The sequence below is a fragment of the Epibacterium sp. MM17-32 genome (genome assembly GCF_022348205.1).
Classification (GTDB): domain Bacteria; phylum Pseudomonadota; class Alphaproteobacteria; order Rhodobacterales; family Rhodobacteraceae; genus Epibacterium.
Window position 1 is genome coordinate 219065 of sequence record NZ_JAKRFC010000008.1, and the last position, 107340, is coordinate 326404.

Below are 107340 nucleotides of genomic sequence, written 5' to 3' on the forward strand. Positions count from 1 at the left end.
GAACAGGACATGGCCATCATCGAAGAAAGCGGCACTGTCTGGTATTTCGACGTCTTCGAGGAGTTCATGGAGGCTTGGGCCGGCGCACCAACCACCGCGCGCTGGGAGCGCGGCACCCCGGAGCTGCTCGAGAAGAGCGAGGGTGCCAACGATGCTTGGGAGTTTTTGACCCGCGAGGAGCGTCGCAATGGGAATGTTTGACGAGGTCCACACCCACTGCCCGAACTGCGGCGAGGTGGTCGAGTTCCAGACCAAGGCGGGCAGCTGCACCCTGTCCGTCTACAATGCGGAGCGCGGGGTGCCCCCAGAGATCGCCGTCGACCTGGACGGCTACCCCCAGCGGTGCCTCAACTGTGACACGACCGTGACCTTGAGACCCCTGGTCCCGATCCGGGAAATCCCGATGGAGGCCGTCGTCTACGACCCCGACGACGATTGATTTCGCGAAGTCGAAGTTGTCTGCAAGTAACCACTGTGGTTTTACTTCAGCATGACTTGCGACAACATCACCCAACTTGAAGAAACGATTGAAGCCTTCCGCGATGTGGCCCCTGAGGCCACGGAGGGCTTCCTTCTGGCAATCCTGCTCCGTCTGCCAAACCGCGAGGACTGGCGACAAGACCTGAGGGAGGAGCTGGAAGCCGTGCCACGGCACTAACCCTCATCACCACTCATCCGCGAGGATCTTATGGACATCTATGAAAACGCTCGGCGCGAAGCCGAGGCACGCTTCGCTGCGGGCTGGCGCCCCCGGTCTCTTCTGGGTAAAGACAACGTCAAGCTGATGAAGGCCAGCAAGAAGAAGTGGCAGGGCTTGGGCCTTTCGCTAGCCCCCGCCAACATCTCCGGATGGGAAACCTGTGCCTCGCGTTCGCCGGAATGCACCAAGCACTGCATCTTTTCCTCTGGCCGTGGGGCGCCCAATTTTCAGCGTAAGGATGGATCCCACCCTGTGTGGATGGGCCGCATCTTCCGCACCATCTGGTATTTCCGCGCGCGGGACGAGTTCATCGCCCAGCTGCGCCACGAAATTTCTCGCAACCAGGACGCTGCTATCCGCCTGAATGTCTTCTCGGACATCCAGTGGGAACGTCAATTTCGCGAAATCATCACTGACTTTCCGGACACTCAGTTCTACGACTACACGAAACACTTCAAACGCATGTTTCGTGACCGTCCGGACAATTATCACCTGACATTCTCCCTCCACGAAAACAATCACGAGCAGGCAAGGGAAGTGCTTCGAGCAGGGATGAACGTAGCCGCTATCACCGACAAAATCGGCGGCACCCTGTTCGGTTACCCTGTGATCGACGGTGACGATCACGACCTTCGGTTCTTGGACCCGACCCCCTGTGTGGTCGGTCTGCGGCCGAAGGGCTCACTGAAAACGGACCCGGAAAAGGAGATGGTCTATGTCACAGAGAATTTGGAAGTGGAGCCCGTCGCAGCATGAGGTTGCTGTGATTTTCGGCAGCGATGCTGTCGACGCCTACGAGGAGGGAGAAACATCGGTCGAGGCGCTTAAACGCCTCGGCCTCGTGAAGTTCTACGAGTTCGACAGTATCCCGGAGCTCAATGCCTTCATCATGGGGATCGAAGAAGCGCAAACCGGGATGGAAGGTCTCCCCGTGGATGATCTCACTCAATGAGGAAGTAATGGAAACCAAGCAGGAGAAATTTAAGCGTCTTTCTTCCCAGAGACTTGAGAAGGCTCTCTTCGGTATGAAGCAGCTGACCCATCTCACGTCGCATCATTATGAATTTTCCGATGACCAAGTCCGCGAGCTCATTTCTCAGCTCCGCGCCGGGGTGGTTGAAGTCGCAAAAGCGTTCGGCCTCAGCGAAGACGAAGAACGAAAACCCGAGCCGGCTCCCATTCCCGAGCCGGCCAATGTTCCCGACGCGCCGCGCTCCATGGCCGAGGGCGAGCTGGAACTGAACCAGGCGGAGACACTGCATCTGATCCGTGTAGGCCCCCAGATAGGCGCTGCGCTCGATGCGATTGACGACAAGAAACCAGAGGTGGCGAAAGACCTCCTCCTGAACCTGATGAGAAGCTGAATGAGTTGGAAGTCTGAGACCCGTCGCGCCGTAGAACGCGTCTTGCTGAGGCACGGTGCGATGGACATCCCCACGGCATTGAACCAGATCGAGCAGGCGACGAGCCAGCCAGTGGTGGTTGATGTGTCCAAGGGGATCGAGATGATGCAGAACGAAACCCTGGTCACGAAGCTGAACAAGCTCCTGGCCCCGGCGATTGTGGAGAGCAACCCCATCTCCGCGCTGCACAGTATCATCGACGCAACGGTGCTCGATGAGCACAAGAAGAGGGTACTCACCCACAACCTGGATGTTTTCCACACCAAGTTGAAGGAGGCACAACATGCTCACTGAGCAGGACATGATGCGGGTTCAAACCCACACCTTGACCCTGGTCTGCGTGGCGGACACCGAGAGTTACCCGACCCCCCTGGTTTACACCATGGAGGTACCGGTAAATGCCTCCCCTGAAGAACTCACCGAAATGGCCATCCAAGAGCGTTTGGAGGAGACTGGTGGGGTGGGGGAGCAAGAAATCCGGGAGAGCCTCCAGGTCTGCCTTGCGTGGGAAGGCGACCCAGGCAGCCCGGTTTTCGACCACCGGATCTAGCTCTTTCCGAGCTTGTTCTCCTTCGCGATCTTACTCCGTTGCTCGGAGTATGCTTTGGTGACAAAGGGGTAGTCCTCCGGCAGGCCCCACCTCTCGCGATACTCCTCCGGCGTCATATCGAAGTGTGTCTTCAGATGCCGGGCCAGGAGCGTCACCCGCTTTCCGTCCTCCAAACAGATGATGAAATCATCACCGTAGCTCTCCTCGACCGGAACCGCAGGGGTCGGCCCCGGCGCCGGAGCCTGTCCGCTGTCCAGCTTGAGCAGCCGGGCGGCAACCTGTTCGACGAGCTCTGGAAGTTTGTCTGCAGGGAGGTCATTTCGACTCACGTAAGCTGCGACAATGTCGCCGGCTTTGAGCAGCAGATCGGTGTTCATGTTTGTCAATCCTCTAGTTGGCTGAAGCTGAACCTAAAGTTTAGATTTCGCGAAATCAAGTCAAAAGTGATCGACGACTTGATCGTTAGAAGTTATGTTTCGCGAAATGATGACACAACGATCTGTATCCACTGACGAAATTCTTGTCGAGTTCACCGGAGATTTACCGGAGGCCGTTCGCCAATTGGGCGAGTTGGTGCGCGGGTTTTCGCGTAGTTATCCTCCTGACGACGACCTCTGGTGGTGCTCCGTTGAAGCGTTTGAGGAGTACCAGACGCTCGTTGAGCGCCTGAACCAACAAGCCCCCGATGGTTACTATTTCGGGGGACATCATCTCCAACCCCAGTGTTTGGGGTTCTGGCCAACCTACTGAGAGAAGGGAAAGATTGTGCAGTATCAAAAAGTTGACAGCTCCAACATCGCCGCCTTGGCACATGAAGGCGACGTCTTGGGGGTGAAATTCAACAACGGGACTGAATACCACTATCAGGGCGTGTCAAGCTCTACTTTTGAGAAAGTGATGGGGGCTGCGTCAGTTGGTCGCACATTCAACGAGTTGATCAAGTCGAAGCCGAACGATTATCCATTCGACCGGGTCGCCTGATATGGCGTCCCGACATTTATCCGATGGAGGATATGAGGGATGATGACATCAAAAGAGGTGGGAGCACGTCTGCGCGTGTCGCCACGTACCGTCCACCGGTGGGCGCTTCAGGGGGTCTTCCCCTATCACCGATTTGGCCGCAGTTTGCGGTTCGACCCCCAAGACATCGAAGAATACATTGTCCGACAGAAGAGGACCGTATGCCAACCGTCAGAACTACGTCCAATGGGCGCATCTACACCCGTCCAGAAAGTTCAATCTTATGGGTCCAATACAAGGGCGCCGACGGACGTAAGGTACGAAAGTCTGCTGGGACTGACGACGTAGACCAGGCGGAGGCGTTCCTGAACCAGGAGGTGGGTCGGCTTACTGAGCTCACCTTTCGCCAGGTTGTGGTGGACTTCTTCGCTGTGAAGGAGCGGACGCTTAAGCCAGCAACCATTCTCGGTTATAAGCAGAACCTCCGTATGGTCGACAAGTTCTTCGGCAGGAAGTACCTGTCTGAGATCAATCGCGAGGCGCTGAAGAGCTACGTCGCGGTCCGCCGCCAAGAGGTGAGCGACACGACCATACGGCGGGAGCTCGCGTTCCTATCGACCGTAATGTCTCACGCGGTCGATAATCTGCCCAATGGGCCCGAGCACAATCCAGTCCTGCTGTTCTCAAAGAAGTCCATGAAGGAGAAAGTCCGCACCCGCTGGCTGACCCCAGACGAGTATCGGCGGCTGCTGAGTGCCTGCTGGGATCCGATACATCGCGATGTCATCACTGTGGCCTGTCACACCGGCATGCGTCATGGGGAGCTGCTTGCGTTGCGCAAGCACATGATCGATCTGGACAACCGCAGGGTGAATTTGCGGGACACTCAGACGAAGAATAGCAAGCCACGGGTTGTGCCCCTGACGGGGCCGGCCCTAGACACAGTGTCCCGGCTGTGTCTGGAGAGCCCAGACGACCTTGTTTTCTGGCACAGGAACACCCGGAAGGCGGATTTGGGACAACCCGTTCCTTTCACATCCTTCCGGGGTTTCTTCGACAAGGCTCGGGTGCGCGCGAACCTGAATGATGTGCGTTTCCATGACCTTCGCCACACCTTCGCCTCCTGGTGGGTGCAACGGGGTGGAGGGCTGTATGAGCTCAAGGAAGTCCTTGGACACAGCACCTTGGATATGGTTCAGCGCTACGCCCACTTGGACACAGCATCAGCGCAGCGTGTTGCACAGAGCGTTTTCGGTGGACACAGTTTGGACACAAAGGAGGATTTGCCTGGACACAGTGAGGATTAAGGCACTGGAAATAAAGGCGGAAAAGTGAAAGCAACTGGGTGGTGCAAGAAATTACAAATAGAAGGGCCTCTGCCGCGCGGGGCGCGCCGAACCCTCGATTGAATCCTCAACTCCATCCGGTGCGGTCATTTACTCAGAAGCGCTCGCGCCTGCAAGTGCTTATTTCGCCGACTTCGGATGCAGGGGCGGATACGCGACAGTTGTTGCGGAGGCAAGACCTTTTTGCGCATTTGCAGCCTCGGAGACCGGATATGAGCCTTGCGTTCGACAGCTGTGCCAAACGGGCGTGATGTGGGCAGGGCGCGTAAATCGGATTTGGTCAGCCGTTGTCCGGCGGCACTGGTTTGACTCGCCTGACCCACCAAGCAACTCCGCGTGGGTCAGGCATCTTCGGGGCGTGGTGCCTATCGTGCGCCGTCTGTCAGGGCTTTCCGAAGCGCATGGTACGACGCCTTGGGGGTGCGTTTCAGGGTGTCGAAATCCACATGCACCATGCCAAATCGTTTTTCATACCCGAGCGCCCATTCGTAGTTGTCGAGCAGGGACCACAGGAAATACCCCTGCACCGGAACGCCGGCGGCGATGGCGCGCTGGACGCGCTCCAGGTGGGCGTCGACATAGGCGATGCGCTCCGGGTCCGAGACCGTTCCGTCGGACACCAAATCCGCGTTGGCCATGCCGTTCTCCGTCACGATCAGGGGCAGGTCGCCGGTATATTCTGCGGCTGTGCGGGTCAGGAACTGATAGAGGCCGTCGGGGTAGATTTCCCAACCCATCTGGGTCTTGGGCAAGGGGCCGTCCAGCTCCGCGTAATGGGGCCAGGCGCCGGCCTCGGGACCGATGACCTTGCGGGTGTAGTAATTGAGGCCACACCAGTCCACCGGCTGCGAGATGGTCGCGAAATCATCCTGCCAGCCTGCGGGCAGATGTGGTTCCAGCCCTTTCAGCGCCGCCTCGGGGTAGGCCCCCTTGAAGACGCCGCCGAGGAAGAAGCGGTTGTAGATCGCGTCATAGGTCTCCGCCGCCGCCAGTGCCGCGGGGCTCTGGTCGACTGGCTCGGCCCATTCGAAGTTGAACACCGCGCCGAGATTGCCCATGCCGAGCCCGCGCATCAGCTCGATGGCGCGGCCATGCGCCAGCAGGACGTGATGCATGGCGCGGGCGGTGGCGCGAATGTCGCGCAGGCCCGGCGCATGGTGGCCAAGGAAATGCGACAGCCAGCCGACGCACCAGGGTTCGTTGATCGGGGCCACCGAGTACATCCGGTCGCCGATGCGGGACATGATGACCTCGGTGAAGTCTGCAAACCAGTTTCCGATGTCGCGATTGCGCCAGCCGCCCCGGTCGGCCAGCGGTTGCGGCAGTTCCCAGTGGTAGAGCGTCGCGCAGGGCTTGAGGCCCCGCTCCAGCATCGCGTCGGTCAGCCGGTCATAGAAATCAAGGCCTTCGGGGTTGGGGGTGCCGGTGCCCTCGGGCAGGACCCGTGCCCAGCTGGTGGAAAAGCGATAGCAGTCCAGCCCGGCCGCGGCGGCAAGGTCCAGATCCTCGGCATAGCGGTGATAGTGATCGCAGGCGGTATCGCCGTTTTCATTGCGGACCACATTGCCGGGGGTGGCAGCGAAGCTGTCCCAATGGGTGGGGCCGGCGCCGCCGAAGCCGTGCCCTTCGATCTGGTAAGAGGAGGTCGCGCTGCCAAACAGGAACCCGGCGGGGAAATCCTGACGTGTGAAACTGAAGTCTGTCATATGTCTACATCCTGTTGGGCGCCGGTCCGGTGGAGCGACCGACGGTCAGCTCTGCTTCGAGCAATTCGGTGAGGGGCGGGGCCCCGGGGGTCTCGATCTGGGTGATGAGGAGGGTGGCCAGGCGTCGCCCGGCATCCCGCACCGAGGAGCGGGTGGCGGTAAAGACCGGCACATCGGCGCCATTGCGCAAATAGGACAGATCATCGTCATGGGTGATGACGGAGATATCGCGGCCCATCACCATGCCCGCCTCCTCGATGGCGCGGCGCACGCCAAAGGCGGCAATGATTGAGGACACCAGATAGGCGGTGGGCGGCTGGTCGAGCTGCTGCGTCCGCCGCACGGTGTCATAGCCATAAACCTCGGTCATTTCACCGGCAAACAGCAGGTCGGGGTCGATCCCGATGTCCCGCGCCCGCAACGCGGCTTCGTAGCCCCGGCGCCGGCGAAAGGCGAAATCCATGCTTTCCTGGCCGTTGACCAGGCAGATGCGGCGGTGGCCGAGGTCGAGCAGGAAATCGGTGGCGCGGCGGAACGCGCTGGTGTTGTTCACATCGAGCCAGCTGTAGGGGGCGGTGATGTCGGTGGCGCGCCCATGCACGGCAAAGGGCAGGCCGATGTCCTGCAACATGGTGATCCGCGCGTCCCGCATTTTCGGGGCGTGCAGCACGATGCCGTCGACATTCCGCTTGGCCACCATCTCGTGATAGGCGCGCGACTGATCCTCATCCGCCACCAGCGACAGCACCATGTCATAGCCGGCCTTGCTGTAGCGCTCTCCGGCGCCGGCGATGAAGTCGCCAAAGATCGGGTTCATCATCTCGTGCTGGGTCGACATCGGGATCACATGACCGATCGCCATGGCGCGTCCGGTCGCCAGCGCCTTGGCGCGGGTGTTGGGGCGATAATTGTGCTGTTGTGCGGCGGCCATGACCCGTTTGCGGGTGGCTTCGCTGACCTCGGGATAGCCGTTCAGCGCGCGGCTCACGGTTGTCTGGGACAGGCCCAGATGCGCTGACAGCTGTTTGAGGTTCATGCTCACGGTTCTCCAAAGCGCTTTAAAGTTGGGCTGCAATCGGTTTCAGGCACCCCTGTCTGCCTGTGATTATGACAAAGGGGAAGAGCTGATTTCAAGCATATATGTTTGGACGCTAACATCGAGTCATTGACAGGCGTCTCCGAATCTAGAAGTTTAATGGCAGTCAAAGCGCTTTGGTTGTTTGGTTCGGGTGCTCAAAATACTAGCCTCATAAAAACAACCAACACGGGATGATGGCGCAAGAAAACATCGGGAGGAGATACGATGAAACGGAGTTTGATGACGGCCGCGGGCGTGATGGCACTGGTGGCCGGTACCGCTGGCGCGCAGGAGCTGATTTTTCCGGTCGGAGAAGGCGACTTCAACTGGGACAGCTACGCCGAACTGGAAAAGATCGACCTCGGCGGCGAGCAGGTGACGGTTTTTGGTCCCTGGCTTGGTCCGGACCAGGAACTGGTCGAAAACGTGCTGGCCTATTTCGCAGCGGCAACGGGAGCCGACGTCCGCTATGCAGGCTCCGACAGCTTTGAACAGCAGATCGTCGTCGATGCCGAAGCCGGATCCGCGCCCAATGTGGCGGTCTTCCCGCAGCCTGGCCTTGTGTCCGACATGGCCGCGCGCGGGTTCATCGCACCGCTGGGCGACGATACCGCAAACTGGGTCAAGGACAATTACGCCGCGGGTCAGTCCTGGGTGGATCTGGGAACATTCTCGGGGCCGCAGGGCGATGACGGCCTGTTTGGCCTGTTCTACAAGGTCGATGTGAAATCCCTTGTCTGGTTCAACCCGGAAAACTTCGAGGATTTCGGCTATGAGATCCCGACCTCGATGGAAGAGCTGAAGACCCTCACCGATCAGATGGTCGAGGATGGCAACACCCCGTGGTGCATCGGGCTGGGCTCCGGCGGTGCAACTGGCTGGCCGGCCACCGACTGGGTCGAGGATATGATGCTGCGGACGCAGGACCCGGCGGTCTATGACCAGTGGGTCAGCAACGAGATCCCATTCGACGATCCGCGCGTCGTCGAGGCGATCGAGGAGTTCGGCTATTTCGCCCGCAATGACGACTATGTCTCCGGCGGGGCAGGGGCGGTGGCCTCCACCGACTTCCGCGACAGCCCCAAGGGCCTGTTCGCCAGCCCGCCGCAGTGCATGATGCACCGTCAGGCATCCTTCATTCCGGCCTTCTTCCCCGAAGGCACCGAAATGGGTCTGGATGCGGACTTTTTCTACTTCCCCGCCTATGAGGGCAAGGAGCTGGGCAACCCGGTTCTGGGGGCCGGCACCATCTGGTCGATCACCAATGACAGCGATGGCGCACGGGCGCTGGTGGAATTCCTGAAATCCCCGATCGCGCATGAGGTCTGGATGGCACAGCAGGGCTTCCTGACACCGCACAAGGGCGTCAATACCGAGCTTTACGCCACCGACACGTTGAAGAAGATGGGCGAGATCCTTCTGTCCGCCGACACCTTCCGCTTTGATGCGTCGGATCTGATGCCGGGCGGCGTCGGTGCCGGCAGCTTCTGGACCGGTATGGTGGACTATGCGGGTGGCAAGCCTGCGGCGGAAGTGGCCACCGACATCCAATCCTCCTGGGACGCGCTGAAGTAACCGCACGTCCTGTCGCGGGGTCGCTCTGGGGCGGCCCCGCTTCCCTTGCCGGTGAGGCCGCGCCAACACGCGATCTGCCTTGTCGGCCCCAATTCTTCTTCAGGAGCCAGTCATGCATCCAGCCATTCAAGGGCTGCTGACCATCGCCTTTGGCGTCGGGGGCTGTGTCGGCTATTTCTACCTCTCGAACCTTATCCTCGACACGCTGATCTTTCCGGCGCGGGGCAAGGAGATTGCCCGCAATATCCGACGCGCCAATATGGTGCGACCGTGGCTGTTCCTGTTTCCGGCCCTGCTGGCGCTGGGGCTGTATCTCGCCTACCCGGTGGTGGAGACCCTGCGTCTGTCGCTGACCGAACGCCAACCCGGCGGCGGGTCGGAGTTTGTCGGCCTTGCCAACTACAGCCAGATGCTGGGCGAGGACAAATTCTGGGAGGCGCTGCGCAACAATTTCCTCTGGCTTCTGGTGGTGCCTGCGGCCTCGACCGCGTTTGGCCTGCTGGCCGCGCAGCTCACCGACCGGCTGGCCTGGGGCAATATCGCAAAATCGCTGATCTTCATGCCCATGGCGATCTCCTTTGTCGGCGCGGCGGTGATCTGGAAACTGGTCTATGACGCCCGCCCGCCGGGCACCGAACAGATCGGCATCCTGAATGCGATCTACATCTGGCTTGGCGGTGTCGAGCCGCAGCAGTGGCTGACCATCCCGTTCTGGAACAACTTTTTCCTGATGATGGTGCTGGTGTGGATTCAGACCGGCTTTGCCATGGTGATCCTGTCGGCCGCCCTGCGCGGCATCCCCGAGGAAACCATCGAGGCGGCCATCGTCGATGGCGCCGGTCCGTTCCAGATCTTTTTCAAGATCAAGGTGCCGCAGATCATGGGCACGATCGTGGTGGTCTGGACCACCATTACCATCGTGGTGCTGAAGATCTTCGACATCGTGTTTGCCCTGACCAACGGCCAGTGGGAAACGCAGGTTCTGGCCAATTACATGTACGACAAGCTGTTCCGCGCCAATGACTGGGGCGTCGGCTCGGCCTCGGCGATGATCATCATGCTGCTGGTGACGCCGATCCTGGTCTGGAACGTCTACAACGCACGCCGCGAAATGCGCTGAGGGAGGGCTTTGCCATGAATGCCATTGCAGGACAGAAGCCCGGGCTGATCTGGGCGCTTCGTATCTCGGTCATCGTGCTGGTGGGGCTGTGGCTGTTCCCGACCGTGGGGCTTTTGGTGTCGTCCTTCCGGACCGGCGACCAGATTGCCACCTCGGGCTGGTGGAAGGCGCTGTTCCCGACCGAGCAGAACCTCACCCTGCGCACCGCCGCACCCGATACCCAGGTGCAGGACGGTGATGTCTGGGTGATCGAGGGCAACCTGTTCGCAGATGACAGCGAGGCGGAAATCTCCGCCTGGGGCACCAACGCCCGCGACATCTCTGCCTATGGGCCGGGTGACACCGCCGAGCTGCGCCGCGGCGGTCAACTGACGGTGCAGGCCGACGGCAGCTATCGCCTTCAGGCCGAAGAGGAAATGGGCGGACGCCGGGGGCCGCGGGTCTTTGTCACCGCTGTGGTGCCGCCGGAATTCACGCTGCAGAACTATGAGACCATTCTGATCTCGGGTGGGTCGACCGACAATATGGCGCGGGCGTTTTTCAACACGCTGACGGTGACCATCCCCGCGACGATCATTCCGATCCTGGTGGCCGCCTTTGCCGCTTATGCGCTGGCGTGGATGGAGTTCCCGGGCCGTGCCCTGCTGATCGCCGCCATCGTTGGCCTGCTGGTGGTGCCGTTGCAGCTGGCGCTGATCCCGCTGCTGAAGTTCCACAACGAGATCGGCATCGGCAAGGGCTACCTTGGCGTCTGGATGGCGCATACCGGGTTTGGCCTGCCGCTGGCGATCTACCTTCTCCGGAACTACATGGTGGGCATTCCGCGCGACATCATCGAGAACGCCCGCGTCGATGGCGCCACCGATTTCCAGATCTTCACCCGCATCATTCTGCCGCTGTCGTTCCCGGCGTTGGCCTCCTTTGCGATTTTCCAGTTCCTGTGGACCTGGAACGATCTTCTGGTGGCCATGGTGTTCCTGATCGACGCCACCGGCGAGACCACGGTGATGACCAAGCAGATCGTCGAGCTTTTGGGCACCCGCGGCGGCAATTGGGAGATCCTCGCGACCTCCGCCTTTGTCTCGATCGCGGTGCCGCTGGCGGTGTTCTTTGCCATGCAGAAATACCTGGTGCGTGGGCTTCTGGCCGGTTCGGTCAAGTGACCGACCCATGCACCGTGTTCAACTTTCAACCTCCGATGACGGACTTCACGACATGAACGCTCAGACCTCCATCAACCCCGCCTCCGTTCTGGCCAATGATCCTGACTGGTGGCGCGGGGCGGTTATCTACCAGATCTATCCGCGCAGCTATCAGGACAGCAACGGCGACGGCATCGGCGATCTGCCGGGCATCACCTCGCGGCTGGAGCACATTGCCTCGCTCGGGGTGGATGCGATCTGGATTTCGCCCTTCTTCACCTCGCCGATGAAGGACTATGGCTATGACGTCAGCGATTATTGCGATGTCGATCCGATGTTCGGCACATTGGCCGATTTTGACGCGCTGGTGGCCAAGGCGCATGACCTTGGCCTGCGGGTGATGATCGATCTGGTGCTGTCGCATACCTCCGACCAGCATCCCTGGTTCGCCGAGAGCCGCCAGAGCCGCGACAACCCCAAGGCCGACTGGTACGTCTGGGCCGACCCGCAGCCCGATGGCACGCCGCCGAACAACTGGCTGTCGATCTTTGGTGGCCCCGCCTGGCACTGGGATGCGCGGCGCGAACAATACTACCTGCACAACTTCCTCGTCTCGCAGCCGGACCTGAACTTCCACTGCGACGCGGTGCAGGATGCCTTGCTGGACGCCACCCGGTTCTGGCTCGACCGCGGCGTCGATGGCTTCCGTCTGGACACCATCAACTTCTATATCCACGACAAGGAGCTGCGCTCCAATCCGGCCCTGCCCAAGGACCAGCGCAATGCCAATATCGCGCCGTCGGTGAACCCCTATAACCATCAGGAGCACCTCTATTCCAAGAACCAGCCGGAGAACCTCGAATTCCTGGCGCGGTTCCGCGCGCTGCTGGATGAATACCCGGCAAAGACCGCCGTGGGCGAGGTGGGCGATGCGCAGCGCGGGCTGGAGATCCTTGGTCAATACACCGCCGGCGATACCGGCGTGCACATGTGCTACGCGTTTGAATTCCTTGCCAAGGACCCGCTGAACGCAGCGCGGGTGGCAGAGGTGTTCGACACCGTCGACGACGTGGCCGCCGATGGCTGGGCTTGCTGGGCGTTTTCCAACCACGACGTTGTCCGCCATGTCAGCCGCTGGAACCTGTCGGATGCGGCGCTGCGGCTTTATACCACCATGATGATGTGTCTGCGCGGGTCGGTCTGCATCTATCAGGGCGAGGAATTGGGCCTGCCCGAGGCCGACATCGCCTTTGAGGATCTGCAAGACCCCTATGGCATCGAGTTCTGGCCCGAGTTCAAGGGCCGCGACGGCTGCCGCACGCCGATGGTCTGGGATCAGGGCAACACCTATGGCGGTTTCTCCGAGGCACGCCCTTGGTTGCCCGTCAGTCTGGAGCATGCAAACCGCGCAGTAAGCATGCAGGAAGCGGACCCGGACGCGCTGTTGCACCACTATCGCCGCGCCATCGCCCTGCGCCGCGCCCATGCCGCCCTGTCGCGGGGCAGCCATGACCGGGTGCAGGCCACGGGCAATGTGGTGCAGTTCACCCGCACTGCCGAAGGCGAAGAGATCTTCTGCGCCTTCAACCTCGGTGACACACCGGCGGAAATCACCCTGCCCGCGGGCGCGTGGGAGCAGCTAGGTGCGGATCTGGGCGCTGCGGATGTGGCGGCGACGGTGGGCACACTGACACTGGCTCCGTGGCAACCTTGCCTCGCACGGCGCGTATAAAACACTCTGGGAGGAGGACACCATGGCGAACCTGAAACTGACCGGAGTGGAAAAGACCTATGCCGGCGCGGTCAATGTCCTGAACGACATCAACCTCGATATCCAGCAGGGCGAGTTGATCGTCTTTGTGGGGCCATCGGGCTGCGGCAAGTCCACGCTGTTGCGGATGATCGCGGGGCTGGAGCGGATCACCGGCGGCACGCTGGAGATCGACGGCGCGGTGATGAACGACATCCCGCCGGCGCAGCGCGGCATCGCCATGGTGTTCCAGTCCTACGCGCTCTACCCGCATATGACGGTGCGCGACAACATGGCCTTTGCGCTCAAGATTGCCGGCAAAAGCAAAGAGGAGATCGACGCCGCCATCGAGCGCGCGGCCAAGATCCTGCAGCTGGAGGATTACCTCGACCGCTTGCCCAAGGCGCTATCGGGCGGGCAGCGGCAGCGGGTGGCGATCGGCCGTTCCATCGTGCGCGACCCGAAGGTCTATCTCTTTGACGAGCCGCTCTCGAACCTCGATGCGGCCTTGCGGGTGGCGACGCGGATCGAGATCGCGCAGCTGAAGGAGTCGATGCCCGACAGCACCATGATCTACGTGACCCACGATCAGGTGGAAGCAATGACCCTGGCCAGCCGCATCGTGGTGCTGGCCAACAAGGGCATCGCCCAGGTGGGCACGCCGCTGGAGCTCTATGAGCGCCCCGAAAACGAGTTTGTGGCGCAGTTCATCGGCTCTCCGGCGATGAACCTGATCCCGGGCGAGGTGATCGCGACGGGCGAACAGACGCGGCTGCGGCTGGAACACGGCGAGGAGATCACCTCCACCGTGCCGACACGCGACAGCGATATGGGGTTGCAAGTGAATGTGGGCGTGCGCCCCGAGGACCTGTTCGAAGAGGGCGAGGGCGGTGCGGTGATCGACACCACCGTCAATATCGTCGAAGCGCTGGGAGAGGTCACGGTGCTGTATTTCACCGCAGCCCCGGGCCGGGAGCCGCTGATTGCCAAGCTTCCGGGCATCCACGGCGGGCTGCGAGGGCAGCGCGTGCGTCTCTTTGCCAGACCGGACAAGGTACATCTGTTCCACAACGGGCGGTCGCTTCTGTATCGCTGATCCTGCAAGCCGCCATTCTGTGTCCACAGCTGCGCGCGTCCCGTTCGGGGCGCGCGTTTTTGCACCGACTCCTAAAACTTTAACGATTGCTGCCTCAGTTAAGGGATCTGAAACCTGTTCGAATGTGGCAATTGTGACAGATTTGGTGCCCCACATCGCTGATTTTGCGGTGGTATTATCCACCGAAACGGGAACAATCCGGGGATATTGGCCCTGTATTCGCTACAATTTGTTTTAAATTCCATGACTTTAGGGTCAATTTGTCTTTATTGTTAACTTTTGTGCCCATAGTGCATGGGTTTTCTGCGATCCTGACCCTGATCTGACCTGGGGGGGTTAAGGTTTGTTAACACTGTCACAATCAATCCATGAATTGGTCCAAGGCCAACAGGGGCCAGCCATATTCCAGCCGCACGCCTGAACGAGGGTGTGAACGTGGGAAAATGGAGTGGAACCATGAGACTGATGCTAGCGATCATCGCGGCATGCCTGTCTTTCGGCATGTCCGAGTCTGCCATGGCCAAGGATCGCAGGGCCAGCAGCTTGCCGGGGTGGGAAGCTGTCGGGCGGCTCAATATAGCCGGAAAATACATGTGCACGGGAACGCTGATTGCGTCCAACCTCGTTCTGACCGCGGCGCATTGCGTCTATGATGCGCAGACCGGGCGGCGGGTGAACCCGCGCGGGATCCGCTTTGAGGCGGGGCTCGACGGGCGCCGGTTCAAAGCGGCGCGTATGGTCAGCAAGGCCGTGATACACCCGTCCTATCAATTCCGTGCAGGCGGCGACGCGCAATTGGGACATGACATCGCGGTGCTGCGCCTGTCGACGCCGATCAGCCGGACCGAGATCCGCCCGTTTACGATGTCCGCCCGCGCCGACCGGGGGGCGAGTGTGGATGTGCTGTCCTACAGCTATCACAATGCAACGCGGGCCAGCCGTCAGCAGGGGTGCCATGTGCTGTCCCGCCGTACCCGGACGCTGGTGATGTCTTGCCGTGTCGATTTCGGAGCCTCCGGCGCCCCAGTGCTGGACGTCACCCCGGGCCAGACGCCCAAGATCGTCTCGGTGATTTCGTCAAAGGCCGCGATGGGCCATCGCCGGGTGTCGATCGGAACCGCTCTCGACAGCACGCTGCGGATGATGATGCAAAACGCGATCTGACGGTGCTGCCAGGCTGGCGGTGGGGCCAGCTTTAGACAACGATGCCAGGTGTGACAGGCCAGAACGGCTGTCTCTCCTCGCAACATGAGAATGACGGCCCGCTGAATGTGTCAGCGGTGATCCGGACCCTCGCTGGCAGGGCCGGTTTTTTGCTGTTCCGCACCCGTGTCGCGCGCTCGGTCGGAGCCGGTCCTAGGGTTCGCGGAAGGCTTCGCGGGATTTGTAGAGCGGTTTCAGAAGGTAGCTCAGAATGGTCTTGGAGCCGGTCTGAAGCTCTGCGGTGGCGCGCATGCCGGGGCGGATCTCGATCTGCTGCTGGCGCGCGGTGAGGCTGGAGCGATCCACCCGCACCGTTACCCGGTAGTAGGGCGGCGCGTCTGGATCGCGCTCATCCTCGAAGGTATCGGCGGAGACGATGTCGACTTTGCCCCGGAGCGAACCGTAGATGGTGTAATCATAGGCGGTGAGCTTGATGGTCACATCCTGACCGCGCTGCACGTTTGCGATATCCTCGGGCTTCACCCGCGCCTCGACAAACAGCTCTTCGCCCAATGGGATTATTTCGAGGATCTCGTCCCCGGGGCGGATCACGCCACCGATCGTGGTGACGGCAAGGCTGTTGACGATGCCGGCCATCGGCGAGGTAATCACGGTGCGCTCCAACTGATCGCGGGCGAGCCGCTGTTCCTGCCGCAGCGAGGTCAGTTCGCGCAGGGTGTCGGAGTATTCCTCGGCCAGTTCCAGTTCCGACTGGGTGCCGATCTCGTCGAACTTTGCCTGTGCGTCGCTGACCTTCTTCTTGGCTTCGTTCACCTCCAGCAGCGCCACGATCTTCTGCTCGTGCAGGGAGCGCAGGTTCGACAACTCGTTCTTCAACTGGCGCAGAATGTCCTCGGCGCTGTTGCGGCGGCTGTCGAAATCGCTCTGACGGGCCTTGAGCAGCGCGCGCTCCGAAGCGAGGATGGAAGGCGAGCGGCTTGCCAGCGCCCCGGGCACCGTGAATTCATAGGCGCCCTCGATCTCGGCCTCCAGTCGGTATTGCTTGATCTCAAGCGCGTCGATCTGGTCTTGCAGGTCGTCGGACGCGGCGCGGAACTTGGTGTCCTGGAGCTTGGCCAGGACCTGTCCGGCCTGCACCGTATCGCCCTGGCGCACGTGCAGCTCGGCCAGGATGCCGCCTTCGAGGTTCTGCACGATCTGCGAGCGGGACGAGGACACCACCTGCCCATCGGCGCGCACGATTTCATCGACCGAGGCAAAGCCGGCCCAGGTCAGGAACAGCACCAGCACCAGCGCCACCAGCTTGATCATGCGGCTGGCGCCGTGGGTGCCTTCGAGAATGTCCATATCGGCTGCAATGCTCATGAGGCTTTGCCCCCTCCGTTCAGATGCGCCAGAACCTCGTCGCGGGGGCCGTCGACGACCATGCGCCCGGCTTGCAGGATCAGGGTGCGATTGGTCAGAGACAGGATCGGCATGCGGTGGGTCGCAATGATGGCCGTGCGCTCGCCGAGCCAGTCATCCAACCGGCTGACGAGGGTGCGCTCCAGGGTCTGGTCCAGGGCCGCAGTGGGTTCGTCCAGCAAAACGACTGAGGGGTTCTGCAGGTGCAGCCGGGCCCAGCCCACGGCCTGACGCTGGCCGATCGACAGGCCCGCGCCGCCGTCGCCGATCTGCAGGTCCAGGCCACGCGGGTGGCTGCGCACAAACGGGGCGAGGCCGGCAAATTCCAGCGCCGTCATCAGCTGTTCGTCGTCATGGGTCAGATAGGAGAGGTTCAGGTTGTCGCGCAGCGTGCCGGCAAAGAGCTTCACTTCCTGGCCGAGATAGCCGATGTGACGGCGCAGGTCGCGCGGCTCGATCTGGCTCATATCGGTGCCGTCGATCATGACGCGACCACGTTCGGGGGCGTAGAGGCCCGAGAGCAGCTTCAGCAGGGTTGATTTGCCCGAGCCGTTCACGCCAAGGACCGCAACCCGCTGGCCGGGGGTGATGGCCACGGCGGGCACATCCACGGTTGGTGCGCCTTCGGGGTCGTAGCGGAACACCACCTCGCGCAGCTCAAAGCGGCCTTCGATGGTCTCGCGGCGCAGATAGGCGCGACCTTTCTCGCGCTCCTGCGGGGCGGTGGCGATGACGTCCAGCGCATCCAGCGCCGCGCGCACATTGCTCCAGCGCGCCAGCGTGCCGGCGAATTGCGTCAGCGGCGCCAGCGTGCGGCTGGTCAGGATGCCGGTGGCGATGATGGTGCCGACGGTGAATTCGCCTGCAAACACCATGTAGGTGCCCAGAATCACGGCGCAGATATAGGTGGCCTGCTGCACGCCCTGGCTCCAGTAGGTCAGGGCGCTTGCCATTTTGCGCTGCCCGTTGGAGGCCTGCGAGGACAACAGGTTCAGCTCGTCCCAGAGCCGCAGGATGCGTTCCTCGCCGCGCTGGGTCTTGATGGTCTCCATCTCGCTGACAACCTCTTGCAGCAGCCGGCCGCTCTTGGCCGAGGCGCCCTGCGCCTGGCGGGTCATCGCCAGCATTTTCTTCTGGATGAAGTAGCCGGGCAGCAGCATCAGCACGCCGCCAATCATGATCACGTAGACCACCGGGCCGCCGATCGAGGCCACCAGCAGCAGGAAGACGGCGATAAAGGGCACATCCGCCAGCGTCGACAGGGTGGAGGAGGTGAAGAACTCCCGCACCGAGGAAAAGTCGCGCATCGCGGCAAACAGGCCGGAGGGGGGCAGCGGGCTCTGATCCATGCGCAGGCCGATGACCCGGCGCATCAGCTTGTGCTGCACGGCCATGTCGATCTGGCGTCCGGCGGCGTCGGTGATGCGGGCCCGGGCGAGCTTCAGCAGCCCTTCCATCCCGATCGCCATCAGCGCCCCGATCGCCAGCACCCAGAGCGTGGCCTGCGACTGATGCGGCACCACCCGGTCATAGACCTGCAGTGAGAACAGCGCCACCGCGACGGCCAGCACATTGGCCACCAGCGAGCCGAGCATGATCTCACTCATCTGGCGGCGGTACTTGGGAAATTCCCCCCAGAACCAATGCGATGTGTCAAGCTGGGGCGTATGGCGCTGGGTCAGCTGTGCAAGCGTCGCGCGCGCGGTCAGAACCTGCCCGGTAAAGAAGGGCATGAAGTCCTGCATCGGCACTTCGGCCCGATTGTCAGGACAGGACGTATCGTAGATGGTCACACCGGCCTTGCCCTGGCTCAGCACCAGCACCGGCTGGCCGCCCTGCATGATCGCGATCGCGGGCCAGGTGCGCGCGGTGGGGCGTTTGACCTGCTGCACGCGGGCCTTCAGGCCGGAGGAGATCAATGCGCTCATCATCGCTTCGGGGCGCAGGGAGGCTGCGCCGCTGGCCTGGAGCTGTTCGACCAGATCCTGCGGTGCCAGCGTCACCCCGCGCAGCGAGGCGAGGCGGCACATGAGCTGTGCCCGTGCCTTGATCCGGTCGTGATAAGGGACAGCGTCCTCCGGGGCGGGGTCCGTGTCCTGCGCGGATGGAGCAGTGATCGCCGTGGGGGAGATCGTCGCGATGGTCTCGTCTTCGCGGCCCGGTTCCGGGGGCGCGGCGGCATCGCTTTCGCGCGCTGCACTGTCGTCCGTGGGGGCCGGGGGAAGGCTAGGTGTCATCGAGGCCTGCGGGGCGCTTTCGCGCATCTCTGCCTCGGGGCGCGGGCCGACCTGGGCTGAGGTTTCGGCAGGCGAGGGGGCCACCATGGAAATCTTGACCGGAGCCTTGCCTCCTTTGCCAGCGGGACCGGAAGCGCGCCCCTTGAGAGCACGCCCGCCGGTCACGGAGGAGAGCTTCAAGCCGCGCTTGGCTGGTTTGGGCGCCGTTGCGGGCGGAGTCTGATTGTCGTGATCCGTCAAATCTTGTCCCCATCCGCCAACAGACCCAGCGAGGCCGCAAGCGCCAGCTGGATCAGCACAACTTCATATTTTGCGTCGATATAGGCCTGTTCCCGCTTCACCAGTTCCTCATAGATCGGGATCACGTCCATGACCGGGCGCTGACCGGCCTCGAACTGGGCCTTGAACAGGTTGTAGGTTTCGCGGCTGGCGCGTGACAGCGACAGGGCCTCGCGTTCCTGGCGGCGATAGGAGGCCAGGCGCTGGATCTCGCGGCTGTACTCGCGCCGTGCCTCTTCCTCCACCTCGCCGATGCGACGGCGGGCGGCTTCTTTGGAGGCTTCGACGGCCTGCAAGGCGGCGGGCGTGCCAAGGCCAAGCGGCTCGGCCAGGTTCAACAGCACGCCGGCGCCCTCACCCTCGCTGCCGACCTGCCCGGTCGCCGAGACCTGCGGCAACAGGCCGGCGCGCTCCATCTTGGCCTGTTCGATGGTGCGGGTGGCTTCGGATTGGGCCTTCAGGACGCTCAGGTAGGCGCTGCCGTCCGGCGGCAGGCTGAGATCCAGCCGCCGCGGCGAGGCCGGGAACTGCTGGCCTGTCATCGCTTCCAGCTCGGCGCGGGCGGTGCGGGCGGCATCATTGGCCGTGGCCATGCTGGATTGCACGCCGCTGATCTTGGACTGCACCACATTGAGGTCGGAGCGGTCCGACACGCCCCCATTGACACGGCCCACCACCACGCGCTCGAAATCGCGCATGGTGCGGATGGCGCGATGGGCATAGGCGGCTTTCTCGTCCCCGCGCAGCCCTGCCACATAAAGCGAGAGCGCGGTTTCGACCCGGTCGTTCATGTCTTCGGACAGGGTGACGGCGGCCACTTCCACGTCGGCGGCGGCAAAGGCGCGCTCGGCCTTGCGGCGGCCATTGTCGAACAGCACCTGCTCCAGCAGCAGGCTTGCAACCATTTCACCGAGATCGTTGAGGCTCACGCTCGGGCGCAGAGAGGGCAGCCAGTTCTTTGACTTTGCCTCGGCGCGCAGCTTGGCGCTGATGAGGTCGGATTCGGAGGCACGGGCAGAGGCCGACAGCGCCGCATCCGCGACGGTATCGTAAATACTGCCCGGTTCCAGCAGCGAGCGGCGCTGCATCAGCGCCGAGATGACTTCGGATTGCGGGGCATCTTCCGCCTGGGCGAAATTGCTGCGTGCAGCGCCGGTTGCCGGATCTCCCGCCGCGGTTCCGGGGGCGGGCAGATCACAGGCCGTCAGGCTGCACATCAGTGCAACGGCAGAAATGCGTCGTGCCAGAGCCATAGCTGTCCCTCGTGCCTCAGATCCCATGGTTGATCCACGGGTTATCGCCTCGGCGCGCCCCGACCGCCCCCGCGAGGAGGGCAGGCGGCGCGCGCGCCGGGCGTTTTTAGATGATGACATTCACGTCGTCTTCGACCAGGAGCGTGGTGTCACCGTCGCCGATGGTATAGACATTGAAGGTCTCGCCATCCACGTCGCGGGTTCCGTCGGCGGTTCCTCCGGTGAGGGTGATGGTATGAGAGGTTCCACCCTCACTAGGGCCTACGTTGTCATCCCCGCGGACCACCAGGGTATCCGAGTTTGAGGACAAGTTGTTGATCATCTCTTCGGTCAGCGTGACGTTGGCGCCGTTGCCGCTGTCTTCGAACACAAGGTCGAGCGTATCGATATTGTGCTCGCCAACCGAATTCAACAGGTCGGAACTGACGGATTGCTGGTCGATCACCAGTACTGAAGAACGGTTGCCTGCGTCATCGGTGCCCTGAATGACCAGATTGGTGCCATCAGCGAGAGGTTGGTCTAGATCCAGCTGAACCTCGGCGGCGGAGTTGAACTCGGTAAAGCCAGCCTCTGTCGCGTTGCCGCTGCCATCGAGTGAGAACAGCGAAAGATCATCATCTGTAGGATTCAGATAAATGTCGGATATTTCGCCGCTACGGATCGTGACGCCGTCGAAATCAGGGGTGTCGACATCGGTATCAATGCTGAAGTCCTGGGTGATGGTCTCCACATTCCCGGCCGGGTCGGTGGCGGAAATGGTGGCGGTCACATCACGGGAGTCCGTGCCCAGATCATCACCGTCGAGCGTCAGGCTCCAGTTGCCGTCGTCGTCGACGCTGGCCGGGTAAGTGGTGCCATCGATTTCCACAGAAACGGTGGAGCCTTCCTCGACTGTGCCTGCCAGTGTAAAGCCAGTGGCGAGTTCGTCGATGTTCACCACATCGTCCGAGGTCTGAAGCGTCTCTGACCCATAGTTCACCACCTCGGTGTCGAGCGCCACCGTGTCGCTGTCGGTCTCGGTGTTGCCGAGGTCATCGCTGATCGAGGCGGTGACATCGAGCGTGTCTGTGCCTTCGTCGATCTCGCTGGCGTCGAAATCATAGGACCAGTTGCCGTCGGCGTCGGCGACGGTGGTGCCACTGGCATCGCCGAGCGTCACGGTGACGGTCTCGCCCGCGGTTGCAGTGCCGGTGATGGTCACACCGTCCGCGCGCTCCGCGGCATTAATAATATCGTCGGTTTCGATCGGGTCATCGTCAAGCTGGACAAAACCGGCATCGGTATCGACCGCGATGGTCGATGTCGCCGTCGCGGTATTGCCCGCCGTATCGGTCGATGTGACCGTGATCTCGCGATCATATTCGCCCTCGGTGTCGAAGACGGTGCCCGAGGGGTAAGTGACGGTCCAGGTGCCATCGCTGGCCGCGGTGGTTGTACGGGTGACCCCTTCGATGGTGACTTCGACGGTGGCCCCGGCCTCGGCCGTGCCGGTAATCGCCACACCTGCCGCCGCTTCTGCCGCGGTGACGATGTCATCCCCGCCCGACAGGCCGCTGTCGATGGTGACGGCGGTTTCGGTATCCACCTCCAGCACATCCGTCGTGGTGGTGCTGTTGCCATGCGGGTCGGTGGTGGTGATGGTGATCCCGGTTTCGTATTCGCCGGTTTCGATTTCATCAGAGGTAAAGGTCACCGACCAGGTGCCATCTTCGGCGACCGTGGTGGTTTGAGTGGCGCCGTTGATTTCCAGGGAAACCGTCGCGCCCGCCTCGCCGGTGCCGGTGATGATGGTGCCACTGGCCTGCTCGTCGCCGTCGACGATATCGCCGACCGACTGTGTGCCTTCGGTGATGATGACGGTGGGCGGCTCGGAGTCGATGTCGATGGTGGGGCCGTCCAGGTCCTCGTAGGTGGTGCCATCGGGGGCAACCACGTCAACCACGGTTTCATAGACTCCGTCATCGGGCAGATCGTCGGTGGGAACGTTCACCGACCAGGTGCCGTCATCCTCGACAGTGGTGGTGACCACCACATCGCCGATGGTGACCTCCACATCGGAGCCCGCCTCGCCGGTACCGGAAATGGTCACGCCGTCAGGGTCGCCCTCGGGGACATCATAGGTGCCGTCGGCATCATTGACGGTCGGCACGATGGTGTCGGTGCCGCCGTCACCTCCGTCGCCATCGCCGCCGCCTCCACCGCCGCCGCCACCGACGCCGGCAATGACCGCTGCGCCGGCAGCCGCTGCTCCCACGCCGCCAAGCCCGCCGAGAAGGGGCGCGGCCAGGGGTGCGACCACCGGTTCGATGCGGTCCACATCGAGGAAGACCATATCGTCATAGGCGCTCCACTTGCCCGACAGGTCCAGCGGCTCGTAGCTGGCAAAGAGCATGCCTTCGGATTTGTCCTCCAGGACAACCTCGATGAAATCGCCCTCGTCGCTGAGGAACAGGTTTTTCGGACCGGTGCTGGCGGTGTCGTAGAACCCGTCCAGCTCCACCACAGTGCCATCGGCCAGCGTGACGTGAAGGTCACGCCCCCGGCGGGCGTAGCTTTCGACATCGGTCGGGTCGAGGTTGAGGGAAATATCCTTGGCCCCGGTTGTCGGGATGATGGAAGGGGATCCTTCTGCCGAGGTGCCATGCTGGTTGGTGCCCAACGCATCGCGGGCAATAAATGCAACGGTGCTCATGCTAAACTGCTCACTTTATACAGGACACGCCCTCATGCGAGGCACGCGCCGCTGGTTTCATTCGCCTATATGTGTCTGCCGTGTGCCGTCTCTGCGGCTTTATTGAGGTTAATATGCATTCATCTCTAATTATGTGTCCAGTCCAAGATTGACGTGGGGGACCATGAATGGGGCCGGGGCGTGCCTCAAACTCCTCACTTTTCTGACTTCTCCGGCGCGGAGTGACCAATTTGCCTCAGTTCTTAAGGAAGTGTTGCCGGCGCCAAAAAGGCGGACGCGGCCCGTCGTGTGGCATCGTTCAGCATCGCAAATCAGCTGTGAACCGGTGTTGCGCAGGCCATCCAAAGCGTCGCGGCTGCGGGTCAAGAACGAGGCATTCACACTTTCTGACGCTCTGATCGCTCACATTTGAAGCAGAGGAACATAAAAGTTTACTGGTATTAATAGAAAATATACCAAAGTTCGTTATGCTGAGTGGCACATGTAGTGTATGCTATCAGTAAAAGATATCCGACGCCGAGGCCCTTGGCGCCAGTCAAAATCCCTCTACCGTTAAGGGAGAGAGGGATGCTGGGTCGGGAGACGGCCACGAGCGCCGAGCAGAACCCAAAGACCACACTTAACGCGGACACCTCAACGGCCCTCGTCAGGCTACCCTGTTCGCGTGGAATCCCAGAACCCAGGAGGACGGGTAACGACGTTAACCAGGAGGCGAGACCCCGATGAATAAAGTTGCAGAGCTTTTTGCAGAGGCCTATGGCCAGACGCGCGAGCAGGAAATGTCTTTGCAGGACTATCTCACGGCCTGTCGCGATGATCCCAGCATGTACGCCAATGTCGCGGAACGCATGCTGAAGGCGATCGGCGACGAGGAACTGGTTGACACATCAAAGGACGCCCGGCTGGGGCCGATCTTCCAGAACCGGACGATCAAACGCTATTCCGCTTTCAAGGATTTCTACGGCATGGAGGACACGGTCGAGCGGATCGTGGGATACTTCCGCCATGCGGCGCAGGGGTTGGAGGAGCGCAAGCAGATCCTCTACCTGCTGGGGCCGGTCGGGGGCGGTAAGTCCTCTTTGGCGGAACGGCTGAAGCGGATCGTCGAGGATCAGCCGATCTACGTGCTGAAAGCCGGCAACGACCTGTCACCAATCTTTGAAAGCCCGCTGGGCCTGTTTGATCCGGTACGGATGGGGCCGATCCTGGAAGAAGAATACGGGATCGCGACCCATCGCCTGCCGGGGCTGATGTCGCCTTGGGCGGTGCAGCGGCTGGACGAGTTCGAGGGCGACATCAACAAGTTTACCGTCGTGCGCCTGCATCCTTCGCGCCTGCGTCGCATCTGTGTCGCCAAAGTGGAGCCGGGGGACGAGAACAATCAGGACATCTCCACCCTGGTCGGCAAGGTCGATATTCGCCAGCTGGAACACTACAGTCAGGACAATCCGGATGCCTACAGCTTTTCCGGCGGTCTGAACCGGGCCACGCAGGGTGTGCTTGAGTTCGTCGAGATGTTCAAAGCGCCGATCAAGATGCTGCACCCGCTGCTGACCGCCACGCAGGAAGGCAACTACATGGGGACCGAGAGTTTCGGCGCGATCCCCTTCAACGGCCTGATCCTGGCGCATTCCAACGAGAGCGAATGGCAGCAGTTCAAGAACAACAAGAACAACGAGGCCTTTATCGACCGGGTGTCGATCGTGAAGGTGCCGTATTGTCTGCGGGTTTCGGACGAGGCGAAGATCTACGAAAAGCTGATCCAGAACTCCGAGCTGCGCGAAGCGCCCTGTGCGCCGGAAACCCTCAAGATCCTCAGCCGGTTCTCGGTGCTGACACGACTGAAGCCGCATGAGAACTCAAATCTCTACTCCAAGATGCGGGTCTATGACGGCGAGAGCCTGAAAGACACCGACCCCAAGGCCAAGACCGTACAGGAATATCAGGACCGCGCCGGCGTCGACGAAGGCATGAACGGGGTTTCCACCCGCTTTGCCTTCAAGGTGCTGTCGTCGGTGTTCAACCATGACACCAAAGAGGTCGCAGCCGATCCGGTGCATCTGATGTATGTGCTGGAAGGGATGATCAAGCGCGAACAATTCCCGCAGGAGACGGAACAGAAATACCTGGAGTTCATCAAGACCGAGCTTGCGCCGCGCTACGAGGAGTTCATCGGCAACGAGATCCAGAAGGCCTATCTGGAGAGTTATACCGAATACGGTCAGAACGTCTTTGACCGCTATATCTCTTATGCGGACGCCTGGATCGAAGAGCAGGACTATAAAGACCCCGATACCGGGCAGCTCTACGATCGCGAGGTGCTGGACGCGGAACTGTCGAAGATCGAAAAGCCGGTCGGCATCGCCAATCCCAAGGATTTCCGCAACGAGGTTGTGAAATTTGCCCTGCGGCACCGCGCCAACACCGGCTCGAACCCGGCGTGGAACTCCTATGAGAAACTGCGCGATGTGATCGAAAAGCATATGTTCAGCCAGGTCGAGGAACTGCTGCCGGTGATCTCCTTCGGGTCCAAGAAGGACAGCCAGACCGAGAGCAAGCACCAGGAATTCGTCGAACGCATGCGCGAGCATGGCTACACCGATAGGCAGGTCCGACGCCTCGTCGAATGGTACATGCGAGTGAACAAGGCGGGCTAACAGGCGGGAGGTGTCTATATGCACCACTTCATCGACAGGCGCGCAAATCCAAAGGGCAAAAGCTTGGGGAACCGGCAACGGTTCCTCAGACGCGCGCGCGAGAACATCAAGGAACGCGTTGACCGTTCAGTCCGGGAGAAATCCATCGGCAAGGGCGAGAGCGTTCCGGAAAATGGCGAGAAAATCACCATTCCCGCCAAGGGGCTGAAGGAACCGCGCCTGTATCACGGCCCCGGCGGCAATCGCCGCCACGTATTGCCCGGCAACAAGGAGTTTGTTGTGGGCGACACCATCGACCGGCCGCAGGGCGGTGCTGGCGAAGGCGGGCGCAAGGCCTCCGAAGACGGGGAGGGGGATGACGAGTTTTCCTTCACCCTGACGCGGGATGAATACCTTGAAATCCTGTTCGACGGGCTGGAGCTGCCGGATCTGGTGGAAAAGGCCACGGTGGAGACCGAGACCATCGGCACCCGCCGCGCGGGCCTCACCACGGCCGGCACCCCTAACAACCTGAACCTCGTGCGCACCATGCGCAATTCTCTTGGCCGCCGCATCGCCCTGCAGCGCCCCACCACCAAGAGCCAGCGCGACCTGGAAGCGCAGATTGCCGATCTGGAAGCGGTCGAGGCGCGTTCGCCCAGCCAGGAGTCACTGCTGGAGGAGTTGAAGGTCAAACTCGACGGCATCAAGCGCAAGCGCCGCGTGGTCGGTTATATCGACCCGCTGGATCTGCGGTTTGATACCTTTGTCCCGGAAAAGATCCGCAACTCCCGTGCCGTGGTCTTCTGCCTGATGGATGTCTCCGGCTCCATGCAGGAGCGCGAAAAGGATCTGGCCAAACGGTTCTTCCTGTTGCTGCATCTGTTCCTGACGCGCGGCTATGAGCACACCGAAATCGTCTTTGTGCGCCATACCCATTACGCGCAGGAGGTTGATGAGGAGACGTTTTTCTACGCCCGCGAAACCGGCGGGACGATCGTCTCCACCGCGCTGGAAAAGATGAAGGAAATCATCGACGAACGCTACCCGCCGGACGAGTGGAACATCTACGGCGCACAGGCCTCGGACGGGGAGAATTTCGGCAATGACTCGGTGCGTTGCCGCAAGATCCTGACCGAGCAGTTGCTGCCGGTCTGCCAGTTCTACGCCTATGTGGAGATCGTCGAGGAGAGCGCCCAGATGCTGCTCGACAACACCGAGGCGGGCGAGGATCTCTGGCAGAACTACCGGCAGGTCAAGGACAAGGTCGCGCATTTCGAAATGCAGCGCGTGTCCGAACCCGGGCACATCTATCCGATCTTCCGGGAGTTCTTCCTGCCCAAGGTGAAAGGCTAAGCCTCATGCAGACTGCAAAATCCACCGCCACACCGCTGTTTACCGGGCCGGAGTGGACATTCGAGCTGTTGGAAAAGGCCCGCGACGCCATTGAAAAGATCGCGCTTGAGGATCTGGGGTTGGATGTTTACCCGAACCAGATCGAGATCATTTCGGCTGAGCAGATGCTGGATGCCTATTCCTGCGTCGGCCTGCCGCTGATGTATCACCACTGGTCCTTTGGCAAGCATTTCGCCCGTGACGAGGCGCTCTATCGCACCGGGCGGCAGGGGCTGGCCTATGAGATCGTCATCAACTCCAATCCCTGCATCAGCTACAACATGGAAGAAAACACCATGGCGATGCAGACGCTGGTGATGGCGCATGCGGCCTTTGGGCATAACCACTTCTTCAAGAACAACTATCTGTTCCAGCAATGGACCGATGCCGATGGCATCCACGACTATCTGGCCTTCGCCAAGAACTACATCGCCGCCTGCGAGGAACGCTACGGCTATGATGCGGTGGAGGAGGTGCTGGACGCTGCCCATGCGCTGCAATCGCAGGGCGTGTTCCGCTATGGTCGCCCGCCCAAGCCCACCGCCGAAGAGCGCAAGGCCATGCAGCAGATGCGGGAGGCTTATGAAAAAGGCCAAAGCGCGCTTGATATCTGGACCGACGCGACGCTTGGCCTGAAGCGCGACCCCGAGGTGGACGGTGAAGACAGCGGCCATGCCGACCGGCGCAAGCAGATGAACATGCCGCAGGAGAACATTCTCTATTTCCTGGAGAAGCACAGCCCCGTGCTGGCTCCCTGGCAATGCGAAATCCTGCGCATCGTGCGGATGCTGGCGCAGTATTTCTACCCGCAGAAACAGACCAAGGTGATGAACGAGGGCTGCGCCACCTTTGTGCATTACTACATCGTCAACAAGCTCTACGATCAGGGGCTGATCACCCAAGGGGCGTTGATGGAGATCATGCACAGCCACACCAATGTGGTGATGCAGCCCGAGTATGATGATCCCCGCTATTCCGGTATCAACCCCTATGCGCTGGGCTTTGCGATGATGCAGGACATCCGGCGGATCTGCGAGGCGCCCACCGACGAGGATCGCGAGTGGTTCCCGGATATCGCGGGCGATCCGGACTGGCGCGGCGTGTTGCGCAACGCCTGGGCCAACTACCGGGACGAGAGCTTTATCCAGCAATTCCTGTCGCCGCATCTGATCCGCAAGTTCAAGCTGTTCACGCTGACCGACGATGAGACGCATCCGCAGCTGGTGATCAGCCAGATCCACAACCGCGCTGGCTACAGGGCGATCCGGCGTGACCTCGCCAGGCAATACGACCTGGCCTATATCGAGCCGGACATTCAGGTGACGGACGCGGATCTGAAGGGAGATCGGACCCTGAAACTCACCCATCGGGTGCGGGACAATGTGCATCTGGCCGAAGAGGATCGCGACGAAGTTCTCAGGCATCTGCGCCGCTTGTGGGGCTATGATGTCAAGCTCGCCGCCGTCGAGGCAACTGGCCAGACCTGATCCCGCTGCGGCATTGCGCTCTTGTTGCTGCGGTCGTACCCGGGAACGCTTCGGTCAGGGCACGAGGGGCGGATAATGCGGGTGGAGGTCGTCGATCACGACCGGATGGGTGTGCGGCCGCGACGGATGCGCCAACAGATGCGGGTGGTCGTCGGGGAGATCCGGATGCGCGTGGGGCAGGGGGGCGGCGGAGCCGAGCGGCCAGGCCCGGCTCCCTGCGAGAAGGCCGCAACAGCCGATCAGGGCGAGGACCACCAGGATTATCTCCTGCCCGAAATAGGTCATGCCCAGCCCGGCCAGCGGATAGCACAACAGCCAGCACGCGTGAGAGAGCGTGAATTGAGCCGCAAAGACGGCCGCCCGGTCCTCCGGGTGGGCAGAGCGGCGCAACAGGCGCCCCGCCGGCGTCAATGTCCCGGAATAGCCAACGCCCGCGAGAAACCAGCAGAGCAACAGGCCGCTCAGCGTCAGGCCGGCGACAGACCAGACGGCTGTTGCACAGAGGGATGCGCAGCCGAGGGCCGCAAAGCTCTGCATCACCTTGCGATCCTGCAGTTGACCGAGGAGGCCCGGCAGGAACAATGCGGTCAGCATCGAACCGGCGCCGAAGGCGCCAAGCACCAGCGCGACCTCCCCTTCGCCAAGGCCGAGTGACCCGCGCACCATTACCACCGTGTTCACGAACACCATCGAGGAGACCGCCGCAGCCGCCAGCGACAATCCCAGCAAACCACGCAGACGCGGGGTGCGCAGATAGATCCGCAGGCCCCGCGTGGTACGGTCATAAAACCCGCGCGGCGGTTGTGGTCTTGCTGCGGGCAGGCGGACCGAGATCACCAGCAATGCGGAAAGGGCAAAGCCCAATGCGGTGCCGAAGAACAGGGACGGGGCGCTGACAACCGTCAGCAGCAGCGCCGCAAGGGCGGGCGAGGCCAGGGACTCCAGGTCGTAAGCGAGGCGGGACAGGGACAGGGCACGGGTATAGTCCTCTTCATCCGGCAGGATGTCCGGGATTGTGGCCTGAAAGGCCGGCGTGAACCCTGCAGAGGCGGCCTGCAACAGAAAGACCAGCCCATAGATCTGCCAGACCGAACTGACAAAAGGCAGCCCGAGCACCACGGCGGCCCGGATCAGGTCGAGCATGACCAACCACATCCGCCGCGGAACCCGGTCGGCCAGCGCTGCGGCGATCGGGGCAAGGGTCACATAGCTGATCATCTTAATGGCAAGCGCCGTCCCCAGAACGCTGCCGGCGCGGTCACCGGCAATGTCATAGGCGGCCAGGCCAAGTGCCACCGTGGCCAGCCCAGTCCCCAAAAGCGCAATCACTTGCGCTGCAAAGAGGTGCCGATAGGTCCGGTTGTGGAACAGGTGCAACATGTGAAATCCTGGTGCCCCCTCGGGCGGGGCAGATGCAGCCTGCATCACGGGGAAGAGCGCCGCAAGAGAGCCGGAAGATCAAAAAAGCAGTTAACCCGAGAGAAACGCTGGAGCGCCATCCGCTATGACGCGCAGGCAGGCCGGGATAAGATGCAGGCAGGCGCTGACGGCGCAGCTCTGCGGCTTGGAAACGCGGACCGGGCGAACGGTCCGCGCTATTTTTGGGCCCTTGCGGGGGCAGGCGGCGTCGCGCCTCCGCGTGGATCAGAACTCCACGACGGCCCGGATCGACTTGCCCTCATGCATCAGCTCGAATCCTTCGTTGATCTGATCGAGGGTCAGCTTGTGCGTGATCATCGGATCGATCTCGATCTTGCCGTCCATGTACCAATCGACGATTTTCGGCACATCGGTGCGGCCGGAGGCGCCGCCAAAGGCGGTGCCACGCCAGGAGCGGCCGGTGACCAGCTGGAACGGACGGGTGGAGATCTCGGCCCCGGCAGGTGCAACACCGATGATGATGCTTTCGCCCCAGCCCTTGTGCGCGGCTTCCAGTGCGGTGCGCATCACGTTGACGTTGCCGGTGGCATCAAAGGTGTAATCGGCACCGCCGCCGGTGAGTTCAACCAGATGCGCCACCAGATCGCCGGTCACCTCGGAGGGGTTCACAAAATCGGTCATGCCGAATTTCTCGGCCATTGCGACCTTGCCGGGGTTGAGGTCGACGCCGACGATCTGATCCGCACCGGCCAGACGCAGGCCCTGGATCACATTGAGGCCGATGCCGCCGAGGCCAAACACGATGGCGGTGGAGCCGATTTCGACCTTGGCGGTATTGATGACCGCACCAATGCCGGTGGTCACGCCGCAGCCGATGTAGCAGACCTTGTCGAAGGGTGCGTCATTCCGGATTTTTGCCAGCGCGATCTCCGGCACCACGGTGTGGTTGGCGAAGGTGGAGCAGCCCATGTAGTGGTGGATCGGGGTGCCGTCCTCCAGCGAGAAGCGGGTGGTGCCATCGGGCAGAAGACCCTGACCCTGCGTCGAGCGGATGGCCTGACACAGGTTGGTCTTGGGGTTGAGGCAGTAATCACACTCGCGGCACTCTGGCGTATAGAGCGGGATCACGTGATCGCCGGGTTTCAGGCTTTTGACGCCTTCGCCCACCTCGATCACCACACCGGCGCCCTCATGGCCGAGGATCGCCGGGAAGATGCCTTCGGGGTCATCGCCGGAGCGGGTGAATTCGTCGGTGTGGCACAGGCCGGTGGCCTTGATCTCTACCAGAACCTCGCCCGCCTTGGGGCCTTCGAGGTTCACTTCCATAATTTCCAGCGGCTTGCCTGCTTCGAGAGCCACTGCGGCGCGGGTCTTGATCATCGCTTTGTCCTTCTTCTCAGACTTTTCAGGCCGTTACGCGCGTGCGCTGCCTGCTCCCGGAGCAAGCCTGCACGCGCAGATCCGGCCGGTTTGGTCGCCGGGGCGACCGTGTTCCACGGGGCTGTCGGGCACTGTGCGGATTTCTTAACAGCTACATCACGCCACGGGGCGTGCGCAACTGTCGAAAGCCGGGGCGCTCGTGCATCGTCAGGATGATCTATAGCGGGCGCAGGCGGGGCGGGTGGTGCTTAAAACCGACAGAAGCGTCATTCCCTGCGTCATGCCCCGCCATTGCGCTCAAGTTTCCGTGGAGTGGCTTGAGATTACCGGCGGTCGCGTCCATCTTGGCAGACAGGCGCGCGGCGGATGAAAGCCGGGCGCGGGGCAAGCGTTTGGGAGGCAAAGACAGATGAATATCGGTGATGTGGCGGCCAGGTCGGGATTGCCGGCCAAGACGATCCGCTACTATGAGGACATCGGTCTGATACGTCCCAACCGCAGCGCCAATGGCTATCGCTGCTTTGAGGAGCGCCACCTGCACAAGCTGGCGTTTCTGGGCCGGGCACGGGCGCTGGGGTTCTCCATCGAGGATTGTCGGGTCCTGCTTGGGCTTTACGAGGATGAAACGCGCGCCAGCGCGGACGTAAAGCAATTGGCTCAGGCGCATTTGACCAAGATCGAGGCAAAGATCGCCGACCTTGAGGCCATGCGCGAGACTTTGCGAGAGTTGATCACCTGTTGTGCCGGCGACAATCGCCCGGATTGTCCGATCCTGAAAGACCTGTCTGGCGATTGCGAGGACACGGGCTGAATGCTGCGTTTCCTCTTGCGGAGGCAGCCGGCCGGTTGATGGCAGTGCGTGATGGCGACCGGGGGAGCTCCCGCCCGTCGGGGGTGCATCTGAGATGCACCGCCCTCCCGTTGGGCCGGGCGCCGCGCCCTATGGGCGCGGCGGGGGCGCGTCCGGATCGGAGGCCTGTGCCTGATCCGCAAGGTTCGCCTGATCCGCGAGGTCTGCCGGCCAGAACGGGTTCGACCAGGCGCGTTTGCCGGCGCGGTCAATGACCGTCACACGCAACCACGGGCTCTGGGCCAATTGGCCAAGCGCAATGGTGGCCTCTGTCAGGCTGCTTCCGGTGACCATGGTTGATGCATTGCCCGGCGCTTGCACGATAACCGTGGTGGCCGCAGAGCATTTGACGCGGACGCGGCCGTTCTCATACCAGATGCCGTGGATCTCCGGTCCCTGAGAGGAGTAGAACAACCCCGCCTTCAGGGCGTCCAAGAGGGCCTCGGGCGTGTTTTCGCGGGCCTTCACCATGACCCAGCCGCCAAAGGCATCCGGTGCCTTGAAATGGGCGTCATCCGTCGCGATCAGGGTCAACCTGCGCCCTTCGGACAACAGCAGATCCAGCGTCGGCATGCCGGTGCCCCGGTCTGCAAAGCTGTGCGACTCGTGGTTGTAGATCTCCACCGCATGGGCTGCTGTAATGCTGCGGGCATCCGCCATCGTCAGCCCCGACCATTGCGGGTGGGCGAGGGCGACAAATGCACCTGCCTTGCGGGCGCGCTCGGCGATCTCCGGTCCGGTTTCCTGGCCCAGGACCGGCTGGAAATCCGGGGAATGCGACGGTTCGAAATCGGCCGGGAGCCCGACCGCCAGAAGGTGCCACAGCGCGCCGTTTTCCTGTGCGCCCGAGTGCAATTCAGCTCCCAGGAGCGTGGTGAAATTTTCGTCCCGATAGGGTGTCGTGTCGGTGATTGGGTAGTTCCAGCGTCCAACGAAGTGATCGGTGAGCGCGATGAAATCATAGCCTTCTGCCTTGTATCTTCTGCAGACCTCTTGTGGCGGCAAGGCGCCGTCGGTCATGTCTGAATGCGTGTGCAGGTTGCCGCGGAAGAAGCGGCCGGGCGTGTCGAAGGGGGGCAGTTGCATGCGGCTCTCATCTGGTCTGATCGTCAATTCCGCCCCTCTACAGGGGGACTGCAACAGGTGCATGACGCATTCATGACACGGCAAAGGCTTCTGCGTTGCCTGAACCGAGGGGGATCGCGTGCGCCCGGAGCGCGTGCCCGGGGCGCATGACTGATGAAAGAGGGGGAGGCGGGAGGAGCCACGCCCGACCAGTCCCGCAGCGTGCCGACGCACTCTGCGATGCACCGGCAGGCCGGTACAGATGCGCCCCGTCCCGCAAGCTCGGCTTGCGAGAGGGCAAAGCGCGCGGTGCCACGGCACCGTTGGGAAGCGGCACCCGCATCGGGAATGGAGGAGACCGGCGGGGCCACATCGCGCGGGCGCTGCCATACGCATTCCAAACCTCAGGTGCAAGTGACGGACTGGGGTGTGCGCGCTGTCGGGGCTCAGTCCTAGATCTGCTGGCAGAGGTGGCCTAGGTCTGCTGGCAGACGTGGGGTGTCTGGATGATTTGGAGAACCACAGTTCCCGCCGCGGCCCCGCACAAGCGTGGGGTAAAGCAACCCTAGCGCCTGTAGACCCGGCGATATCCGGGTATCTGCCGTGGTCGACCGTTAATAATACGCGAAAATTTTCCGGATGGAGGCCAAAGGGTACCATCAAACCCGCGGGTTCGATGGGGTCCGGGCTGGCGACAACGCTCACGGAGGAGAAGGTAAGGGGCCGAAGGCGTCTGTCCGGAGCCTCGCTCAATTCGGGATTCAAAAAACCAAACGAACATTCAATAAATATGAAAAATCATATACATCAACGCCTTTTGCGATGCAGCATTCCTTCAGGTTGCGGGTCTGAAGTTTCAATAAACAATCTAAGGTTGTTAAATACTTGAGCGCGTTAATTATTCGCGCCATCTGTTTACAGACCGTTAACCCGCTGAAAGTGCTGTGTTTTGTTTTCAATTATTTTTCTGTTGGTGATCTCGGGTTTTGGTGCTTTAATGATTCACGTGAAGTTGCTAATGTGCAATTTGTGAGTGTTTTGCCATAGTGGCTCTAGTAACTTGTATGGCGAGAGTGTCCAATGGTTGTAGTTTTGAAAGTCCGTCAGTACGGCGCGTTTGGTGTATTCAGGCCAGATGGGGAACCCATTCAACTCGGTGCGAAGCATCAGGCGCTCATGGCGCTTCTGATCACCGCCGAAGACGGGATCCGAACACGCGCATTCCTGGAACACACCCTGTGGAGCTTTGCGCAGCCCGAACAGGCCAAGGCAAGCCTGCGCACTGCGCTGTCCACTTTACGAAAACATATCGGTCCCTCGGCGTCCGCCGCTCTGACTGCAAATCGAGAGCGCGTCACGCTCAATCTCGATATGGTCGAGGTGGAAAATGATCCCAGCCGTGGTGTGTTTATGGAAGGTTTTGAATTGCCCCATGAGCATGCATTTGCGGAATGGCTGACCGAAATGCGGGATCAATCGCAGGGGCGCAGTGCTGCGCCGCAGGACCCGCCCTGGGGACCGCGTGACCGCAGTCGCGTCATTCTGGATGAATTGTTGCCCTCGATTGCGGTGCTGCCATTTATGCAGCGCTCTCCGGGCGGCTCGAATGCGCCGTTGGGGGCGATCCTGTCCGAGGAATTGTCACGACACCTGTCGCGAAGTCAGGCCTTCTCCGTGACCTCCTACATGGCGTCCCGCCAGTTCAGCCTGGAGGAGGTGCGCCCGGCCGAAGTGTCGTCGGTGGCGGGCGTCAGTTACCTAGTCTCCGGTTCGGTGTTCCTCAACGGCCATGACTACATTGCGCAGATCGATCTGCACGACTCGCACCGGGAAAAGGTGATCTGGTCACGGGAATTCCGCGGTAGCCTGTCAGGCCTGTTGATGGGGCAGAGCACGGCGCTGCGCGAGGCCACCAGCCAGATCGGCCAGACCGTCGTTGGCGAAGCTGTGCGGCTGGTCAGTTTCCGCCCCTTGTCGAACCTGGCCAACCACACATTGCTGATGGCGGCGATCGTGATGATGCAGAGCAAGCATCTGGATCAGTTCGAGAAATCCAACGAGATCCTGGATACGTTGATGGAGCGCGAAATGCACCATCCGGTGGTGCTGACCTGGGCCGGGATCTGGCATGTGATGCGGGTGCAAAAGGGCCTGTCGGAGGATCGTCACAAGAGCACGCTGATGGCGGAGAACCTCGCCAATGCCGCCTTGGCGCAGGACCCGGCGTTCTCGCTGGCGCATACGCTGAAGGGCATGATCGCCAGCTATCTGACCTTTGATTTCGACACTGCGCAGTATTCCTATGACAAGGCGTTGCAGGACAATCCGAACGAAGCACTGGCGTTGCTTCTGAAAGGGGCCACCCGGGCCATGCAGAACCACCCCGACGAGGGGCTGCGCCTGACCGAGGCCGCGCGCAAGCTGACGCCGCTTGGCCCGCAGCGCTACTATTTCGACTCGCTCGCGGCATCGGTCAATCTTGCTGCGCGGGACTATGATCGTGCGATCGAGCTTGCCGATCAGTCTCTTCAGGAGAACGACAGCTATCCGGCCACGTTGCGCACCAAGGCGATCGCGTTGCAAATGTCGGGACGCGGCCAGGAGGCGCGGGATGTGGTGGAATGCCTGATGAAGGTGACCCCGGATTTCTGCCTGTCACGCTACATGCAGGAACATGCCGCTGCGTTCACGCCGTCCGGACAGGATTGGGTCAGTGCGCTGCGCGAGGCGGGTGTCCCGGAGTGATCTTACCTTCGCCACCTGAGCGATATCTCTGCTGGAACGGGAGCCTTCGGGCTCCTGTTTTCTATCGCACAATGTGTCTGGTTTCCGGAATGTGATCGCAGGTTCGGTGCTGTTAGGGGTCTGATTCCAATGAATAAGCCGTGGGTTTCCTGTGCCGCGTGCTTTTTTTGCGAAAAACCCCTTGCAGCCCCTCTCAACAGATATTAGAAGGCCCCTCACAGACAGTGTTGGGATGTAGCCAAGTGGTAAGGCAACTGTTTTTGGTACAGTGTACCGTAGGTTCGAATCCTACCATCCCAGCCACCAACTCCTGAACATCGTAGCAAGACTGTCGCCAAGAACCGGTGACCGGAATGCCCCCGTTAAGTGCTTCAGTTTACTGGCTCGGGTGAGGATGCATTGATTTCCGCCACAGCGCGTGATTCACGGCCTCGAGAATGGAGCGGTGACAGGTCTGATTTCTTCTGGCTGATCGACGCGCAGGTGGCGTGATCGAAACCTGTCTTTCCGAAACCTCATGGCAAGCCTCGGGTCGATGACAGGCGAGTATTGAGTGGGATTATCTTCATCGTTCGCAATGGCTTGCGTTGGCGCGACGCTCCTGCTGCCTAAGGTCGAAACAAGACGCTTTACAACCGCTGGAAGCGTTGGAGCGAGAATAGTATCTTCGCGCGGATGATGTTCGGGCTGGCTACGGCCCACGGCGAACAGAAGGCTGTGATGATCCCTCTCGTTGATTGCTTCGCAATCAACGAGAGGGTAGGTGCGTACAGCAACGGCACGACGGCGCGACGGCCCTCGGCTGGTTCCGCAGCTTCAAGCTATGAACCGTGCACTCCCTCCATACGCGAAAGGCGCCGGAGCATCTGCTCCGGCGCCTCTATCACCGTTTGTCAGAGATCAGAACAGAGGTACCGGCGATAGGTATCGCTCTTTACAGCCCCGCGCAGGTTTATGCTTTCGTTTGCGCCTGCATCTGCATTCTCTGACGTCTCGCCGGAACGATCAGCCCCTCAGCTCAGTGGCTTTGACACAAACCTAGTGTGTCCAGGGGCCGCGGCGGTTGGTGGCGAAGTTCTCGCCATAGCCGCCGGCGCGCAGGTTGGGCTTGCGGGTCTTGGGCTCTTGTACCTCAACGTCGATGCCGTGATCCTCGGCATATTCCAGGGCTTCTTCCTTGCTGTCGAACTTCAGGCGCACCTGGCTTTGGGTGTCGGAGGAGGAGGTCCAGCCCATCAGCGGGTCGACTTCGCGCGCGCTGGCCGGGGCGTATTCCAGCACCCATTTCCGCGTCTTGGCCATACCAGAGGTCATGGCGTTTCGAGCTGGCCGGTAAATCCGCGCGCGCATGGCTGTCTCCTCAAGAAGATTCCTTTGCCTCTATATGCGATGGATGCAGCGGCGCGGCAAGATTGCAAATGTCACGGATCGGGATGGCGTTGTGCTGGCGCCACCCCGCGATCCGGCGGGCAGGGGATGTTTGACTTGCCCCTTGAAGTGGAACAAAAACGGACCAAACTCTGTCTGCGTGCCCGACAAGGAGTCGCTGATGCCCTACGCCCATTCCGACAAGACCCTGCCAATGATGGCTGACCGCGCGCCGGAGCGACGCGAGAAGCTGGAAGGGGGCAAGAAATTCATCATGCAGACGGCTTTTGCGCCGGCAGGCGATCAGCCAACAGCGATCGCCGAACTGAGCCAGGGCGTCCTGGGCGGCGAGCGCGATCAGGTGCTGCTGGGGGCGACCGGGACCGGCAAGACCTTTACCATGGCCAAGGTGATTGAGGAAACGCAGCGTCCGGCGATCATCCTTGCGCCCAACAAGACCCTGGCAGCGCAGCTTTATGGCGAGTTCAAGGGCTTCTTTCCGGAGAACGCGGTCGAGTATTTCGTCTCGTTCTACGACTACTACCAGCCCGAGGCCTATGTGCCGCGCTCGGACACCTACATCGAGAAGGAAAGCCAGATCAACGAACAGATCGACCGGATGCGCCACTCGGCGACGCGGGCGCTGCTGGAGCGCGATGACGTCATTATCATTGCGTCGGTGTCCTGCATCTACGGGATCGGCTCGGTCGAGACCTATTCGGCGATGACGCAGGATCTGGTGGTCGGGAAGGATTACGACCAGCGCCAGATCATGGCCGATCTGGTGGCCCAGCAATACAAACGCAACGATCAGGCGTTTCAGCGCGGCTCTTTCCGGGTGCGGGGCGACACGCTGGAGATCTTTCCGGCACACCTTGAGGATCGGGCGTGGAAGCTGTCGTTTTTTGGTGAAGAACTGGAAGCGATCACCGAATTCGATCCGCTGACCGGCGAACGCACCGGCAGTTTCGAGAAAATCCGTGTTTATGCGAACTCCCACTATGTGACGCCCAAGCCGACGCTCAATCAGGCGGTGATCTCGATCAAGAATGAGCTGCGCCAGCGGCTTGATAATCTGGTGAGCGAGGGCAAGCTTCTGGAGGCGCAGAGGCTGGAGCAGCGCACCAACTTTGATATCGAGATGCTGGAGGCGACGGGCCACTGCAACGGGATCGAGAACTATTCGCGGTACCTGACCGGGCGCGCTCCGGGGGAGCCGCCGCCAACGCTGTTCGAGTTCATCCCCGACAACGCCATCGTCTTTGCCGATGAGAGCCATGTGTCGGTGCCGCAGATCGGTGGCATGTACAAAGGCGACCATCGGCGCAAGTTCACGCTGGCCGAGCATGGCTTCCGCCTGCCGTCCTGCATGGACAACCGGCCACTGAAATTCGAGGAATGGGACGCCATGCGCCCGCAGTCGGTTTTTGTTTCGGCAACGCCTGCCGCCTGGGAGCTGGAGCAATCCGGCGGTGTGTTCTCGGAGCAGGTGATCCGACCCACCGGGCTGCTGGACCCGGAGGTGGAGATCCGCCCGGTGGACATGCAGGTCGACGACCTGCTGGACGAGATCCGCAAGGTCTCGGCCAACGGCTATCGGACGCTCGCCACGGTGCTGACCAAACGCATGGCGGAGGACCTGACCGAATACCTGCACGAACAGGGCATCAAGGTGCGCTACATGCACAGTGACATCGACACGCTGGAACGGATCGAGATCCTGCGCGATCTGCGGCTGGGGGCGTTTGACGTGCTGGTCGGGATCAACCTTCTGCGTGAGGGGCTCGACATCCCGGAATGCGGGCTGGTGGCCATTCTCGATGCCGACAAGGAAGGGTTCCTGCGCTCGGAAACCTCGTTGATCCAGACCATCGGACGCGCGGCGCGCAATGCCGACGGCAAGGTCGTCATGTATGCCGACCGGGTCACCGGATCCATGGAGCGGGCGATCGGGGAAACCAACCGCCGTCGAGAAAAGCAGATCGCCTACAATACGGAACATGGCATCACGCCAGAGACCGTGCGCAAGAATGTCGATGACGTACTGGCCGGTCTCTATGAGGGTGATACCGATATGTCTCGGGTCACGGCGACGGTGGACAAGCCGCTGCATGGCGCGAATTTCGAAGCCCACCTGGCCGGGCTGCGCGAACAGATGCGCAAGGCGGCGGAGAACCTCGAATTCGAAGAGGCCGCGCGCCTGCGTGACGAGGTCAAGCGGCTGGAAGCGGTTGATCTTGCCATCGCCGACGATCCGCTGGCCCGCCAATCTGCGGTTGATGCCGCGGCGGAACAGGCGACCAAGACCCGGGGTCGCTCCACTGCGGGACGTCCGGGGCAGCGTGGCGGCAACGTGAAGCGGCGCGGTCGCTGACGTGCCGGATCAACGGCCGCGCGCCTCGGCAATGCACCAGAGCGCGCGGTTGGCGCGGCTTAGTCCCGGGCCGGATCGGGCAGCGGCAAACAGCCCGGCAGGCCAGCTGGCAAGACCAGGATACCCCCGGCATCATAAAGACGGGCTGCGGCGTCGGGCGCCGCGACGGTAATCGTCATGCTCAGGCGGTTGCCCGTCATGATCGACATGTCGGGGTCGAGCCGCGCGGTGAAATCCGGCCCCGGGAAAACCACCACATAGGCCGGGGCGGCATCACTCATCAGACTGACCGCCACAAGGATGCCCAGCCATGTCAGCAACAGGCAGGGCAGGGCGAGCAGAAGATGCTTAATAGTCATGCACATGCTCCACCCGGAGCCCCTGCGCCGTCAGCATGCGAAGGCGTGCCGCCAACTCTGGCACCTTGACCATGATCAGGTGGCGATAGTCGTCCGTCCCTTGTCTGGCAAAACTATGCAGCGCATCGGGATAGGTTGCCTCGGGCGAGAGTGCGGTCAGCATGATATCGTCATTGCCGGCAATCTCGACAAAGCTTGCACCGGCCTCGGCCATCTCGATCAGGAGCTCGGTCAGCGCTCGATACCGGGGTGTTCGGATCACGATCCCTTCGGGGCGTTCGTCTTCGACCGTAACGCCGGGCAGGGCGGCGAGTTGCGCGGCGGGTATATCGCGCACCACCATATGCAGGTGCAACGCATCCCCTCCGGACTGCGCGACAGCAGCCGCGATCACCCGCGCATAGGCGGCCTTGGCCCCGTATTCGAGGCCGAGCGCCAGTTGCCGCTCCTGATCGCGCAGCGTATCCGCGCCTGTTGCATCACGCAGGGCGGCGGCGTCTGCCTCAAAGTCCCATTTATACCAAGGTGTTTGTTGCAGAAAGTTCGCATAGGCCGCAGCCTGATCCGCCGACAGCGTGTCAGTTGCGGCGCGCTGGTTGCCCCGCAGCCATGTGGTGACCCGCCCCAGAGTTTCCTCATATGCGGCCTTCAACGCCAGTTCGAGCGTGAAGCTGGTGCCGATGACATAGACCATCTGCTTGGTTCCGGCATCGACACCGCCATGGGCGGCGGCGGTTTCGGTCAATGCGCACAGCGAGGTCCAGAACCCCGCAATGGACCGAAGATACGCAAAATCATGCGGGTCGCCCTGTTTCAGAACGCGCCCGTAATCGTCATAGGCGTGGACGATGTGCCATTCGGGATAGGTCATCAACGTCCGGGATTCCGGTCGGTGCTGGCTGGCGGGCAGCAGCGCCTCATAAGGGTCCGGGTGCTGGGTGCCCCGGCAGGTGGTCTCCACATAGGCGACGGGGGCGATCAGCAGAACGACCAGCACTCCGCCCGCCAGCAGCAACCAGCCCAGGAAACGCCACAGGCGCGTCATCTGCGCTCTCCGATCAGCAGGCCGGACCCCAGCGCAAACCCACCCAGCGCCAGGTGGGGCAGGTTGGCCGCGATGCGCAACACCGACAGCTCCGGGCCGAGCGAGTCATTGGTAAAGATACCCAGATCGAGAAAACCGTAGCCGGTGAACAGGCCAAAGATGCCATCGCCAAGGTAGGCCGCACCAAACAGCAGCAGGAACAGCCGTGCCGCAGTGCGCGACATCAGGGCCGCGATCAACGCCCAGAGCGCCGAGGCCACGTGCAGCGCGTCGTCATAGATGTCGAGCGCGAAGATGCCAAAGGCCAGGCCCTCGGCATCCGTGAGGCCGGGGACATAATTCAGCGAAGCCGCGATCATCAGCGCGACGAAATAGGCGAGGCAGATTTTTTGCAGAAGGCTCATAGCGTCCTCAGATAGCTGTCCCAGAGGTTGTTGCGCAAGACAAGCCCCGGGTCGAGTTGCCGCTTGGCGGCGGAGAATTCCGAGGCGCGCGGATAGGCCGCTGCCAATTGCTCGGGCCGTGCATGCGGGCGATAGGGCAGGTAGTAGCTGCCGCCAAGCGCGGTGATCCTGTCGATCAGCGCCCGCGTCATCCGGGCCATGTCCGCCTCGGCCCGCTGCGTCAGTTCCTGACTGAACGACATCACCGCCGCAATCCGCGGTTCGGTTGCATAGGACAGCAGGCTTTCGTCGTCCTGCGCCACATAGCGCAGGGTGACGTTCAGAAACTCCTGATAGGAGGCGGGAATGACCTCGCGGCAGGCCGCCAGGAACTCTGGGAAACGATCAAAGCCGATGAAATACTCGTGCAGGATGTCCGTGCGTTCGGGCGTGCGGTCATCCAATGTGGCCACCGGTTCATTGATCAGGCTGTTGCGGGTCACTGCACCGCCGCCAATCGCGGGGCCAAGGGTGGTTTCGTTCCACCAGCGGAACCGCTTCATCGGTTCCCGACCCAGCTGCGCGCGATAGATCCGGCTGGCGACATGCGCCATCCAGCCGGATCCGGCTGCGGCCGGAAGATCGTCCTGATCTTCGCTGTCGCGGTAGGTGACCAGCAGCGCCTCCTGGAAAAACGTGGCGCGTCCGACGTTGAGCCGCCCGTAGGCCATGGAGACATCGGGGTCCGCGATCGCATCGCGGAACGCCGTGGCGAAAGTCTCGGCAGGCAACGCTGTATATTGCGGCACCAGGCGCCGGTTTGGCAGCATGTCCACCTCCAATTCGGTGATGGCGCCAATCAGCCCGTAGCCCCCCATCGCCTGATTGAACAGATCGCTGTTCTGCGTGCGCGAGCAGGTGACCAGCTCTCCATCCGGCAACACCATCTGCACGGAGCGCACGGTCGATCCCATCGGGCCATGTGGCACCGGCCAGCCATGCGCATTGACGCTATAGGTGGCGGCAACGCCAAAATCATTGTTGGATTGCATGACCTTGGGCGAGAACCCCTGCGGGTCGAGGGCGGCAATCACCTGCGACCAGCGCGCGCCTGCATGGACCCGGTAGCTGCCAGCCGCGCGGTCGAGTTCGACAAACCCGTTGTCAAAGGTCAGTGCGACACCGTCGCGGGGGATCGCCTGTCCCCCCATCGAGTGGCGCGCCGCGCCGATGTTGAACGGGCGCCCGTCGGCTCGCGCGCTGCGCAACTCCGCACGGAGGGCCTTTACCAAGGCCGGGCCCGGATCTTCGCGCAGGTGCAGATGCTTGTGCACCGGCGTTGCGGACAGGCCGCTGGCATCGTCGAGATGGGTGGATCCTGCAAGCGGGGCAAGGCGCTGGGTGCCGTCGAGGACAGGTTGCCTTGCCCCAAAGCGGCTGGCTGCGGCCCATCCTGCCGCTCCGCCCGCACCCATCAGGAAAGCGCGTCTGGCGAGCTTCTGCATCTGGTCTCCAAATCAAATGAGTCAAATCACGTGCAGCATCGCCCTTTGACGACACAGCGGTGCCAACTATGACCCGTTCCCCGGGGGAATGTCAGGTCAAGATTTTCCGGAACTTCCCCCTTTTGTCGGGGAGTGCAGGGCCTGCGTATTTCTGCTTTCGGTTTTGGGGCCATGGATTTATGAAGACGATCATGCGGACCGGTTGCTGCCTGTCAGTTCCGGTTTCGCGCTGCCCTTTCGGAGCGGTCAGAGGCTGATCGACTCCTTGGTTACGTAGACCGCAGGCCAGAGGCCAGCCCAAGTGAGAGCCCCATGACAATCACACAACTAGTTACCCATTCCGGCGGCTTTCATGCCGATGAGTTGCTGTCCTCCGTGGTTCTGACCCGGCTCTATCCGGACGCCCAAATCTACCGCAGCCGGGACGCGGAGTGGATCTCTCCGGCGCCGGGACGTCTGATTTATGATGTCGGCCGGGCCTACGACCCGCAGGCCGGTATCTTTGACCATCACCAGAAGGACGCCCCGCTGCGCGACGATGGTCAACCCTACAGCTCGTTCGGTTTGATCTGGAAGCATTTTGGTGCCGACTACCTGCGCGCGCTGCAGGTGCCGGATGCGGACATCAGCGCCATACACGCATCATTTGATGCAGGTTTTGTCCTGCCGGTGGATCTGATGGACAACGGCGCCCTCGACCCGTCGGTGGCCGGCCCGTTGGCGGATCTGACGCTGCCGTCTTTGCTGGAAACGCTGAAACCCTCCTTCGACGATCCCGATCCGCAGGCGGATGACACAGCGTTTGTCGCCGCGCTGGGCGTGGCGCGGGCCTTTGTCGAGGCGAGCATCCGGCGCAAGGCGGCGAAACGGCGCGCAGAGGCGCAGGTGTTGGAGGCGATCACGCAGGCAGGCGAGTCCCGGGTGCTGGAGCTGCCGCAGGGCATGCCGTTTCGCGCGGCGATCGAGGCGGCAGGGGCCTCGCATCTGTTGTTCGTGGTACATCCGCGAGGGGCGGACTGGACGCTGACCACCATTCGGACCGGTGACGACACTTTTGACAATCGCGCCGATTTGCCCGCGGCCTGGGCCGGGCTCACCGATGCGGCACTGGAAGCCGCCTGCGGCGTGAGTGGTGCGAAATTCTGTCACAACGGGCGGTTCATCGCCGTGGCCGAGAGCCGCGACGCGATCCTCAGGATGGCGGATCTGGCGGTGGCAGAGGCCCTGTCGTCGGTGTGAGCCGCCCGCGATAGCGCACGATCAGCCCGATCAGCGGCAGTCGTACCGCCACGTCAAAGCAGAACGCCCCCGCGGGATCAGCATATTCCACCGCGTCGCTGCGTGGCAGCAGGCGGCGCGGCAGGGGCAGGCCCAGACACCAGCCACGTGTCACCGGATAGGCCAGCCGACCGGCCGTTTGCCGCAGGGCGATGACAAAGCACAGCGGCCCGAACCGTTCGGTGACCGTGCCATCGCCGGGTGTGCCAAAGGGCGCGAGGATTGAGCGGAAACGCTTGTGGCCGAACCGCCGCACCCAGATCTCGCGCGCCCCCTCCCGGAGCACATCCACCTGCACCGGCACATCCTGACCGGCGGCGGGAAAGCCGATGAGGCGCCGGATGATCCGCGCCAACGGGTGTGCGCCGGTTGTCACCGTGGCTGTTCCCTGCCAGCGACTGGCGTCGACGGTGTCATGCAATGCCTGTACCGCAGCGGGCAGCGCCGCAAAGCCAGACCCCAGCGCGGTGCGAAAGACGGGCTGGATCGGCGTTGTCTGCGTGGCGGTCTGAATATCAAGCCCCCGCGCCGCTGCCAGAATGTCCGCGAGGCTGACCTCGCACAGGCAAGCACGGGCACCGGCAGGCAGATCGGCAGCGGGGCGATCACGGCAGAGCAATCTGCGACAGAGCGCCTGGGCCACAAGCGTTGGCACCTCCGGTCCGTCGCCAGCACCGGCGATCAAGGTCCACCGGCGCGTTTCGTATTGGCCAGAGGTGGTGCGCCCGCGCAGCTCGACACTCATGCCACCGCGATCACTTCCGAAGGTCTCAAAGGCCTGAGCGCACCGCCGCAGCATTGGGGCGAGGGGGGCGAGGGATCTGATCCAGCCCATCCTGACAGGCAGGCCCAAGATGCGCAGCCCGTGATGCAGCAGCGGCAGCTCCAGCCCGGCACGAAACAGCACTGTGCGGGCATTGAAATAACCCGGGAACAGCTGCAGGTCCGGCGCGCCCATATGGGCCGCCCAGCGGTGCAAAGATGCGCGCCCCGGCAGAGACAGCGTTTCGCGACGGGTCCCGCTCCAGCCGGTGACCTGCGCAGGCAGGCTACCCCGTGTGATCGGGATGGGCTGGCCAACCTGTGCCAGAATGGCGTGGATCACCGAAAGACCACGCGGCGCCCGGTTGCCGGGCAGGATGGCGCTTTCGATCCGGTCGATCTGCGTCAGGCCTGCGGCGAGGTCTTTGACTGCGGCGGAGGACAGGCCGGGCACGCTGGAGGCACCGGACAGGACAACACACCCTTTGCGGCGCGCGTCGGTGTCCAGCTCCGAAATGCCCGCGGAAAAGCGGGCGTCGTCCGAAAGGTCGATGTAGTGGGCCCCGCAGGCCAGCGCTGCATGTGCAAGCGCATAGGGCGCGTCGCCGTAGGCCTGGAAGGGACCCGCTGCGTCGATCACGATCCGGGGCCGGAGCGCTGCAACATCGGTCGCAAGGGATCGGCTGCTGCGGTCCAGCGAGATCGGCGTTCCGCCATGTACCGCGCAATGCGCCTCCGCATGGTGCAGCGAGCGCCCGGCAACCAGAACCTCGATGCCGCCTTGGCGGGCCAGGGCGGCGCTGAGCCGGCCGCCAAAGACCCCGTATCCGCCCAGCACCAGGACCCGGTTATTCAAGAATGCGCCCTCTGAGGTCGTCCGACGGCAGCGGACAGCTGCGCCGCCCGATCACGTAGCGATTTGCCGCGATCCGGTCATAGAGCCAGTTGCCGATGGGCGTCGGGATCAGCTTCAGGACAGCCAGGGCCCGCCACGGCCAGCCGATGGCCCGCATCGCCGCGCAAAAGGCGGCAAGTTTGGTGAAGGCGCGACCGTCGACGATCACGATATTCGTGGACCAGTCATGCGGATCGAGCCCATGCGCCAGATAGAGCGATTGCCCGGTCCCGGATTGCGCGGTGACAAAACGAAACCGCGCTGCCGTATCATGGCGGGCCATGAACCGCGCAAAGGCCGAACACATGATGCAGGCCGCATCAAAGACGATCAGATCCTGTGTCGGGGGTGGCATTGGCCCTCTCCCAGATAGATGCGGTCCAAGATCTAGCAGCCCCGGCGCCGGTTGGGAATGCGGCGAAGTGTGCCCGCCTTTCAGCCCCGCCCGCGGTAGGGCGGCACGCCCTGATCCGGGATCCAGACACCTTCGGGACATGGGCCGGTCTGGTAGAAGACATCGATCGGGATGCCGCCGCGCGGATACCAGTAGCCCCCGATGCGCAGCCACTTTGGTGCCAGGAAATCCGCGAGGCGGCGGGCGATCGAGACGGTGCAATCCTCGTGAAAGGCCCCGTGGTTGCGGAACGCCCCGAGGTAGAGTTTCAACGATTTGCTTTCCACCAGCCAGTCACCCGGCACATAGTCGATCACCAGATGGGCAAAATCCGGCTGGCCGGTCATCGGGCAGAGCGAGGTGAACTCGGGCGCGGTGAAACGCACGTTATAGGCCACGTCGGCTTGTGGGTTCGCCACCCGCTCCAGCTCGGCAGTTTCAGGAGAGGAAGGCAGGGTGGTCGCGCCGCCCAGCTGTTTCAGATTGCTGTAGATACTGTCGGTCATGGTCAGAATTCCAAAGGTCAGACGCCGCGCTGATTGCCCCAGATCAGGACATGCAGCTGCGGCAGGATACGGGGGGTGAGCCAACCCTTGCCCACGGTTTCGTCGATCAGCCAGCGCAGGCGGGCGGTGGTCTGATCAAGATCAACGGGGCTTTGCGGGTCCACCTCCGGGTTGCCGGGTTGCAGGAACAGCGGCAGCTGCGGATGCCGGTCGTGGGCGGCGCGGGCATAGGCAAGGTCGGTCTTGTCAAAGATCACGATCTTCATCACCGTTTGCCCCGCTCGCTCCGCCGCCGCCAGGCAGCGGTCGAACTTCAGCCAGTCGGTCCTGTGGCCACTGGAGGGCGGTTTGGGGCTGAGCACCAGCGTATCGAGTCCGGCAAACCAGTCCTGCGCGATGGAGCCCTGCGTCTCCAGTGCAAAGCGATAGCCTTCCTCCTGGCCGATGGCGATCACCGGGGCAAAATCCTGAATGGCCGGGTTGCCGCCGGAGATCGACACGGTGAGGGGCTGGCCGCCGGACAGGCGGCGGACCTCAGCCATGATCGCCTCTGGCGTCATCGGCACCCAGGTGTCGCGATAGGCGCTGTCGACCGCATGCAGGCTGTCACACCAGGCGCAGCGATAGTCGCAGCCGCCGGCACGCACAAACACGGTGGGCTCTCCGATCAGGATGCCTTCACCCTGCACGGTGGGGCCAAAAATCTCGGCGATGCGCAGGGTCATGGCTGCACCCGGGGGCGGTATTCGGCCCAGGTCTTTGGCGTTTCGGAAACCCGCACCGCCGCCACCTCGGGCCAGCGCGCCCGGCACCAGCTGAAGAAATGGCGGGCCATGTTCTCGGCGGTGGACGGTCCCTCCAGCACATCGTTCAGGTGCCGATGGTCAAACGTCCCGTCGATATAATCCTTGAGTGGCTTCAACTCGTGATAATCCCGCACAAAACCGTCGCGGTTCAGCTCTTCGGCGGCCAGTTCCACCACGACGATGTAATTGTGCCCATGCAGCCTGGCACATTGGTGATCGTCGGGAAGGTGAGAGAGCTGATGCGAGGCCGAGAAGTGAAACTCCTTGGTGATCCGAAACATCAGCCGGCCTCCTTTGCGGCAATCGCCGCGCGCCAGAAATCGGGGTCCTCATAGGTGGTGGGATCGGTGACGCCGGCCAGATCAAAGGCCTCGCGCCGTTCCACGCAGGTGCCGCAGCGCCCGCAATGATGTGTGCCGCCCTTGTAGCAGGACCAGGTCTCGGCAAAGGGGGTGCCGTGGAGGGCGCCCTCGGTGACGATATCGGCCTTGGAGCGAAGCACAAAGGGCGTCCAGAGCCGGGTGTCGGCATAGCCGTCCAGCGCCGCCTGCTGCATCGCATCAAAGGCCTGCGTGAACGCGGGGCGGCAGTCGGGATAGATGAAGTGGTCGCCGCCATGCACGGCGGTGGCGACGGCCTCATCCCCGTTTGCCGCCGCGATGCCAAAGGCGATCGTGAGCATGATGGCATTGCGATTGGGCACCACCGTGATCTTCATCGTTTCTTCGGCATAGTGGCCGTCGGGCACATCGATGTCCTCGGTCAGGGCGGAGCCGGTCAGCGCCGCGCCGATGGGGCGCATGTCGATGAGGTGAAACGGCACGCCAAGCCGCGTCGCGGCGGTGCGGGCGTAGTCCAGTTCCTTGCGGTGGCGTTGGCCATAGTCGAAGGAGACCAGACGGGTGAGCTGCCGGGTTGCGGCAGCCATATGGGCGAGGGACACGGAGTCCAATCCGCCCGAGCAGATGACAAGTGTTTTCAAGTTTTCAGTCCTTGTTTTGTTGACCGGGTAGGCTGCGACCGGTGTGGGCGGCGTATAGGCGGCCTTGGCCTGGGATGCAATGGGCGGCGGCGGCGTTGCGTCCAGCGCATAGCCGCCTTGCCCGGTGTCGCAAAGCAGGCAGCAAGGCCGAGGGCGCGGGAACATTTGTCCCGTTCTGCCCTCAGAATTTGGAAAAGAGTTCCTGCACAGCGCTTGTCATGGCCCAGTGGCCTATCGTTTGTCCTCTGGTCGGGATGTGGGTTCCTGAATGCCAGCCGCTCTTGCGGAGCGCCCAAAAAATGGACACCTGTGCAGCAAACGCAGACACCAAGGAGTCTCTTGCCATGAAAACCCTTACATTCCGCGCGGCCGCGCTTGCCGGGCTGGTTGCTGTTACGCCGCTTGTTGCACAGGCGGAGGACACCACCCTCACCGTGGGCATGTCCGGTGGTTACTTCCCCTTCACCTTTGTCCGTCAGGACGTGCTGCAAGGGTTCGAGGTCGATGTGATGAACGCCGTGGGCGAAGAGGCGGGTCTCGAGATCGAATTTGAGACCATGTCCTTTTCCGGGCTGATCGGGGCTCTGGATGCGGGGCGGATCGACACCATCGCCAACCAGATCACCATCACGCCGGAGCGCGAGGCGAAATTCGCCTTCACCCAGGCCTATGTCTTTGACGGGGCGCAGGTCGTGACCCGCGACGGCAATACGGATGTCACCGGTGTCGAGGATCTGCGCGGCAAGACCGTGGCGGTGAACCTCGGCTCTAACTTCGAGCAGTTGCTGAACGATCTGCCTTACGCGGATGAGGTCAACATCAAGACCTACGAAAGCAATATCGAACAGGATACCGCGCTTGGCCGCGTCGATGCCTTTGTGATGGACCGGGTGTCCTCGGCGCAGTTGATCAAGGAAAGCCCGTTGCCGCTGCAACTCGCCGGGCAACCCTTTTCCGAAATCCGCAATGCGCTGCCGTTCCGCGATGACGCCGAAGGGCGGGCATTGCGCGATCAGGTCGATGCGGCCCTGACCACACTGCGCGACAACGGCACCCTGACCGAGATTTCGGTCAAGTGGTTCGGCACCGACATCACCTCCAACGCGGCGGAGTAACCGATGCAGGCGCTCGACTTCGAGTACATGCTGGTGCTGGTGCCGGTGATCCTCGGCTATGTGCCGCTGACGCTGGGCATGGCGGCGGCGGGCATGGTCTGTGCGCTGGTCCTGGCGGCGCTGCTCGCGGTCGAGCGCGTGGTGCGGGTGCCGGTGCTGGACTGGCTGGTGGTGCTGTTCATCAGCTTTTTCCGCGGCACGCCGCTTCTGGTGCAGCTGTTCCTGTTCTACTACGGCTTGCCGCAGGTACTGTCGGTCCTGACCCGCATCGACGGGGTGACGGCGGCGATCCTCGGGCTGACGCTGCATTTCTCGGCCTATATGGCGGAGTCGATTAGGGCCGCCATCATCGGCGTGGATCGCAGCCAGTGGGAGGCGGCGCAGTCCATCGGCATGACGCAATGGCAGCTGATGATGCGGATCGTCCTGCCGCAGGCCGCCCGCGTGGCGGCGCCCACCTTGGTAAATTACTTCATCGACATGCTGAAGGGGACCTCGCTGGCCTTCACCCTCGGCGTGACCGAAATGATGGGGGCGGCGCAGAAAGAGGCCGCCGGCAGTTTCCTCTATTTCGAGGCCTTCCTCGTTGTGGCGGTGATCTACTGGATCATGGTGGAGACGCTGAGCCAGGGCCAGAAATGGCTGGAAACCCGTTTGAACAAGGCGTTTGTGCGATGATTTCGATCAAGGGACTGACCAAGACATTCGGGGGGGCGCCGGTGCTCGACCAGATCGACCTCGATATTGCCGCCGGCGAGCGGGTGGTGATCATCGGCCCCTCCGGCACCGGCAAGTCGACGCTGCTGCGCTGTCTCAACTTCCTCGATCAGCCGGACGCGGGGCAGATTTCCATCGCCGACCTGAGCGTCGATGCGGCGCGGGCGCGCAAGGCCGATATTCTGGCGCTCCGGCGGCGGACCGGTTTTGTGTTCCAGAACTATGCGCTGTTTGCCAACAAGACCGCCGCCGAGAACATCATGGAGGCGCTGGTCACCGTGCAGCGCCTGCCCAGGTCCGAGGCGGCAGAGCGCGCCCGGGCGATCCTCGCGGAAACGGGGTTGGCGGACAAGGCCGACAGCTATCCGGCGGCCTTGTCCGGCGGCCAGCAGCAACGGGTCGGCATCGGACGTGCCATGGCCCTCAATGCCGAACTGATGCTGTTTGACGAGCCGACCTCTGCGCTGGACCCGGAATGGGTGGGCGAGGTGCTCGACCTGATGCGCCGGGTGGCGGAGCAAAAGCAGACCATGCTCATCGTGACCCACGAGATGCAGTTTGCCCGCGAAATCGCTGATCGCATCCTGTTCATGCATGGCGGCAAGATCGTGGAGCAGGGTCCTCCGGCGCAGATCTTTGATGCGCCTCAGGATGAGCGCCTGAAGCGGTTTCTGGCGCGGGTTGGCGGCTGACGCGCCTGTGAAAGTCGGGAGCTCGCCCTCGACATCGTTGGCATGGCCCTGATGCTTGCCTGGCAGATCCCAACAAAAAAGCCCCGCCAGACTGGCGGGGCTTTTCCGATTGGAGCGTGCGTCCCTTATTCGGGGATGGAGCCTTCGATGCCTTCGACATAGAAGTTCATGCCCGCCAGGGTGCCATCGTCTGCGATTTCGCCCTCGGCGAGAAACTCAGACCCGTCCTGCTTGTTCAGCGGGCCGGTGAACGGGTGGTATTCGCCAGACGCCATCGCGTCCTTCAGGGCCAGCGCCTCGGCTTTCACTTCGGCCGGAACCGCATCGGTGATCTCGCCAATGCCAACCATGCCCGGGCCGATGCCGTCCCAGGTGTCCACGGAGGTCCAGGTGCCATCCATCACGGCCTTGGTGCGGGCGATGTAGTAGGGCGCCCAGTCGTCAATGATCGAGGATACGCGCGGGAAGGGCGCATATTCCGCCATGTCAGACGCCTGACCGAAGGTGACCACATTGCCCGCCGCCTGCGCCGCGGCCTGCGGTGCAGTGGAATCGGTGTGTTGCAGGATCACGTCCGCACCCTGTTCGATCAGAACCTTGGCGGCATCGGCTTCCTTGGCCGGGTCGAACCAGGTGAAGGCCCAGACGATCTTGAACTGGACGTCGGGGTTGACCTTCTTGGCGTGGATATAGGCGGAGTTGATGCCTCTGATCACTTCGGGGATCGGATAGGAGCCGATGTAGCCGACAATATTGCTCTCGGTCATATGGCCCGCGATGGTGCCCTGTACCGCGCGGCCTTCGTAGAACCGTGCCGAATAGGTCGAGACGTTCTCGGCGCGTTTGTAGCCGGTGGCGTGCTCAAACTTCACATCCGGGAATTTCTTGGCGACGTTGATGGTCGGGTCCATGTAGCCAAAAGAGGTGGTGAAGATCAGATCCGCGCCCTGCAGCGCCATCTGGGTGATCACGCGCTCGGCATCGGGGCCTTCGGCGACGTTTTCCACATAGACGGTTTCGACCTTGTCGCCGAATTCCTCTTCGACCGCCAGGCGTCCCTGATCGTGCTCATAGGTCCAGCCGCCATCGCCGACGGGGCCAACATAGACAAAGCCGACTTTGGTCTTGTCCTGAGCCAGCGCGCCACCGGCGGCCAGCCCCAGTGCGACGGCAGCCCCGGCAAGAAGTTTGGTGAGTTTCATGTGATGGGTTCCCCCTGATTGGTTCCAGTGTTGCGATCCGCCCCGGTTTGCCCCGAGGCTGGACTTTGTTTTTTGTCCGACGCGCATGACGTTTCGAACAGGGATGCGCCCTGCGAATTCAGCGGGACGCGTGAAAGCTCCGGCCCAGCGACGCAGGCGCGCTGCTCTTGTCGGCGGATAGAATGACGAGCACCAGAATGGTGATCAGATACGGCGACATTGCCAGATATTCCACCGGGATAGCAACGCCCGCTGCCTGCAGATTAAGCTGCACAACGGTGACGCCGCCAAAAAGATAGGCACCCAAAAGCGCCCGCCATGGCTTCCAACTGGCAAAGACCACCAGCGCAAGGGCGATCCAACCGATGCCTGCGGTCATCCCCTCGGTCCATTGCGGCACGCGGATCAGGCTGATGTAGGCGCCACCGAGCCCCGCACAGGCACCACCGAACAGGATCGCCAGCGTGCGGATCTTGACCACTTTGTACCCCAGCGCATGTGCTGCATCGTGGTTTTCGCCCACCGCGCGCAGGATCAGGCCGACGCGGGAGTACTTGAGCACCGCCCAGACCGCAGCCGTGAGCGCGATCCCGAAATAGAGCACAACATCATGGCCAAAGAGAATGCGCCCAAACACCGGCAGATCCGACAGGACCGGAATGTCGATACGCCCCATCTGCGGCGGTTTCACCCCCACGTATTTCTGCCCCATCAGGGCCGAGAGCCCCAGGCCAAAGAGCGTCAGCGCCAGACCCGAGGCGACCTGGTTGGCCAATGCGACTTGGGTCATGATCACAAACAGCAGCGACAATAGTGCCCCCGCGATGGCGGCGGCAACAAACCCCAACAGGGGTGAGCCTGTCTCTACGGCGGCGGCAAATCCCGCAATCGCCCCGACGATCATCATCCCCTCGACCCCGAGGTTCAGAACGCCGGATTTCTCGACCACCAGCTCACCGATTGCCGCCAGCAACAAGGGCGTTGCAGCCACCATCAGAGACGCGATCAGAAGGACTGGGTTGATAGCAGACAGATCCATCACGCCACCTCCGGTTTGCCAATTGCAATGCGATAGTTGGTGAGCAGATCAAGCGCCAGCAGGAAGAACAAGAGCATGCCCTGAAACACCTGAATGGCCGCGGACGGCAGACCCAGATTGCCCTGCGCGATGTCGCCGCCAATGTAGGTCAGCGCCATCAATGCGCCTGCCAGCAGAATGCCCACAGGATGCAGGCGCCCCAGAAAGGCCACGATAATCGCGGTAAACCCATAGCCCACGTTGAAATCGATCGACACCTGACCGGAGGGACCAGAGACCTCAAACATACCCGCAAGCCCCGCCAAAGCGCCTGAGGCCCCGAGGCAGAACAGGATCAGCCGGGCGGGTTTCACCCCTGCGAATTTTGCCGCGCGTGGTGCCTCGCCGGTCAGGCGGATATGATAGCCAAGCATATGACGGTTGAGCAGCACATAAGAGAAGATCACTGCAATCAGCGCCGCCACCACGCCCCAGTGCATGCCGGTCCCGGCGATCAGCTCGGCGTTATGGGCACTGTCATATTGTTGCAGGTTGCGCGAACCCGGAAAGCCGAACCCTTCCGGGTTCTTCATCAACCCCAGCGACATGGACGCCAGCAGCTGCTCGGCCACATAGACCAGCATCAGGGACACCAGGATCTCGTTGGTGCCGAACCGCGTCTTCAGAACCGCCGGGATCATCGCCCAGGCCCAGCCGCCAAAAGCGCCCGCCAGAACCATTAGCGGAAAGATGATCCAGGACTCCATCGGGTAGAACGCCAGCCCCACACCCGCACCCGTGAGCGCGCCGATGATATATTGCCCCTCCGCGCCGATGTTCCAGATCCCGGCACGAAATCCCAGACTGAGGCCTATGGCAATCAGCACCAAAGGCGCGCCCTTCACCAATAGCTGTGGGCGGTAATAGAACGCAAACTCGCCAAACAGCGGTTCCCAGAAAATGGTGCGGATCGCCTCCACCGGGTTCTTGCCAAGGGTGGCAAACAGCAGCCCCCCCATCACCATGGTCGCCAGCACCGCCACCAGTGGCGTCGCCATCGACCACGCCCGCGACGGCTGCGGTCGTTTCTCTAGCCGGATCATCCCTCTTGTCCCTCTTGGCCGGATCTTTGTGGTCCGGTTCTCTTCATCTTCTTGCAAATATCCCCGCCGGAGGCTCCCGCCCCAAGCGTCACATCCCCGACATTTGTGCTGAGGATCCTACACATGCGCCACTTCCATGCCATGGGCACCGCCCATCATCAGGCCGATCTCATCTACCGTCAGCTCCGCCGTGGGGCGGGGGGCGGACAGACGCCCCTCATTGAGGGCGGCAAAATTGTCGGAGATTTCCATCAGCTCATCGAGATCCTGACTGATGCAGATCACTGCCGCGCCATTTGCCGCCAGATCGAGCAAGGCCTGCCGGATCGCCGCCGCTGCCGCCGCATCCACCCCCCATGTGGGCTGGTTCACCACCAGCACCTCGGGGCGTTGCAACACCTCGCGGCCAATGACGAATTTCTGCAGATTGCCACCAGAGAGAGAACGCGCTGCATTCTCCGGCCCCGGTGTGCGCACATCAAACGCCTTGATGATCTTTTCGGCAAAGGTCCTGGTTGCGCCCCATTTGAGAAAGCCGTTGTTGTCCAGCCCCTCGCGCACCGATCCGGTCAGGAGCGCATTTTCTGTCAGGCTCATATCAGGTGCCGCCGCATGGCCCAAACGTTCCTCTGGGGCGGTCAGTACGCCAAGCGCGCGGCGCGCCGTCGGCCCCATGTGACCAATCGGCTTGCCATCGAATTTCACCGCATCACGCGCGCAAGTGACCTCTCCCGACATCACCGCCAAAAGCTCATCTTGCCCGTTGCCCGCAACACCGCCGATACCAAGGATCTCGCCCCGCCGAACGGCCAGATGCACGTTCTTCAATGTGGTGCCAAAGGCCGAAGGCGCAGGCACCGACAGGCCTGTGATATCCAAGGCCACATCGCCAAACTCCCGCGCACCGCGTTCGGGCGTTTTGAGGGCGGTGCCCACCATCAGCTCCGCCATGTCGCGGGCCGAGGTGTCGCGCGGCACACATTCGCCCACGTTCTTGCCCAATCGCAGGATGGTCGCGTGATCGCAAAGCGCGCGGATCTCTTCGAGCTTGTGAGAGATATAGAGGATCGACGTGCCCTCGCTCTTCAGCTTCTTCAGGGTCTCGAACAGGATCTCCACCTCTTGTGGCGTCAGAACCGATGTGGGCTCGTCCATGATCAGGAGCTTGGGATCTTGCAGCAGGCAGCGAATGATCTCCACCCGCTGACGTTCGCCCGCCGACAGATCGCCGACGGTGCGGAACGGGTCGAGCGGCAGGCCATACGCCTCGGAAACCTCGCGGATACGGGCCGCCAGATCACGCAGGGCGGGCGGATTTTCCATTCCCAGCGCGATGTTCTCCGCCACATTGAGCGCGTCAAACAGCGAGAAATGCTGAAACACCATCGCGATCCCGTCGGCGCGCGCCTGACGGGGCTCGGCAGGCTCATAGTTCGCTCCGCGCAGGGTCATCCGGCCACTGTCAGGCTTCACAAGCCCATAGATCATCTTGACGAGTGTCGATTTGCCCGCGCCGTTTTCACCCAGGAGGGCATGCACCTCGCCCTCGCCGATGGTAAATGAGACATGGTCATTGGCCACCACGCCGGGGTAGGCCTTGGTGAGGCCCTCGATGGTCAGAAGGGGAGGCGTGCTCACGCGCTATGCTCCTTTTTCAAGTCCGAACGCTGCGAGAGCGCCATGAGTTCTGCGGCCACGCCGATGGCGATGGCCTGCGGGTGTTTGCCCAGTTCGGGCAGGCCGATCGGGCAGGTGAGCCGCGCAATCTGCTCGGGCCCATGTCCCAGCGCGGCAAGCCGGTTTCGAAACCGTGCCCATTTGGTCTTGGACCCGATCACCCCGGCAAAGCCAAATCCATGCCCCAAGAGCCGATGGCATAGCGCCAGATCCAGCTGATGGGAATAGGTCAGGATCAGATGATGGGCATCAGAGGGCGCGTGCGGAACCAACCGATCCGGTTCGCGGGCCGGCAGGGCGGTGACGTCTGCCGGGATCTCATCCGGGTATTTTGAGCGCAGGACATCAACCCAGGTGATGTCGAAGTCCGGCAGCGGCGCCAGCATCCCGACCAGCGCGCGCCCCACATGCCCGGCCCCCCAGATCCACAGCGGTTGCGTCGCGCGGGCCACGGGTTCCACCATCCAGCCTGCGATCAACTGCGGTTTGGGGCGCTGGCCCTGGGCGCGGGCGCTGTTCAGGATCCGTGTCACGGCGAGGGGTTGCGGTTCCGGGCGCACCGGCCGAGCGATGACATCGCCCTGAAGCCGCTCCAGATCTTCCTGCGCGTAGACCTCGTTCAGCAAGGTCACGGACCCACCACAGCACTGCCCAAGATCGGGCCCGAGCGAATGGGTTGACAGCCTGCGGGGCACGTCCAGATGTCGGGCGGCCTCCGCCGCCTCGAACTCCAGCGCGCCGCCGCCGATGGTGCCAGATTGCCCACCGCTCCAGACCAGCATCGCGGCCCCAACCTCGCGCGGGGCAGAGCCTTTGACCTCGGCCACCACAACACGGATGACACGGTCATGGGCCGCGACGGCGGCCCTGAGGGCGTCGACATCAAACCCCATCGCGCTGTGTCCCAAGTGCGCGCCAGATCTCCTCCGCCGTGGCCGGCGCATTCAGGTGCGGATAGGCATCGCCACAAGCCGCAACCGCATCCGAGAGCGCCAGCCAGGCAGAAATCCCTAGCATAAAGGGCGGCTCCCCCACCGCCTTGGAGCGATAGATGGTGTCTTCGCGGTTCTGGCCGTCAAACAATGCCACGTTAAACACATCGGGCCGGTCAGAGTAGGCCGGGATCTTGTAGGTCGATGGCGCATGGGTCCGGAGCCGCCCTTTGTCGTCCCAGACCAGTTCTTCGGTGGTGAGCCAGCCTGCGCCCTGCACATAGGCCCCTTCCACCTGACCAATATCCAGCGCCGGGTTCAGCGAGGCCCCCGCATCATGCAGGATATCCGTGCGCAGGATGCGGTTTTCACCGGTCAGCCTGTCCACGACGACTTCCGTGACCGCCGCCCCATAGGCAAAATAGAAAAACGGCCGCCCCGCGCCCTTGATCCGGTCCCACTCCAGCGAGGGGGTTTTGTAAAATCCTGTTGCCGACAGGCTGACGCGGCCCGTGTAACAGAGCATCGCCGCCGCCTCGAAACTGATCTCCTCAGAGCCGATCCTGACCTTGTCTCCCTCAAACACGACCGCAGAGATCGGTTGCTGATGCACCTCTGCCAAATGCGCCGCCATGCGGTCGCGAATGGTGTCGCAGGCGGCCTTCACCGCCATGCCGTTCAGATCCGACCCCGAAGAGGCCGCCGTGGCCGACGTATTGGGCACTTTGGCGGTATCGGTCGCGGTGATCTTCACGCGCGCCTGATCCACGCCAAAGCGTGCGGCCGCCACTTGCGCGACCTTCTGAAACAACCCTTGTCCCATCTCGGTGCCACCATGGTTGAGATGGATGGAGCCGTCCTGATAGACATGCACCAAGGCCCCCGCCTGGTTGAGATGCGTGAGGGTGAAGGAAATCCCGAACTTCACCGGTGAAAACGCCATCCCACGCTTCAGGCGCTCATTATTGGCATTCCAGGCCGCGATCTTTGCCCGTCGTGCCGCGTAGTCCGAACTCTCCAGCAACTGCGCCGTCATCTCATGCAGCTCAAAATCCGTGACCGGCATGCCATAGGGCGTGGTGTTGTCTTTCAGCTTTTCAGAAATATCTCGGGGGGAGGCCGCAGGCCGGGGGGCAGAGCCCCCTCTGCTCGAATCTGCGGCAGAGCGTCCCGTATCAGGCGCATTGTAGTAATTGCGCACCCGTAGTTCCACGGGATCAATCCCCAGAACATGCGCCGCATGGTCCATCACCCGTTCGACCCCGACCATCCCTTGCGGGCCGCCAAAGCCGCGATAGGCGGTGGCGCTTTGCAGGTTGGTTTTCAAACGGTGGCTTTCGATGCGGATCGCGGGGATCGCATAGGCGTTGTCGGCATGTAGCATGGCGCGGTCCGCCACCGGCAGCGACAGATCCTGCGCCCAGCCGCAGTTGACAAGATGCGTGAACGCGATGCCCTCAATGCGCCCCTGCGCATCAAAGCCCGCGCGGTAGGAAATCCGAAACGCATGGCGCTTGCCGGTGATGGTCATGTCATCGTCGCGGTCATAGCGCATCTTGCAGGCCTTGCCGGTGAGGCGCGCGGCCACGGCGCAGGCGACGGCCAGCGCGTTGCCCTGACTTTCCTTGCCGCCAAAACCCCCGCCCATCCGCCGGGTTTCCACCCGCACCGCATGCATCGGCAGGCCAATGGCCTCGGCCACCTTATGCTGTATTTCGGTGGGGTGTTGGGTGGAGGAGTTGACGATCATGCCGCCATCCTCCTGTGGCAGCGCCAGCGCGGCCTGACCTTCGAGGTAGAAATGTTCCTGCCCGCCGATCTCGAAGGTGTCCTCGATCACATGTGCCGCCGAAGCGATGGCGGCAGAGGCGTCGCCTTTTTGATAAATGCGCGGACCTTCCTCGAAGCGGCTGTCGGCAGCGAGCGCCGCGTCAAGGGTCAGCAGAGCCTCTTCTTCGGCGTATTCTACCTTGCCCTTCCGTGCGGCAATGCGGGCGGCGCGATGGGAGGTTGCGACCACAAGAAACACCGGCTGACCCAGATAGTGCACCTCTCCCTTGGCCAACAGCGGCTCGTCATGGGCCGAGGGCGACACATCATTGTCGAACGGCAGATCTTCCGCTGTCAGCACCGCGACAACACCTTGGGATGCGCGCACTTCCGCGAGGTCCACTGCTGTGATTGTGCCCTTTGCAATCGGCGCAAGGCCAAAGGCCAGATGCAGCGTGCCCTTGGGTGTCGGAATGTCATCGACATAGCGGGCCTGGCCCGTCACATGCAGAGCTGCCGCATCATGGGGCAGGGGTTTTGCAACACTCATAGGTCCACCTCCAACACATGCTCAGAGGCGCCATTCAGATCTGTGAAATAGCGCGTGAGCATATTGCGGGCGCAGTTCAGCCGATAGGCGGCGGAGGCACGCATGTCACTCATGGGGGTGAAATCCTGATCAAAAGCGGCTTTGGCGGCCTCGATCGTCGCGTCTGTCCACGGCTGGCCGAGCAGGGCGGCCTCCACATGCGTGGCGCGCTTTGGGATGCCTGCCATGCCGCCAAAGGCGATGGCGGCTGCGGTCACGCTGCCATTGACTACGGTGACATTAAACGCGCCCAGCACCGCAGATATATCCTGATCGAAGCGTTTGGAGAGTTTATAGACCCGAAGGCTGTCGGGTTGGCGCGCAAAGCTCACGGCCTCGACAAATTCACCCGGGGCGCGATCCTGTTTGCCGTAGTCGATAAAGAAGTCCTGCAACGGGATGGCGCGGCGGGTGTCTGCGTGGCGCAGGTGCAATGTGGCGCGCAAGGCGATGAGGGCAGGCGGGTTGTCCCCGATGGGAGAGCCGTTGGCGATATTGCCGCCGATGGTTGCTGCGGCGCGGACCTGCTGGCTGGCGTAGCGGCGGATCATCTCGGCGTAGGAGGCGTGGAGCGGCTCAAGGGCGGCGCGGACACGGTTCATATCCGCCATTGCCCCGATGCGGACCTCGGTTTCGCTGATGGTGATGTCCTTCAGATCCGTGCAGCCATCAAGGAAGATCACATCATCCAGATCGCGCAATTGCTTGGTGACCCAAAGCCCGACATCGGTGGCTCCGGCGATCAGCGTGGCATCGGGGCGGGCGGCATAGGTCGCGGCCAGCTCATCCGAAGATCTGGGGCGCAAGAGAGATGGAGGCGCTGCCACAGGGATGTCGGAGGGGGGCTCTGCCCCCCGGTCTGCGACCTCCCCCCGAGATATTTCGGAAAAGATGAAGGATGAATCCTGCCTGATATGCTCCGGCACAGGGGCGCCTTGGGCGGCTTCGGCGGCGCGGATGATCGGCGCATAGCCGGTGCAGCGGCAGAGGTTGCCGGCAAGTTGGTCGTCATGATCGGTGGCACCGTTGGTATGGGCGGTGACCATCGACATGATGAAGCCCGGGGTGCAAAAACCGCATTGGCTGCCGTGGAGATCGACCATTGCCTGTTGCACCGGGTGCAGGGTGCCATCCGGGTGGGCGACGCCTTCGACCGTGCGTATGGATTTGCCGTGGAGTTGCGGCAGGAACAGGATGCAGGCGTTCAGCGCCCGGGCACCACTCTGGTCGGTGACCATCACGGTACACGCGCCGCAATCGCCCTCGTTGCAGCCTTCCTTGGTTCCGGTGAGACCACGGTCCTCGCGCAGCCAGTCCAGAAGCGTTGTCGTTGGCTGGGGTTCTGGAAGCGAGACCTCTTCACCGTTGAGATGAAAGGTAATCGTCATCTTGAAAAGCCCGTCGCGGTACCCTGTTGTCCCCTGCTGCGCGACCTTCGATGCGACGTAGAAAGCGCGCGGGATGATTGTCCTGTTGTTGCACTCAGCTTGTGAGGCGCCGCCTGCCAAAGCAAGACTTATGGTCGCAGGCATCGCCCCGCGCGTGGTGCGCCACAGGATCACGGCATTGCACAGATTGCGCAGTTACTGACTGATTTGTAACAATTTTACGCCCCCGGCGCTACGGTGAATCGCGGTTTGAGGCTAAAGAGTTTCAAAAAAATCCATAATATAAGTGCTGGTCTTTTGGGCGTTCGAGGCGGCGTGGCCCGGGGGGGGAGATCGCAGGCCTGCATCTTGCCATCGACCAGGGGCGGGCGTCACAGATCAGATCTTTTCCAGCCGGGCGCCCGGGGGTAGGGTCCGGTCATGACAGCTTCTCCTCGATTCATTCACCTGCGCACCCATACCGAATACTCTCTTCTGGAGGGGGCGGTGCGGCTGAAAAAACTGCCGGATCTGTGCAAGGCCAACCAGATGCCGGCCATCGCGGTGACGGACACCAATTCGATGTTTGCGGCGTTGGAATTTTCCGTGACGCTGTCCGGCGCCGGCATTCAGCCGATCATCGGCTGCCAGGTGGATCTGACCTTCGAGAAGAGCGAGCCGGGCGACAAACCAAAAGCACCTGCGCCGGTGGTGCTGCTCGCTCAGAATGAGACCGGCTATGAACATCTGATGAAGCTGTCCTCCTGTCTCTATGTGGACAAGGGGGGGCAACTGCCGCAGGTGTCGCTTGAGGAGCTGGAGATCAATTCCGGTGGGTTGATCTGTCTGACGGGGGGGCCGGATGGTCCGGTGGGCAAGCTGCTTCAGCAGGGGCAACGCCCCGCCGCCGAGGCCCTGATGGCGCGGCTCAAGACCATGTTCCCGGATCGCCTCTATGTGGAGTTGCAGCGCCACCCCGGCGAGGACGGGCAACCCGAGGCGGAAACCCTGACCGAGCGCGGCCATGTGGAGATGGCCTATGCGATGGATCTGCCGCTGGTCGCGACCAATGACGTCTATTTCCCCAAGACCGAGATGTATGAGGCGCATGACGCGCTGATCTGCATCGCCGAAGGCGCCTATGTGGATCAGGCCGAACCCCGCCGCCGCCTGACTGCGCAGCATTATTTCAAGAGCCAGGAAGAGATGATCGCGCTGTTTGCCGATCTGCCGGAGGCGATCGAGAACACCGTGGAAATCGCGCAGCGTTGCGCCTTCATGGCCTATCGGCGGGATCCCATCCTGCCGAAGTTCGCAGATGACGAGGTGGTCGAGCTGCGCCGGCAAGCCAATGAAGGCTTGAAGGACCGTCTGGCGGTCATTCCCCATGCGGTACCGGTGGAGAAATACCAGGAGCGGCTCGATTTCGAATTGAACATCATCGAGGGCATGGGATTTCCCGGCTATTTTCTGATCGTTGCGGACTTTATCAAATGGGGCAAGGAGCAGGGCATTCCGGTGGGACCGGGGCGGGGGTCTGGTGCGGGCTCTTTGGTGGCCTATGCGCTGACCATTACCGACCTTGATCCGCTGCGCTACAGCTTGCTGTTCGAGCGCTTCCTCAACCCCGAACGGGTTTCGATGCCCGACTTCGACATCGACTTCTGCATGGACCGCCGCGAGGAGGTGATCCGTTACGTGCAGCAGAAATACGGCCGCGACAAGGTCGGGCAGATCATCACCTTTGGCGCGCTGTTGTCCAAGGCGGCGGTGCGCGACATCGGCCGTGTGTTGCAGATGCCCTTTGGCCAGGTGGACCGGCTGTCGAAGATGATCCCGGTGGAGGGGGTGAAGCCGGTGTCGATCGAGAAGGCCCTGCAGGACGAGCCGCGACTGGCGGAGGAGGCGCGCAACGAGCCGGTGGTGAACCGCCTGCTGACCTATGGCCAGCAGGTGGAGGGGCTGTTGCGCAATGCCTCAACCCACGCGGCGGGGGTGGTGATCGGCGACCGGCCGCTGGATGCGCTGGTGCCGCTCTATCAGGATCCGCGCTCGGACATGCCGGCGACCCAGTTCAACATGAAGTGGGTCGAACAGGCCGGTCTGGTGAAATTCGACTTTCTCGGTCTGAAGACGCTGACGGTGATCCAGAACGCCATGCAGCTGATTTTCAAATCGGGGCGGCCCCTGCATGTGAATGCCGAAGGGGCGCAGCTCTATGAACCCGCAGAGGGCGCCGAGAACCACATCAACGCCATTCCGCTGGACGACAAGGTCACCTACGACCTTTATTCCCGGGCAAAGACGGTGGCGGTGTTCCAGGTGGAATCCACCGGCATGATGGACGCGCTGAAGCGCATGAAGCCCACCTGTATCGAGGACATCGTGGCGCTGGTGGCGCTTTATCGTCCCGGCCCGATGGAAAACATCCCGGTCTACTGCGAGGTCAAGAACGGCCAGCGCAAGATCACCTCTGTGCATCCGCTGATCGACCACATCCTTGAGGAAACCCAAGGCATCATCGTCTATCAGGAACAGGTGATGCAGATCGCGCAGGTCATGGCGGGCTACAGCCTTGGCGGCGCGGACCTGCTGCGCCGGGCAATGGGTAAGAAGATCAAGGAGGCGATGGACGCCGAGCGCCCGAAATTTGAAAAAGGCGCGGCAGAAAACGGCGTCGACAAGAAAAAGGCCTCGGAGGTTTTTGACCTTCTGGAGAAATTCGCCAACTACGGCTTTAACAAATCCCACGCGGCCGCCTATGCGGTGGTGTCCTATCAAACCGCGTGGCTGAAGGCGAACCACCCGGTGGAGTTCATGGCGGGCGTCATGAACTGCGACATCCATCTGACGGAAAAGCTCGCGATCTATTTCGAGGAAGTGAAGAAGGGGCTCCAGCTGCCGTATGTGGCGCCGGACATCAACCGCTCGCTTGCGACCTTTGACGTGGTTGATGGGGAGCTGATCTACGCGCTGGGCGCGCTCAAGAACGTCGGTGTCGATGCCATGAACCTGATCGTGACAGCGCGGGGCGATCAGCCGTTTGTCACCCTCTACGACTTTGCCCGCCGCGTGGACCTGAAGCGTGTCGGCAAGCGCCCGCTGGAGATGCTCGCACGGGCCGGGGCGTTTGACGTGCTGGACAGCAACCGCCGCCGTGTGTTCGAGAGCCTTGAGGGGCTGGTGCAATATTCCGCCGCCATTCAGGAGCAGAAGAACTCCAACCAGGTGTCGCTGTTTGGCGAGGCCGGCGATGACCTGCCCGAACCACGTATGGCGGGGGTGCCCGATTGGCTGCCCGCCGAACGCCTGAGCGAGGAGTTCAAGGCGGTTGGTTTTTATCTGACGGGGCACCCGCTGGATGACTATATGCCAGCGCTGAAACGCAAGGACGTGATGACCCTGGACGAGGTCATGGCCAAGGCCGAGCGCGGTCCCTTCATGGCCAAGATGGCAGGCGTTGTGGCGGGGCGGCAGGAGCGTAAATCCGCACGCGGCAACCGCTTTGCCTTTGCGCAGCTCTCCGACACCACCGGGGCCTATGAGGTCACGATTTTCTCGGACGTATTGGAGAAAAGTCGCGAATTTCTGGAAACCGGCTCCAAGGTGGTGATCACGGCAGAGGCCACCATGGAGAGCGACCAGCTCAAGCTGTTGATGCGCTCTGCCGGGCCGGTGGATTCCGCCATTGCCGATGCTGGGCGGTCGAGCCTGCGCGTCTACCTGGAGAGCGCATCGGCGGTGGCAACCGTGGCAACCGTGCTCGAAGACGCCAAGAAAGCCGCCAAGAATGCCAGCCCCGGCGAGATCTACGTCTATCTGCAAGACCCGAACCTGCCCGGCGATGTGGAGATGGAACTGGGGCAGATGTTCCCGATCAACCCGCAGATCAAAGGCGCGCTCAAGAGCCTTGAGGGGGTGATGGATGTCGAGGAAATCTGAACGCGCGCGAGCCAGCCGATAAGTGCGGCCCTGTTTGCGCCCGCCGCGTGATTGTTCGTGATGCGTGATTGTTTGCGATGCGTCGACGGTTGCGGCTTATTGCTGGAATTGTTGCGCGGGCATTGCGCGTCCGAACGGGCGAAGAATCAATTGAATCCTGCGCAGGAGGCCGCGTCGCGATGCAGGGGCGTGGCACCGCAGACACCGGGAGGCAATGATAGGTCACGATGCGTGGCGCCTCAACACCGCCCCTACCGCATCAGCCTGAACCGGCCTGGAACCCGGCAAGGCTGCGGGGCGAACAAAACAGGGGCGCGGCTCCGACCCGGACAACCGCACCCCCGTGATCTTGTGTTCGTTCGACCTCAGAGGCCGAGTTTGTTCTTGGCCGTGTCGACGTCGGATTGGAACACATATCCGCGTTTCAGCGTGCTGGTCGCACTGGTCACCGGCCACCATTCGGTAGAGCCCGGCCAGCTGCGGTACATGACGCCCCAGCCATTCACAACGTGTTGAATGCAAAGGGGTTCTGCCGCAGAACTGCCCGCAGCGTTGCCTTGGGGATAATACCAGGTCAGGTTCTGGCACAGGGTGCCATCTGCGCTCACCGTCCAAGTCCCGGCAGCCATGTTTTCGCTGTTTTCGGCGCACCAGGCGCGGACCTGATTGTTGGGTGAGAAGTAGATGCCCCCACCGCAATCCTGTTCCCAGAGATCGGTTTTGCCCGCGTAGGTGCCGATGACTTTATCAACGGACGCCGGACGTGCATTGCGCGGCTTTGGGTCGGCAAATGCCGCAGCGGGCAGGCTCGCCACGAGGGAGAGGGACAGAAGAGTTTTAACAAGTGGCACCATGGATCATGTCTCCTTGCGCGTCGCGTTTCAGCAGTCAGGTGAATTTGTAGAAAATCTTGTCCAAACTTTATGCATCGACGCAAGCGCTATCGCGGGTGAGGTGACGACGGAACAGCCGCCAGACCACATGCGCCCGCGTCTGAACCCGGCAATCGCATGCGTGTGGCGGCGCCTAGTAGTGCGGAGGGCGCTCGTCGCCAAAGACCGCGCCACCGGTGCCTTCGGCCTCGCGCTGGGCCTCGCGCTCCATCAGCATCTGCACGCGCCGCTTCAGGAGGTCGATGTCCGACTGCTGGCTGGTCACGATCTCGTTCAGCTCATCGACGGTGCGGGTCAGATAGGCGATCTGTTCTTCGAGATGTTGCATGGGGCAGGCCTCCTGTGTTGCGGACTGATGTAACGCGGGCGCGGGCAGGCGTCCATGGGGCGCGCGCAGGGCGTCGCACCTTGCTCACTGAGGCCCCTTGGGCTAGACGCAAGCGCGAGAAACCACCCGCAAGGAGGCCACAATGGCCAAAGCCAAGAAACAGCCCCGTCCCAAGGCAATTACGCCCAAGGGATTCCGTGACTATTTCGGCGAAGAGGTGACCCAGCGCACGCATATGCTGGCCACCATTGCGGAGGTTTACCATCATTACGGCTTCGAGGCGCTGGAATCCTCTGCTGTGGAAACGGTCGAGGCGCTGGGCAAGTTCCTGCCCGACGTGGATCGTCCGAACGCCGGTGTTTTTGCGTGGCAAGAGGCCGACGAGAACGACCCCGAGGGCAAACCTGGCGACTGGATGGCGTTGCGCTATGACCTGACCGCCCCCTTGGCCCGCGTTTATGCGCAGCACCGCAACGACCTGCCCAACCCTTATCGTCGTTTTGCGATGGGGCCTGTGTGGCGCAACGAGAAACCCGGCCCCGGCCGTTATCGCCAGTTCTATCAATGCGATGCGGATACGGTTGGTACGGCCTCCATGGCGGCGGATGCAGAGATTTGCATGATGCTGTCGGATACGCTTGAAAAGGTTGGGATCCCGCGTGGCGACTATCTGGTGCGCGTCAACAACCGCAAGGTTTTGAACGGTGTGTTGGAGGCGATGGGCCTTGCCGAGGAGGATCCCAAGCGCGACGACGTCCTGCGCACCATCGACAAGTTCGACAAGGTGGGCGAGAGTGGTGTGCGCGAGCTTCTGGGCAAGGGACGGCTTGATGCCTCTGGCGCTTATATCGACGGCGTGGGGCTTGAGGAGCAGCAGGCAGAGCCGGTGCTGGCGTTCCTGACGTCCAAGGGCGACACCGTGGCAGAGACCATGACCAACCTGCGCGCCGCCGTGGGCGACAGCAAGGTCGGCCAAGAGGGCATTGCCGAGCTGGAACTGATGGGCGCGCTTTTTGCCGCTGCAGGCTATGGCGACGACCGCATCCTGATCGACCCGTCGATCGTACGCGGGCTTGGCTATTACACCGGCCCTGTGTTCGAGGCCGAGCTGACCTTTGAAATCTTTGATGAAAAGGGCCGCAAGCGCCAATTCGGCTCGGTTGCGGGCGGTGGGCGCTATGATGGTCTGGTGAAACGCTTCACTGGCCAAGAGGTGCCTGCGGTGGGTCTGTCCATCGGGGTTGACCGCCTGCTGGCGGCGCTGCGCGAAAAGGGCCGCCTGGCCGCGACCCCCACCGGGCCAGTGGTGGTGACGGTGATGGACCGCGACCGCATGGCCGACTATCAGGCCATGGTCGCCGAACTGCGTCAGGCGGGCATCCGCGCCGAGGTCTATCTTGGCAACCCCAAGAACTTTGGCAACCAGTTGAAATACGCGGACAAACGCCATTCGCCCGTGGCGGTGATCGAAGGTGGCGATGAAAAGGAACGCGGTGTGATCCAGATCAAGGATCTGATCCTCGGTGCCAAGATCGCTGAAAGCGCCACCTTGGAAGAGTGGAAAGAACGCCCGAGCCAGTTCGAAGTGCCCCGCACGGAGTTGGTCGCGAAGGTGCGCGACATCCTCGCCAGCCAAGCCAAAGATCAGGAGGGCTGACCATGCCCAACCGTTCCCAGATCGAAGCCCGCGCGGCGCTGTTGCGTCAGCGCTTTGAAGTTGCGGGCGGCGTTGTCGTCGACCCGCCGCTGTTGCAACCTGCTGATATCCTGCTGGATCTCTATGGCGAGGATATCCGTGCGCGCGCCTATGTGACCTCAGACGCGCTGCGGGGTGAGCAGATGCTCCGCCCGGATTTCACCCTGCCAATGGTGCAGATGCATATGAAGGGCGGTGCGGAACCTGCGCGCTATACCTATGCGGGGCAGGTGTTTCGTCGTCAGGAACACGACCCGGACCGGGCCAATGAATTTGTGCAGGTGGGCTATGAGGTCTTTGACCGCACCGACCCGGCGGACGCGGATGCCGAGGTCTTTGCGCTGTTTCAATTGCAATTGCGCGGATTGGAATTGCGTGTGGCAACCGGTGATATTGGTATCCTCCTGGCTGCGGTCGAGGGGCTCAACACCACGGAGGTGCGCAAAGCGGCGCTGCGTCGGCATATCTGGCGTCCACGCCGGTTCCGCGCGCTCTTGGATCGCTTTGCCGGGCGTACCCCAATGTCCGAGAGCCGCAAGAAACTGTTGTCGACCACAGGTCCGCTGACCGGCACCGCACCGGAGATCGGCAAACGCCGCGCTGCCGAGATTGATGCGCGGGTTGACACCCTGCGGGCGGATGCGGCGGCGCCGCCGATCTCTGAACATGAGATGGAAGCGCTGGAGGCCCTGCTCGCGGTGCGGGAAACGGTGCCTTATGCGCTGGAACAGATGCGCGACATTGCGGTCGATCTGCCGGCGATCCTGCCGGCCCTGGATCGGCTGGAGGCCCGCACATCCGCGATGAAGGCGCGTGGGATCGCGATTGATCAGCTTGATTTCGAGGCCTCGTATGGCCGCACCTCTATGGAGTACTACGACGGCTTTGTGTTTGGCTTTTACGCTGAACGCCGTCCGGACCTGCCCCCCATCGCAACGGGCGGGCGTTATGACGCGCTGACGCGATATCTGGGGCAGGGGGATGAAATTCCCGCAGTCGGCGGTGTGATCCGCCCAGACCTGATCCTGACGCTCGAAGGGGAGGCACAGTCATGAGCATCAAGCTGGGCGTGCCGTCCAAGGGGCGGCTGATGGAGAAGACCTTCGACTGGTTTGCAAAACGCGGCATCACCCTGTCGCGCACCGGATCTGATCGCGAATACGCAGGTGCGGTCGAGGGCGTCGAGGGGGTGGATCTGGTTCTACTGTCGGCGGGTGAAATCCCGCGTGAACTGGCGGCGGGTCGCATTCACCTAGGCGTGACCGGCACCGACTTGGTTCATGAAAAACTGCCGCGTTGGGAGCAACAGGTGGAGGAGCTGGAGCCGATGGGCTTTGGCGAGGCCGACCTGATCCTCGCGGTGCCGCAGTTTTGGATCGACGTGGACACGCTCGAAGATCTCGATGCTGTTGCCGCCGCGTTCCGACGTACCCATGGCCACAGATTGCGGATCGCGACCAAGTACCACCGTCTCATTCGTGAGTTCCTGGCGGATGCAGGTGTTGCGGATTACCAGCTGATCGACAGTCAGGGCGCAACCGAAGGCACGGTGAAAAACGAGACCGCCGAAATGGTCGCCGATATCACCTCGACCGGAGAGACCCTGCGCGCCAATCACCTGAAAATCCTGTCGGATGGCCTGGTGTTGCGCAGTCAGGCAACGCTGTGGCGCAGCCGGGTGGCGAAATGCACGTCTGAGGAAAAGGCAGCGCTCAAGGCTCTGTTGGCCAAGATCGACAGCTAACGGGGCGATGCGCGCATCCTGCGCGCCGGGCTGTTTGTGTTGCCAGAGGGGCCGCGGGGATCGCGGCCCTTTTCTCGTTGTTGGGGCAGGGTGCCTGCCTGGGGGCGGGGCCGTAAATTGGGGAACGGCTGGAAGCCTCGGGCCCACCCGCGTCAGATCACGCCGATTTCAGCCAGGGCTTGAGACAGTTCGGTGGGCAGGGCCTCTTCGCTTTCGCGCCCTTCGGGCAGGTCTGCCGGCGTGTCCTCGGGTTTCAGATAGCGCCAACCCTGAAAGGGGCGTTTGGGCGCGGTATGTGTCCGGTGGATGTCTGGTTCAAGAACGATCGCACACCGTCGGATTTCGTCCTCGCCATAGACTTCATCCATCCGCAGAATGCGTTGGCGGCATTGGACCAATCCTTTGATAACCCAATAGATTGACCCGCCGTTCAGGATTTCGGGCTCCCGTTTGGGCCACATGCGGGTCACATGGCGCGGCAGCCCATCTTGCCAGCGTTTGGCATAGATCGCTTGCCAGCCGATCAGGTCCTCGACGCTCTCGGAACCAACAGAGAGCTTCACGAGGTTCATATGCTTGGTCACTGAATGCTCCCACCTTCGTTCCGCGTTTGGGATGGCTATTGTAGCCTGTCAGATGCTGGCGACAAGGACCGCTGTACCGTCGGCCTCCGACAGGATTGGTGACTGTCATCGCGATCACAGGAACCCACTGATGCAGCATGAATATGAATGATGTTCATGTTTGTGTGCAATATAATGAGGTTGATTTGAGTTGGGCGTCTTCAGTACCAAGGGCGCGCAATATGACAGGACCGGTATGATCAACTTTTCTCTCTCGACCTCGGACAGTTTCAAAGCCATTGCCGCCGCCGCGCGCGACAGAATACTCATTCTGGACGGCGCGATGGGGACGATGATCCAGACCCTGAACATGACCGAAGAGGATTTTACCGGCGGCGGACATATCCATGGGCCCGGGTGCCGTCACCATCCCTCGGATCATCCGCAAAAGGGCAACAACGACCTGCTGGTGCTGACCCAGCCACAGGCGGTGGAGGACATCCAGCTGGAGTTCGCCCTTGCAGGCGCCGACATCCTGGAGACCAACACTTTTTCCTCCACCACCATCGCGCAGGCGGATTACGGGCTGGAGAGCGCTGTGCATGACCTTAATGTCGCCGGGGCGCAGGTGGCGCGGCGTGCGGCGGACCGGGCGGAGGCGATCGACGGGCGACCGCGCTATGTCGCCGGGGCGGTGGGGCCGACCAACCGCACCGCGTCGATCAGCCCGGATGTCAACGATCCCGGCTATCGCGCGGTGAGTTTCGACGACCTGCGCATGGCCTATGGCCAGCAGATCGACGGGCTGATCGCAGGCGGATCGGACCTCATCCTGATCGAGACCATCTTTGATACGCTCAACGCCAAGGCGGCGATCTTTGCCGCCTTCGAGAGCTTTGCAAAGGTGGGCAAACGGCTGCCGATCATGATTTCCGGCACCATCACGGATGCCTCGGGGCGCACGCTCTCCGGGCAGACGCCCACCGCGTTCTGGCATTCGGTGCAGCACGCGCGGCCCTTTACGGTGGGGCTGAACTGCGCGCTCGGCGCGGATGCCATGCGCCCGCATCTGGCAGAGCTTTCCGGTGTCGCGGAGTCTCGGATCTGTGCCTATCCGAATGCGGGCCTGCCCAATGCCTTTGGGCAATATGACGAAACCCCGGATGAGACCGCCGCGCTGGTCGAAGTCTTTGCGCGCGAGGGGTTGATCAACGTGGCGGGCGGCTGCTGCGGCACCACGCCGGACCACATACGTGCCATTGCCGACCATGTGGCGAAATATCCCCCGCGCACGGTGAAGGGAGGCACGCAATGACCGAACCCCTGCTGCGCCTGTCGGGTCTGGAACCCTTTGTTCTCACACGCGATATTCCCTTCGTGAATGTGGGAGAACGCACCAATGTCACCGGCTCGGCCAAGTTTCGCAAGCTGATCACCAACCGCGATTATGCCACGGCGCTTGATGTTGCGCGGGACCAGGTGGAGAACGGCGCCCAGATCATCGACGTCAATATGGACGAGGGCCTGATCGATTCAAAACAGGCGATGGTGGAGTTCCTCAACCTCGTTGCGGCAGAGCCGGACATCGCCCGGGTCCCGGTGATGATCGACAGCTCCAAATGGGAGGTGATCGAGGCCGGTCTGCAATGTGTGCAGGGCAAATCGGTGGTGAACTCCATCAGCCTCAAGGAGGGCGAGGAGGCGTTTCGCCACCACGCCGGCCTGTGTCTGGCCTATGGGGCGGCGGTTGTGGTCATGGCCTTTGACGAGAGCGGGCAGGCGGATACTTTCGCGCGCAAGACGGAGATCTGTGCCCGCGCCTATCGGATCCTGACCGAGGAGGTCGGCTTTCCGCCCGAAGACATCATCTTTGATCCCAATGTGTTCGCGGTGGCGACGGGGATCGAGGAGCATGACAACTACGGCGTGGATTTCATCGAGGCGACGCGCTGGATACGGGAGAACTTGCCGCATTGTCACGTTTCTGGCGGGGTGTCGAACCTGTCGTTCAGTTTCCGCGGCAATGAACCGGTACGCGAGGCGATGCATGCGGTGTTTCTGTATCACGCGATCAAGGCCGGCATGGACATGGGGATCGTCAACGCCGGACAGTTGGCGGTCTACGATCAGATCGACCCGGAGCTGCGCGACGCCTGCGAGGATGTGGTTCTGAACCGGGTTCCGGCGAACGGCGCCACCGCGACCGAAAACCTGCTGGATATTGCCGAACGGTATCGGGGCGCTGGACGCGAAGAGAAAAAACGCGATCTGGCGTGGCGCGAGTGGCCGGTGGAGCAACGGTTGGAACACGCGCTGGTCAACGGGATTACCGAGTTTGTCGAAGAGGACACCGAGGCGGCGCGACTGGCGGCGGCGAAGCCGCTCGATGTGATCGAGGGGCCGCTGATGGCGGGCATGAATGTGGTCGGCGACCTGTTCGGCGACGGCAAGATGTTCCTGCCGCAGGTGGTGAAATCTGCGCGGGTGATGAAACAGGCGGTCGCGGTGCTGCTGCCCTACATGGAGGCCGAGAAGGAGGGTCAGCGCGAAAGCGCCGGGCGCGTCCTGATGGCCACGGTAAAGGGCGATGTGCACGACATCGGCAAGAATATCGTCGGCGTCGTTCTGGCCTGCAACAATTACGAAATCATCGACCTGGGCGTGATGGTCCCGCCGCAGAAGATCCTCGAAGAGGCGCGCGCGCAGGACGTCGACATCATCGGCCTGTCCGGTCTGATCACCCCGTCGCTGGATGAGATGGTGCATCTGGCCAGCGAGCTGGAGCGCGAGGATTTCGACGTGCCCTTGCTGATTGGTGGCGCCACCACCTCGAAGGTGCATACCGCGGTGAAGATCGCGCCCGCATACAACAAGAGCCAGGCGATCTATGTCACCGACGCCAGCCGGGCGGTGGGCGTGGTGTCCGCGCTCCTGAGCAAGACGCAGAAACAGCCCTATATCGAGGGCATCCGCGCCGAGTATTCCGAAGTGGCCGAACGGCACGAACGCGCCGAGCGGGCCAAGCAGAGGTTGCCGCTGGCGGCGGCGCGCGCAAATGCGTTTCAGGTGGACTGGGGCAGCTACACCGCCACCGAACCCAGCTTTACCGGTGCCAAGGTGATCGACGGATGGGATCTGGCAGAGATTGCGCGGTTCATTGATTGGACGCCGTTCTTCCAGACCTGGGAGCTGAAAGGCGTCTATCCGCGCATTCTGGATCACGAGAAATACGGCGAGGCGGCGCGCAGCCTCTTTGCCGATGCGCAGGAAATGCTGGCCCGGATCATTGATGAAAAATGGTTTGCGCCGCGTGCCGTCATCGGGTTCTGGCCTGCAAATTCCATCGGAGATGACATTCGGCTGTTTGCGGACAAGGATCGTTCCGCTCCGCTTGCGACCTTGCACACGCTGCGCCAGCAGACCTCCAAGCGCAAGGACAGCCCCAATCTGGCGCTGAGCGATTTTGTAGCGCCAGAAGGGGTGCCGGATTGGATTGGCGGCTTCGTGGTCACGGCGGGCCCCGAGGAAATCGCCATCGCGGAGCGGTTCGAGAAAGCGGGAGACGACTATGGCGCGATCATGGTCAAGGCGCTGGCCGACCGGTTCGCCGAGGCCATGGCCGAGATGCTGCACCAGCAGGTGCGGCGCGATCACTGGGGCTATGCGCCGGAGGAGAGTTTCGGCCCGCAGGAGCTGATTGCCGAGCCCTATGATGGCATCCGTCCGGCGCCGGGCTATCCGGCCCAGCCTGACCACACCGAAAAGCGCAGGCTCTTTGAGCTGCTGGAGGCGGAGGCGAACACTGGCGTCACGCTGACCGAGAGCATGGCGATGTGGCCGGGCTCTTCGGTGTCCGGCCTCTATATCGGGCATCCCGACGCCTATTACTTTGGCGTTGCCAAGGTCGAGCGCGATCAGGTGGTGGACTACGCGGATCGAAAGGGCATGGAGGTCTCCGAGGTTGAGCGCTGGCTCGCACCTGTGCTGAACTACCGACCGAGTTCCACGGCCGGGATCGCTGCCGAATAGCAATGGCAGGCGGCGCATTGCGCGCCGCCGATGCCTCCGGACCGGCGGAGCTGCGATCCTAGAATTCGCCCGGCGCACATTGCAGGCAGACCAGCCCTGCTTCGCGCCATGTGTCGACGACCGAACGGCGGTCATCGATGACGATCCAGGGTTCATACCCGTCGGCGCGCATCCGGGCGAGCAGGTGACGTTTTACCTCCGGGTCACTGGCCGCATCTTGCGCCTCTGGCCGCAGATAGATCGCGTCGAAATTCAGGTTGTTCCGCGTCAGCCAGCCTTCGGTTTCGGTCGACCATCCCTCTGGCCGCCCGGAGCAGATCACAATGGTTTCTCCGGCCTGTTTCAGGCGCCGCAGGAGGTGTCCCACAGGTGCGATCACCTTGGCATCTGCCATCGCCGCGTGAAAGCGATCCCAGTCCTTCACGTCACCGTGCACCAGCGGGCCGAGGGTCGCTGCATCAAAGGTTGCAAGGGTCCCGTCCACATCAAAAACGACACAAGGGGTTGCGGGGTCAGCTGGCATGTTGGATCTCCTGATGGGCAGTGCCGGTCCATGTGAAATGGATGGGAATGGCGTTGGCGGGGCGGGGGGAGTGTGATCCCTGGCCCGATAGAATGCGCAGGGCCCGGATGACGCCGGAATGGCAGACAATGACCGGCAGTCGCTCCCCGGCCTCGGCGCAGCAGGTGGCGATCGCCGCTGCAACGCGGTCGATCATGTCCGGCCAGCGTTCCCCTTGTGGGGGATGAGAGTCCCGGGGCGGCTGTTCGGACAGCGGTCGTCCTTCAAAAACGCCCCAGTCGCGTTCCCGCAGATCGGCGTTCACCAAGAACGCCTGATCGGGGAAGCCCAGATGGCAGGTCTCCTGCGCGCGCGCCATCGGACTGGAAAACACCGCAATCGGCGTGTCCCAGGTCAGCAGACGCAAATCGCGGGCCTGCCTCCGGCCGGTGTCTGTCAGAGGGACATCCAGACGCCCGGCGATTATCCCGTCCCGGTTTGCGCTGGTCTCTCCATGGCGGATCAGGCAGAGCGATCTCTGCGGTAGCCGGTTGGTCATAGCGCGATGCTTTCATGCATAAAAATCTCTGCTCCAAGACCGTCCTCGATCAGATACTCTTCGGGGCGGGGGCAGAAGGCCGGGGCAAAGCGTTTCGCCTTGAGGCGCTGGAGCATCTTGATCTGATCCCCAAAGGGCGGATGTACATTCCACCGTTGAAAATGCCCGCCGGGCACCGAACAGATGCCACGCGCATGTGCGGTCATATGCCCGGTAAACACCACATGTGCATCCTGTCCCAGGCGCCCGCTTTCGCGCCAGGCCCGCGCATATCCCCAGGCCGCGCCCCCATCCGCATTCGGGGTGTCGCAGATCAGGAAGCGCCCGTAGTCGTGATCGCTTGCGTGCAACAGCGGGGCGATGGCCTGTGCACGCGGGCTGAGGCCATCACTGGCCAGCGCGGAACGCAGGGCAGTGCGGCATTCAGGGTCCAGCACCACCGCCTCCAGACCAAAGCGATCAACCAGATGCAGGGCCATTTCACCGGCGCGACCGGAGGGCGGCACCGGGAGCAGGATCTGTCCGGGCAGGCGGTCGATCAGCGCATCGAGCGCCGCAAAGCGCTCCGCCTGGGTGATCGGGTCCAGATGATAGGAGCAATCCAGTATCGCGGTTGCGGCGGGTGGCGGGCTGTCGAAGGCGAACCATTGGGATTCCTCGGACCAGTCGCCAGAGTAGAACAGGCCATCGCCAATATCGAAATGCATCCAGACGCCACCCAGTGCATGCCCGTTGCGGCCGGTGGTCAGGCGGATGCCATCGATCTCGGTCACGCCCCGTTCGGGCAGCGGGCGGACTTCGGCGGCGGGCGGCAGCGCCTTGGCCGTCTGCATCGTGGTGTAGATCGGCAGGTTGGCTTCGACCGCGTAGGCGGCACCGCCGATGTGATCGATATGGTCATGCGTGATGAAGACCGCATCCGCGCCCTCCAGCCAGGCCGGATCAAAATGTGCGTTGGCCTCCGGACCGTGCCCACAATCCAGCAGCCAGACCTTGCCCTCGACCGTCAATCGCATGCAGGCGGGGCCTTTGTCGCCGATCCCCGATAGGACTTTGACTTCGTTCATTTATGCCTCCGAAAACGCCCACGGGCTACGCAGTGACACCCCCAGTTGCGCCCCTTCGGCATATCGTTCGCGGCTTTCCGCGAGCAGCTGGGCGCCATCCGGTGTTTCCAGGTTGAGCCGGTAGCGACCGCCCAGATAGGTGCTGCGGGTCACGCGGGACCGCAGATCACCTGTTTCGGAGAGGGTGATATTCTCCGGGCGCAGGCAGATCAGATTCGGCCGGTCGGTATCGGTTTCGACAGCCACCCGCGCCCCGAGCAGATGCGCCTCGGTCCGGGGGCCCGAGTGCGCGATGTCGTCGATCGGCAGAACCGTGCCTTCGCCGACAAAACCCGCGACAAAGCGGCTGCGCGGGCGCTTGTAGAGCGCCTCGGGCGTGTCGAACTGGGCTATGCGGCCGTCGGACATCACGGCAATTCGATCCGCCATGGCCATGGCCTCGGACTGGTCATGGGTCACGTAGACCATTGTCGCGCCGGTGCGGCGGTGAAAGTCGCAGAACACGTCCTGCATCGACGCCCGCAGCGCCACATCGAGGTTCGCCAACGGCTCGTCGAGCAGCACCGCGTCCGGGGCGGAAACCAGGCAGCGGGCCAGCGCCACCCGCTGTCGTTGGCCGCCGGAGAGTTCCGCCGGCATGCGATCACCAAAGGAGGTCAACCCGGTGGCCGCAAGCGCTGCATCGGTCTCCCGGTTGCGATCCGCTCTGGACGTGCCGCGCACCTCCAGGGGGTAAGAGACGTTGCGCCGCACGGTCATATGGGGCCAGAGGGCGTAGGACTGGAACACAAAGCCGATATTGCGGGCTTCGGGCGGCAGGGAATGATGGGTCCGCGCATTGGACACCTCGGTTGTGCCAATCGAGATCGCACCTGCGTCGGGATGCTCAAACCCCGCCAGCAGCCGCAACAACGTGGACTTGCCGCAGCCCGAGGGCCCCAGCAGGGCGACGAACTCTCCATCCGTGATCGAGGCGGTGATCGAGGCGAGCGCCGGGATACCGTCAAAGCGTTTTTCAACTGAGGTCAGCGTTATGTCTGCCATGGGACGACTCCTTTGGGCAGGCGGCGGGAGGCGAGCTGGACAACGCCCATCAACACCATCACCACCAGGACAATTGTCATGGCGAGGGCCGAGGCCATGACGGTCTCGCCACTGTCATCGAGATTGAAGATCATCACCCCCAGCGTTTCGGTTCCCGAAGACCACAGAAGCGCGGAAACCGTCAGTTCATTGAAGGCGGTGAGAAAGACCAGGATTGCTCCTGCCGCCGCAGAGGGCGCGGACAGGGGCAGGATGATGGAGCGCAGGCGCTGCCAGAGGGTTGCGCCGACCGATTGCGCCGCTTCGTTCATCGCGGGGTCAAGCTGGCGGAAACTGGCCTGAATGGGGCGGAACATCACCGTCATGAACCGGGCCAGATAGGCAAGGAAAATGATCCAGATCGTGCCGTAGAGTGTGGCCTCGGTGAAGGGGAGCTTGATCAACAGAAGGATCATGGCGATCGCCAGCACGACACCGGGCAGGGCGTAGGGCAGGTCGACAAGACTGTCAAAGATGCGCCCCAGCCGCGAGGGGCGCCGTTCCATCATCCAGGCCAGCGGCAGGCAGAGTGCCATCAGGACAAGCGCCGCGCCGAGCGACAGCGCAAAGGAATTGACAAAGGCACGGGAGGTGACCGGCTGGCGGAACAGGACTTCTCCCCAGGAGGACAGCGTCAGGGTGTCCAGGCTCAAAGGCACGCCATAGGCAGGCACCAGCGAGGTCGCCAGCAGGCCAGACATCGGCAGCACCAGGATGGCGCAGACAAACAGCCACAGGGCCGCTTCGATCGGCAGCCGCGCGCGCCCCAGGGGAATGGCAAGTGGCCGGCTGGCGGACCCCACCAGGTGCACGGTCTGGCGCGAGCGAAAGAACCGGTGCAGCAGGATGCCGCAGATCGCGACAAGGCCGATCAGCATTGCCAGGGCGGCGACCTCGGCCAGCACAGATGTGCCGAGGCCGGCAAGTTTCTGATAGATCAGTGTGGGCAGGGTGGAATACCCGGCCGGAATGCCCAGCATCGCAGGAATGCCGAAATTGCCAAGCGCGGTCACGAATGTAATCGCGGTGCCTGCGGCAAGGCTGGGCAGGCACAAGGGCAGGATGATCTGCCGCCACAGGCGCAGCCCCCGCGCACCGCTGATGCGGGCGGCCTCGACGGCTTCCTGCGGAATGGAGCGCAGCCCGGCACGCAGGGTCAGGAACACGATCGACGTATGCTGGATGCCCAGCAGTGCGATGATTCCGGCAGGGGAGTAAAGCGGTTGCGGTGCGCCCAGAGGCGGCGCAATGCCCAGCGTCTTGAGCAGAACCGAGGACGGTCCCATGATCTGGGTCCAGGACAGGGCGGTGATCTGCGGCGGGATCATCATCGGGATCATCAGGCAGAACACCAGTGTCGCCTTTGCCCGCAGGTCCGTAAGCGCCACCAGAAAGGCAAACAGGCTGCCGATGACCACCGATACCAACGTGCCGAGGCCCGCGGTCACCAGCGAATGGAGCAGTGCCGTCTGGGTGTTGTCCCGTGCCCAGATCTCGGACACGAGTGCAAGGCTGGCACGCCCGTCCACCGTGATGCCTTCGGCAAACAGTCGCAGCACCGGGGCGAGGGTGACCGTGATGGCGATCAGCAGAGCGACGTAAAGCAGCCGATCCTCGGATCGGCTGCCTCCATGGGTCTTGTTCGGCTGCATTAGTTGACGCCAAAGATCTCTGCGAATTTCTCTTTGTTGGCTTCGGCGTTTTTCAGCGCTTCTGCCGGGTCGAAGTCCATCAGCTTGATGGTATCGCGCGCGGGGAAGCCTGCCGGTACGCCCATGTCGTTCCGGGCGGGGATATAGCCCATGTCCAGCACCAGGTCCTGGCCGGCTTCACTCAGAACGAAGTCCACAAAGGACTGCGCGGCCTCGACATTCTTGGCGGAGGACATGATGGCCACCGGCTCCGTCACATAGGAGACGCCTTCTTCGGGAAAGACGAATTCGACCGGCGAGCCTTCGGCCTTGTTGCGGATGGCGAGGAAGTCCACCACCACACCGTAGGGTTTTTCGCCCGCGGCCACTGCCTTGAAGGTGCCGCCGTTGCCACCCTGGGCGCGGGCGTCGTTTTCGGCCAGATCGCTGTAGTAGTCCCAGCCCAGCTTGTCGTCACCGGTCAGCGTTGCCAGGTGGATCAGCGCGGCACCCGAGTAGAGCGGCGAGGGCATGGCAACCTGTCCCTTGAGGGCCGCGTCGTTGAGATCCGACCAGGAGGCCGGCGCTTTTTCGGCACCGGTGTTGTAGACGATGCCCGTCGTGATCAGCTTGGTGGAGTGATAATATCCCTCGGCGCTGTGCAGGGCGGGGTCATAGGCGTCTGCTTCCGGCGATTTATAGGCGGTCAGCAGGCCTTCCTGCGCCATGCCTTCCAGCGTCACGGTATCGGCGATCAGAAGCACGTCGGGTTGCGGGTTGCCGGCTTCGATTTCTGCACGTAGCCGGGCGATCAGTTTGGTTGTCCCGTCCCGGATCCATTCCACTTCTGTGCCGGGATTGGCGGCCATGAAGGCATCAACGGTCTTTTGCGCATCCGCATTGGGCTGGGATGTGTAGAGCGTCAGGGTGTCGGCAAAGCTGGCGGAGGCAAAGCAGGCAAAGGCTGCGGCGGTAACGATGGATTTCATTGCAGTTCCCCAAGTTTTGGCTTTCGAACGAAATGTTGCGGTGGGTGCCTTATTTCGGAGCTATGCAAACCTAATGTGACAATATTCCTTATAATCGCAATTTTTCTTGGCAGCATAGCCTCGGGTGAGTAGATTCGATGGATGTCAATAAACTTTCGAAGGAAAGCCAATGAAGCGGGATGATCTGAACATCCGCCGGGATCGCATAATTGCCCTTCTCACCGAAAACCAAGAGCTGTCGGCACGTGATCTCGCCGCGCAGCTCGGGGTGTCCGTTCAGACGATTCGCGCTGATTTGAGGGATCTTGACGCCGCGGCGCTGGTTCAGCGTCGCAACGGGGCGGTGCGGTTGCGCCAACAATCGGAGAATATCGCCTATCTGCCGCGGGTCGGTGCCTCGCGGCTGGCAAAGCAGCAGATTGCGCTGGTGGTGAAGAACCTGGTCAAGGACGGCGCCCGGGTGGCGCTTGGCACCGGAACCACGGTCGAGCAATGCGCCCGTATGCTGGCGATCCGGCAGAACCTGTTTGTGGCGACCAACAGCATTCACGCGGTTCATGCGCTGCAAAATGCCCCGGGTGCGGTGGTCGAGCTGGCCGGGGGCACCGTGCGCCTGCGGGATCTCGACCTGATCGGGGCCGCGAGTGCCGGGTTTTTCAGCCGCTTCCGGATGGAGCAGGCGATCTTCAGTTGTGGGGGGCTCTCCGAGGGGGGCGAGGTGCTGGATTACAATGCGGCAGAAATCGTGGCGCGACAATCGATCACCGAATGCGCGCGGGAGCGGATCCTTGTGGTCGACAGCGCCAAGTTCGGACGCGATCTGCCGTGCAGAATGGGACACCTCTGGGAGTATGAGGTGGTGGTGACCAACGCCCCGCTCAGCGCCGACATTCGCGACAGATGCGCGGCCACTGGCTGCCGCATCATCGCGGCGGAGGCAGAGTAACCCGACCCCGCGGTGTCACAGGGGCGGGCTTGGTCAGAAGGCGCCTGCCGTTGTGGCGGCAGACGCGATGCCGGAGCCGAACAGCGGATCAGGGCAGCTGTCGAAGAAGTTCCGGCGAAGGGTCGCCCGTCACCGGCATGCCGGTGCGCTGCTGATAGGCACGCAGCGCATCTCGGGTGTTGGGGCCGATCACGCCATCCGTGCCTCCGGTGTCGAACCCGGCGGCTGTCAGCTTGCGTTGCAGGGCAATGCGGTCATCCTTGGTCAGCCCGTATTGATCCGGCGGGAAGCTGCCCCGGAGCGGCGGGCCTCCTGCAATGCGATCCGCAAGATGCCCCACGCCGATCGCATAGGCATCAGAGTTGTTGTAGCGTTTCAGGGCGCGGAAATTGGCGGTCACGGAGAACCTGGGGCCGCCCTCTTGTGGCTGGATGCGGGTGCCTGTGGGCGCGCCCGGACCGGCCTCGCCGCCCCAGGGCAGGCCCTTTTGCCACCCGTTGCGCGCGAGATAGGCAGCCGTTGAGGCCAGCGCGTCGCTGGGGTCCTCGGACCAGATGTCGCGGCGTCCGTCGCCGGTGAAATCGACAGCAAAGGCGAGGAAGGACGTCGGAATGAACTGTGTGTGCCCCATGGCGCCCGCCCAGCTGCCGGTCAGGTTGCGGGCCGTCACGTGCCCAGCTTGCAGAATTTTCAGGGCCGCGATCAACTGGCGTTCGAAAAACGCCCCCCGGCGCCCATCGTAGGCCAGGGTGGAGGTTGCGGAGATGACCGGAACATCGCCGCGGCGTTCCCCGAAAAAGCTCTCAAGCCCCCAGACGGCGGTGATGATGTGCGCTTCCACGCCATATTGCTGCTCGATGGCGCGCAGGGTGCCGCGATGACGGGCATAGGCGGCCCGCCCCTTGCTGACCCGTTCCTCCGACACGGCGATGGACAGGTAGTCTTCGAGGGTGCGTTTGAATTCGGTCTGGTTGCGGTCGCGTTTGACCACGCCCGGCAGGTAGCCGGTCCCCCTGAATGCGGTGCGCAGAAGGTCCTGGGAAAAGCCCTGGCGCGCCGCCCGCTCCTGAAAGGAAGCGACCCATCTGGCATAGTCTGCATTGCGGACCGGGCGCAGATCATCGGGCAGCGGTTTTGGTCCACCCGGTTGCGTTTCGACGGTTGCGCCGCAGCCTGCCAGTCCGAAAGCGGTTGCCAGTGCCCCGAATTGGCGCCGGTTCATCGACATGTGTCACCTATTTGTTTTCTGTCCCTGAAGACAGACAATCATACAGGCGGCAGGGGATGTCACGCGAATGTCGGCGCGGGCGCCCTGTGGTGCATAATTCGGCTCATGCGCCTGAGGGCACCGGCGCCCTCAGGGCTGTTATTGTTCGCGGAAGGCACGGGACATGCTGTCCCGCACAGGTTTGATCAGATACTCAAAGAACGTCCGTTCCTCGGTCTGGATCATGACCTCGGCGGGCATCCCCGGCACCGGTACAAAGGCGCTGGCCCGTTCATACTCTTCCGGGGGCAGGCCGATATGGGCGACATAGACCTCGCGGGAGGTGCCATCGGAGGTGTCGGTGATCGAGTCCGCAGAAACGTACCGCACCCGGCCCGTCAGCACCGGGGTTGTGCGTTGGTTCAGCGCCGAGAGCCGAATGGTGGTGGCTTGCCCGAGGGTAATACTGTCGATGTCGGTGCGGGGAATGAGCGCCTCGATCAGCAGGGGCGCATCAGCGGGCAGGATTTCCGCGATCGGCTTGCCGCTTTCGATCACGCCGCCTGCACTGTGGTAATACATCCGGACCACCGTGCCACTCACAGGTGCGATCACGGTGGAGCGCGACAGCACATCCTGTGCCTTGCGGGATTGCTCCCGGATCGAGTCCAGCTCGGCCTGGATCGCCTGCAGCTCGTCCAGCGCATCCTGGCGCCGATCCGAACGCAATTTGTCGATCTCCAGCTCGAATTTCAGGCGGGCGCGCTCGATTTCGGCGATTTCCGCCTCGAGACGCGCAATATGGCCGTTGGTTTCCAGCACGGCGCGGTGAACCGAATTGTACTCAGGGCGCCGGATCAGGCCACTGTCGAGGAGCTCCTGTTTGTCCGCAAGTTCCTCGTCAAGGCTGATGGCGCGTTCGCGATAGGCGTTCAGCTGCGCCGCATAGCCCTCGCTGCGGATCACCAGCGAGTCCATGCCGTTGTGCAGAATGGCAAGCTCACTTTCCTGAAGCCGGCGCGCGGAATCGAAGGTCAGGCGCTGGTCGGCAAGCAGATCGGTCACCTCCGCGTTTTCCGACGCAAGCCGCAAGAGATTGGGCGGAAAACTGACATTGCGGTCGGCGCGATACTCGGCGCGGACACGGGCTTCGGCGGCTTCCAGGCGCGCACGGCGCAATTCGAGCTCACGGAGATCCGCCTGCGCCGCCGTCTGGTTCAACTGGATGAGTTCATCGCCCTTCTGCACGCGATCCCCTTCCGACACCAGAATGTCGGCGATGATGCCCCCTTCCAGGTGCTGAACGATCTTGTTGCGGCCGGTGGCGACAAACGACCCCTGCGAGATCACGGCGGCGGCCAGCGGGGCGCGGAACGCCCAGGCACCAAACCCGCCGAATGCGGTCACGAACAGTGCGATGCCAAAGATGGCGTGCTTGCGGATCGAGCGCGGAACCTCGTGATGCCATTCCTGAATGTTGACGCTGTCAGTCATCACTGTTGTCCCCCGTTGGGAGCGGCGCCGTTGTCGAGACCGGGCGCCTGCCCTTGTTGAAAGCCCGCCAATTGCTTCAGGACGGTGTCGCGGGCACCGATCATGGCCACGTTGCCCCCGGACAGAAGCATGATCTTGTCGACGGTGCCCAGCAGTGTCGGTTTCTGCGTGATGACGACCACCGTGATCTTGTTGCGTTTGGCGTGTTCGATGGCGCGGGCCAGGGCCTTGTCGCCTGCCACATCGAGATTGGAGTTCGGCTCGTCGAGAACCAGGAGGCGCGGATCTCCAAAGAAGGCCCGGGCCAGCGCGATGCGCTGTTTCTGTCCCCCCGACAGAGGAGAGCCATCCGCAGCCACCATGGTTTCATAGCCCTGCGGCAGCGATGCGATCATGTCGTGCACATCGGCCAGAACCGCAGCCCGATGAATTTGTTCATCCGTTGCATCCTGGCGCATCCGGGCGATGTTGTCCTTGATCGACCCGGGAAACAGTTGAACATCCTGCGGCAGGTAGCCGATGTTTTCGCCCAGCTGGCGCGGGTCCCAATTGCGCAGATCCATCAGGTCCAGGCGCACGTTGCCGGAGGTCGGCAGGATCGACCCCACAAGCATCTTGCCGAGGGTCGTCTTGCCGGCGCCCGAATTGCCGATCACCGCCAGCGTGTCGCCGGGATCAAGCGAGAAGCTGATGGCGTTCAGCACCACCTGCTTGGTGCCGCCCGGCACATAGAGCAGCCGTTCCACATCGAGCCGACCTTCGGGCTGAGGCAGCCAGAGGCGCTCGAACTGGAAGCCGGACCGGGTCAGAAGCTGGGCAATGCGCCCATAGGCCGAGCGGGAGAGCAGAAAGGCGTTCCAGCCTTCGATGGCGCCCTCCACCGGGGCCAGGGCGCGGCCGGCGATGATGGAGGCGGCGATCACCATGCCGCCGGTGATTTCGCCCTGAATGGCCAGATAGGCCCCCCAGCCGAGCATCCCCACCTGGGTCAGCAGTCGCACTCCGCGCGAGAAGGTCGCGGAGATCACATTGCGGTCCTGCGCGCAGACCTGAGCCGTGAGTGAAGCGGCTGTGTCCCGACCCCATATGGTGACCGCTTCGGGGATCATCGCCAATGCATTGATGATCTGGCTGTTGCGGGTCATGGAGTCGAGATGCAGGTTGGCCCGTGACTGGGCCTGGTTGGCCTGCGCAAAGGGCTTTGCCGTGAGCCTCTGGTTGATCACTGCGATCACCAGAAGCACGACCGCGGTCGTGATCACGATAAATCCCAGGTGGGGATGCACGAGAAAGATGGCCAGCATGAAAAGCGGCGCAAAGGGGACGTCGAGGAAGGCCATCAGGGTTCCGGACGTCAGGAAACTGCGCACCTGCTGCAAATCACCGAGGGCCTGATATTCCCGGCCGGAACTGTGCAAGGAGGCATGCGCCGCCGCGCTCAGGATCGGGGCGCCCAATCTGGCGGCGACCTCGACCGCGGTGCGCATCAGCATGAAGCGGCGGACCGCATCAAAGACCGATTGCAGGACCACTGCGGCGGCGATCACCAGTGTCAGCATGATCAGCGTGTCGACGGAGCGGCTGGTCAGCACGCGGTCCGAAATCTGGAACAGGTAGATGGGGATTGCCAGGACCAGAATATTGGTCGCACAGGTCATCAACATCACAAAACCCATGTTGCGGCGGACGGCGACCATGCCCTCCCGCAGGCTCTTTTCAAAATTCTGCGGACCCAGCCGTCGGTGAAACCGGGCGCCGCCGTTACCGCCGCCGCCGCCACCGTTGCCTGAACCCCCAGCGGGGGGCTGCGGTCCGCCGGCTTTGGTTGCGGGGGGGCGCGCGTTGGCGCGCGCTTCGAGCGGCGGCGTGCCAAACCCTTTGACCATCGGATCCATGCGGGCTTCGTCCTCGGTCCGGCGGGCTTCTTCATCGCGCCGGGCTGTTTCCGGCGCAGATGTATCGGGGTCCGGGGCGGCGGATGTGGCCGCGGAGTCCTGTTCCGTGGCCGCGACCGTCGTTTCCGGCCCTGGTGCTGTTGTACCGGGTGCGGGTGCTGGGTCGGCCTGGGGCGCGCCTTGTGGTGGCGCGCTGAGGTTTGCGTCGGAAGGCACCGTGCCAGGCGCCGAGCCCGCTGCTGTGTCCGCCGTTTTGTCCGTGGGGGCGACGGTTTCGTGCTGGGATGTTTCCACCGGTGCGGGCGCACCTTCAGCGGGGGAGCTGGGGGCAGTCCCGGCGACAGGCTCGGGCGCATGCTGCGGAGCGGTGTCCGGGCCTGTGGCAGATTGATCTGGGTCTGGAGCGGGCATCGCGGGGCGCGCATCGACAGGTGCATCCGAAGCTTCGTCAGCGCGTGTGCCGGTTGACGTGTCGCAGTTTCGCGCTTGGTCGGACTGATCCGCAGGCGCTACATCGCCCAGATCGCGCAGGGGCGCTGGCACAGGGTCGCCCGCGGCGGCAGGTGGGGCCTCGGCCTGCGGCTGCATTGCGCCGGGGCCTTTTGCCGGTGGCGGGCAGGGGGCGGTTTTCGCGTTGTCCTCGGGGGCTTTGCGCTCCTGGGGATTTTCCAGCTTCCATGTGTCCCGAAGCTTCAGCGGGAGCGGGGTCGGCGCGACCGGCGAGCTGTTCAGCGCCAGGGCGGAGGTGTCGCTTGCGGGGACGGGCCTGCCACCGCTCTGGACAAGGGACGAGGTGGCTTTTGCCTGCCACTCCCGCATTTCGGGCATCGAGTCACAGGCCTTCGCTTCGGCCGCGCCGCTGTTTCTGAAAATCTTCACTTTTCCCCCCGTAAGTCCCTTGCTGTAATTAAGCGAGCATTGTCTGCATCACGTCGCTATGGATCGGTCCATCCTGCGCGATGGAGGTCTCTCCGACGCTTATGTCCTCGGCATTGCTCGGTTGTGTGTTGAGATCGTCAGACAGAAACGCGACGGCTTCGCTGGCCAGCCCGTCGATGCTGTCGGGTGCGAGAAACACGTCCGTGGGCGGCAGATCCTCTGCGATCAGGTTGGCTTGATAGAGGACGGCATCTGAATAGACCTCGCCCCCTGCAAAGACTTCGGACGCCATGCCCACATCAATCAGATGCGCATCATTCACCGCGGCATTGAGGCCGGTGTGAATGGTGGTTCCGAGCCCGTCCTCGGCGCCCCCCGTGATCAGATCGCCGTCCGACAGGATGTTCAGTTGCGAGAGCAGATGCACATCCAGAAGGTCGCCGCTGATATAGAGCACATTGAGCACGGGTTGCGATTGCAGGGCGCTGTTGCCGATCAGCGGCGAGATGTCTGACCCGCCCGCGCCAAAGCTGTCCAGCACCGACTGGAACGTGGCCGTCATCCCGCTGAACGTGTCCAGCGCGGTGTGGGTGATCGACGCCGAATTCATCAACGCATTGCCGCCCGTGCTGGTGTCCGAAGCAGCGGATGTCGTGCCGCCCGTGGAAAATAGTCCGTCTCCGGTCCCGCCCGGCAGCACATCCTGGGGGGCGCCACTGGCGAAGTAGTCCCAATCCAGAACGATATTGGTCTGCTGTACGATGTACTGGGAGATCATGTCGCCTCCCACCAGGATCAGATCGAACCCCATCGCCTGAGAGAACAGCGCGTTGGTGTTGAGCAGCATATTGCCGCCGAGATCGATCCAGCTTTCGGTGGCGGAGGTGGTCACCTGCACGGCGTCATCATCCACTGCCGAGTTGATCTGACGCGTCCAGCTGAAGTTGATGAGGTCACCGTCGATGGTGGAAACCGCAACCATGCCGGGGGCGGGGCCGCCTCCTGCGGGGCCGGTTGCGGGGGCCGCGGGCTGGGCGCCCGGCAGGCTGGGCGAGCCGCTGAACGCGGCGCTGTTCTGCAAGAGGTTCTCTGCACCGGGCGAGGCTGAAACATCCAGCAGCACGTTGACCTGACTGATCATGTCAAAGCTGGCAACGCTCCCGGCCACGGCAATGACAGGCGCGTCAACGCCCCCCGTGACGCTGGAGGCTGCATTGATGGCAACATTGCCGCCCGTCACCACGGTATGAGCGGCGGGGGAGGCCGTTGCCGTCTCAGAAGGCGAGACCGGGTCCGTTTCGGTGTCCGGCGGCGTTGTCGTGGCGATATCTTCCTGGGGGAGCCCCACAACGCCCGAGCCTTCGATTGCCGTACCGGGCTGGGGGGCGGAGGAAGAGGCTGTCGTGGTGCCCGCCGTGGCCGAGGCCGTCGTCGTCGCCGCGCTCTCTTCATCGTCATCTTCTTGGGGCACATCCGGAAGCAGCTCTGTCCAGATTGGCAGCTCCTCATGCTCGACCCCGTTGACGGTCACGATCTGTGTGTCGCTTCCGGTGGCAAGGTGGATCGAGGCGCCATCCGCTGTTTCGATCTGCGCCTCGGCGAGCGCAACAAGGGTTTCAACCTGGGCTTCTATTTCGAACACGTCCATCTCTGCAAAGGCCGAGCCATCCGTCAGATCCAGTATCTGGAGGGCTTCGGCGCTTGCTTTCAGCTCCTGCATCAGCTGTGTCTGGACGGTGTTCCAGGCGTCCTGAGTGGCAGGGTCGATGCTGATGGTGTCACGATCCGAAAGGTGGTTCTCCTGCCAGGTGAAGTGGATGCTGCCGCCGGGCGGCGGAACCTCGAGCACGAACGGGCCGGAAATCGGTGCGGGGCCGGCCGCGACGATTGCCTCTCCGGGCAGGTTCGGGGCGTCCGGGATCATGGGGGCCTTGATCTGCGGCAATCCGATCTCAGAGGAGACCGCCGTGGCCACCGCCGCCTTGTGCAGCTGAGCATGCGGATTGTGGACGAGGGGATCGTGGCCTTCGGGCGAAAAATTGATGTCCCGGTTTGTGCTGTGTGAAATCAGAGGATCAAGGTCATTGGACGTCTCGGCGGCCTTGAAGCTGTCATAGTCCAGCCGTCCGCGCGCTGTTTCCGTCACGAGCTGAAAGAGCCCGATGAAATATGCGATCGTCTCTGTGACCTTGTCGAGTAACATCGCAACAATACCATACACTGCCGGATAATTCGGCGACTAAGTCGGCACGCGCGGGGCACGCGCGTGCCGGTTTTTTCTGCGGTCCGGGACCGCGCCGGGGACGATTACGCGTCGTCTTCGCCGGTCATCGAGTAGGACGAGGTCAGGTTCTGACCCACAGTGGTCATGTCCACTGTGTTGCCCAGCACGTTGGCGCCCATCGCGATCGACTGGTTGAACGCCGTGGTGTCGAGGATCGCATCGGCCGACGCGGAGGACGTGCCGTTGACGAAGCCGTCATCACCGTTGTGGGAGCCCCACATGCCGCCGCTGCCGCCAGCACCGCCGTCACCGCCGGATGCATTGCCAGCCGCGCCACCGGTCGAGGACGAGTTGGTCGGACCAACCGAGGTGCCGCCGTTGTAGGCGCCGCCGCCGAAGCCGCCCATGCCGGAAACCCCTGCATGGCCGCCGTCACCACCGATCGCACCTGAAGAGGCGCCTCCGGAAATGCCGATGCCACCCGCCTGGGCCGCGGACCCCGCCGCTGCGATCGCCGCCGCTGCGTCACCGCCTTCAAGGAAGTCCAGAAGACCAAGGTCAAATCCGCCTTCCGCTGCGGCTGCGCCGGCATTGGCACCACTTTGTGCTGCTCCGATGCCCGCGCCGATGCTGGCTGCGATCGAACCCGCATCACCTGCGTCGCCGCTGGTTGCGGAGCCGTTGTTGTTGCCGCCAGAGCCGCCATTGGTGTTGCCACCGTCGGCCCAGCCACCAAAGGCCGCACCAAGGCCTTCACCACCAGCAGAGGCTGCTGCCCCGCCGGAAGACCCGCTGCCGCCGTCGGCATTGATGCCGTCGTCCGCATTGGCGTTGCCGCCGTTGGCGCTGCCGCTGTTGTTGAAGTTGCCGTTGTCATTGCTGACATCCGGGTCGTTCAGCGTGTCGTTGTCGCTGAGATGGTTGCCCATCACATTGACGGTTGCCACATCGTTGCCGGCACCGTTGAGCGAATTGTTCAGGATGCGCTCGACGTTGATGTCGTCGCCGATGTCATAGTGCAGCGCGCCTTGTGCCATCAGCACGTCACCGACGCTGGCACCGCCAGACACATCGACATCCGCAAAATCACCATCATCGGGCATGTAGCCTTCCAGCCCAACGCCAACATCCACGGTCACGTTCGTGTTGGTGTTGGTGTTATGGTTGCTGTTGGAGTTGTTGGTGTTGTTGTTGGTGTCGGTGTTGGTATTGGAATTGCTGTCCGAATTGGCGTTGGCATTGGCATTGGTGTTGGTATCGCTGTCGGTATTGGTGTTCCAGTTACCGTTCGCGTTTCCGTTGGCATTGCCATTGCCGTTGAGGCTCAGGTTGCCGTTCATGTTCCCGTTGCCGTTCAGGTTCAGGTTTTCACTGGACTGGGACTGATCTTGTCCCTGACCCTGACCCTGGTCTTGACCCTGGCCCTGACCCTGCGCTTGCAGCTCGGCCTGACCCTGGCCCTGAAGCTGGCCCTGACCCTGGAGTTGCGCGAAGAAGTGATGGGGATGTCTTCCACCTGACATGATTGAAATTCCTTCTATGTCGAAGGCCCGATCCTGCCGCGCGTCATCTGTAAAGCGGCCATTTCCCGGGCGGTTGGTTAAAGGCGAGGAACAAACCTCGGCCTCCCTGTCGGTCCGGCCTGAATAATGTGAGGGAACCGGCGCCGAGCACCCAGAAAGAGGGTGCAGGATCAGACTGACGCAGAGCAGGAAAGCGAACTAGCTAGCCGAAGGATCAGGGCCGGCATTGACCGCCAAGGCATTGAACTTTTGCAAAAACGCGATTCTTTCCGGGCGAAGATCTATATCTTTCGGAGCGGTGCCGGATTGATTCTCTGTAAACCCAGACGCAACTTTTGCGAGAAGTCAACTCGGGTCGGATCCGCTTTTAGATTAAACAATGTCAAATCGCCAAGATTTCAATTTTCGTAAATTTGACGCTAGATCATAAGCTTAGCTTTGTGATTGATGAGTTTAAACAGTCGGTTAACACATCTCAGCTTGCCCAAATGGTTTATGAAATGTTAATGGTGACGTGAGGGAAATCGCCTGAATAGCTTAATGAGTTGAGGCTCCGAGCATGTGCTGGGAGCCAGGGTCAGAAGTATGGCCCATGTGTCTGAGTGCGATTTGGAGGCTGCCATTATGAATACTGTATGTATTGCCATTGTCGGCAACGGGCTCACCGTGTCCGCGAAATGCGAAGAGCTTATTAAACTGGAATTTCCCGGAACTGAAATAATACGCGTACAGGCCGTAGACGAGCTGGAGGTGATACACCCCGGTCCGATCAAGCTGGCGCTGATCGAGCAGGAAGTGTTTACCGGCGTGGACAGCGGCGGGGTGGACAACCTGGAGCGATGCCCGGCGGAACGTGTGGCGCTGGCCTATCTCGATGAAGATCTGGCGCTGAGGTTTCTGGATCAGATCCAGGCCCGCGATGATGTCGGTCGCTTCGGCTTTCTCCCGATGAACCTGCAGTATGATTGCTGGGCGTCGATGCTGCGGCTGCTGTTCCTGGGCCAATGCTGTGTGCCGCAGGTGTTCCTGACGCGACAGGGAGAAGCAGTCCCGGCCGCCACGCTCTCGATGCCGAGCCGCAAGGCAAACCGGCTGACGCCAAGAGAGCGCGAAATCCTGGAGCTGGTCGCAAGTGGCAAACAGAACAAGCTGATCGCAGTTGATCTCGATCTCTCTGAACATACGGTCAAGCTGCACATGCATCATATCATCAAGAAACTTGGTGTGCGCAATCGGACGGAGGCGGCCGGCGTCTTTCTCAGCCGTGCTTCGGGCGGGGTATGACACCACAAGAGGGCGATCCCCATTTCTCGCAGTTGCTGATGCAGGTGGGGCGCCTCAACTACACGTGGACCAATACCGAGAGCGTGTTGATCCATCTGATCGCCGGGCTGATCGGAACCGATACGGAAACCGCGCTGGTGGTGTTCCTGACCCTGAATACGACACGCGCGCGGGTCGAACTGGTGGAGCGCCTGGTGAAACTGGAGCATGTTGATCCGGAGTTGCGACGGCGCGTGCTTTCGGCGACGCGCGACATGATGCGGCAATCCGCCCTGCGCAATCGCTACAACCACTGCATCTACTCGTTCGACAAGGATGCCGGCACAACCCGGACCATCCTGATGCGGATCGCGGATCGCAAGGACAAGCTGAAAATTGGCCAGACGGAAGATGTCGACGATACAGCCATTGCGGGAATCGAACACGCCATCGAAAGCCTGCACGCGGTCAATCGGGATATTTGGGCGATCGTGCTCGATTTCGGGTTTCCGACGTAGGATCCGGATTCACCCCGCCTGAAATATCGGTGCGTACTCTCGGTTTTTCAGAGCGTTATCTTGTGGCCAGTCTTATTTCTTTGCCCGACGAACTCACTGAATGGGGTGGGCTGTCTTGCGATGGAAACCTGTGCGATGATAATTGGCGTGCATATAGTCTCAATTTTAATAAACTTGGACTTTATACAATTTTAAGTTTAGTACTCTGTTAAGCAATATTTCCCAATCTGCGGGACATGGGTCTGGGCATGACGAATGCTCAGAACAGTGTTCCTACTGAGCAGGATGGTGAAATGACGAGTGATATTTTTAAATCTGTAATGGCCATCTTGGCGGTGGCCTCCGTTTCCGCGTGTGGGAGCGCGCGCAGTTTTGACAGCAACTCTGTCAATCGCGTCAGCACCCGTCTGAGCGTGCAAGATGATTTGCCCAACCTGACCCGCGCGACAGTGGCACCGCATCAGGAACAAATCATGAACGCCTTTCTGACCGGCTACAGCTACTGGGACAACACCCCCCGTGGCTCTGCCCAGATTGCGCGTCCGGTGATCCATCGGTCCGCGGGTGGTGTGGGGACCTATGACGACCCCGTCACACTTGCCGTCGGTCACGTCAAGAGAGGCGGGCGCAGCATCATGGATTACCCCGCTGGAACCCGCTTTTATATCGAGCGGCTGCGTAAATACGCCATCGTTGAGGATCTGTGCGGGGATGGTCCTCGGCCCCAGGAGGGCCCCTGCCACAGTGGCCACAAAGGGCACGACTGGATCGACATCTATGTGGGCGGCCGGGGCTATGACGAAGCTTCTGTTGACGCCTGCATGCGTCACATCACGGGGATTCAGCCCGTGATCTTGAATCCGCGCCCCGGCTATCCGGTGTTCCCTGGTGAAATTTCGGCAACCGGATGTCGGACGTTCTGATTGGGGCTGAACTGGGGATCAAAGCCGCCTGAACCTCCCGGGGATCATCCCAACGCGTTCAAGTGATGCGCGATCCCCTGGAGTATGATGCTGTTGGTATTGAGGTCTGAATACTGCTTCGTGGCTTGCCCTGTTTCCACAAAGATGCTGGAGGAGAACCCGTTCTCCGTCTTTGCGGTGGCACGTACAAAGTTGCGCAACCGGTCGGAATAGGCGTGCGGCTGATACGCCGACCACAGATAGGCGGCTTTGCTGCTGACGGCGAGGTGGGATCTGGCGAACTCGGGCGTTCTGTACTCGGGTTCGCGGCCGACCGTGTCCATTGCCCAGGTGCGCGTCGGCGCGTCCAGCTGCAGGCCCTGGTACAGAAACCACGGGCTGCGGTCGATGGGACCTTCTGATACACAGATCAACCGGCCGCTGTCCTGATACTCCTCGATCTGTGTCGAAAAAAGGACATCTGCGAGATAGGCGCTTTCCGGCGACATGCCGAGCTCCATGGCCTCGAGCAGCAATGGTTCCGCACCAAAGGGGCCAATTCTGGCGGCGGCTTCCAGTAGCGCCATCTGGCCGTCGGTGGCAGATCGACCAGAGAAGACCTCGTAAGGTGAACGCACCTCCAGCCCCCAGCGCCGAAACGCCAGGGCGGCGTAGTGGGCGCAATGGGACACGATCGTCGACTTGAGCGTGCCGTCGATGACCGAGTGGATCTCGCCATCGAAGATGACCTTGTCGAGGTCGTAATTCGCGACCAGTTCCTGTAGCTCATCGCCAAAGGTGCTGTGCCGACGCAGATTGTCCAAGGCTGCCAAGAGCCGACCGGCGTCGCACCCGTCGAAGTTCTTGTTGCCCCACTTCAGCCTATCGGTCCGGATCCAGCCTTGCGGCAGGCGCCGATCCTGTGAAACGCGTCCGACGATATTGGGCAGAATGCGGCGAATGGCCGTGTCATGCTGGTTGGCGTCGATCAAGCCGATCTGCTTTGCCGCGACGAGTGCATTTATCTGACTGCCCACGTCCCACATAGTGACGGTTTCATGCAGCCGGCCGCCGGGGGAGAAATTCACCGTTGCCGGGCACAGACCGGTTTCGGGATGGGTGAACCTTTCAATATAGCGCCAGGCGACCTGCGCATCCTCCAGCAGCTCTTCGCGGGTGGGTGCCGTGTCACGAGGGTGCCGGGTCAGCAATCCCGGCTGCGCAGCGGCGACCCGTCGGTGTCGGGTGGGGATCGGCCCCTTGGGCGCGAGCAGGCGTGCACGTTCCGGCAGGGATTGGAACGTCGTGACCGTGTCGGCCCTCAGGGCGGACAGGGCATCACTCAGCTCGCGTAGGGCGACGGCCGAGGCAAAGGGCGCCGGAGAAATCTGCACGCAGAGATCTCGGATGCCCGCAAAGGCCTGTGCCACGCCGGCTGCGCTGACAGGCGCAGAAAGGCGCCGCAAGGGCAGGGTGAGCGCGCCGTCGGCTGCCAGACCGGCTGCCGCGTTTGGTCCGGTGGGGAACCGGACAGCGATGCCGGTGGCCAGGGGCCGGGTGGTGCGGATGCCGGTGCTGTGGTCGGACGCCAGAAATTCGATCGGATGGGGCGGGGGCCATCCCTCCTGCGCTTCCTCATCTGTGGCACCGCGCTCCAGCGGTATCCAAAGTCCGGTTTCGACACTGTCTTTGGTGTCACCGCGATCCGGCCCCACCGTGAAGGGGATTTCAAGCGCGTCAAGTCGCGCCGTCAGAGCCGCAAAGCCCGCCTGGGCGGTGGTCTCTTCGGGCAGCGGTTCGAGGATATGAAGGCTGACCAGCCTGCGGAACTGGTAGTTGTCACGCAGTTGCAGGTCGGCAAGCGGCAGCAGTGAAAAGCGCCCCTCGAGTTCCTGATCCGCAAGCGTCTCTGCGAAGTTGGCCGCAGCGGGAATAACCTCTGCCATCGGCAGGCGCGAAAACGACGGCGCCGACAGATAGTGGATGGTCTGTGTGGCGGCCTCTTCAAAGGGCGGTGCAGGACGCGCGTCAATCCGGCTGCGGAAGCCGCCGAACAACCGCACGACGCCATTGTCCCAGGTTTGGGACCGCGTGGGGGCGCTGTGGTCCGGAATGACCAGCACATTGATCAGGCCGGCCGTCCGCACCGCTTCCGGAGAGGCGGGGCGGGGTGCCTCATGACAGGCGATGGTCTGGATCGGAACCGGAGCGGAGCGGGCCTGTTCTGCAGGGCGCAGCATCTGCGTCAGCGCGGCCAGCGCGTCATGGGCCGCGCGCGCCTGAAAATGCGGCGACAGACTTGCCAGGTCCGGCACGAACGGTGCGATTTCGATACCGCTGCCCCCCAGAACATAGCCGGACAGCAGACGCGACAGCGCATGGTTGCCATCCAGGGCGCGGCCGGTCTCGTCAAAGGGGTGCACCAGGCATGTGACGGGGATGTTGCGCTCCCAGAAGGCATCCAGAACCGCAATCAACTGCGGCACAGCGGTGCGGGAATCGATGCCCGAAATGACCGGATAGCTCTGGGGGGCGACAGCGCCGAGGAAATCGGAGGCGAGGCTCCGGATCGGCATCAGGCCAGCGCTGGCGGCCACGGTTTTCAAAAAGTGCCGGCGTCTCATGCGCCCCCCGTCGCGAGACTGTAGTCGCGTCCCAGTCGTTTCTGTGTTCCCCAGCTCGCAAGGCGCCCGGTCACCGCGCGCAGGATCGCCCGGATAACAGAGTAATACAGCAGCGGGCGATAGAACACACGATGGATCGGGAACAGCAGCAAGGACCAGAGGCTCTCATCCTCGTCTCGCGCCAGCGCAAATGCGGCGATCAGGATCTCGAGGGCCGGGAGGGTGAGATAGGCCCAAAGGTAATGCGTGGGCTGGGCGGCAAGCGTGGTGTCAAGCTCGCCCCAGCCGCCGGCAACCAAATTGTAGAGCAGGACCAGCACAAACAGATCAGCGATCGGTGCCAGAAGCGGGAAGAGGTAGCCGAAGATAAACATGTCGGGAATGGAGATCAGCCCGACCATGCGGCCTTCGAAAAAGGCACGTTTGTGCTTCCACGCGCTTTGGAACATGCCAAACGACCAGCGCAGCCGCTGCTTGAGCAATTGGCCGATGCGCTCGGGGACTTCGGTGTAGCCGCGGGCGCGGGGCTCGTAGACGACGCGGTATCCGGCCCGGTTGACCTGAATGGTCAGGTCGGTGTCTTCGGTCATGGTGGCATCACTGAACAGCCCGGCCTTGCGCAGCGCGGAGCGCCGCCAGGCGCCCAATGCACCGGGTACGACAAGGATGCCATTGATCAGATCGAAGGCCCGGCGGTCGACATTTTGCGACGTGGCGTATTCGAACGCTTGCAGCCGGGTCAGCAGATTGACCTTGTTGCCAGCCATGATCTTGCCCGCGACCGCGCCGACCTTCGGGTCGTTGAACTGTTTGACCAGATGACGGATCGCGCTGCGCTCGATCTGGGTGTCGGCATCGATGCAGACCACGATCTCGGCGTCGACGTTCAGCAGGGCCCGGTTCAATGCGCTCCACTTGCCCTGATTGGGCTGGGAAATCAGGCGCACGTCCTGTTTGTGGCTGAAGCGGAACACTTCTGTCAGCGTATTGTCCGAAGACCCATCATCCACCACGATGATCTCCAGATTGCGATAGTCGCTGGCGCGGACGCTTTCGATACAGGTGCGGATCACTTTTTCCTCGTTGTGGGCCGGGATGATAACGGCAACGCGCGGTTCCACCAGGCTGACGGGACGACGCCCGCGCCAGTTCAGGACCGAGAGGACAAGCACGGCCAGCGAACGGGTGATGCCAATGGCCAGCGCCACCCAGAAGGCGGTCACGACCGCATGGCGCATCCAGGCGACCATGGAAAACGACACCCGGTCAAGCGTCTGATATCCACCCTCGGCCACCGGCATGATGTCGGCGCGTGTGGTGTTTGCCAGGTTCGCCAGCGTGGTGAAGCTGTATCCCGTGTCGCGCAGGCCGGAAATGATGAGCGGCAGCGCCTCGACCGTTGCGGAACGATCTTTGCCACCGTCATGCAGAAGGATCATGTTGCCGCGATCATTCTGCACCTCGGAGATGACGAAATCCGCGATCTCGCGCGCGCTCCAGCCGTCCCAGTCGCGCGGGACTATATCCATGCCCACGACTTCCAGTCCCCGGTCCAGGGCCGGTTCCAGTGACGCGACGCGGGCGGCGCTGATCGGGCCGCCGCTGCGCTGGAACGGTTCACGATAGAGCATGGCCTTGCGTCCGACCGCACCGGCAATGATCTTGTCGAGCAGCGAGAACTCCAGATCGACACGGGTTCGCGAGATCTGGTCCATTCGCGGGTGTGAAAACGTGTGAGCCCCGATCTCGTGCCCCTCATCGACGATGCGGCGCAGCACATCCGGCGCTTCCATGACCGCAGATCCGGTGACAAAGAACGCTGCCGGTACGGATTCCGCCTCTAGGATATCAAGCACCTGTGGCGAAAACTCAGGATGCGGGCCGTCGTCAAAGGTCAATGCCACCTGTTTGCCTTCGGGTTTGCCATAGCGTTCAAGCGCGTAGGGGCGGGGCATCAGGTCGTAGCTCTGCGCTGTCACCCGCCCGGTTTCGTCATCGATACGCACTTGCCGAATGCCCGGAGAGAGCCGCTGCTTGAGTTTCAGAAACGCCCCTTCGCCGGAGTATTGGACAAAGTTTTTCAGCTGCACCAGCGCCAGCGCTGCGCTCAGTTCATCGGCGGAGCTGCCGCGGTTTCGCAACACCGTCCAGACGCCGGGGTCTTCTTGGCCGAGCGACCAGATGCCGGTGCTGGCGATCCCCAGGTCGGTCAGCGTGGCGAGCTGGTTCTGTATGGACGCTGCGTCCTGCATCCAGATTTTGTGCTGACGCCCGTTTGCATCCCGAAAGGAGCTGAGACTGCCAGAGACCTTCGCGCTGTAGCGCAGCTTTGCGCCTGTGGCCGCAATTTTGTCCATGGCCTCTGCGTAGGGCATCGTCCGCGGCATCGGCACCCCGGAGGTCCATTCAACGGCAAAGCTGCCAAGCGCGACCACCAGTTTGTCCTTGCCGAGTGTCTCTGCGGCTGCCTTTGCCGTTTCGGCGAACCAGGCATCCGGCGCCAGCGGTGCAGGTGCCGCACCGACCCAGGGTTCGTGAAAGAGCTTCAGGATGACGGTGTCGAACAGATCTGTGGCTTCCGGGGTCCGCCACAGGGCGTCGGTCCCGCTCAGGATCAGACAGGCCGTGAAACCGTCTGCGTCAAACCGGTTTGCCAGCGTTTCCAAGAAGGGCAGCAGCCGGGGCAGGTCCGCTTCGTTGAAGTCAAGGATGTTCAGGCAGGCCCCCTGCGCATAGAGCAGGGTCAGCGTCGTGGCGAGCTCGGTCGCCATGCGCGTGGCGGTGTCCGGCGTGCTCAACGCGGTGAAAAAGGCCTCTTTCTGCGGGCCGGGATCAATCATGACCGTTGGCATCAGGTCCGGTGTGGCGGCGGATTGCGCCCGGAAGTCCTCTACCATCACGCGGCTTTCGGCGCTTTCGAGGGTGAGAGCCGGGCCGGTGGCGTCTGCTTCGATACGCAGCCAGTCCGGCACCAGGACCCCGATCTGCTCGCAGCTGTCGGGCAGGGACAGGTGCGCCCAATCATAGGTGCTGGGCACATGGGCAAAGACTACCGGCGCCGCCGCATCCGCCATGGCGGCAAAATAGGGCTGCTCGGTCGGGGCACAACGCGTGTCACGTTTCGGTGCCGCTGCAAGAGATGCGAGCTGCACATCCGGTGGCAGCGTCCGGTCAAACGTCTCCAGTGGGTCCTGACGATCCTCTCGGGACCAATAGGCACTGACATCCTGGAACGCGGTTTGCCAGGACAGGGCGCCGTTCAGAAACAGTGCAAGCCAGGCCAGCGCGACGGCAAGAAGCAAGATCACCGCCTGCAGCAGGCGCCGCCGGCGTATCTGTTTCGGGTCGGCAAAGACCTTGCCGGTCTCGGAGCTGACCGTCAGCTTCTCGTAGTGGAATGCAAATCTGTTCACAGGGATTGCTCCCCGCAAACTGCCGGCATCACAGCCTCACGCGACAAGCGCACGCCTGCCGCAATTGTACCCTGCACAATTGCTCGCACGGTCCCCCACAAAACCGGTATCGGTCCCAAGCTGCCGCCCGCCGCCCTGCGGCGAAGGTCCCCACCCGTGAAGCGGCAGCGTGGGATCCATTGATCTATGCCCAGCAGACTTCCGCCGATCAGACCAAATGTCAAAATTGTCTTTATATTAGCGAGAAATTGCGAGAAATTTTAATGAACTTGTGGTGATAATCCGCGAGATCCAGCCCGATTGTTGCCCGATCATGGCCCAGTCTGGCCTTTGGAGCGCGCGGAAATACACTTTCGAATCGCGGCGCTACACTTTTCGGGTTTTGGGCGATGCGGGGCGCGGGGCCCCGACTGTCGGGCGCGGCTATCGTGAGGGACGCACTGCGCGGGGTCAGAGTGTGAGGAGCTTCTTGTACATATCGATCAGGAAGGCCTCGGCTTCCTCGTATCTCTCTTGCAGCTTCGCCGGGGCGATTTCCTCGATCTGCACGTCGAAATCCGCATAGTGCTGGGTGGTGGCCCAGATGGAAAACAGCAGGTGATGCGGATCGACCCTGGCCATGCGCTGATCCTGCATCCAGCCCTCCAGGACCTGGATCTTGGCGTTGAACAGTTCCTTGAGCGGGCCAAAAATCTCGCTGCGGGATTGCGGCAGGCCGCTGAGGATCTCATTGGCAAAGAACTTGCTCTCCTTGGGGAAGTTCTTTGAAATCTCCAGCTTGCGGCGGATGTAGTGACAGATTTCTTCCACCGGATCGCCGTGGGGGCTGAGCATGCTGAGCGGCGCCATCCACAGTTGCAGCGTGCGCGACAGGAGTTCCTTGCGGATCGCGTCCTTGCTCTCGAAATAATAGAGCAGGTTGGGCGTGGTCAGCCCTGCCGTTTTGGCGATCATGTTGATGGAGGCGCCCGATGACCCGTGAAGGGCAAAAACTTCCAGAGCCGCAGTCAGGATTTGCTCGGTTTTTTGACGCTGAATCTTGGTTCTGGGTTTTGCATCTGACATGCGCGCCATCTAACGGATCCGCCATTTGTAAGCTGAAATAAAGTTGCGCACCTATTGGCACATGTCAAAGCGCGTGACTAGCGCCCGTGGGCGAGCGGGGCTGGAAAAGGGGGCGATTGGAAATCCAACGGGGTGACATTTGCGTGAGCCAAAAAACAGGCGGGCAACATGTGCCCGCCTGCTGGCCAGTTGTCTCGGGGAGTTGTGAGGTCAGGATGCGGCCAGTGAAGCTTTTTTGGCGGCGGCTTCTTGTTGGAACACCGGGATGATCTTTTCGCCGTAATCGGCGATGATTTTCTCTTCATCTCCGCTGTCGAGGTAGATGTTGAACTGGGTGGTCCCGGCGGCCTCCAGATCGCGCAGCTTGGCGATATGTTCGTCCGGGGTGCCCAGCACGCAGAAGCTCTTCACGATGTCTTCGGTGATGAAGTCCAGATAGGGGTTATCGCTCTGGCCGTGCTTGGAATAGTCATAGCCTTTGCGGTTCTTGATGTAGTCGGTCAGGCTGGTCGGTACGTGATCGCCGTCGGTGCCGTATTTCTCCACGATGTCAGCGACATGGTTGCCGACCATGGCAGGGAACCACTTGGTCTTCTCGATGCCTTCCTCGATCGGGCCGGTGTGCGCAGGCGCGGCCGCCATCACGCGATAGCTCGACATATCGCGGCCTTCCGCTTCGCCGCCGGCCTTGGCCTGATCTGCCAGCCATTTGACGATCTTGGGTTCTGCGATCTGCAGCACCACGCCGTCGCCCACCTTGCCAGCCGAGGCCAGCGCCTTGGGGCCATAGGCACCAATCCAGACCGGCAGCTCATAACCGCTGGCCCAAGGGAACTTCACTGGTTCCGGGCATTCGCCATATTGAACCTCTTCGCCGCGGATCAGGGATTTCACCACATGGGTGAATTCTTCCATCCGCTTGATCGTCGAGGGTTTCTTGCCCATCACGCGCACGGCGCTGTCACCGCGCCCGAGGCCAATGTCGAAGCGGCCGCCGGACTGTTTGGCGAGCGAGCCGAACAGCGAGGCTGCAACCGACCATTCGCGCGAGTTGGGGTTGGTGACCAGCGGGCCAAAACGCATGTTTTCCGTGTGCTCCATGCACATCGCCATCGCCACGAAGCTCTCGCGCCACAGGATGTGGCTGTCGTAGAACCAGCAATAGGTGAAGCCTGCATTCTCGGCCTGACGCACAAGGGCGCGGGCGCGGTCAGGTTCAACGAAGCCTTTGAAACAAATTCCGAATTCCATGTCTTCCTCCGTGTTGGAATAGGTTTTTATGCTGTGTGGGTTTAGTGATCGGGGGCGCAGATGCGGATGCCCGCATGGGTGAAGGGCACCGCCTTTGAGATGTTCTGACGGATCAGGATCGGGGTGATCGCCTCGATGCAGCGGGCAGATTGTGCATCACCTGCATTGTAGGTCTGCACATCCAGCGCGCCGACCAGCTCCATCACCTGTTTGCGGGCGGGCAGGCTGTTGCCGCAGATCAGGATGTCGCAGTTGATATCCCAATCGAGGTTGTTGAGCGTGGTGGCGGAGACATTGTGCAACGCGCCCACCACCGGGATCTCATCGCCAAGCAAGGCCTGTGCGGCCTCGGTGGCAGAGCCTTCTGGCGGCATATCGACCTTTTTCGGGTCGCCCTCGGCCAGTGGCACCACGATATCGACAAGGATCTTGTCCGCGAGGTGCGGTTTGAGCGTCGTGAGTGTTGCGTTGTGGGCTGACCAAGGCACGGCGCAGATCACCATCTGATCGGCGGCTTGCGTCGCCTCGACATTGCCAAGGCCGGAGATTTCGGCAGAGCCTTCGGGCAGTTTCTGCATCAGCTCGGCGGCGATCCCGGCACTGCGCTCGGCGTCGCGAGAGCCAAGGGCGACCTCAATCCCAGCGCGGGCAAACCGCAGTGCCAGACCCTGTCCTTGCGGCCCGGTGCCGCCAATGATCGCGATCTTCATCTGAACATATCCTCCTGTTTTTTCCTGAGTATGTCGGCGCCGCGGCTGTCGGCGGGCTGCCAGTCGAGCCCGCGCAACAGCACAGCCGGGGTGCGCCCGTTCTTGCGCACCACGAGGCCGGTGGCGGCGGCGATTTCATCGGCAAATGCCGGTTCGGTGACCTCCAGCGGGCGGCCCCACGCGTCCAGATTGCCCTGTTCGCGGATGGTGGCGGGCACCTTGGAAAGGCCGATCGCCACATTGACCTGACCCAGCCGCCATGGCCTGCCGAAGGTGTCGGTCATCACCACGCCGATACGGGCATCAAAGTGCTCCGCCAGATCACGCTGCAGCCGCGCGCAGCTTGCGTCCGGGTCTTTGGGCAGCACCATGGCGGCGTCTTCTTCGCCGAAATTGGACTGATCCACCGCCGCATTGGCCGAAATGAACCCAAGCCGGTGTTCGCAGATCATCGTCCCCTCGTTCTGGTCGGGGCGTTTGAACGAGCGCACGACGCGGGTGCTTTCGCGCAGGACCACCTCGACCTTGCGGGGGTCTTTGTTCAGCTCTTCGCCATACCGAAGGGCCTCGGGTGAGGGCGTCACGCTGGCAAGCGGAATGATGCAGCCCTCGGCCTTGGAAAAGACCTTCTGCGCCACGCTGAGAATGTCGCCGTCCCGCAAGGGAAGATCGGCTTTGCTCAGGCAGTCGGCGAATATGGCCGAGAGATTGTCGCCGTTTTGAATGTCGGGCACGCCGGGCAGGGCGATGAGGGTGACGCTCAGGCTCATAGGGTGGCCTCCTGCGCAAGGAGTTGCGGGTTGCGGGCGAGCAGGTGGCCGAGGTCCTCAACGGTGTCGACATCGATCCGCAGGCTCTCGAGCGGCAGGATGACGGGCCAAAGCCCGGCCCGTTCTGCCGCGCGGCGGTGATGCACCACGGAGTTGGGGCCATACTGAAACCGAAACGGGCAGGGCAGCGGGGCCAAGAGCGCATTGGTGCCCAGATCCGCCGATGGGCAAAACACGGCGCGCCCTTGCGCGAGGTCGTGGCTCAGCAAGCGGGCAAGATCGCAAGCCTTGGGCGCGGCGAGATCACCGGGCAGGATGCAGATTGCATTGTAGCCTTGGCGCGCGCCCCATGCGGCGGCCACTTCCAGTGATTGAGACAGGCCGTCGAGGCCCTCGTCATCAATCAGGGCGACGCCTGCGCGCCTGGCGATGCGGGAAATCTCCGGACTGGAGGTGAGTACCGCGATGTCGGCGCTGCCGTGGGGCAGCAACATAAGCGCCTCGGACAGGTGATTGAGCGTTGCCCGAAACAGCGCCAGAGCGATGCCTGCGCGCCCGTTGGCATCCAGCGCCGCGCCGAGCCGGGTCTTGGCGCGAGAGGGGTCTTTCATCGGGATGACCACCAGCCGCTTTTGCGTGAGGGCCGTCATGCGGCGGCTCCTTTGCGGGCATGGTCGTGATGGAAGTCGACGATTTCACGCGCCATGCGTGTTTTATCTTTGAGATCGCGCATCAGGATCGCAGAGCAGATCGGCGTTGGACCGATGGTTTGGATCTCTGGCGCAAGGGCGGCATCGACGTGGTCGATGAACAGCGCGTCCACCACACCACGGTAGCGCTGGGCAACCCCTACCGCGTCTGCCCGTTCGCCAAGAGCCGCCATCATCCTGTCGGCGGGGCCTTTGACGACCTTGCCCGCGATAAAGGGGCTGACCGCCACCTTGGGCGCGCGGGCGGAGTTTACCGCTTCGCCAATGCCCGGAATGCTAAGGATCGGCGCGATACTGACCAGCGGGTTTGAGGGCGCAATGACGATCAGATCGGCGGAGGTGATCGCGGCCAGTGCCTCTGGGGTTGGTTTTGCCTGCGTGATGCCGTCAAAGGACAGCTCCCGCACATCGGGCGCGCAGCGTTCGCGAACGAAATATTCCTGAAAGCTGAGCCAGCCCGCATCGGTGCGCACACGGGTTTGCACTTGGTCATCCGTGGGCAGCAGGATCTCGGCACCGACGCCAAAGGCGCGGGCGACGTCGCGGGCGATGTCGCTGGGGCGATCCCCCTTCAGGCGGCGCTGTGTGCGATAAATATGCAGGCCAAAGTCCCGATCCCCAAGCGACATCCAAGTGTCTGCCCGGAGGGTTTTTAAGGTCTCGAGCGCCCGGTGGCCCTCATCAGCGACACCCCAGCCCTGTTGGCGGTCGATCACATCGGCAAGGCTATATGTCAGCGTATCGATATCGGGCGAGACCCACAGCCCGTGAAAGCTGTCGTCATCCGCCACATTGCCAATCACGCTGAGCGCCACATCCGGTAGCGCGGCCAACCCTTCGGCCATCTTTGCCCCGCCGACGCCCCCCGCAAGGAGTGTGACCTTTGTTTGGGATGTGTCGCTCATTCCGCGGCCTCCAGCGTGGTGCTGCGTTCTGGGAACATCTGGAGGAAATCCAGCGGGTTGCGCCCGCGACGATCCACCAATGGGGCCAGATCCTCTGGGTCGTGATCGTCATAGATGTCGCGCACCTCGTAGATGGTGTTGCGGCGCACCGGCACCCGGCCAGCGGCGCGGATCATCTGGACCAGTTCCTTTGCGGTGATTTCCTGCCCGTGATCGGAGCCCGCCGCGCGCGAGATGCTCTCATTCATCAAGGTGCCGCCAAGGTCGTTGACGCCACGCGCCAGCATCTGCTGGGCGCGGGCCGCGCCGAGCTTGGTCCAGCTGACCTGAATATTGTCGATCCAGCCGTGCAGCATGATGCGCGAGACCGCATGCATCAGATCGACCTCCAGCGCGGTGGGGCCGGGGCGGACCTTGTCGGGGTTTTCCGACCACAGAGGCGACTCGGTATGGACAAAGGACAGCGGCACCAGTTCGGTAAAGCCGCCGGTGTCTTTCTGGATGTCGCGCAGCAGGCGGATATGCGCGGCCCAATGTTCGGGCGCGTCAATATGGCCGTACATGATGGTTGCCGTGGTGGGGATGCCGACCTCATGCGCGGCGCGGATGATCTCCACCCATTTCTCGGCGCTGAGCTTGTTCTTGGTCAGTTGCAGGCGCACTTCGGTGTCGAGGATTTCGGCCGCAGTGCCCGGCATAGAGCCAAGGCCCGCGTCCTTCAGGTCCGCGAGGAAGTCGTGATAGGACATCTTGGTCTTGGACGCGCCATACCAGATCTCGAAGGGGGAGAAGGCGTGAATATGCATGTCCGGCAGCGCCGCCTTAATGGCGCGCACGATGTCGCGGTAATAGGTGCCTTCCATCTTGGGGTGCAGACCGCCCTGAATGCAGACCTCAGTGCCGCCGCGATCCCAGGCTTCTTGCGCGCGCTCTACCACCTGTTCGGGTGAGAGCCATTCGGCCCCCGCGTCCTCGCTGCGCTTGGCAAAGCCGCAGAACCGGCAGCCCATGTAGCAGATATTGGTGAAGTTGATATTGCGATTGACCACAAAGGAAACGTGATCGCCGTTGGTGCGTCGACGCAGCTCATTTGCGGTGCGATACACGGCTTCCGCATCTGCACCGCTGGTTTTAAAGAGGCTGACGCCTTCGGCTTCGCTAACCTCGCCGCCGCTCAGGGCCTTGTCGAGGATTTGCCGGATCGGGGCGGAGGCGCCATCGGTCAGGGCGTGTACTGCTGCTGTCGGGGATTCAATCGTTTGCCGGATGGTCATGCGGTCTCTCCCATATGCCGTTGTTCGCGGGCCAGCCCATTGGTGCCGGCCATGCCATGGGCGCGGCGCAGGACGGCGGGGTTGATGAAATCGGTCTCTTTGGTCAGGTAGCGGGGATAGACGGTCAGCCTTTCGCGCAGCTCAAATCCGGCCTCCGTGCAGGACCGATCCAGCGACCGGATTTCCGGCCATTCATGTTGTGGGTTGATAAAGTCGATGGTGACCGGCGAAATGCCGCCCCAATCGTTGATGCCGGCCTCAAGATAGGCGATGTGACGCGCGCTGAGATTGGGGGGCGCTTGCAGGCTGATGTCCGGTGACAGGATGATCCGCGCCGCTGCAATGGTGCGCAGCATGTCCTCCAGTGTGGGCTCCGGGTGCTGCGCCATCTCGATATCGGGTTTGCGCTGAAAATTCTGGATGATCACTTCTTGGATGTGGCCGTGGCGGGCATGGGCTGCGTTGATCGCGTGCAGCGCCTCGATGCGCTCGGCAAAGCTCTCGCCAATCCCGATCAACAGACCGGTGGTGAAGGGCACCTGTTTCTCGCCTGCGCGTTCCAGCGTGCGCAAGCGCTGGACCGGCACCTTGTCGGGGCAGGCAAAATGCGGATGGCCCCGGCGGGTCAGGCGACGGCTGACGGTTTCCAGCATCATCCCCATGGAGGCCGCGACCGGGCGCAAAACGTCGATTTCATCGTCGGTGAGCGTGCCCGCATTCACATGCGGCAGGAGCGTGGTCTCCTTCAGCACCAGCTCGCACATGTCGCGCAGGTAGTCGTTGAGGCGGCTGTACCCAAGCCGTTCCAGCCCCGCGCGGGCCTTGGCATAGCGCAGTTCCGGCTTTTCTCCGAGGCTGAACAACAGCTCTTTGCAGCCCTCCTGTTCGCCCTTTTGCGCGGTCGCCAGAACCTCCTCCGGCGTCATGATATTGGCCTCGGGCGAGTCCGGGTGTTTGACGAAGGTGCAATAGCCGCAGGTGTCGCGACACATGTTGGTCAGAGGCACGAATGCCTTGCGCGAATAGGTGATCGTCCGGCCCCATTGGGCATCACGGATTTGGGCCGCGCGGCTCATCAAGGCGCGCAGATCTCCCGCCTCCGCCCAGGCCGTGCCTGTGCTGAGCGATTGGGTATTCATGGTGTCCTCCCTGCCTCAAGGATTGTGGGTCAGGGTGGCAGCTGTCAAATATTTTTTTAGCTGTAGATCAAAAAATGAAACATACGGATGTGAGTGAAGTGGTTAAGCAGTTGATAAATTATGACATAAAAATCATCTTCTGAAATTTATTGACTACTAAGTAAAACAATCAAATACTCCCTCTTGCTCGTGACGGTCCTTTGGGAGGAGGGCTGTCACGCTAAGGGAGGACATCAAAGTGCGAATAGGAACGCCGCGAGAGTTGGCGACTGGCGAGTCGCGTGTAGCGATGACGCCAGCCTCGGCCAAGGATCTTCAGAAGCTGGGGTTTGAGTGCTGTATCGAGGCTGGCGCGGGTGAGGCTGCGGGG

Annotated in this window: 89 protein-coding genes, 1 tRNA gene and 3 pseudogenes (1 of these 93 running past the window's edge); 41 read left to right on the forward strand and 52 right to left on the reverse strand. The window is 62.2% G+C overall.

All coding sequences use genetic code 11. The features are described from left to right. The 8 genes in view from MHM88_RS14695 to MHM88_RS14730 are tightly spaced (at most 51 nt apart) and all read left to right on the forward strand, a layout consistent with a single transcriptional unit that may run on beyond the window. Window positions 1-201: the 3' portion of a hypothetical protein gene (locus MHM88_RS14695; protein WP_239366731.1), read on the forward strand. It extends 375 nt beyond the left edge of the window; 201 of the gene's 576 nt are visible here — the last part of the coding sequence; its start codon lies off the left edge, out of view; the stop codon is at window positions 199-201. Then, the gene (locus MHM88_RS14700) at window positions 188-439 is read left to right on the forward strand and encodes a hypothetical protein (RefSeq protein WP_239366733.1); all 252 of its coding nucleotides are present in this window, start codon (window positions 188-190) and stop codon (window positions 437-439) included. Before MHM88_RS14695 ends, MHM88_RS14700 begins: the two co-directional genes overlap by 14 nt. A 51-nt stretch (window positions 440-490) precedes the next feature. Next, window positions 491-658 carry a hypothetical protein gene (locus tag MHM88_RS14705; protein WP_239366735.1) on the forward strand — a complete coding sequence of 56 codons (168 nt, stop codon included), beginning with the start codon at window positions 491-493 and terminating at the stop codon, window positions 656-658. Between the two features lie 30 nt (window positions 659-688). Beyond that, a complete protein-coding gene (locus tag MHM88_RS14710; protein ID WP_239366737.1) occupies window positions 689-1456 on the forward strand; it encodes a hypothetical protein in 768 nt (255 codons plus the stop codon). Then, window positions 1416-1652, forward strand: a complete 237-nt coding sequence (locus MHM88_RS14715) for a hypothetical protein (RefSeq protein ID WP_239366739.1) — start codon at window positions 1416-1418, stop codon at window positions 1650-1652. Before MHM88_RS14710 ends, MHM88_RS14715 begins: the two co-directional genes overlap by 41 nt. 7 nt (window positions 1653-1659) lie before the next feature. Further along, window positions 1660-2064, forward strand: coding sequence for a hypothetical protein (locus MHM88_RS14720; RefSeq protein ID WP_239366741.1), 405 nt, complete (start codon window positions 1660-1662; stop codon window positions 2062-2064). Beyond that, window positions 2065-2397 carry a hypothetical protein gene (locus MHM88_RS14725; RefSeq protein WP_239366743.1) on the forward strand — a complete coding sequence of 111 codons (333 nt, stop codon included), beginning with the start codon at window positions 2065-2067 and terminating at the stop codon, window positions 2395-2397. Next, entirely contained in the window at window positions 2387-2653 is a 267-nt protein-coding gene (locus MHM88_RS14730; RefSeq protein WP_239366745.1) for a hypothetical protein, read from the forward strand. The genes MHM88_RS14725 and MHM88_RS14730 overlap by 11 nt, the downstream gene beginning before the upstream one ends. On the opposite strand, the gene MHM88_RS14735 is transcribed toward MHM88_RS14730, so the two are convergent. Next, window positions 2650-3030, reverse strand: a complete 381-nt coding sequence (locus tag MHM88_RS14735; protein ID WP_239366748.1) for a MucR family transcriptional regulator — start codon at window positions 3028-3030, stop codon at window positions 2650-2652. The genes MHM88_RS14730 and MHM88_RS14735 overlap by 4 nt on opposite strands. Before the next feature lie 388 nt (window positions 3031-3418). On the opposite strand from MHM88_RS14735, the gene MHM88_RS14740 reads away from it, so the two are divergent. The 3 genes and pseudogenes from MHM88_RS14740 (at window position 3419) to MHM88_RS14745 (ending at window position 4920) form a co-directional block, all read left to right on the forward strand. After that, window positions 3419-3634: a KTSC domain-containing protein gene (locus MHM88_RS14740; protein WP_239366751.1), complete on the forward strand. Its 216-nt coding sequence runs from the start codon at window positions 3419-3421 to the stop codon at window positions 3632-3634. Window positions 3635-3676: 42 nt separating this feature from the next. Next, window positions 3677-3802 (forward strand): annotated as a pseudogene (locus MHM88_RS23210) (helix-turn-helix domain-containing protein); the annotation flags it as partial. A gap of 32 nt (window positions 3803-3834) precedes the next feature. Next, window positions 3835-4920 (forward strand): site-specific integrase, encoded by a 1086-nt coding sequence (locus MHM88_RS14745; protein WP_239366765.1) that lies wholly within the window; start codon window positions 3835-3837, stop codon window positions 4918-4920. Between the two features lie 404 nt (window positions 4921-5324). On the opposite strand, the gene MHM88_RS14750 is transcribed toward MHM88_RS14745, so the two are convergent. Together MHM88_RS14750 and MHM88_RS14755 are read right to left on the reverse strand one after the other, a co-directional pair. Next, window positions 5325-6665 (reverse strand): GH1 family beta-glucosidase, encoded by a 1341-nt coding sequence (locus tag MHM88_RS14750; protein ID WP_239366770.1) that lies wholly within the window; start codon window positions 6663-6665, stop codon window positions 5325-5327. A 4-nt stretch (window positions 6666-6669) separates the two neighbouring features. Further along, window positions 6670-7701: a substrate-binding domain-containing protein gene (locus MHM88_RS14755; protein WP_239366789.1), complete on the reverse strand. Its 1032-nt coding sequence runs from the start codon at window positions 7699-7701 to the stop codon at window positions 6670-6672. Between the two features lie 267 nt (window positions 7702-7968). On the opposite strand from MHM88_RS14755, the gene MHM88_RS14760 reads away from it, so the two are divergent. The 6 genes from MHM88_RS14760 to MHM88_RS14785 all read left to right on the forward strand — a co-directional run bounded on the left by MHM88_RS14760 (window position 7969) and on the right by MHM88_RS14785 (window position 15590). Next, on the forward strand, window positions 7969-9318 hold the full coding sequence (locus MHM88_RS14760; protein WP_239323198.1) for an ABC transporter substrate-binding protein: 1350 nt from the start codon (window positions 7969-7971) through the stop codon (window positions 9316-9318). 112 nt (window positions 9319-9430) lie between these two features. Beyond that, window positions 9431-10438 carry a carbohydrate ABC transporter permease gene (locus tag MHM88_RS14765; RefSeq protein WP_239323197.1) on the forward strand — a complete coding sequence of 336 codons (1008 nt, stop codon included), beginning with the start codon at window positions 9431-9433 and terminating at the stop codon, window positions 10436-10438. A gap of 14 nt (window positions 10439-10452) precedes the next feature. Next, a complete protein-coding gene (locus MHM88_RS14770) occupies window positions 10453-11601 on the forward strand; it encodes a carbohydrate ABC transporter permease (RefSeq protein WP_239366792.1) in 1149 nt (382 codons plus the stop codon). Between the two features lie 52 nt (window positions 11602-11653). Next, window positions 11654-13312: an alpha-amylase family glycosyl hydrolase gene (locus MHM88_RS14775; RefSeq protein ID WP_239366807.1), complete on the forward strand. Its 1659-nt coding sequence runs from the start codon at window positions 11654-11656 to the stop codon at window positions 13310-13312. Window positions 13313-13334: 22 nt separating this feature from the next. Then, window positions 13335-14426: an ABC transporter ATP-binding protein gene (locus MHM88_RS14780; protein WP_239323194.1), complete on the forward strand. Its 1092-nt coding sequence runs from the start codon at window positions 13335-13337 to the stop codon at window positions 14424-14426. A gap of 456 nt (window positions 14427-14882) precedes the next feature. Next, window positions 14883-15590: a serine protease gene (locus MHM88_RS14785; protein ID WP_239366810.1), complete on the forward strand. Its 708-nt coding sequence runs from the start codon at window positions 14883-14885 to the stop codon at window positions 15588-15590. A gap of 192 nt (window positions 15591-15782) precedes the next feature. Here the strand turns inward: MHM88_RS14785 and MHM88_RS14790 are convergent, their stop codons facing one another. From MHM88_RS14790 to MHM88_RS14805, 4 genes are all read right to left on the reverse strand, one after another. Next, window positions 15783-16955 carry an HlyD family type I secretion periplasmic adaptor subunit gene (locus tag MHM88_RS14790; protein ID WP_239323192.1) on the reverse strand — a complete coding sequence of 391 codons (1173 nt, stop codon included), beginning with the start codon at window positions 16953-16955 and terminating at the stop codon, window positions 15783-15785. Further along, a complete protein-coding gene (locus MHM88_RS14795; protein ID WP_239366813.1) occupies window positions 16952-19471 on the reverse strand; it encodes a type I secretion system permease/ATPase in 2520 nt (839 codons plus the stop codon). Before MHM88_RS14795 ends, MHM88_RS14790 begins: the two co-directional genes overlap by 4 nt. Then, window positions 19468-20763, reverse strand: a complete 1296-nt coding sequence (locus MHM88_RS14800; RefSeq protein ID WP_239366816.1) for a TolC family protein — start codon at window positions 20761-20763, stop codon at window positions 19468-19470. The genes MHM88_RS14795 and MHM88_RS14800 overlap by 4 nt, the downstream gene beginning before the upstream one ends. A 106-nt stretch (window positions 20764-20869) precedes the next feature. Next, window positions 20870-23455 (reverse strand): Ig-like domain-containing protein, encoded by a 2586-nt coding sequence (locus MHM88_RS14805; protein ID WP_239366835.1) that lies wholly within the window; start codon window positions 23453-23455, stop codon window positions 20870-20872. Window positions 23456-24177: 722 nt separating this feature from the next. Here MHM88_RS14805 and MHM88_RS14810 point away from each other — a divergent pair. Genes MHM88_RS14810 through MHM88_RS14820 form a run of 3 tightly spaced genes read left to right on the forward strand, consistent with a single transcriptional unit; the run spans window position 24178 to window position 28973 of the window. Continuing rightward, the gene (locus MHM88_RS14810) at window positions 24178-26112 is read left to right on the forward strand and encodes a PrkA family serine protein kinase (protein WP_239323188.1); all 1935 of its coding nucleotides are present in this window, start codon (window positions 24178-24180) and stop codon (window positions 26110-26112) included. Window positions 26113-26130: 18 nt separating this feature from the next. Next, on the forward strand, window positions 26131-27447 hold the full coding sequence (locus MHM88_RS14815; protein ID WP_239366838.1) for a YeaH/YhbH family protein: 1317 nt from the start codon (window positions 26131-26133) through the stop codon (window positions 27445-27447). Between the two features lie 5 nt (window positions 27448-27452). Continuing rightward, window positions 27453-28973, forward strand: a complete 1521-nt coding sequence (locus tag MHM88_RS14820) for a SpoVR family protein (protein WP_239366841.1) — start codon at window positions 27453-27455, stop codon at window positions 28971-28973. 54 nt (window positions 28974-29027) lie between these two features. On the opposite strand, the gene MHM88_RS14825 is transcribed toward MHM88_RS14820, so the two are convergent. Together MHM88_RS14825 and MHM88_RS14830 are read right to left on the reverse strand one after the other, a co-directional pair. Further along, the gene (locus MHM88_RS14825) at window positions 29028-30353 is read right to left on the reverse strand and encodes an MFS transporter (RefSeq protein ID WP_239366844.1); all 1326 of its coding nucleotides are present in this window, start codon (window positions 30351-30353) and stop codon (window positions 29028-29030) included. A gap of 264 nt (window positions 30354-30617) precedes the next feature. Next, complete coding sequence (locus MHM88_RS14830; protein WP_239367108.1) at window positions 30618-31730, reverse strand: S-(hydroxymethyl)glutathione dehydrogenase/class III alcohol dehydrogenase; 1113 nt, start codon at window positions 31728-31730, stop codon at window positions 30618-30620. Between the two features lie 412 nt (window positions 31731-32142). On the opposite strand from MHM88_RS14830, the gene cueR reads away from it, so the two are divergent. Next, window positions 32143-32544, forward strand: coding sequence for a Cu(I)-responsive transcriptional regulator (gene cueR, locus MHM88_RS14835; RefSeq protein ID WP_239323184.1), 402 nt, complete (start codon window positions 32143-32145; stop codon window positions 32542-32544). A gap of 129 nt (window positions 32545-32673) precedes the next feature. On the opposite strand, the gene MHM88_RS14840 is transcribed toward cueR, so the two are convergent. Continuing rightward, a complete protein-coding gene (locus tag MHM88_RS14840) occupies window positions 32674-33669 on the reverse strand; it encodes a CehA/McbA family metallohydrolase (RefSeq protein ID WP_239366858.1) in 996 nt (331 codons plus the stop codon). A 1059-nt stretch (window positions 33670-34728) separates the two neighbouring features. On the opposite strand from MHM88_RS14840, the gene MHM88_RS14845 reads away from it, so the two are divergent. The 3 genes and pseudogenes from MHM88_RS14845 to MHM88_RS14855 all read left to right on the forward strand — a co-directional run. Continuing rightward, on the forward strand, window positions 34729-36393 hold the full coding sequence (locus MHM88_RS14845) for a transcriptional regulator (RefSeq protein WP_239323182.1): 1665 nt from the start codon (window positions 34729-34731) through the stop codon (window positions 36391-36393). A 228-nt stretch (window positions 36394-36621) separates the two neighbouring features. Then, a tRNA-Gln gene (locus MHM88_RS14850) sits at window positions 36622-36696 on the forward strand. Window positions 36697-36795: 99 nt separating this feature from the next. Beyond that, a pseudogene (locus MHM88_RS14855) lies at window positions 36796-37119 on the forward strand (transposase); the annotation flags it as partial. 312 nt (window positions 37120-37431) lie between these two features. On the opposite strand, the gene MHM88_RS14860 reads toward MHM88_RS14855, so the two are convergent. Next, a complete protein-coding gene (locus MHM88_RS14860) occupies window positions 37432-37743 on the reverse strand; it encodes an ETC complex I subunit (RefSeq protein WP_239323181.1) in 312 nt (103 codons plus the stop codon). 199 nt (window positions 37744-37942) lie between these two features. Between MHM88_RS14860 and uvrB the strand changes: the two genes are divergently transcribed. Beyond that, entirely contained in the window at window positions 37943-40135 is a 2193-nt protein-coding gene (uvrB, locus tag MHM88_RS14865) for an excinuclease ABC subunit UvrB (RefSeq protein ID WP_239366861.1), read from the forward strand. Window positions 40136-40194: 59 nt separating this feature from the next. On the opposite strand, the gene MHM88_RS14870 is transcribed toward uvrB, so the two are convergent. From MHM88_RS14870 to MHM88_RS14885, 4 genes are read right to left on the reverse strand one after another with little or no spacing between them, the layout of a single operon-like run. Further along, entirely contained in the window at window positions 40195-40494 is a 300-nt protein-coding gene (locus MHM88_RS14870) for a hypothetical protein (RefSeq protein ID WP_239366863.1), read from the reverse strand. Further along, window positions 40484-41539 carry a hypothetical protein gene (locus MHM88_RS14875; RefSeq protein WP_239366865.1) on the reverse strand — a complete coding sequence of 352 codons (1056 nt, stop codon included), beginning with the start codon at window positions 41537-41539 and terminating at the stop codon, window positions 40484-40486. Before MHM88_RS14875 ends, MHM88_RS14870 begins: the two co-directional genes overlap by 11 nt. Then, window positions 41536-41943, reverse strand: coding sequence for a DUF4383 domain-containing protein (locus tag MHM88_RS14880; protein ID WP_239323177.1), 408 nt, complete (start codon window positions 41941-41943; stop codon window positions 41536-41538). The genes MHM88_RS14875 and MHM88_RS14880 overlap by 4 nt, the downstream gene beginning before the upstream one ends. Continuing rightward, a complete protein-coding gene (locus MHM88_RS14885; RefSeq protein WP_239366867.1) occupies window positions 41940-43427 on the reverse strand; it encodes an FAD-binding protein in 1488 nt (495 codons plus the stop codon). The genes MHM88_RS14880 and MHM88_RS14885 overlap by 4 nt, the downstream gene beginning before the upstream one ends. A 306-nt stretch (window positions 43428-43733) precedes the next feature. On the opposite strand from MHM88_RS14885, the pseudogene MHM88_RS14890 reads away from it, so the two are divergent. After that, a pseudogene (locus MHM88_RS14890) lies at window positions 43734-44666 on the forward strand (MYG1 family protein); the annotation flags it as partial. On the opposite strand, the gene MHM88_RS14895 reads toward MHM88_RS14890, so the two are convergent. The 6 genes from MHM88_RS14895 to queC all read right to left on the reverse strand — a co-directional run bounded on the left by MHM88_RS14895 (window position 44620) and on the right by queC (window position 49050). Then, window positions 44620-46323 (reverse strand): SDR family oxidoreductase, encoded by a 1704-nt coding sequence (locus MHM88_RS14895; protein WP_239366871.1) that lies wholly within the window; start codon window positions 46321-46323, stop codon window positions 44620-44622. The pseudogene MHM88_RS14890 and the gene MHM88_RS14895 sit on opposite strands and share 47 nt — an antisense overlap. Further along, entirely contained in the window at window positions 46316-46717 is a 402-nt protein-coding gene (locus MHM88_RS14900) for a thiol-disulfide oxidoreductase DCC family protein (RefSeq protein WP_239366886.1), read from the reverse strand. Before MHM88_RS14900 ends, MHM88_RS14895 begins: the two co-directional genes overlap by 8 nt. An 80-nt stretch (window positions 46718-46797) precedes the next feature. Then, complete coding sequence (gene queF / locus MHM88_RS14905) at window positions 46798-47262, reverse strand: preQ(1) synthase (protein ID WP_239366889.1); 465 nt, start codon at window positions 47260-47262, stop codon at window positions 46798-46800. 17 nt (window positions 47263-47279) lie between these two features. Continuing rightward, entirely contained in the window at window positions 47280-47987 is a 708-nt protein-coding gene (gene queE, locus MHM88_RS14910) for a 7-carboxy-7-deazaguanine synthase QueE (RefSeq protein ID WP_239366892.1), read from the reverse strand. Further along, a complete protein-coding gene (gene queD / locus MHM88_RS14915; RefSeq protein WP_239366895.1) occupies window positions 47984-48349 on the reverse strand; it encodes a 6-carboxytetrahydropterin synthase QueD in 366 nt (121 codons plus the stop codon). Before queD ends, queE begins: the two co-directional genes overlap by 4 nt. Further along, on the reverse strand, window positions 48349-49050 hold the full coding sequence (gene queC / locus MHM88_RS14920) for a 7-cyano-7-deazaguanine synthase QueC (protein WP_239366904.1): 702 nt from the start codon (window positions 49048-49050) through the stop codon (window positions 48349-48351). The genes queD and queC overlap by 1 nt, the downstream gene beginning before the upstream one ends. A 344-nt stretch (window positions 49051-49394) precedes the next feature. Here queC and MHM88_RS14925 point away from each other — a divergent pair, with 344 nt between their 5' ends. Genes MHM88_RS14925 through MHM88_RS14935 form a run of 3 tightly spaced genes read left to right on the forward strand, consistent with a single transcriptional unit; the run spans window position 49395 to window position 51574 of the window. Then, on the forward strand, window positions 49395-50165 hold the full coding sequence (locus MHM88_RS14925; RefSeq protein WP_239366906.1) for an amino acid ABC transporter substrate-binding protein: 771 nt from the start codon (window positions 49395-49397) through the stop codon (window positions 50163-50165). A gap of 3 nt (window positions 50166-50168) precedes the next feature. Next, window positions 50169-50843: an amino acid ABC transporter permease gene (locus tag MHM88_RS14930; RefSeq protein ID WP_239366908.1), complete on the forward strand. Its 675-nt coding sequence runs from the start codon at window positions 50169-50171 to the stop codon at window positions 50841-50843. Further along, the gene (locus MHM88_RS14935) at window positions 50840-51574 is read left to right on the forward strand and encodes an amino acid ABC transporter ATP-binding protein (RefSeq protein ID WP_239366910.1); all 735 of its coding nucleotides are present in this window, start codon (window positions 50840-50842) and stop codon (window positions 51572-51574) included. The genes MHM88_RS14930 and MHM88_RS14935 overlap by 4 nt, the downstream gene beginning before the upstream one ends. 125 nt (window positions 51575-51699) lie before the next feature. Here MHM88_RS14935 and MHM88_RS14940 read toward each other — a convergent pair whose 3' ends face one another. The 7 genes from MHM88_RS14940 to xdhA all read right to left on the reverse strand — a co-directional run bounded on the left by MHM88_RS14940 (window position 51700) and on the right by xdhA (window position 61253). Next, window positions 51700-52776, reverse strand: a complete 1077-nt coding sequence (locus tag MHM88_RS14940; RefSeq protein ID WP_239366919.1) for a BMP family ABC transporter substrate-binding protein — start codon at window positions 52774-52776, stop codon at window positions 51700-51702. A 118-nt stretch (window positions 52777-52894) separates the two neighbouring features. Beyond that, window positions 52895-53815, reverse strand: a complete 921-nt coding sequence (locus tag MHM88_RS14945; protein ID WP_005633095.1) for an ABC transporter permease — start codon at window positions 53813-53815, stop codon at window positions 52895-52897. Further along, on the reverse strand, window positions 53815-54897 hold the full coding sequence (locus MHM88_RS14950; protein ID WP_005633093.1) for an ABC transporter permease: 1083 nt from the start codon (window positions 54895-54897) through the stop codon (window positions 53815-53817). The genes MHM88_RS14945 and MHM88_RS14950 overlap by 1 nt, the downstream gene beginning before the upstream one ends. Before the next feature lie 117 nt (window positions 54898-55014). After that, window positions 55015-56535, reverse strand: a complete 1521-nt coding sequence (locus MHM88_RS14955; protein ID WP_239366922.1) for an ABC transporter ATP-binding protein — start codon at window positions 56533-56535, stop codon at window positions 55015-55017. Beyond that, entirely contained in the window at window positions 56532-57467 is a 936-nt protein-coding gene (gene xdhC / locus MHM88_RS14960; protein WP_239366925.1) for a xanthine dehydrogenase accessory protein XdhC, read from the reverse strand. The genes MHM88_RS14955 and xdhC overlap by 4 nt, the downstream gene beginning before the upstream one ends. Next, a complete protein-coding gene (xdhB, locus tag MHM88_RS14965) occupies window positions 57457-59826 on the reverse strand; it encodes a xanthine dehydrogenase molybdopterin binding subunit (protein ID WP_239366928.1) in 2370 nt (789 codons plus the stop codon). Before xdhB ends, xdhC begins: the two co-directional genes overlap by 11 nt. Next, a complete protein-coding gene (xdhA, locus tag MHM88_RS14970) occupies window positions 59823-61253 on the reverse strand; it encodes a xanthine dehydrogenase small subunit (protein ID WP_239366931.1) in 1431 nt (476 codons plus the stop codon). The genes xdhB and xdhA overlap by 4 nt, the downstream gene beginning before the upstream one ends. A gap of 420 nt (window positions 61254-61673) precedes the next feature. On the opposite strand from xdhA, the gene dnaE reads away from it, so the two are divergent. Then, complete coding sequence (gene dnaE / locus MHM88_RS14975; protein WP_239366934.1) at window positions 61674-65174, forward strand: DNA polymerase III subunit alpha; 3501 nt, start codon at window positions 61674-61676, stop codon at window positions 65172-65174. A 365-nt stretch (window positions 65175-65539) separates the two neighbouring features. Here the strand turns inward: dnaE and MHM88_RS14980 are convergent, their stop codons facing one another. Together MHM88_RS14980 and MHM88_RS14985 are read right to left on the reverse strand one after the other, a co-directional pair. Then, a complete protein-coding gene (locus tag MHM88_RS14980; protein WP_239366939.1) occupies window positions 65540-66028 on the reverse strand; it encodes a DUF995 domain-containing protein in 489 nt (162 codons plus the stop codon). A gap of 172 nt (window positions 66029-66200) precedes the next feature. Next, entirely contained in the window at window positions 66201-66395 is a 195-nt protein-coding gene (locus MHM88_RS14985) for a SlyX family protein (RefSeq protein ID WP_239366942.1), read from the reverse strand. 142 nt (window positions 66396-66537) lie between these two features. On the opposite strand from MHM88_RS14985, the gene hisS reads away from it, so the two are divergent. Genes hisS through hisG form a run of 3 tightly spaced genes read left to right on the forward strand, consistent with a single transcriptional unit; the run spans window position 66538 to window position 69835 of the window. Next, window positions 66538-68052, forward strand: a complete 1515-nt coding sequence (gene hisS / locus MHM88_RS14990; RefSeq protein WP_239366945.1) for a histidine--tRNA ligase — start codon at window positions 66538-66540, stop codon at window positions 68050-68052. Window positions 68053-68054: 2 nt separating this feature from the next. After that, complete coding sequence (locus tag MHM88_RS14995) at window positions 68055-69146, forward strand: ATP phosphoribosyltransferase regulatory subunit (RefSeq protein WP_239323156.1); 1092 nt, start codon at window positions 68055-68057, stop codon at window positions 69144-69146. Further along, window positions 69143-69835 carry an ATP phosphoribosyltransferase gene (hisG, locus tag MHM88_RS15000; protein ID WP_239366952.1) on the forward strand — a complete coding sequence of 231 codons (693 nt, stop codon included), beginning with the start codon at window positions 69143-69145 and terminating at the stop codon, window positions 69833-69835. Before MHM88_RS14995 ends, hisG begins: the two co-directional genes overlap by 4 nt. A gap of 152 nt (window positions 69836-69987) precedes the next feature. Here the strand turns inward: hisG and MHM88_RS15005 are convergent, their stop codons facing one another. After that, entirely contained in the window at window positions 69988-70407 is a 420-nt protein-coding gene (locus MHM88_RS15005; RefSeq protein WP_255734676.1) for a DUF1489 family protein, read from the reverse strand. A 247-nt stretch (window positions 70408-70654) separates the two neighbouring features. Between MHM88_RS15005 and MHM88_RS15010 the strand changes: the two genes are divergently transcribed. Together MHM88_RS15010 and metH are read left to right on the forward strand one after the other, a co-directional pair. Continuing rightward, window positions 70655-71713, forward strand: a complete 1059-nt coding sequence (locus MHM88_RS15010) for a homocysteine S-methyltransferase family protein (RefSeq protein WP_239366966.1) — start codon at window positions 70655-70657, stop codon at window positions 71711-71713. Continuing rightward, window positions 71710-74427 (forward strand): methionine synthase, encoded by a 2718-nt coding sequence (gene metH / locus MHM88_RS15015; RefSeq protein WP_239366978.1) that lies wholly within the window; start codon window positions 71710-71712, stop codon window positions 74425-74427. Before MHM88_RS15010 ends, metH begins: the two co-directional genes overlap by 4 nt. Before the next feature lie 58 nt (window positions 74428-74485). Here the strand turns inward: metH and MHM88_RS15020 are convergent, their stop codons facing one another. The 6 genes from MHM88_RS15020 to MHM88_RS15045 are packed head-to-tail and all read right to left on the reverse strand — an operon-like array spanning window position 74486 to window position 80258. After that, window positions 74486-74950 carry an HAD family acid phosphatase gene (locus MHM88_RS15020; RefSeq protein WP_239366980.1) on the reverse strand — a complete coding sequence of 155 codons (465 nt, stop codon included), beginning with the start codon at window positions 74948-74950 and terminating at the stop codon, window positions 74486-74488. Then, window positions 74940-75488 carry a histidine phosphatase family protein gene (locus MHM88_RS15025; protein WP_239366982.1) on the reverse strand — a complete coding sequence of 183 codons (549 nt, stop codon included), beginning with the start codon at window positions 75486-75488 and terminating at the stop codon, window positions 74940-74942. Before MHM88_RS15025 ends, MHM88_RS15020 begins: the two co-directional genes overlap by 11 nt. Further along, window positions 75485-76555 carry an MBL fold metallo-hydrolase gene (locus MHM88_RS15030; protein ID WP_239366985.1) on the reverse strand — a complete coding sequence of 357 codons (1071 nt, stop codon included), beginning with the start codon at window positions 76553-76555 and terminating at the stop codon, window positions 75485-75487. Before MHM88_RS15030 ends, MHM88_RS15025 begins: the two co-directional genes overlap by 4 nt. Then, the gene (locus tag MHM88_RS15035) at window positions 76556-77599 is read right to left on the reverse strand and encodes an ABC transporter ATP-binding protein (protein ID WP_239366988.1); all 1044 of its coding nucleotides are present in this window, start codon (window positions 77597-77599) and stop codon (window positions 76556-76558) included. After that, window positions 77587-79290: an iron ABC transporter permease gene (locus tag MHM88_RS15040; protein ID WP_239366989.1), complete on the reverse strand. Its 1704-nt coding sequence runs from the start codon at window positions 79288-79290 to the stop codon at window positions 77587-77589. Before MHM88_RS15040 ends, MHM88_RS15035 begins: the two co-directional genes overlap by 13 nt. Beyond that, complete coding sequence (locus MHM88_RS15045) at window positions 79290-80258, reverse strand: ABC transporter substrate-binding protein (protein WP_239366991.1); 969 nt, start codon at window positions 80256-80258, stop codon at window positions 79290-79292. Before MHM88_RS15045 ends, MHM88_RS15040 begins: the two co-directional genes overlap by 1 nt. Before the next feature lie 169 nt (window positions 80259-80427). Between MHM88_RS15045 and MHM88_RS15050 the strand changes: the two genes are divergently transcribed. Then, window positions 80428-81204: a DeoR/GlpR family DNA-binding transcription regulator gene (locus tag MHM88_RS15050; protein ID WP_239366993.1), complete on the forward strand. Its 777-nt coding sequence runs from the start codon at window positions 80428-80430 to the stop codon at window positions 81202-81204. Between the two features lie 88 nt (window positions 81205-81292). Here the strand turns inward: MHM88_RS15050 and MHM88_RS15055 are convergent, their stop codons facing one another. The 5 genes from MHM88_RS15055 to MHM88_RS15075 all read right to left on the reverse strand — a co-directional run bounded on the left by MHM88_RS15055 (window position 81293) and on the right by MHM88_RS15075 (window position 90243). Then, window positions 81293-82432, reverse strand: a complete 1140-nt coding sequence (locus MHM88_RS15055; protein WP_239366996.1) for a lytic murein transglycosylase — start codon at window positions 82430-82432, stop codon at window positions 81293-81295. Window positions 82433-82570: 138 nt separating this feature from the next. After that, window positions 82571-83905 (reverse strand): HlyD family type I secretion periplasmic adaptor subunit, encoded by a 1335-nt coding sequence (locus tag MHM88_RS15060; RefSeq protein ID WP_239323143.1) that lies wholly within the window; start codon window positions 83903-83905, stop codon window positions 82571-82573. Then, window positions 83905-86679, reverse strand: coding sequence for a type I secretion system permease/ATPase (locus MHM88_RS15065; protein ID WP_239366999.1), 2775 nt, complete (start codon window positions 86677-86679; stop codon window positions 83905-83907). The genes MHM88_RS15060 and MHM88_RS15065 overlap by 1 nt, the downstream gene beginning before the upstream one ends. A 28-nt stretch (window positions 86680-86707) precedes the next feature. Then, window positions 86708-88882 (reverse strand): hypothetical protein, encoded by a 2175-nt coding sequence (locus MHM88_RS15070; RefSeq protein ID WP_239367001.1) that lies wholly within the window; start codon window positions 88880-88882, stop codon window positions 86708-86710. 104 nt (window positions 88883-88986) lie between these two features. Continuing rightward, window positions 88987-90243, reverse strand: coding sequence for a hypothetical protein (locus tag MHM88_RS15075; RefSeq protein ID WP_239367024.1), 1257 nt, complete (start codon window positions 90241-90243; stop codon window positions 88987-88989). Window positions 90244-90291: 48 nt separating this feature from the next. Between MHM88_RS15075 and MHM88_RS23135 the strand changes: the two genes are divergently transcribed. From MHM88_RS23135 to MHM88_RS15090, 4 genes are all read left to right on the forward strand, one after another. Then, the gene (locus MHM88_RS23135) at window positions 90292-90423 is read left to right on the forward strand and encodes a hypothetical protein (RefSeq protein WP_255729723.1); all 132 of its coding nucleotides are present in this window, start codon (window positions 90292-90294) and stop codon (window positions 90421-90423) included. Window positions 90424-91011: 588 nt separating this feature from the next. Beyond that, window positions 91012-91710: a helix-turn-helix transcriptional regulator gene (locus tag MHM88_RS15080; RefSeq protein ID WP_239367027.1), complete on the forward strand. Its 699-nt coding sequence runs from the start codon at window positions 91012-91014 to the stop codon at window positions 91708-91710. After that, entirely contained in the window at window positions 91707-92207 is a 501-nt protein-coding gene (locus MHM88_RS15085) for a hypothetical protein (RefSeq protein ID WP_239323138.1), read from the forward strand. The genes MHM88_RS15080 and MHM88_RS15085 overlap by 4 nt, the downstream gene beginning before the upstream one ends. A gap of 248 nt (window positions 92208-92455) precedes the next feature. Next, the gene (locus tag MHM88_RS15090; RefSeq protein WP_239367030.1) at window positions 92456-93130 is read left to right on the forward strand and encodes a hypothetical protein; all 675 of its coding nucleotides are present in this window, start codon (window positions 92456-92458) and stop codon (window positions 93128-93130) included. A gap of 44 nt (window positions 93131-93174) precedes the next feature. On the opposite strand, the gene MHM88_RS15095 is transcribed toward MHM88_RS15090, so the two are convergent. The 10 genes from MHM88_RS15095 to cofG form a co-directional block, all read right to left on the reverse strand. Next, window positions 93175-95733 carry a DUF3131 domain-containing protein gene (locus tag MHM88_RS15095; protein WP_239367033.1) on the reverse strand — a complete coding sequence of 853 codons (2559 nt, stop codon included), beginning with the start codon at window positions 95731-95733 and terminating at the stop codon, window positions 93175-93177. Continuing rightward, window positions 95730-99146, reverse strand: a complete 3417-nt coding sequence (locus MHM88_RS15100; RefSeq protein WP_239367036.1) for a glycosyltransferase — start codon at window positions 99144-99146, stop codon at window positions 95730-95732. The genes MHM88_RS15095 and MHM88_RS15100 overlap by 4 nt, the downstream gene beginning before the upstream one ends. A 450-nt stretch (window positions 99147-99596) precedes the next feature. Further along, window positions 99597-100220 carry a TetR family transcriptional regulator C-terminal domain-containing protein gene (locus MHM88_RS15105; RefSeq protein WP_239323134.1) on the reverse strand — a complete coding sequence of 208 codons (624 nt, stop codon included), beginning with the start codon at window positions 100218-100220 and terminating at the stop codon, window positions 99597-99599. Between the two features lie 201 nt (window positions 100221-100421). Next, window positions 100422-101462: a TIGR03842 family LLM class F420-dependent oxidoreductase gene (locus MHM88_RS15110; protein WP_168577381.1), complete on the reverse strand. Its 1041-nt coding sequence runs from the start codon at window positions 101460-101462 to the stop codon at window positions 100422-100424. 41 nt (window positions 101463-101503) lie between these two features. Beyond that, window positions 101504-102172: an NADPH-dependent F420 reductase gene (npdG, locus tag MHM88_RS15115; protein ID WP_239367039.1), complete on the reverse strand. Its 669-nt coding sequence runs from the start codon at window positions 102170-102172 to the stop codon at window positions 101504-101506. Beyond that, window positions 102169-102942, reverse strand: a complete 774-nt coding sequence (gene cofE, locus MHM88_RS15120) for a coenzyme F420-0:L-glutamate ligase (RefSeq protein ID WP_239367059.1) — start codon at window positions 102940-102942, stop codon at window positions 102169-102171. The genes npdG and cofE overlap by 4 nt, the downstream gene beginning before the upstream one ends. Next, window positions 102939-103592, reverse strand: a complete 654-nt coding sequence (gene cofC, locus MHM88_RS15125; RefSeq protein ID WP_239367062.1) for a 2-phospho-L-lactate guanylyltransferase — start codon at window positions 103590-103592, stop codon at window positions 102939-102941. Before cofC ends, cofE begins: the two co-directional genes overlap by 4 nt. Continuing rightward, complete coding sequence (cofD, locus tag MHM88_RS15130; protein ID WP_239367065.1) at window positions 103589-104557, reverse strand: 2-phospho-L-lactate transferase; 969 nt, start codon at window positions 104555-104557, stop codon at window positions 103589-103591. Before cofD ends, cofC begins: the two co-directional genes overlap by 4 nt. Beyond that, window positions 104554-105831 (reverse strand): 5-amino-6-(D-ribitylamino)uracil--L-tyrosine 4-hydroxyphenyl transferase CofH, encoded by a 1278-nt coding sequence (gene cofH, locus MHM88_RS15135; protein WP_239367068.1) that lies wholly within the window; start codon window positions 105829-105831, stop codon window positions 104554-104556. The genes cofD and cofH overlap by 4 nt, the downstream gene beginning before the upstream one ends. Continuing rightward, window positions 105828-106970, reverse strand: coding sequence for a 7,8-didemethyl-8-hydroxy-5-deazariboflavin synthase CofG (cofG, locus tag MHM88_RS15140; protein WP_239367071.1), 1143 nt, complete (start codon window positions 106968-106970; stop codon window positions 105828-105830). Before cofG ends, cofH begins: the two co-directional genes overlap by 4 nt. 238 nt (window positions 106971-107208) lie before the next feature. On the opposite strand from cofG, the gene MHM88_RS15145 reads away from it, so the two are divergent. After that, window positions 107209-107340 (forward strand): hypothetical protein (locus MHM88_RS15145; protein ID WP_239367110.1); only part of this gene is annotated, 132 nt, incomplete at its 3' end.

Excerpts from the sequence above, each read along its gene's own strand:
- MHM88_RS14700 (WP_239366733.1), top strand. The coding sequence starts at position 188 with ATGGGAATGTTTGACGAGGTCCACACCCACTGCCCGAACTGCGGCGAG.
- MHM88_RS14705 (WP_239366735.1), top strand. The coding sequence starts at position 491 with ATGACTTGCGACAACATCACCCAACTTGAAGAAACGATTGAAGCCTTC.
- MHM88_RS14710 (WP_239366737.1), top strand. The coding sequence starts at position 689 with ATGGACATCTATGAAAACGCTCGGCGCGAAGCCGAGGCACGCTTCGCT.
- MHM88_RS14715 (WP_239366739.1), top strand. The coding sequence starts at position 1,416 with ATGTCACAGAGAATTTGGAAGTGGAGCCCGTCGCAGCATGAGGTTGCT.
- MHM88_RS14720 (WP_239366741.1), top strand. The coding sequence starts at position 1,660 with ATGGAAACCAAGCAGGAGAAATTTAAGCGTCTTTCTTCCCAGAGACTT.
- MHM88_RS14725 (WP_239366743.1), top strand. The coding sequence starts at position 2,065 with ATGAGTTGGAAGTCTGAGACCCGTCGCGCCGTAGAACGCGTCTTGCTG.
- MHM88_RS14730 (WP_239366745.1), top strand. The coding sequence starts at position 2,387 with ATGCTCACTGAGCAGGACATGATGCGGGTTCAAACCCACACCTTGACC.
- MHM88_RS14735 (WP_239366748.1), bottom strand. The coding sequence starts at position 3,030 with ATGAACACCGATCTGCTGCTCAAAGCCGGCGACATTGTCGCAGCTTAC.
- MHM88_RS14745 (WP_239366765.1), top strand. The coding sequence starts at position 3,835 with ATGCCAACCGTCAGAACTACGTCCAATGGGCGCATCTACACCCGTCCA.
- MHM88_RS14750 (WP_239366770.1), bottom strand. The coding sequence starts at position 6,665 with ATGACAGACTTCAGTTTCACACGTCAGGATTTCCCCGCCGGGTTCCTG.
- MHM88_RS14755 (WP_239366789.1), bottom strand. The coding sequence starts at position 7,701 with ATGAACCTCAAACAGCTGTCAGCGCATCTGGGCCTGTCCCAGACAACC.
- MHM88_RS14760 (WP_239323198.1), top strand. The coding sequence starts at position 7,969 with ATGAAACGGAGTTTGATGACGGCCGCGGGCGTGATGGCACTGGTGGCC.
- MHM88_RS14765 (WP_239323197.1), top strand. The coding sequence starts at position 9,431 with ATGCATCCAGCCATTCAAGGGCTGCTGACCATCGCCTTTGGCGTCGGG.
- MHM88_RS14770 (WP_239366792.1), top strand. The coding sequence starts at position 10,453 with ATGAATGCCATTGCAGGACAGAAGCCCGGGCTGATCTGGGCGCTTCGT.
- MHM88_RS14775 (WP_239366807.1), top strand. The coding sequence starts at position 11,654 with ATGAACGCTCAGACCTCCATCAACCCCGCCTCCGTTCTGGCCAATGAT.
- MHM88_RS14780 (WP_239323194.1), top strand. The coding sequence starts at position 13,335 with ATGGCGAACCTGAAACTGACCGGAGTGGAAAAGACCTATGCCGGCGCG.
- MHM88_RS14785 (WP_239366810.1), top strand. The coding sequence starts at position 14,883 with ATGAGACTGATGCTAGCGATCATCGCGGCATGCCTGTCTTTCGGCATG.
- MHM88_RS14790 (WP_239323192.1), bottom strand. The coding sequence starts at position 16,955 with ATGAGCATTGCAGCCGATATGGACATTCTCGAAGGCACCCACGGCGCC.
- MHM88_RS14800 (WP_239366816.1), bottom strand. The coding sequence starts at position 20,763 with ATGGCTCTGGCACGACGCATTTCTGCCGTTGCACTGATGTGCAGCCTG.
- MHM88_RS14805 (WP_239366835.1), bottom strand. The coding sequence starts at position 23,455 with ATGAGCACCGTTGCATTTATTGCCCGCGATGCGTTGGGCACCAACCAG.
- MHM88_RS14810 (WP_239323188.1), top strand. The coding sequence starts at position 24,178 with ATGAATAAAGTTGCAGAGCTTTTTGCAGAGGCCTATGGCCAGACGCGC.
- MHM88_RS14815 (WP_239366838.1), top strand. The coding sequence starts at position 26,131 with ATGCACCACTTCATCGACAGGCGCGCAAATCCAAAGGGCAAAAGCTTG.
- MHM88_RS14820 (WP_239366841.1), top strand. The coding sequence starts at position 27,453 with ATGCAGACTGCAAAATCCACCGCCACACCGCTGTTTACCGGGCCGGAG.
- MHM88_RS14825 (WP_239366844.1), bottom strand. The coding sequence starts at position 30,353 with ATGTTGCACCTGTTCCACAACCGGACCTATCGGCACCTCTTTGCAGCG.
- cueR (WP_239323184.1), top strand. The coding sequence starts at position 32,143 with ATGAATATCGGTGATGTGGCGGCCAGGTCGGGATTGCCGGCCAAGACG.
- MHM88_RS14840 (WP_239366858.1), bottom strand. The coding sequence starts at position 33,669 with ATGCAACTGCCCCCCTTCGACACGCCCGGCCGCTTCTTCCGCGGCAAC.
- MHM88_RS14845 (WP_239323182.1), top strand. The coding sequence starts at position 34,729 with ATGGTTGTAGTTTTGAAAGTCCGTCAGTACGGCGCGTTTGGTGTATTC.
- MHM88_RS14860 (WP_239323181.1), bottom strand. The coding sequence starts at position 37,743 with ATGCGCGCGCGGATTTACCGGCCAGCTCGAAACGCCATGACCTCTGGT.
- uvrB (WP_239366861.1), top strand. The coding sequence starts at position 37,943 with ATGCCCTACGCCCATTCCGACAAGACCCTGCCAATGATGGCTGACCGC.
- MHM88_RS14870 (WP_239366863.1), bottom strand. The coding sequence starts at position 40,494 with ATGACTATTAAGCATCTTCTGCTCGCCCTGCCCTGCCTGTTGCTGACA.
- MHM88_RS14875 (WP_239366865.1), bottom strand. The coding sequence starts at position 41,539 with ATGACGCGCCTGTGGCGTTTCCTGGGCTGGTTGCTGCTGGCGGGCGGA.
- MHM88_RS14880 (WP_239323177.1), bottom strand. The coding sequence starts at position 41,943 with ATGAGCCTTCTGCAAAAAATCTGCCTCGCCTATTTCGTCGCGCTGATG.
- MHM88_RS14885 (WP_239366867.1), bottom strand. The coding sequence starts at position 43,427 with ATGCAGAAGCTCGCCAGACGCGCTTTCCTGATGGGTGCGGGCGGAGCG.
- MHM88_RS14900 (WP_239366886.1), bottom strand. The coding sequence starts at position 46,717 with ATGCCACCCCCGACACAGGATCTGATCGTCTTTGATGCGGCCTGCATC.
- queF (WP_239366889.1), bottom strand. The coding sequence starts at position 47,262 with ATGACCGACAGTATCTACAGCAATCTGAAACAGCTGGGCGGCGCGACC.
- queE (WP_239366892.1), bottom strand. The coding sequence starts at position 47,987 with ATGACCCTGCGCATCGCCGAGATTTTTGGCCCCACCGTGCAGGGTGAA.
- queD (WP_239366895.1), bottom strand. The coding sequence starts at position 48,349 with ATGTTTCGGATCACCAAGGAGTTTCACTTCTCGGCCTCGCATCAGCTC.
- MHM88_RS14925 (WP_239366906.1), top strand. The coding sequence starts at position 49,395 with ATGAAAACCCTTACATTCCGCGCGGCCGCGCTTGCCGGGCTGGTTGCT.
- MHM88_RS14930 (WP_239366908.1), top strand. The coding sequence starts at position 50,169 with ATGCAGGCGCTCGACTTCGAGTACATGCTGGTGCTGGTGCCGGTGATC.
- MHM88_RS14935 (WP_239366910.1), top strand. The coding sequence starts at position 50,840 with ATGATTTCGATCAAGGGACTGACCAAGACATTCGGGGGGGCGCCGGTG.
- MHM88_RS14940 (WP_239366919.1), bottom strand. The coding sequence starts at position 52,776 with ATGAAACTCACCAAACTTCTTGCCGGGGCTGCCGTCGCACTGGGGCTG.
- MHM88_RS14945 (WP_005633095.1), bottom strand. The coding sequence starts at position 53,815 with ATGGATCTGTCTGCTATCAACCCAGTCCTTCTGATCGCGTCTCTGATG.
- MHM88_RS14950 (WP_005633093.1), bottom strand. The coding sequence starts at position 54,897 with ATGATCCGGCTAGAGAAACGACCGCAGCCGTCGCGGGCGTGGTCGATG.
- xdhC (WP_239366925.1), bottom strand. The coding sequence starts at position 57,467 with ATGGGGTTTGATGTCGACGCCCTCAGGGCCGCCGTCGCGGCCCATGAC.
- xdhB (WP_239366928.1), bottom strand. The coding sequence starts at position 59,826 with ATGAGTGTTGCAAAACCCCTGCCCCATGATGCGGCAGCTCTGCATGTG.
- xdhA (WP_239366931.1), bottom strand. The coding sequence starts at position 61,253 with ATGACGATTACCTTTCATCTCAACGGTGAAGAGGTCTCGCTTCCAGAA.
- dnaE (WP_239366934.1), top strand. The coding sequence starts at position 61,674 with ATGACAGCTTCTCCTCGATTCATTCACCTGCGCACCCATACCGAATAC.
- MHM88_RS14980 (WP_239366939.1), bottom strand. The coding sequence starts at position 66,028 with ATGGTGCCACTTGTTAAAACTCTTCTGTCCCTCTCCCTCGTGGCGAGC.
- MHM88_RS14985 (WP_239366942.1), bottom strand. The coding sequence starts at position 66,395 with ATGCAACATCTCGAAGAACAGATCGCCTATCTGACCCGCACCGTCGAT.
- hisS (WP_239366945.1), top strand. The coding sequence starts at position 66,538 with ATGGCCAAAGCCAAGAAACAGCCCCGTCCCAAGGCAATTACGCCCAAG.
- MHM88_RS14995 (WP_239323156.1), top strand. The coding sequence starts at position 68,055 with ATGCCCAACCGTTCCCAGATCGAAGCCCGCGCGGCGCTGTTGCGTCAG.
- hisG (WP_239366952.1), top strand. The coding sequence starts at position 69,143 with ATGAGCATCAAGCTGGGCGTGCCGTCCAAGGGGCGGCTGATGGAGAAG.
- MHM88_RS15005 (WP_255734676.1), bottom strand. The coding sequence starts at position 70,407 with ATGAACCTCGTGAAGCTCTCTGTTGGTTCCGAGAGCGTCGAGGACCTG.
- MHM88_RS15010 (WP_239366966.1), top strand. The coding sequence starts at position 70,655 with ATGATCAACTTTTCTCTCTCGACCTCGGACAGTTTCAAAGCCATTGCC.
- metH (WP_239366978.1), top strand. The coding sequence starts at position 71,710 with ATGACCGAACCCCTGCTGCGCCTGTCGGGTCTGGAACCCTTTGTTCTC.
- MHM88_RS15020 (WP_239366980.1), bottom strand. The coding sequence starts at position 74,950 with ATGCCAGCTGACCCCGCAACCCCTTGTGTCGTTTTTGATGTGGACGGG.
- MHM88_RS15025 (WP_239366982.1), bottom strand. The coding sequence starts at position 75,488 with ATGACCAACCGGCTACCGCAGAGATCGCTCTGCCTGATCCGCCATGGA.
- MHM88_RS15030 (WP_239366985.1), bottom strand. The coding sequence starts at position 76,555 with ATGAACGAAGTCAAAGTCCTATCGGGGATCGGCGACAAAGGCCCCGCC.
- MHM88_RS15035 (WP_239366988.1), bottom strand. The coding sequence starts at position 77,599 with ATGGCAGACATAACGCTGACCTCAGTTGAAAAACGCTTTGACGGTATC.
- MHM88_RS15040 (WP_239366989.1), bottom strand. The coding sequence starts at position 79,290 with ATGCAGCCGAACAAGACCCATGGAGGCAGCCGATCCGAGGATCGGCTG.
- MHM88_RS15045 (WP_239366991.1), bottom strand. The coding sequence starts at position 80,258 with ATGAAATCCATCGTTACCGCCGCAGCCTTTGCCTGCTTTGCCTCCGCC.
- MHM88_RS15050 (WP_239366993.1), top strand. The coding sequence starts at position 80,428 with ATGAAGCGGGATGATCTGAACATCCGCCGGGATCGCATAATTGCCCTT.
- MHM88_RS15055 (WP_239366996.1), bottom strand. The coding sequence starts at position 82,432 with ATGTCGATGAACCGGCGCCAATTCGGGGCACTGGCAACCGCTTTCGGA.
- MHM88_RS15060 (WP_239323143.1), bottom strand. The coding sequence starts at position 83,905 with ATGACTGACAGCGTCAACATTCAGGAATGGCATCACGAGGTTCCGCGC.
- MHM88_RS15070 (WP_239367001.1), bottom strand. The coding sequence starts at position 88,882 with ATGTTACTCGACAAGGTCACAGAGACGATCGCATATTTCATCGGGCTC.
- MHM88_RS15075 (WP_239367024.1), bottom strand. The coding sequence starts at position 90,243 with ATGAACGGCAACCTGAGCCTCAACGGCAATGGCAATGCCAACGGAAAC.
- MHM88_RS15080 (WP_239367027.1), top strand. The coding sequence starts at position 91,012 with ATGGCCCATGTGTCTGAGTGCGATTTGGAGGCTGCCATTATGAATACT.
- MHM88_RS15085 (WP_239323138.1), top strand. The coding sequence starts at position 91,707 with ATGACACCACAAGAGGGCGATCCCCATTTCTCGCAGTTGCTGATGCAG.
- MHM88_RS15090 (WP_239367030.1), top strand. The coding sequence starts at position 92,456 with ATGACGAATGCTCAGAACAGTGTTCCTACTGAGCAGGATGGTGAAATG.
- MHM88_RS15095 (WP_239367033.1), bottom strand. The coding sequence starts at position 95,733 with ATGAGACGCCGGCACTTTTTGAAAACCGTGGCCGCCAGCGCTGGCCTG.
- MHM88_RS15105 (WP_239323134.1), bottom strand. The coding sequence starts at position 100,220 with ATGGCGCGCATGTCAGATGCAAAACCCAGAACCAAGATTCAGCGTCAA.
- MHM88_RS15110 (WP_168577381.1), bottom strand. The coding sequence starts at position 101,462 with ATGGAATTCGGAATTTGTTTCAAAGGCTTCGTTGAACCTGACCGCGCC.
- npdG (WP_239367039.1), bottom strand. The coding sequence starts at position 102,172 with ATGAAGATCGCGATCATTGGCGGCACCGGGCCGCAAGGACAGGGTCTG.
- cofE (WP_239367059.1), bottom strand. The coding sequence starts at position 102,942 with ATGAGCCTGAGCGTCACCCTCATCGCCCTGCCCGGCGTGCCCGACATT.
- cofC (WP_239367062.1), bottom strand. The coding sequence starts at position 103,592 with ATGACGGCCCTCACGCAAAAGCGGCTGGTGGTCATCCCGATGAAAGAC.
- cofD (WP_239367065.1), bottom strand. The coding sequence starts at position 104,557 with ATGAGCGACACATCCCAAACAAAGGTCACACTCCTTGCGGGGGGCGTC.
- cofH (WP_239367068.1), bottom strand. The coding sequence starts at position 105,831 with ATGACCATCCGGCAAACGATTGAATCCCCGACAGCAGCAGTACACGCC.
- cofG (WP_239367071.1), bottom strand. The coding sequence starts at position 106,970 with ATGAATACCCAATCGCTCAGCACAGGCACGGCCTGGGCGGAGGCGGGA.